This is a genomic window from Amycolatopsis sp. NPDC049688, from assembly GCF_040674975.1.
Classification (GTDB): Bacteria; Actinomycetota; Actinomycetes; order Mycobacteriales; family Pseudonocardiaceae; genus Amycolatopsis.
In genome coordinates this window covers 168,035-281,000 of record NZ_JBFANY010000007.1, presented here as the reverse complement: position 1 = coordinate 281,000, position 112,966 = coordinate 168,035, and the positions used below count along the sequence as shown (strand labels likewise).

The window sequence follows — 112,966 nt, the reverse complement described above, 5'->3', positions numbered from 1 at the left end:
CCGCCTCGGCGGCCTGCTGCGTTACGGCATCCCCGAGTTCAAGATGGAGAAGAAGGTCCTCGACCGGCGCCTGGCGCAGCTGCGCAAGGAGGGCACCCGGTTCGTGACGGGCTGCGAGGTCGGCGTCGACCTGTCGGTGGAGGACCTGCGCGCACAGTACGACGCGGTGGTGCTGGCGGTCGGCGCCCTGCGCGGCCGCGACGACACGACGACACCGGGCCGCGAGCTGGCGGGCATCCACCTGGCGATGGAGCACCTGGTCCCGGCCAACAAGTTCGTGGAGGGCGACGGCCCCCCGTCGATCGACGCCCACGGCAAGCACGTGGTGATCATCGGCGGCGGCGACACCGGCGCGGACTCCTACGGAACGGCAACCCGCCAGGGCGCGCTGTCGGTGACGCAGCTGGACCAGTACCCGATGCCGCCGTCCGCCCGGGACGACGCGCGCTCACCGTGGCCGACGTGGCCGTACATCCTGCGCACGTACCCGGCCCACGAGGAGGCGGGCGAGCGGAAGTTCGCGGTGGCGGTCAAGCGGTTCGTCGGTTCCGCCGAGGGCCGCGTGACGGCGGTGGAGCTGCAGCAGGTCCGCGTCCAGAAGGACCCGGCAACCGGCCGCCGCGAAGTCATCCCGGTGAACGACGAGGTGGAGACGTTGCCGGCGGACCTGGTGTTGCTGGCGATCGGCTTCGAGGGCGTGGAGGAGATGCCGCTCCTTTCCGGCTTGGGTCTCTCGTTGACCCGCCGCGGAACGTTGTCGTGCGGCGCGGACTGGCAGACAGAGACCCCCGGGGTATTCGTCTGCGGGGATGCGCACCGAGGGGCGTCGCTGGTGGTGTGGGCGATCGCGGAGGGTCGGTCGGTGGCCAACGCGGTGGACACGTACCTGACGGGGGCTTCGGACCTGCCGGCTCCGGTGCACCCGACGGCGTTGCCGCTCGCGGTCGTCTGATCCGTTCGTCTCGGAGGCCCCCTCGCCGCTGGTGAGGGGGCCTCCGCGCGTTCGGGAAGCGTTACGCCGGACGGCGGCTGTGCTCTGTGTACACGGACAACTACTTTCGAGTGGTTGTGTCGCCTTTGCGACGATTCACTTCTCCGGAAGGTGGGGCGTCTTGAAGCACACGAAAGCCGCGGTGGTCACCGCCATCCTCTCCCTCGTGCTCGCCCTGGTCGGCACGCCCGCCCAGGCTGCAGCGAAACCCTTCTGGACGCCCGATGCCATGCGGGCGGCCGTCCCCATGGACTCCCTCGTCAAAGCTCCGCCAGCAACGCCGAGAGACGTCGCCAAAGGGCAGAGCACGATCATCCGGAGCATCCCGAACGGCGGGGGCCCCTGGACCGGCGGTGGCAAGGTCACCCAGACCGCCGGGCGCGTCTTCTTCCTCTTCAACGGCCAGAAAGCGTCCTGCTCCGGGGACGCCGTCACCAGCACCAACGGCAGCGTCGTCGTCACCGCCGGGCACTGCGTGAAGTACCAGGGCAGCTGGCACACCCAGTGGGTCTTCGTCCCCGGCTACGACAACGGCAACGCCCCCTACGGCCAGTGGGCCGCGAAGACCACCCTCACCACGCCGCAGTGGGAAGCCAGTGAGGACATCAACTACGACGTCGGCATGGCCGTCGTCAACCCGCTGAACTCGCAGCGGCTCACCGACGTCGTCGGCGCGCAGGGCATCGCCTTCAACCAGCCGAAGAACCAGAACATGTACACCTTCGGCTACCCGGCCGCGGCGCCCTACGACGGTACCAAGCTGATCTACTGCAGCGGCTCCACCTTCACCGACTTCCTGCTCACCCAGGACCACGGCATGAGCTGCAACATGACCGGCGGTTCCAGCGGCGGCCCGTGGTTCCTCTCCTTCAACGAGGGCACCGGCACCGGCGTGCAGGCTTCGGTGAACAGCTTCGGCTACAACTTCCTGCCCGGCTACATGTTCGGGCCGTACTTCGGCGCGGACGCGCAGAACCTGTACAACCGCGCGCAAGCCGCGTGACCCGGCGTCAGCCCAGGGGCGGAGCCGCGGTTCCCGTCCCTGGGCCGACGCGCGCGCGAAGCGGCCACAGCAAGCTCGGGGCATGCGGAAAACCCTGATCGCCCTGGCGTTCCTGCCCCTGCTCGCCGCACCGCCGGCCGACGCGGCACCACCACTGCACTGGACGGCGACCTGCCCCGACTACGGCAGGTCGCCGTCCCCGACGGCCGGGCTCGAATGCGCCACCCTGCGCGTGCCGCTCGACTACGCGCACCCGGACCGCACCATCGAGCTCACGCTCTCCCGGCACGCCGCCCCCGCCGGCAAGAAGAGGGGCGTGCTGCTGATGAACCCCGGCGGACCGGGCAGTCCCGGGCTCGCCATGCCCGCCCAGCTGGTGCAGCGCGTGGGCGGCTCCGGCCTGCCGGACGCCTACGACGTCATCGGGTTCGACCCCCGCGGCACCGGCTACAGCACACCGGTCACGTGCGACCTGACGACTTCGGAGGAGCGCAGCGCGGTCCTCGGACCGTACGCGGACGGCCCGCGAGACGTCGTCGCCACCGCGGTGAAAGCGCGCGCTGTGGCCGAGAAGTGCGGCCGGGCGTCCACAAAGGACCTGCTGCCGCACATGACGACCGCGAACACCGCCCGCGACCTCGACCGGATCCGGGAGGCGCTGGGGGAGCGGAAGATCTCCTACTACGGCCTTTCCTACGGCAGCTATCTCGGCGCCGCCTACGCCTCGATGTTCCCCGGCCGCACCGACCGGATCGTGCTCGACAGCGTGTCCGGGCCGCGCGGTCTCGACGTCGTCGGCACCCAGCGGTTCGCCGAAGGGTTCGACGACCGGTTCCCGGATTTCGCGGCGTGGGCGGCCGGCCGCGACGACGTCTACCACCTGGGCCGCACCCCGGCGGAGGTGACGGCGAAGTTCTCCGAGCTCGCCGCCGTCCGCGGCCCGGCATTCCGCGCGGACACCTGGAACGGGCTCTACGACGACGCGTCGTTCCCGGTGCTGGCCCGGGAATGGGCGGGCACCGCGCGCGCCGCGGCCGGCCCGCTCGACGGCGACAACCACGCCGCACTGCAGCTCCAAGTGATCTGCAACGACTCCGATTGGCCCCGTGACCTCGGCTTCTACCAGCGGGCGGTGGCGGAACAGCGGCGGCGGCACCCGATGTTCGGCCCGGCCGCGGCGAACGTGAACCCCTGCGCGTTCTGGCCGGCCGGACGGGCCGAGCCACCCGTGCGCATCGGCGGCCCGGGCCCGGCGAACGTCCTGCTGGTGCAGAACCTGCGCGACCCGGCGACCCCGCTGTCGGGCGCGCGCGAGACGCGGGCGGCGTTCGGGGCCCGCGCGCGGCTGGTCACCGTCGACGCCGGCGGGCACGGCGTCTTCACGCGGGAAAACGCTTGCGGAAACGAAGCAGTACTGGGCTATCTGCGTGACGGGGTCTTCCCCGCGGCCGACCGTTCCTGCCAATCTGGCCGGTGAGGGGGTCGATTCCCCCTCCTGGGGAAACGAGGGGAAAGAATCATGAAAAGAATGGTGTTCTTCGCCGTGTCCGCGTTGGCCGCGGTCCTGCTGACGGCGCCGCTGGCGTCCGCGCAGCAGCCGCGCTCGGGCCCGTTCTGCATTCCGGAAAGCCTCTGGCTCTACGGGACCGACGGGACCGCGAGGTGCACGGCGGGCCCGATACCGTCGATCGACCCGCCGTTCACCGTGTACCGCGAAAGCAACGGCAGCCAGGACGACTGGTGCCTGTACACCCAGCCGAAGTACGCCGGGGCCGTGGTGCGGATCCCGGCGTTCTCGGGCGCCGACGTCTTCCTGCGGGTCGCCTCGGTGCGGCCCTGCTCGGGCGGGTGGGGTCAGGTCAACGCGGCGAGCAGCGCCCAGTAGCCGCCCCCGCCGACGACGACCCCCATCAGCAGGCCGGCCAGCACCTCCGGGGTGGTGTGGTCCCGCAGCGCGACGCGCGACCACGCCACCCAGGCGACCGGCAGGGCCAGCAGCAGGGCCCACGGGCCGTACGTCAGCGTCAGCACCACGACGGCGGCCGAAGCGACGGCGGCGTGCAGGGAGATCTTGAACTTCGCGCCGAAGGTGATCGCCACCGCGACCACCAGGCTCGCCAGCATCGACGCCGCGAGCGCGACCAGTTCGGCGGGCGCGCCCCCGGCGAGCAGCCCGGCGAAGCCGAGGCCCAGCGACACCCCGGCGACCAGCAGCGGGACCCGGCGCCCGGCCCGGTTCGTCACGTGGTGGCCGTCCCACTTGCCGCGTTTCGCGCCGCGGACGATCACCGCCATCGGGATCAGCGAACCGGTGACGGAGATCAGCAGTCCCCAGCCCAGCGCGGGGAGCGGCCGGTGGCCGGTGGCGGCCCAGGCGACGGCGAGGGGCAGCGTGAGGACCCACACCCAGGGGGCCAGGACCTCGGTGGCCAACCGGGCGAAGCGCAGCACGGCGCAAACCTTATCCTGGTCTGCGTGAACTGGACTGTGGACGTCCCCGTCGACACACTGCCCGAGCTGCCGCCGCTGCCGCCCGAACTGCGCGAGCGGCTCGACAAGGCGCTGGCCCTCCCGGCCGCGCAGCAGCCGGAGTGGCCCGACCCCGAGGCGACCCGGCGGGTCCGCGGCGTGCTCGAGAGCGTGCCGCCGATCACCGTCCCGGCCGAAATCGACCGGCTGAAGGGCCGGCTGGCCATGGTCGCCCGCGGCGAGGCGTTCCTGCTGCAGGGCGGCGACTGCGCGGAGACGTTCGAGTCCAACACCGAGCCGCACATCCGGGCCAACCTGCGCACGCTGCTGCAGATGGCCGTCGTGCTCACCTACGGCGCCAGCCTGCCGGTGGTCAAGGTCGGCCGCATCGCCGGCCAGTACGCCAAGCCGCGCTCGGCCGCGACCGACGCGCTGGGCCTGCCGGTCTACCGCGGCGACATCATCAACTCCCTGGTCGCCAAGCCCGAGCTGCGCGTGCCGGACCCGGGCCGGATGATCCGCGCCTACGCGAACGCGGGCGCCGCGATGAACCTGGTCCGCGCCCTCACCGCCGCCGGCATGGCCGACCTGCACCAGGTGCACGACTGGAACAAGGACTTCGTGTCGGCGTCCCCGGCGGCGCAGCGCTTCGAGTCGCTGGCCAACGAAATCGACCGCGGCCTGCGGTTCATGTCGGCCTGCGGCGTCACCGACACGTCGCTGCAGTCGACCGAGATCTTCGCCAGCCACGAAGCGCTGCTGCTCGACTACGAGCGTTCGATGCTGCGCCTCGACAACGCCGACGCGGCCAACCCGAAGCTGTACAACCTCTCGTCGCACTTCCTCTGGATCGGCGAGCGGACCCGCCAGCTGGACGGCGCGCACATCGCGTTCGCCGAGCTGCTGGCCAACCCGATCGGGTTGAAGATCGGCCCGACGACCACGCCGGAGCAGGCGCTGGAGTACGTCGAGCGGCTCGACCCGCGCAACGAACCGGGCCGGCTGACGCTCATCGCGCGGATGGGCAACGGCAAGGTCCGCGAAGTGCTGCCGGCGATCGTGGAGAAGGTCGAGGCGTCCGGGCACAAGGTCATCTGGCAGTGCGACCCGATGCACGGCAACACCCACGAGTCGTCCACCGGCTACAAGACCCGCCACTTCGACCGGATCGTCGACGAGGTCCAGGGCTTCTTCGAGGTGCACAACAAGCTGGGCACCTACCCCGGCGGCATCCACGTCGAGCTGACCGGCGAGGACGTCACCGAGTGCCTGGGCGGCGCCCAGGAGATCTCGGACGTCGACCTGTCCGGCCGCTACGAGACGGCCTGCGACCCGCGGCTGAACACGCAGCAGTCGCTGGAGCTGGCGTTCCTGGTCGCGGAGATGCTGCGCGGCTGAGCCCGGCCGTCAGGAGGCGTCGAGCAGGCGGGCCGCGGACTTCAGCACCGCGTCCCGCAGCGAGCCGACGTCCGGCACCGCCTCGCCGTTGACCTGCAGGCCGATGTGGACGGAGTCGCGGTAGGTCGCGACCGCGATGCCGACCGCGTGGCGCGGGGCCAGCGGCACGAACGGGTAGATCTCCGTCAGCCGGGCGCCGTCCAGGGACAGCCGGGCCGGCGGCAGCGGCACCGTCGTGATCACCAGGTCGAACAGCATGGGAGCGGCCAGGCCCGCGGTGCGCGTGCCCAGGCGGTGCAGCAGCGGCGGGACGCGGCCGGCCAGCAGCGGCAGCGCCCCGGCGCCCCGGCTCGGGCCCGCCGCCTTGTTGCGGGTCATCGCCCGGCGGACCACGCGCAGCCGCTCGATCGGGTCGTCCTCGCCGACCGGCAGGTCGCACAGGTACCCCGAAAGCTTGTTGCCGCCGAGCTGGTCCGCCGCACGCCGGCGCACGCTCACCGGGATCAGTGCGCGCAGCGTGCGGCCGTCGGCGCGCTGTCCGCGGTTCACCAGCCACTCGCGCAGGGCGCCCGAGAGCACCGCCAGCACGACGTCGTTGGTCGTGCCGCCGTGCGCGCGGCGCACCCGGCGCAGCTCGGTCAGCGGCAGCCGCACGAACCCGAGGCGCCGCTGGGCGGACAGCGGGGCCGACACCGGCGACAGCGGCGGCCGCGCGGCCCGCACCACCGACGACGCGATCCCGGCGGCTTCGTTCGCCTGGCCCCACACCGTGCCCAGCGCGTCCTTCACCGTGTCCAAAGTGGAGCGCGGGGCGGGAATCGGGCGGGCCGGCGCGGTGGTCCGCTCCGGCTGCTCGACGCCGTCGAGCAGCCCGGCCGCGACCGCGTACGCGCCGGCGCCGTCGGTCAGCGCGTGGTGCAGTTTCAGCAGCAGCGCGAACTTCCCGTCCGGCAGCCCGGTGACCAGGGTCAGCTGCCACAACGGCCGTGAGGTGTCGAGCGGCTCCGCGATCCACTGCGACGCGTACGCGGGCAGGGGGTCCGGGTCGTACAGCGAGCTGAGTTCCACGTGGTCGATGTGCGCGGCCGCGGCGAACTGCGGGTCTTCGGCCCAGCGGGCCGAGCCCGGCGGGAACAGTTCCGCGCGCGCCCGCTGGCGCAGCTTCGGCAACCGTGCGGCCCGCTGCGCGAGCAGTGCCGTCAGCGCGGCCGGGTCAACCGGACCGCGGGCGGCGAAGGTGACCACCGCCCCCATGTGCATCGGGGAGGTTTCGCTTTCCAGGCAAAGGAAAGCGACGTCGAGTGCGCTGAGCGGCGAGCCTGCCATGGGCGACCTTTCCGGGTTCGCGGGGGGCGCACGGCCACGTGCGTCGGAAGGGAAGGAACTCACTGCACCAGCCCGACATGACGGCCGGGTGGTCGAAGTGTTTCCACCACGCTAACGAGCGGCCCTGTTCCGCCATTCGAGACACCCCGGGCCGTGGTGCCCCGGCTCACAGATCAAGAAGGACTCATTCTCCGGGAGCATGCTCGGGTTCTTCCGCCCGTGCCACCGGCGTGCCCCAATCGGGGGTGAGCGCGACCTGCTTGCCGACGCGGCGCACCGGCAGGCCGTTCGCCTGCCGCTTGCCCAGCCCCGGCCAGATTTCCGCGGCGTCCTTCGCCGCGGCCCGGATCGCGCCGCCGTCGAGGGTCGTCCGGCTTTCCGGGATGTCCCGGTCCGTCCACTGCACGACCACCTTCAGCGGGCCGGCGGGCGGCAGCGGCCACAGGAAGATCTCGTGGTCGACGGCGAACCGCGTGCCGCCCACCGGCTGGGCGCGCAGCACCGGGGCCTCCGGTTCGGACGCGGACGGCACCGAGATCGTCTCGGAGCTCGCCCGGCTGCCGTCGGCGAAGAGCACGCCGATGAGCAGCCCGTTGTAGTCGGGTTTGCGCCGGTGGTCGATCAGTCCCTCGGCGGGGTCGTCGACCAGGCTGTCCCGGGAGTACACCGTGACGCGCAGTGTCAGCGCCTGCGGCCACACCTCGATGGCCCGCAGCGCGACCACCGTGCGCTCGGAGCGGCCCAGCGGCTGCGCCCACGGCAGCACCGCCGGGACGATGTACTCGCGCGGGGGATCGGTCCAGTGCCGCCCGTTGAAGGCGTAAAGCTCCTGCTCCGGAACGGGGAACAGGGGACGCTCACGGGGACCGCCGGTGAAGAAGCTCATCGGACGGCCCGCGACGCACGGTCCGGCACCATGCGCCCACGGTAGGACAAGAGAGCGGGAATTTCCGCCCCCGAACGGGGGTACGGCCCCCGTGACCCGTGATCCGGGACACAGAGGCCCTACACGTAGCGTGAGCGATCAGTCGCTGAGCTTCAGCTCGCCGTTGCGCCGGGCGGCCTCGTCGAGCTCCTTCTCGGCCGGCTTGCCCATGGCGTCCATCAGCTGCCGGGCCAGGCCGAGGCCGGTCCCGCCGAGCGACAGCGCCTTGGCGAACATGTCGGACATGCCGTCGGCGCCGTTGAGCACGACCATGTGGTCGACGTTGCCGAACGCGCTCGCGCCCGCCTCGACGATCTCCGGCCAGCGCTCGGCCAGCTGCTGCGCGACGACGGCTTCCTGGTTCTCCGCCAGCGCCGCCGCGCGCGCCTTGATCGCGTCCGCCTCGGCGAGACCCTTCGCCCGGGCCGACTCGGCTTCGGCGAGACCGCGCGCCTTCGCGGCTTCCGCCTCCGCCAGGCCGCGGGCCTTGGCCGCGGCGGCCTCGGCCTCACCGGTCGCCCGGGTCGCCCCCGCCATCGCCTCGGCTCGGGCCTTCGTGGCCTGCGCCTCGGCCTCGGCGGCCGTCTTCACGCGGGTCGCGTCCGCCGCGGCCCGCAGCTCGGTCTCCCGCGCCTCGGCCTGGGCCTTGGCGATCGAGGCGTCACGGGCGGCGTCGGCCGTGGTCCGCGTGTCGTAGGCCTTCGCGTCGGCCGGCTTGCGGACCTGCGACTGCAGCCGCTGCTCGGCCAGCGCCGCCTCGAGCTCGGCCGCGCGTGTCTCCTGGACGACGACTTCCTGGCGCGCGGTCGCCTCGGCCAGCGGCCCGGACTGCGACGCCTTCGCCCGCGCCTGGTCCACCTCGGCCTGGTAACCGGCCTGCTGGATCTGGCTCTCGCGGACGGCGGCGGCTTTCTTCGCGGCGGAAACCTGCTCGACCTCGGCGGCCTCCTGGTCCCGCTGCGCCTCGGCGATGCGGGCGGACGCGGCGATCGCGGCGGCGTGCGGCTTGCCGAGGTTCAGGATGTACCCGGACTCGTCGTCGATCTCCTGGATCTGCAGCGAGTCGACGATCAGCCCCAGCTTGATCATCTCGGTGGCCGAGGACTGCCGGACCTCGCCGGTGAGCGCGTCCCGGTTGTGGATCATCTCTTCGATGGTCAGCCCGCCGACGATCGAGCGCAGGTGGCCGCTGAAGAGCTCGTGGATCGTGTCGTTCATGCCCTTCTGCTGGTCCAGGAACCGGCGGGCGGCGTTGGCGATCGAGGCGTAGTCGTCCCCGACCTTGTAGATGACGACGGCCCGCACGGTGACCGGCAGCCCCTGCTTGGTGACGCAGGAAACCTGCAGGTTGACGCCGCGGGTGTCCAGTGACAGCCGCCGCGCGGTCTGGAACCCGGGGATGACGTTCACCCCGCGGCCGGTGATGATCTTGAAGCCCAGGCTGTCCGCGGTCTCCGCCCGGTCGACGCGGACGCCGAGCCCGGAGATGATCAGTGCTTCGTTCGGTTCGGCGACCTTGTACAGCAGCCGCAGGATCCCGAAGACGACGATCAAGACGGCGATGACGCCACCGGCCGAGACCAGCAGGATTTCGACGAGACTCATGGCACCGACCCCCTCGCTTTTCTGTTGTGGGTGTGTTGGTGCCTCTTCGACGCCGTCAGCGCGTCAGGGGTTGCCACCGTTCGACGTAAACCGTCCGCGGCGGCTCGAAGTCGACCACCAGCACCTGCGTCCCGGACGTGAACGTCTCCTCCGGGTCGGCCGGGTACGCGTAGAACGCCTCCGTGCCGCCCCGGACGTTGAGCAGTACCTCGCCGATGAGGCCGGGGCCGATCGTGCCGGTCACGCGGCCTCGGCTGCCGATCATCCCCCGAAGCCCTTCAGCTTGACCTTGCTGCCCTTCTGCACGAACGTGCCCGGCTGCGGGTCCTGCTGGAAGACGAAGTCGAACCCACCGCCGCCACCGCGGCCGCGGCCGCCGTCGCGGTCGGCCTTCAGGCCCGCCTGCTCCAGGAGCTTCTGGGCGTCGTCGAACGACCGGAACCGGACGTCCGGCACCTGGACGGCGTTGTTGACGAACACGCCGATCCGCTTGGCCTTCGGCTGCGCGTTCGCCGGCGGGTCGGTGCGGGTGACCGCGCCGCCCGGGACGTCCTGCCGGAACTCCTCGCCCGCCTGGAACGGCTCGAACCCGGCCTGCTGCAGCAGGCCGAACGCCTCGTCCTTGGACCGGCCGGTGACGTCCGGGACCGGCGGCAGCGGGATCGGGCCCTTCGACACGATGATCGTGACCTGGCCGCCGATGGTCAGCTGGCTGCCCGCCGACGGCGACGTGCGGATGACCGCACCCTGCGGGACGTCGGCGTCGAAGTCGTCGGTCCCGCGGACCGGGGTCAGCTGGGCCGCCTTGATCGCCTGCTCGGCGTCGGCCAGCGCGGTGCCGGGGCGGATGTCCGGCACCGCCGGGCGGCCCTTCGACAGCACCACCGACACGTTCGCGTTCGGCGACAGCGTCGTGCCCTCCGCGGGGTCGGCGCGCAGCACCGTGTTCGGCGGGACCGTGTTGTCGTACTCCTGGCTGAACTGCGGGTTCAGCTTCACCGCGCGCAGCGCGTCGCCCGCCGCGGCCTGGTTCAGCCCGACCAGGTGCGGCACCCGCGCGGTCTTGTCCCCGCCGGTGTCGGTGAGGATGAACGCGAACGCCCCGATCAGCCCGCCGAGCAGCAGCACCGCGGCGGCGATCCCGAGGAGCAGCTTCCGGTTGCCCGCCGGTTTCTTCTCCGGCTCGGGCCGGCTCCGGCGCCGCGGCGGCGGTGGGGTGAGCACCGGGGGCGCGACCTGGCTCAGCGCCCGCGTCGCGTTCGGGCGGTGCACCGGCATGGTCTTCTGGGTGTCCGGCACCTGCGGGATCCGCGGCAGCGTGCGCTCGGTGTCGGCGAGGTCGCCCTGGCCGTGGGACACCGGGATCGGCACGGTCACCGGCAGCAGCCCCAGCCGGGCGCGCACCGCGGTCAGCTCGGTGAGGAACTCCCCGGCGTCGGCCGGGCGCAGCTGCGGGTCGCGCCGCGTCGCGCGCACGACCAGGTCGTCGAGCTCCGGCGGCAGGTCCGGGCGCAGCTCGCTCGGCCGCGGCACGTCGTCGTTCACGTGCCGGTACGCCACCGAGATCGCCGTGTCGCCGGTGTAGGGCACCTGGCCGGTCAGCATTTCGTACAGCAGGATCCCGGCCGAGTAGACGTCGCCGCGCGAAGACGCCGCGCCGGTGGCGACCTGCTCGGGGGAGAGGTAGGCGACCGTGCCGAGGATGACGCTCGAGGACGTCGTGCCCGCGCTCGCCACGGCCCGCACCAGGCCGAAGTCCGCGACCTTCACCGCCCCGCCGGTCTGCTGCCCCACCCGGCCGATCAGCACGTTCTCCGGCTTCACGTCCCGGTGCACCAGCCCGGACCGGTGCGCGGCGGCCAGCGCCGACAGCACGGGTTCGGCCACGCTCAGCGCCAGCGCGACGTCCAGGCGGCCGCGGTCGTCCAGCAGGTCACGCAGGGTGCCGCCGTCGACCAGCTCCATCACCAGGAACGCCAGCCCGGACTCCGCGCCCTGCGGCAGGTCGAAGCCCTGGTCGTGCACCGCCACGACGTGCGGGTGGTGCAGCTGCGCCGCGGACTGCGCTTCTCGCACGAACCGGTCCACGAACGACCGGTCGTCCGCGAACCGCGGGTCCATGATCTTGATCGCGACCGGACGGTCCAGCCGGGTGTCCGTCCCCCGGTAGACGGAAGACATTCCGCCGTGGGCGAGCAGCCGGTCAACCCGGTAGCGCCGCTCCAGGAGCGTGCCGACCAGGCTGGGTTGGGTGCGTGTCACGAGTATGGATCGTACGGAATCGCACACGCCTCGTGGAGGAGACCTCGCGGGTCACCCGTGCGCACTAGCGGGTGCGGGGACGGAATGTGGCACAGTGTCACCTGTGAGTGGGATTCCTGTCGCCGAAGACATCCTCGACACCGCCATCGCGGTCCTTCCGTTGGCGGAGGTGGCGGCCGTCCTCGGGACCTCGGCCAACAAGGTCCGGCAGATGCTGCGCGACGGGCAGCTGATCGCGGTCAGGCGCGGTGGCGACCTGTGCGTGCCCAGCGACTTCTTCGTGAAGGACGGCGTCGTCAAGGGCCTGACCGGCACGATCACCGTGCTCGCCGACTCCGGCTTCTCCCGGACCGAGATGCTGCGCTGGCTGTTCACCGCGGACGACACGCTGCCCGGGAGCACGCCCATCAACGCCCTGCGGACCAGCCACGGCACCGAGGTCAAGCGGCGCGCGCAGGCCATGGCGTTCTGACCTGCGCAGACAGCTGAGTGCGGCGGCGAGCTGAACGGCCGCCGCGGCGATCAGGCACGCCGGGAGCGACCACGCGGCCAGCGGTCCGGCCAGTGCCGCGCCGGCGGCCAGCCCGGTGATCTTCACGCTCGCCGCCGTCGTGAACACCTGCGCGCGGACGTGCTCCGGCGCCTCGCGGTGGCGGATCGCGAACAACGCCGTGAGCTGCGGACCTTCGGCGAACCCGGCCAGCACGGCCGCCGCGAGGACGCCGACGCCGTGCCCGCTCGCGGCCGGCAGGCAGCTCGCGGCCAGCAGGAGCGAACTCAGCCAGACGGTCCGGTCGGGCGCCCACGGCAGCGGCTTCCTCGCGAGGACGGCGTTGGCCAGCAGCGACGCCACGGCCAAGAGGGTCAACAGCAGCGCGCCGTCCGCTGGGCCGCGCAGGTGGCTCGCGCCCAGCAACGGGTAACACACCGTGACCATGCCGATCCCCGTGCAGGAGATCGTCGAAGCGACCGTCGCCCGTCGCAGCGGCCCGTTGCGGACCAGGACCCGGAAGCCGTCCCGGAGACGGCTCTTGCGGGGTTTTCGTTTCGGCAGGGACCACGCCACCGGGATCGCCACGGCGACCAGTGCGACGGCGACCACCATCCCGGTCGCCCCGCCGAGCAGTCCGGCCAGGCCGGGCCCGGCGAGCGCGGCGGCGGTGAACGTCATCGCGTCGAAGCGGCTGGCCTGCGGTAACGCGGGCCCGGCGACGCCGGGCAGCTGCGCGGTCCAGCCGCCGGCGATGGCGGGGTTGAGCAGGCCGGTCACGACCGCGACCGCGACGACGGCCTCGAGCGGCAACCTCCCGAAAAGGGCGCTGACCAGCGCAATCCCGCCCGCGTAGCCGCCCAGGGCGACGGCGAGCAGCCGTCCCGGGGTGGCACTCCGGTCCAGCAGGGCGCCGAACAGGGGGCCACCCGCGGCGGCGGCCGCGGTCAGCCCGGCAAGCAGCGCAGCGCCGGCGTGCGGCCCCGAGGTCATCCCGAGCAGCAGCAGCGCGGGGCCGGACAGCTCGTCACCGGTCCGGGCGAGCGTGGCGCCGAGGAGGTAACGTCTTATCACGGGCAAGACGTTACAATGCGGTATGGCTTTCCCGCACCGGGATTCCGTGCAGCGAGCGGTCGACCTGCTGGCCGTGCTGCTGGATCCGGCTCCCGAACCGGCCGCGGTGGCGCAGGTCCTGCGCGAGCACGGCGAACCGGAGGTCTCGCTGTCTCCGGAAGAGGTCCGTGAACTGCGCGCGGCGGCTCTGGAGCTGCGTGAAGTCTTCGCCGCGCCTGAGGCGCCTGAAGCGGCTTCGGTGCTCAACGCGTTGTTCGCGAAGTACGCGCGCCCGCCACGCCTGACCGACCACGAGGACGGCTACGGCTGGCACCTGCACGTCGACGCGGCCGACGACGGGCCGTGGGGCGCGTGGCTGGTGACGTCCTCGGCGCTCGGGCTGGCGTCGCTGCTGGCGGAGCGCCAGGGGCCGCCGGGCGGGCTGTGCGCGGCACCGGCGTGCGGGAAGCCCTTCGCGCACACGGGCGGGGGAAGCCCGCGGCGGTACTGCTCGTCCCGGTGCGCGACACGCGAACGCGTCGCCGCGCACCGGGCGCGCCGGTGACGTCAGCCCTGGGTCTTGTCGCGCCAGGCGATCCAGGACTTGAGGGGGTCGAGGTCGTAGTCCGGGCCGCCCACGCCGACCGTGAACGTCGTGACGCCCAGCTCCAGCAGCTTCGGGCCCAGTTCGTCCGGCTCGCCCTGGACGCCGCACGAGCGCTCGATCTCGGCCGGGTCGCGGCCGACGTCCGCGCAGTGCTGGTCGAGGATCTTGACCTTGCGGCCGACGACCTCCGGGTCGCCGAAGCCGTGCCAGATGTCGCCGTGCTTGGCCACCAGCTTGAGCGTCTTCTTCTCGCCGCCGCCGCCGATCAGGACCGGGATCTTGCGGGTCGGCGCCGGGTTCAGCTTCGACAGGCGCGACTCGATCCGGGGGAGCGACTCCGCCAGGTCGTCGAGGCGGCCGCCGGCGGTGCCGAACTCGTAGCCGTACTCGTCGTAGTCCTTCTCGAACCAGCCGGAGCCGATGCCGAGGATGAGCCGGCCGCCGGAGATGTGGTCGACCGTGCGGGCCATGTCGGCCAGCAGCTCGGGGTTGCGGTAGCTGTTGCAGGTGACCAGCGCGCCGATCTCCACCCGGGACGTCGACTCGGCCCAGGCGCCGAGCATCGTCCAGCACTCGAAGTGCATGCCGTCGGGGTCGCCGTAGAGCGGGTAGAAGTGGTCCCAGTTGAAGATGATGTCGGCCCCGAGGTCTTCGGCGGCCGACGCGGTGCGCCGGATGCTGTCGTAGTCGGCGTGCTGCGGCTGGAGCTGCAGGCCGATCCGGATGCGTCGTTCGGTCATGATCGCAGCCTACGACCGCCGCGGAGCGTCTCGCGCGCCCAGACGTCGAAGTCCGGCGCGACGCTCTCGCTTCACCGGCCGGTGATGCGTTCCGCGGCCAGCCGTCCGGAGATCAGCACCGGCGGGATGCCGACGCCGGGGGTGGTGCCGCAGCCGGCCAGCACGACGTTGCCCGCCGCGCGGACCAGGTTCGCCGGCCGGAACGGACCGGTCTGGGTGAACGTGTGCGCCAGCGAGAACGGTGTCCCGGCCGCGAGCCCGCGCGCCGCCCAGTCCGCAGGCGTGATCGTCTCGTCGACGGTGAACTCGCCGCCGAAGCCGGTCAGCCCGCGGGCTTCGAGCGTCCGGAGCAGCTCCTCGCGGTACGGCCCGCGGATCCGGTCCCAGTCGATCGGCCCGCGCCGCAGGTTCGGGGCGGGGGCGAGCACCGAGACGATCTCGCCGCCGCGCCCGGCCAGCCCCGGGTCGGTCGCCGTCGGCCGGGTGACCAGCAGCGACGGGTCGCTCATCAGCTTCCCCTCGCGGATGATCTCGGCGAACGTCCGCTCCCAGGCACCGCCGAAGAAGATCGTGTGGTGGCCGAGGTCCCACTTTTCGCTCGTCCGCCCGTGCAGCACCACGGCGGACGGCGAGTAGCGCAGCGGCAGCGGACGGCGGGGCCGCGCGCCGAGGAGGCGGTAGGCCGTGCCCAGCTCGGTGGCCAGCACGACGGCGTCGCAGGCGATCCGTTCGCCCGAGCGCGTCCGGACCGCGCGGACCCGCGAGTTCACCCGTTCGAGCCAGGCGGCTTCGGTGCCGAACCGGACGTCGGCGCCCGCCCGGGCCGCCGCGCCGGTCATCGCCCGGCCGATCTCGCCCATCCCGCCTTCGGGGTAGTAGACGCCGCCGACGGTGTCCATGTACGCGATGACGCCGTACGCGCCGATCGCGCGGGCCGGGTCGAGGCCCGCGTAGAGCGCCTGGAAGGTGAACAGCCGCCGGACGCGCTCGTCGAGCAGGTAACGGCCGACGCGCGGGCCGAGCCGCCCGAAGCCACCCAACGCGGCGAGTTTCGCCAGCTCGGGGCGGGCCAGGTCGAGCGGCGAGTCGAAGTTCGCCGCCAGGAAGCGGTCCTTCTGCACGGCGTACAGCTCGGACAGCCAGCGCCGCAGCGCCCGGTAGCCCGCCGCCTCGCGGCCGCCCGCGAAGGCGCGGATCTCGGCTTCCATGGCGTCGCCGTCGGTGTGCAGCGGCAGGGAGCTGCCGTCGGCGAACCGCGCCCGGTACGCCGGGTCGAGCCGGGTCAGGCGCAGGTTCTTGGCCAGGGGCTCGCCGACCGCGGCGAACGCCTCCTCGAGCAGTTCCGGCATGGTGAGCACGCTCGCGCCGGTGTCCACGGCGTTGCCGTCGAAGCTCTGCTGCCCGGCGCGGCCGCCCGGGGTGTCGGCCTGCTCCAGCAGCGTGACCTGCCGTCCGGCGCCGAGCAGGTGCAGCGTCGCCGAAAGCCCGGCCAGTCCCGCGCCGATGACGACGACGTGGTCAGCCGGCCCGGCCAGCGTGCGCACGTCAGTACGTCCGCTGGGTGGCCTTGACGACCAGCCCGGTCAGCGCCGCGGGTGCGGGCTCGGCCAGGTGCGCGCGGTCCAGCGCGGCCATCGCGGCCGTCGTCAGCTCGTCGATCCGGCGCTCGACCGCGTCGACCGCGCCGACCTGCTGCAACGCCATCCGGACGGTCTCGACGCCTTCGTCGGACAGGTCCGCGTCGCCGATCGCGTCGGCGATCACCGTGGCCGCCGCCTGCTCGCCCTTTTCCGCCGCGAGCTGCAGGCCGAGCGCGACGAGCAGGGTTCGCTTGCCCTCGCGCAGGTCGTCGCCGGCGGGCTTGCCGGTGACCGACGGGTCGCCGAAGACGCCGAGCAGGTCATCGCGCAGCTGGAACGCGACGCCGACCTCGCCGCCGAACTCCAGCAGCGTGGCGATCAGTTCCGGAGAGGCGCCGCCGAGCGCGGCGCCCAGGTGCAGCGGCCGTTGCACGGTGTAGGCGGCGGTCTTGAGCCGGTCGATCTTGAGCGCGGCCTCGACCGAGGCGTCGCCGGTGGCCTGCGTGCGGACGTCGAGGTACTGCCCGGCGAGCACCTCGGTGCGCATCGCGCGCCAGGCCGGGCGTGCCGCGGCCAGGGTCGCGGCGGGCAGCGGCGCGTCGGCGAACATGTCGTCCGCCCAGGCCAGCGCGAGGTCGCCGACCAGCACCGCGGTGGCCAGGCCGAACGTCGTCGGGGAGCCGAGCCAGCCCTGGTCGGCGTGCAGCTTCGCGCCGGCGATGTGCACCGTCGGGTTGCCGCGGCGGGAGTCGGAAGAGTCGATCAGGTCGTCGTGGATCAGCGCGCAGGCCTGGATCAGTTCGAGGCTGGACACCGCCTGCAGCACGCCCTCGGCGTCCGGGCCCGCCGGGTCGCCGCCCGCGCCGCGCCAGCCCCACCAGGCGAACGTGGGGCGCAAACGCTTGCCCCCGCCCAGGACGAACCCGCGCAGCGCGTCGATCCCGGCGGCCACGGTCGGCTCGGTGCCGAGGATTTCGGTCCCCGCCCGATCGAGGAACCCGGTCAGCGCGCGCTCGACGTGGACGGGCAGGTCGGTGTCGGCGGCGGGCGCGTTCATCCCGCCATCCTCGCCGAACCCGCGAGGGCGCGGGCGGCCGGGGCACCCGGATGTGGCGAATCAGACTCCGGCTCAGGCCCCGCCCGGGGGAGCCCAGAACGGCCCGGTCAGGCCCGCCTCGGCGAAGTAGGCGACGGCGTCGTCCGGTTCGCGCCGCCGGTAGCCGCGCTCCAGCCGGCCCGCGTACCAGCCGCGGGCGAGCCGCCAGAGCGTGACCAGGTCCAGCACGGACCCCTTGGCCTGCCCGGTTTCCGCCAGCCAGGCGTCCACACAGGACTCACAGCAGAAGAGGCGCTGGTTCGCGCACGTGTGCAGCACGTCGTCCCACATCCGTGCGGCGGGCACGAGGAAGTGCGCGACCTGCGCGCCCTCGGGCGGTTTCGCCCGCTCCACGACCAGCGCGTGCGGCTGCCCGCAGCCGGGGCAGCGGGTCGCCACGAGCACTTCCGGCTCCGCGTCGACCAGGTGGGGGATGGCGAACGAGTCCCACGCGCAGCCGCCCCACCACAGCGTGTGCGCGCCCATCACGGAGAAGCCGAGCGACTTCGCGGCGAACGGGTGGGCCAGGACGACGTGCTCGCACTCGTCGAGCACCAGGTGGTGGGCGTCGGCGAGGCGGTGCAGCGCCTGCTTCGCGACGGCCAGCGACCCGCCCGCGGCGTCGGCCAGCTCCGGCGCCGACGGCGCCCGGCCGTGGTCGGCGAAGGCGTGGTAGACGGCCAGGCGCACGTCTTCGTCCCAGCTCGCGTCGTCAACCCTCATCGTTCACTCCTGTATCGAGTCTAGAGCCGGGACCCTTAACATTCGAGGTATGACGTCGGTGATCGAGCGGTTGCGCGGAGACGGGCCGAAGTTCTCCATCGAGTTCTTCCCGCCCCGGGACGCGGCGGACGAGGCCGTCCTGTGGAAGGCGATCCGGGAGCTCGAGCCGTACGACCCGGCCTACATGTCGATCACCTACGGCGCCGGCGGCTCCAGCCGCGACGGCACGATCCGCAGTATCGCCCGCGTCGCGACCGAGACGACGCTGGTGCCGATGGCCCACCTGACCGCGGTCAACCACTCGGTCGCCGAGCTGCGCAACGTGATCGGCTGGTACGCCTCGGTCGGCGTCCGCAACATCCTCGCGCTGCGCGGCGACCCGCCGGGCGACGTCTACGGCGAGTGGATCCCGCACCCGGAGGGCCTGACCTACGCCGAGGAGCTGGTGCAGCTGGTCCGGTCGCTGGGCGACTTCTGCGTCGGCGTGTCGGCGTCGACCTACGGCCACCCCCGCTCGGCGGACCTCGAGACCGACACGAAGTACCTGGTCCGCAAGCTGCGCGCGGGCGCGGACTTCGCGATCGCCCAGCTGTTCCACGACGCCGAGGACTTCCTCCGGCTGCGCGACCGCGTGGCCGCGACCGGCTGCGACGTCCCGGTGCTGCCCGGCGTGATGCCGCTGACGACCATGCGGACGCTGCAGACGACGATCAAGCTCTCCGGCGCCCCGGCGCCGCGGAAGCTGCTGGACCGGCTCGAACCGCTGGCCGACGACCCGAAGGCGTTCCGCGCGGCGGGCATCGACGTGATCACCGAGCTGTGCGAGAAGCTGATCGCCGAGGGCGTGCCCAACCTGCACTTCTACACGTTCAACCGGTCGAAGGCGACGCGCGAGGTGATCGCCCGGCTGGGCCTCGTCCCCGCCCGTGCTTAAGTACGTACCGTCCGGTACGCGCTACAGGTAGCGTGCGGCCATGGCTTCTACTGCTTCCCAGGGCGTGCACGACATCTGTGACCGCTACGTCGACGAATACGTGGCCGCGGACCCGGTCGCGGCGACCGTCCACGGCATCAACGGGCACGACCACCAGCTGACCGACTACTCGGCGGACGGGTTCGCCGAGCGCGCCGGGATCGCCGCGCGGGCGCACGCCGCCGTCGCCGCCACCGAGCCGCGGGACGCCGCCGAGCGGGCGGCGAAGGCCGTGTTCACCGAGCGCATCGGCCTGGAGCTGGAGATCCACGAGGCCGGCCTCGACGTGGCGAGCCTCAACGTCATCGCCAGCCCGGTGCAGGAGCTGCGGATGGCGTTCGACCTGATGCCCCTGGAAACCGAGCAGGACTGGTCGGTCGTCTCGGCGCGGATCGGCGAGGTCCCCCGCGCGCTCGCGAACATCCGCAGCGGCCTGCTTTCGGCGGCCGACGCGGGGCACGTCTCGGCGCTGCGGCAGGTCGCGAAGGTGGCGGAGCAGTGTGAAACGTGGGCGGGCCTGAAGGAGGAGACGGGCTTCTTCACGGGGCTGGTCGCGCCTTCGCCGGGTTCGGCGTTGAAGGCCGATCTGGAGCACGGCGCACGGGCCGCGGAAGAGGCGTTCGCGGAGTTCGCCGGGTTCCTGCGGGCGGAGCTGGCGCCGAAGGCCCCGGTCAAGGACGCCGTCGGCGAGGACGTCTACCGCCTGTGGTCGCGGTACTTCGTGGGCGCGGCGCTGGACCTGCGCGAGGCCTACGAGTGGGGCTGGGCGGAGTTCGCCCGCATCGAGGCCGAGATGCGCGCGGTGGCGAACCGCATCAAGCCGGGCGCGTCGCCGGCCGAGGCGGCGGCGGTCCTGGACGCGGACCCGCGTTACCGCGTCCGGGGGCGCGCGGAGTTCGAGGCGTGGATGCAGCGCCTGTCCGACGACGCCCTGGAGTTCCTGCGCGGCAAGCACTTCGAGATTTCCGACCGCGTGATGGCCCTGGAGTGCAAGATCGCCCCGCCGGGTGGCGGCGTCGGCGCGTACTACACGCCTCCGAGCGAGGACTTCACCCGCCCGGGCCGCATGTGGTGGTCCCTCCCGGCGGGCCGCGACGAGTTCGTCACCTGGCGCGAAACGAGCACGGTGTACCACGAAGGAGCCCCCGGTCACCACCTCCAGATCGCGACGGCGGTGGACCAGTCGGCGGGCCTGAACAAGTACCAGCGGCTGATGGCGTTCACCTCGGGCCACGCGGAGGGCTGGGCCCTGTACGCGGAGCGCCTGATGGAGGAACTGGGCTACCTGTCGGACGACGGAGACCTGCTGGGCATGCTGTCGGAGCAGCTGTTCCGCGCGGCCCGGGTGGTGGTGGACCTGGGCATGCACCTGGAGCTCGAGATCCCGGCGGGCACGGGCTTCCACGAGGGCTCACGCTGGACACCGGAGCTCGGCCTGGAGTTCATGCTGACCCGCACGATCACGGACCAGGCCCACGTCCGCGACGAGATCGACCGCTACCTGGGCTGGCCGGGCCAGGCCCCGGCGTACAAGATCGGCGAGCGCCTGTGGCTGGCGGCCCGGTCGGAGGCCCGCTCCCGGGCGGGGGCGGGGTTCGACATCAAGCGGTTCCACACGGAGGCGCTGAAGCTGGGCGGGATGGGGCTGGACACACTGCGGGAGCAACTGTCCCACCTGGACTGAGTGCTCGGGGGGGGGTCACCGAAAACCGGTGGCCCCGCTTCGCTTTTCCCCGATAGGTTCCCTCTCGTGCGCCGAATGCTCTTCGTCACCCCACCGCCCCGCGCCTGAGCGGGGTGGTCCTCGCCGCGTGGCTCAGGGAGTCCGCGGCTGATTTGTCTTGCGCACCGCCCCGCGTTCGTCGAATTCCCTTTCCTTCGACGCAGACGCAGGAGCGTTCATGTCCCTCGCCTTACCCACGCGCGCCCGTTCGTCGGCCGCGCTCGTCCTCGCCGGTGTCCTCTGGGGCACCGGTGGTCTCGCCGGCTCGCTGCTCGCGCGGCGGGCCGGCCTCCACCCGCTCGCCGTCGCCGACTACCGGCTGCTCGTCGGCGGTGCCGTCGGAACTCTCGTCCTGAAAGGCCGCGGTTTCCCGCGCACACCGGAAGCCCTGCGGCGCATCCTCGCCGTCGGTGGCCTCTTCGCCCTCTTCCAGGCCAGTTACTTCGCCGCCGTCGCGCTCAGCTCGGTCAGCGTCGCGACCATGACCACGATCGGCGCCGCGCCCGTCATCGTCACCCTGCTGTCAGTGCGGAAGATCCGTCGCTGGACGATGGTGTCGACGGCGGGCACCCTCGCCGGCCTGGTGCTGCTGCAGTGGTCACCGGGTGAAGCGATCTCGTTCGGCGGTCTCGGCTTCGCGCTGCTCGCGGCGGCCGGCTTCGCGACCCTCACCCTGCTCACCGCGAAGCCGGTCGAAGGTCTCGACCCGCTGCCGACGACGGCGTTCGGCTGCCTCACCGGCGGCCTGCTGCTCCTCCCGGTGGCGAGCTGGTCCGGCATGGGGATCCCGCTGCAGACGGACGTCCTCGCGACCGTGTGCTACCTCGGCGCCGTCCCGACCGCCCTCGCCTACGCCGCCTACCTGCGCGGCCTGGCCGACGCGCACCCCGTGCTCGGCGCGCTGTCGGCGGTGCTCGAGCCGCTGACGGCGGCGGTGCTGTCCGCGGTGCTGCTCGGGGAACGGCTGAGCGGCACGGCCTGGTGCGGCGCGGCCGTGCTGGTCGCGGCGCTGGCCGTCGGCTACTGGCGCCCGGAACCGCGGTGAGGCGGCGCTGCCCCTCGGCTCAGCGCGGGTCGAGGGGCAGCGCGCGCCCCAGGATCGCGAACGGCCGCGGGTCGCCCGCGAAGTGGTAGTCGCGCAGGACGTCGACGAACCCCGTGCGGCGGTAGAGCTTCCACGCCCGGCTGGTGCCCTCGGGCGTCGACAGCAGCACGTTCGCGCTCGGCACGCCGTCGAGCAGGCCGCGGAGCAGGTCCTCGCCGATCTGGTGGCCCTGGTTCTCCGGCCGGACGTGGATCTCGGTCAACTCGAAGTAGTCCGACAGCCAGCGGTCGGCTTCGGCGGACCCGGACCGGCGGCTCAGGCCGTGCCGCACCTGCTCGTGCCACCACTGCCCGGCGCGGCCGCGGTAGCCGTAGGCCAGGCCGAGCAGGACGTCGTCGGCGTCGAACGCGGCCATGCAGCGCCAGCCCTCACGCAGCGCGTGGGTGAGCCACATCGGCGCGCGCTGCTCGGCGGTGCCGGCCGGGTACCGCATCGCCCGGACGTAGATGTCCAGCGCTTCGGGCAGGCGGGCGCGGAACTCGTCCGCGGAGAGCTGGACGTAGCGGGAGCAGCCGGCGGGCATCGCGGTCACAGCGGTCCATCTTCCTCCGCGCCGCCGAGCGCGCCCGGGGTGCCCCCGGTCAACGCGACCAGCTCGGCGAAGGTGGTCGGGTAGACGGTCTTCGGGTGTCCCGCGGCGGCCCACACGACGTCGTGGGCGCGCAGCGCGGTGTCGACGAGGGTCGGCAGCTTCGCCGGGTGGCCGGTGGGCGCGACGCCGCCGATCGGCTGCCCGGTGTGCGCCCGCACGAAGTCGGCGTCGGCCTTGCCGATTTCGCCGCCGGCCAGCCGGGCGAGCGTGGCCGGATCGGCGCGGTGGGCGCCCGAGGTGAGGGCGAGGAGCGCTTTTTTGTCGGACCCCAGGCGGAAGATGAGGCTGTTGGCGATGGCCCCGACGGGCACGCCGAGCGCTTCGGCCGCCTGAGCGGCGGTCCGGACCTCGGCGGGCAGGACACGGATGCCCTCGGCGGCGCCGTGCTGCCCGGCTTCGGCCAGCGCGGCCGCCACCTTGGCGACGGCGGGGTGCTCCAGCGAACTCATGAGCCTATGAGATCACGCCGCCGACCTGGTGTCCCGCACCACGCCCGCCCGGGGTTGAGCGGACACCGGGTCCGGGGTTACTCTGGAAATTGTTCGAACAAGCGTTCGACATCTGGTGAGCGCGCACCGGTCGGGTGCCCGGGACCGGGACGGGGGAAGCGTCTCGGCACCGGGCCCTCGATCGGGCTCACCCCGCGCAGGAGGAGGGTCGCCATGTCCGTCAAGGTCGTGTCCCCCACGGATCCCGGGCAGCCCGAGCTGCCCATGTCGCTGCGCCCGCAGGCTCCCCGGCGCTCCCGGCAGTGCCTGACCCCCGGCGCGGAGACCCGCCCCCGCCCGCCGGCGGATCCCCGGCAGCCCGAGCTGCCGATCCTGCGCACACCGGACTCCGGCCGGCTCGAGGAACACCCGGCTCCCACGGACCCGGGGCAGCCGCAACGGCGCCCGCCGGCTCCGGCTCCCGCGAATCCGGCGCCCTCCCAGCCGGCCATGACGGCTGCCGAGGCGGAGTCGGGGCAACTCGAGCTGCATGCGTCGGCTCCCGCGGCTCAGCCCCGGCCGGCTGCGGCCTCCACGCCGCCTCGGCGCGCGGCTCGCGAGGATTCCGGTTCGCCCCGGCCGGCTGCGGCCTCCGAATCGCCTCAGCAGCGCCTGGCTATGACGGATTCCGGGCCGTCGCAGCCGCCCGCTGCCCCCGCGCCGCCTCAGCAACGCCCGGTTCCCAAGGACTCGCCCCGGCCGGCTGCGGCCTCCGCGCCGTCCCAGCGGCGCGCGGCTCCTAAGGACTCCGGGTCGCCCCGGCCGTCCGCGGCCTCCGCGCCGCAGCGGCGTCCGTCGGGTCCCGCCGATCCGCAGCAGTCCTCGCCCGAAGTCTCCGCGTCGCAGCCCGAGCTGCCGATTCCGCCGCAGCGTCCCGCGCCGGCCGCGCACCCCGGATTGCCCATGGCGCTCCGGCCGCCCGGCTCCGAGCAGTCCGCGCTGCCCATGTCATTGCGGCCGCCGGCTCCTCCGGCCGCGGCCGGGTTGCTCGCCCAGGCGCGGCGCGGGCTTGCCGAGGCTGAGCGCGAAACCCATCCCGCCGAGCGGTTCATCGGGGCCTACCTCGCCGCGCTCCGGGGTGCCGCCGCCGTGCTCGCCGGGCGGGGGCGGCCGCACCGGGGGCGGGCGCGGCCCGCCAGCACCTGGATGCTGCTCGACTCCGTCGCCCCCGAACTGCGGGAGTGGTCGGCCTTCTTCGCCGGCAACTCCGCCACCCGCGCCGCCGCGCAGGCCGGGATCACCGGGAAGGTCACCGCCGAGTCGGCCGACGGGCTCGTGCGCGCCGCCGCGTCCTTCCTGGAACTGGTCCGCCGGCTCGTGCACGGCCTGCCGATCACCGGGGAAGCCCATGTCGCGTGAGCACGGCCCGGTCGACCAGGGGCGGTTGCTCACGGCGTTGGGAATCGAAGGCAGGCTGCTGGCCGAGGCGGTGCACACCGCGCCGGTCGAGGCGCCCGTGCCCGCCTGCCCGGGCTGGTCGCTCGGCGAGGTGGCCCGGCACGTCGGGAGCCTCTACCGGATGGTCCGGCGCCGGCTGACCGACGGCCGCAGTCCCGACGACTGGCCCCGCGACCCCGCACCGGGCCAGAGCCTGGGTGACTTCCTGGAGACGGGCCTGACCGAGCTGCTCGACGAGCTGGCCGCGCACGACCCGGAGGACCGCGCCGACACCTGGTGGCCGGCCGACCGCACGTACGGGTTCTGGCGACGGCGGATGCTGCACGAGACCGTCGTGCACCGGGTGGACGTCGAGCAGGCGGCGGGCGTCGAGTCCCGCGGCGTGCCCGACGACGTCGCGATCGACGGCATCGACGAAGCCCTGACCCTGTGGTTCGGGCAGAAGCTGCCGATGCTCGGCCTGACCGGCACCAAGGCGGGCACGGTCGGCGTCCGGGCCGGGGCGCACAGCTGGATCGCGCGGGCCGGGCCCGTGACCACGGAGGCCTGGCGCTGCTCGGCCGAAGAGGCCGGGGCCGCGGACGACGTCGTCACGGCCGGCCCCGCGCAGCTCTACCTGTGGCTCTGGGGCCGGGCGTCCCTGACCTCGGTGACCGTGCGGGGCGTGCACGACCAGGCGGCCCAGCTCTGGGCGCTGCTGCGGCTCGCAACCCGATGAACCGGCCGGTGGGGAAGCCGAACCGGAACTGTCGGGGGTGGCGGTTAGCCTGCGGCGCATGAGCACCCGCCTGGTGAACCTGGTGATCGACGCGGCGCGGCCGGGAGTCCTCGCGGACTTCTGGGCCGCGCTGCTCGGCTGGCACGTGGCGATCGAGGACGACGGCGAGGTCGACGTCCGCGCTCCGGAGAGCGACGGCTGGGACCTGGACCTGGTCTTCGTGCCGGTACCGGAACCCAAGGAGGTGAAGAACCGCGTCCACCTGGACCTGGCGAGCACCACCCCGGGCCATCAGGCCGAGCTGGTGGCGCGCGCCCTGGAGCTGGGCGGCAGGCGTGTCGACCTCGGGCAGGGTGACGTGCCGTGGGCCGTGCTGGCCGATCCGGAAGGCAACGAGTTCTGCGTCCTCGAGCCGCGCGCACAGTACGCGGACACGGGCGCGGTGGCGTCGATCGTGGTCGACGCGCACTCCCCGGAAGCGCTGGCGGCCTTCTGGGCGCGGATCACCGGGTGGCCGGTCCGGGGCCGCGAAGGGGACGTCCTGGTGGGCCTGCGCTCGCCGTCCGGCCGGGGGCCGTGGCTGGAGTTCCTCCGCAACGACGACACCAAGCGGGTCAAGAACCGCGTGCACCTGGATGTCGCGCCCCCGGCGGGCGAGGACCACGCCGCGGCGGTGACGGAGGTCGTCGCGGCCGGTGCGGCGCCGGCTGACCTGGGCGGTCCCGCGTTGCCGTGGCGCGTGCTGACGGACCCGGAGGGCAACGAGTTCTGCGTGCTGACCCCGCGCTGACCTAGCGTGGACCCCATGGAGATCTTCGACTGGGAGGGGCGCCGGATCGCGTGGGAGCGCGCCGGATCGGGGCCGGCGGTGGTGTTCTGCCACGGCACGCCGTGGTCGTCGTGGCTGTGGCGGCCGTTCGCCGAAGCGCTGAGCGCCGAGTTCACCGTGTACCTCTGGGACATGCCCGGCTACGGCCGTTCGTCGAAGGACGCCGGGCACCCCGTCGGCTTCGGAGTTCAGACCGAGGCGTTCCTGGCCCTGCTCGCGCACTGGGGTCTCGACCGGCCGCACGTCGTCGCCCACGACTACGGCGGCGCCGTTTCGCTGCGCGCCCACCTGGTGCACGGCGTGCCGTACGCGTCGCTGCTGCTGGCCGACGCCGTGGTCATCCCGCCGTCGGGTTCGCCGTTCTTCCGGCTGGTCAAGGAGCATCCCGACGTGCTCGCCCAGGTGCCGCCGTACATCCACGAGGCGCTGGTCCGCGCCTACGTGAGCAATGCGAGCTTCCGGGAGCTGCGCGAGGCCGACCTGGACGAGCTCGTCGCCCCGTGGCTCGGGGAAGAGGGACAACCCGCGTTCTACCGGCAGATCGCCGCCTACGACGAGCAGTACCTGGCCGAGAACGAGCGGCTGCTGAGCGCGGCCGACGTGCCGGTGCGGGTCCTGTGGGGCGCCGAGGACACCTGGATCCCGCCGGCGATCGGCGAGCGGCTGGCCGCCGGCCTCCCCGGCGCGACGTTCGCCCCGGTCGCCGGCGCGGGCCACCTCGTCCAGCTGGACGCCCCGGTCGCGCTGGCGACCGAGCTGCGGGCCTGGCTCGGTGTTTCGCCGGGGTTGCCGGGCCGCGTCGAACGCTGACCTGCCCGAAACACCGGCGTCCTGGGGCGGCAACAACCCCGGGGGACCGTGGGGGCATGGAGACCTCCAGAGCGTTGCCCCAGCCGGGCCGGACGGCCGCCGTCGAGGAGCCGGTCGCGCCGTCGGCGTGGCGGGTGCGGATCCGGATGCACGACCACCCGGGCACCCTCGCCCGCATCGCGATCCGGCTCGCCGACCTCGAGTGCAACATCCTCGGCCTGTCCGTGCTGCCGGTGCCGGGCGGTGTGCTCGACGAGATCGTCCTGCGGCCCGCGACCGGCCTGCCGCGCCGGCACCTGGTCGACGCCATCCGCGCCGAGGGCTGCGAATGCACGGCGATCATCGACGCCGACGTCCACGAGCTGGTCGACCCGTCGGCGTCGACGCTGCTCGCGGCCCGCCGCGCGGTCGACGACCCGGCCCGTGTCGCCGAGGTGCTGAAGGACGTCCTGGCGGCGGACGTCGTCACGCTCGTCCCCGCCGTCGAAGCGAACCCGGCCCGCACGGAGAGCGGGCACCGGGCGGTGTTCGCGCTGGCCGACGGCAGCGCGCTGGTGGCGCGCCGCCAGTGGGCGCCGTTCGTGCAGCTGGAGCTGACCCGCGCCGAAGCGCTGGTGACGCTGCTCGCCGCGGCGGCCCGGAACGTCGCCGGCCCGGTGGTCCTCGACCGCCCGGACGGCGCGGCGATCGTGCTGCGCAAGGGCGTCCCGGGCGACGCGGACGCGGTGTCCGAGCTGCACCGCCGCTGCTCGATGGCGACGCTGTTCCGCCGCTACCACACGGGCGTGCGCTCGGTGCCGCGCCGCTGGCTGCACCGGCTGCTGGTGCCGCCGCGCGGCACGAGCGTGCTGGCGGTCTTCGGCCGCGAGGTCATCGGCCTGGCGCAGCTGATCCCGGTGGCGTCCGGCGCCGCGGAGATTTCGCTGCTGGTGGAGGACGACTGGCAGCAGCAGGGAATCGGCACGGCGTTGCTGGCGCGGTTGGCGGTGCTCGCGGAAGCCCAGGGCATCACGGAGCTGTCCGCGGACTGCCTGGCGGGCGACGACGTCCTGCCCCGCACGGCGGCCCGCGCCGGCCTGCGCACGGAACGCGGCGTCGAAGACGGCGCCAAGCTGAGGTTGTTCCTGCCGGCTTGAGGGGAGGCTCAGCGCTTCCAGAACCAGTCCTTGTCCCGCGCTTGGCGCATGGCGGCCTTCTTGCGGTCGGCGGTGAGCCGGTCGAGGTAGAGGACGCCGTCGAGGTGGTCGGTCTCGTGCTGCAGGCACTGCGCGAGCACGTCCTCGCCTTCGACCTCGATCGGCTCGTTGTGGATGTCGACGCCCCGGACCTTGGCGTGTTTCGCCCGCTTGGTGGGGAACCACAGCTCCGGCACCGACAGGCAGCCTTCGTCGATCTCGTGCGTTTCCTCGGACAGCTCGACGATCTCGGGATTGACGACGTACCCGGTGAGGCCGGCGACGTCGTAGCTGAAGACGCGAAGCCCCACGCCGATCTGCGGCGCGGCCAGCCCGGCCCGCCCGGCGGGTTTCACCGAGTCGACGAGGTCGCGCACGAGCGCCTCGAGCTTTTCGTCGAACACGGTGACCGGATCGCAGACGGACTTGAGGATCGGGTCACCGAAGTAGCGCAGTTCGCGCATCGCCATGAGCAGAACATCCTTCGTGCGTGTCGGACTGGCAGCTTAGGCCAGCCCGCCTCGGTGCTGTAGGCGAATGGCCAACCCGGAGACCGGACCGGGCCCGCTGCCCCGGCGGGCAGGGATCGCGGCGCGGTGGCGCCAGGGCGGCGTGGCGCCAGGACGCGATGGTGCCAGGCTGGGATGGTGCCAGGGCGCGATGGTGCGACGGCGCGGTGGCGCCAGGGCGCGTTGGTGCCAGGGCGGCGCGGCGCCAGGGCGCGATGGTGCGACGGCGCGGTGGCCCAAGACGCGATGGTGCCAGGGCGGGGTGGTGTCGGATCTGCCCCGGCCGGCGCCCCGAATCCCTTCCCCGACGCTCCTTCCCCTCGCAAGGTTCCCCCCTCCCGACGCTCCTTCCTCCCGAGGCTCCCCTCCCGGCCGAACCCTCAGGCTCGCAGCCGCAGGCCCGAGGGCGTGGCCCGGAAACCCGCCTCCTGCAACACCTCGGCCAGTTCCGACGTCAACGCCTGTTCACCGTCCGCGCGTTGGACCGACAGCTGCCCCAGCCACCCTTCGCGGACCGCGGCGGACAGAGCCTGGGCCGCCTCCGACAGCGGCTGCCTTTCCTCCGTGAAGCTCAGCAGCGACCGTCCTCCTCGCTCGACGTACAGGGCCGGGACCCCGTCCACCAGCACCGCCAGCGCGCCCGCCTTGCGGGCCGGACGGTGTTTCGTGTCGCCGGTGGCCGCCGGCCAGGGGAGGGCGGCGCCGTACGGCTGGGCCGGGTCCGCCGCCGCCAGGACCACCGGACGGCCCGGAGCCGGACGGCCCGGGCCCGACAGCGCGCGCAGCCTGTCCACCGCGCCCTTGGCCGCGAACTGGGCCGCGCCGAGGCCCTCCACCACGTAACCGCGGATCACCTGGCCCGTGTCCTCCATGCCGCGGAGCACCTTGTAGATCCCGGAAAACCCGCCCGTGACGCGTTCGGTGTCGAGCGCGCCCCTGGTCAGGACGCCGTGGCGCTCCAGGAACGCCTCCGTGCGGGCGTGGGCCCGGCGGGTCGCGTCGGTTTCGCGGGGTGGGGTCAGCGCCCACCGGCCCGCCACCGTCGGCGGTCCGGACCGCGACGGCATCTGGGGACGGCCCGCCCGCAGCCGGGCGTACCGGCCGCGGGGTGCCTGGCGCCGCGGTTTGTGGGCGCCGTGCCCGGCGACCTGCGCCCGCAGCGGGCCCAGTGTGTCGCCCGTGACCAGGCCGGCCCAGACCAGGTCCCACAGCGCCGCCACCACCTCGGCGTCGTTCGGTGCCTTGTCCACCAGCACCGTCGCGCGGTCCACCAGCTGGCGGAAGAACAGCGCGCCACCCTCCAAAGTGGACACGATCGCGTCGTGCAGCGGCCCGGTCGGGATGTCCTCGACGACTTCGGGCAGCAGCAGGTCGGCGACATCCGTGGGGGCCAAGGCGATCCAGCCGTCGCCGCCGGAGAGCGCGCCGCAGCCCGCCCACGTGACCTCGCCCGCCGTCGTCAGCTCGTCCAGCAGCGCGGGGGAGTAGCCGGGCAGCCGCCCGGGCAGGATCAGCGACTCCACCGCGCTCGCCGGCAGCGGTGCCCCGGCGAGCTGCTCGACCACCGACAGCACGTCGTCCGCCGTCGGCGCCGCCCGGACACGGCCGCCGAACCCGTGCCACGCAGGCAGGAACCGGCCCAGCGCCGCCGGCTCGACCGGCTCCACCTCGGCCCGCAGCTTCGCCAGCGACGTCCGCCGCAGCCGGCGCAGCACCGCCGAATCGCAGTACTCGACCCCGACGCCGTGCGTCTCCGGGTGCCCGACGGGGCTGAGCTCGCCGCGCACCAGGCGGCCTTCCCCGGTCATCCGGTCGAGCACCCCGGTGACGACCGCGGTGCCGAGCCCGAACCGCGCGGCCGCGTCCGCCGCGGCGAACGGGCCCCGGCCGCGGGCGTAGCGCGCCAGCAGGTCGCCGAGCGGGTCCGCGACCGGTTCGGTGAACGCCTCGGGCACGCCCACCGGCAGCGCCGTGCCCAGTGCGTCCCGGACGCGGCCGGCGTCCTCGATGGCCAGGAACCGTTCCGCACCGCCGATCCGCACCCGGATCGCCCGCCGCGCCGCCTCCAGCTCGGTCAGCCAGGCTTCCTGGATGCCGCGCTCGGCGGCCTCCTCGACGGTCAGGTCGCCGAGGAACCGCAGCAGGTCGGCGGCATCTTCGGCCGAGCGTGCGTGCCGGTCGGGCTCGAGCCGCTGCAGCGACCGTTCGACCTCGGCGACGGCCTCCGGATCCAGCAGCTCCCGGATCGCCTCGGTGCCCAGGAGCTCGGCCAGCAGCGCCGAATCCAGCGACAGCGCCGCCGCCCGCCGCTCGGCCAGCGGCGCGTCCGTCTCGTACAGGAACATCCCGACGTAGCCGAAGAGCAGGCTGCGCGCGAACGGGGACGCGGCCGGCGTCTCGACCTCCACCAGCCGGACCTTGCGGGCACGGACGTCGGCCATCAGCTCACGCAGGCCGCTGACGTCGTAGACGTCCTGCAGGACCTCCCGCATCGCCTCCAGCACGACCGGGAACCGTTCGTACTTCGCCGCCACCGAAAGCAGCTGCGACGCGCGCTGCCGCTGCTGCCACAGCGGGGTGCGCCGCCGCGGGTCCCGGCGGGGCAGCAGCAGCGACCGGGCCGCGCACTCCCGGAACCGGGCGGCGAACACGGCCGAGCCGCCGACCTCGGCGACGATCAGCTGCTCGACCTCCTCGGGATCGAGGAGCACGTCGTCCGCGCCGATGGTGACTTCGCCGCCCTCGGCGTCCAGCGCGTCCGGCAGCCGCAGGACGATGCCGTCGTCGGAGTGTGCCACCTGCGCGTCGACCCCGCGGTTTTCCCGCAGCCGGGCGGCGATGGCCAGCGCCCACGGCGCGTTCACCTGGGCGCCGAACGGCGAGTGCACGACGATCCGCCAGTCGCCGAGCTCGTCGCGGTAGCGCTCCAGCAGGATCGTGCGGTCGTTCGGCACGTGCCGGGTGGCGGCCTTCTGTTCGGCCAGGTAAGCGAGGAGGTTGTCGCACGCCCGCTCGTCCAGCCCCGCCGCCTCGGCCCGGCCGCGCGCCTTCTCTTCGTCCGAAGTGGACAGTTCGCGGACGAACTTCCCCAGCGCCCGCCCGAGTTCCAGCGGGCGGCCCGGCGCGTCGCCCTTCCAGAACGGCATCCGCGCCGGCTCGCCCGGCGCGGGCACCACGATGACCCGGTCGTGGGTGATGTCGGTGATCCGCCACGACGACGTGCCCAGCAGGATGGTGTCGCCGACGCGCGACTCGTAGACCATCTCCTCGTCGAACTCGCCGACGCGCGAACCCGCCTTGTCGTCCGAACCCGGTGTCATGACGGTGAACAGGCCGCGGTCCGGGATCGTGCCGCCCGAGGTCACCGCCAGCCGTTGGGCACCCGGCCGGCCGCGCAGCTCGCCGGTGATGCGGTCCCAGGTGATCCGCGCCCGCAGCTCGCCGAACTCCTCGCTCGGGTAGCGGCCGGCGAGCATGTCCAGCACCGCGTGCAGGGCGTCGTCCGGCAGGGCGGCGAAGGGGGCCGCCCGCCGCACCAGCGACGCCAGGTCCGGCACCGTCCACGGTTCCAGCGCCACCATGGCCACGACGTGCTGCGCCAGGACGTCCAGGGGATTGCGCGGGTAGCGGACCGCCTCGATCGCGCCGTTCGCCATCCGCTCCGCGACGACCGCGCAGGAGACGAGGTCACCGCGGAACTTGGGGAACATCACCCCGGACGACACCGCGCCGACCTGGTGGCCGGCCCGGCCGACCCGCTGCAGCCCGGACGCCACCGTCGGCGGCGCCTCGATCTGCACCACCAGGTCGACCGCGCCCATGTCGATGCCCAGCTCCAGCGACGACGTCGCCACCACGCACGGCAGCTGCCCGGACTTCAGCGCCTCTTCGACGTGCGTGCGCTGCTCCCTCGACATCGACCCGTGGTGGGCCCGGGCGATGACCGGCGGCGCACCGGTGGTCACACCGGACTGCCCCACCGCCTCCGCCGGGAACGCGTCGGCGGCCGTCAGCTCGGTCTGCTCGGCGGCCAGCTCGTTGAGCCGGGCGGTGAGCCGCTCGGTGAGCCGGCGGGAGTTGGCGAAGACGATGGTCGAGCGGTGCGCGCGGATCAGGCTCAGCACCCGCTCCTCGACCGCCGGCCAGATCGACGGCCGCTGCACGGGGTTGCCGGCCATCTCTTCCATCGTGCCCATGCCGCCGGGCGCGATGTCCCCCGGCGGGAACGCCTCGGTCAGCGACTCCAGTGATTCCAGCGCGTCGAGCGGGCTCGGCGCCGGGCCGCTGCGCGGCGCGTCGAGGTTGCTCATGTCCTCGACCGGGACCTCGACGCGGACCTCGATGGTCTTCGCCAGCTTCGGCTGGACCACGCGCACCGGGCGGCCGCCGGCCAGGAACGCGCTCACCTCGTCGATCGGCCGGACGGTCGCCGACAGGCCGATCCGCTGCGCCGGCTTCGGCAGGAGCGCGTCCAGCCGCTCCAGCGAGAGCGCGAGGTGGGCCCCGCGCTTGCCGCCGGCGACCGCGTGCACCTCGTCGACGATCACGGTCTCGACGCCGCGCAGCGACTCCCGCGCCGACGACGTGAGGATGAGGAACAGCGACTCCGGCGTGGTCACCAGCACGTCCGGCGGGGTCTTGGCGAAGGTGCGCCGCTCGGCCGCGGTGGTGTCGCCGGTGCGCATGCCGACTTCGATCCCGGGCACCGGCAGCCCGAGCCGGCGGCTGGCCTGCGAGATGCCGGCGAGCGGGGCCCGCAGGTTCCGCTGGACGTCCACCGCCAGGGCCTTCAGCGGCGAGACGTAGAGGATCCGGCAGCGTTTCGTCGCTTCCGCCGGCGGCGGCTCCACCGAGAGCCGGTCCAGCGCCCAGAGGAACGCCGACAGCGTCTTGCCGGACCCGGTGGGCGCGACGACGAGGGCGTGCTCACCCGCGTGCGCGGCCCGCCAGGCCCCTTCCTGCGCCGCGGTGGGCGCGGCGAAGGCTCCCGCGAACCAGGCCCGGGTCGCGGGGGAGAAGAGGTCGAGCACGTCAGTAGCCACGTCATTCATGATGCGCGGCACCACCGACAGTTTCCGGCGCGCCCGCGAGGATCACGCTCTGGGCGAACTGCGGGAACACGACGTCGACCCGGGGTTCGTCGGTGATCAGCCGGTACTCGCGGTCGAGCGGGGCCCAGTAGGAAAAAGGGGCCTGGTCCAGCTTGGTGTGGTCGGCCAGCACGTACGCCTCCGCGCCTGCGTGGAGCATCGCGTGCTTGACGACCGACTGCTCCAGTGACGGGCAGCACAGCCCGCGGTCCGCCACCACGCCGTCCGCGCCCAAGAACACCCGGTCGGGTGAGATGTGCCGCAGCTGCGCCAGCACGCTCTCACCGAGGATCGCCTCGTCGGGGTGCCGCAGCCGGCCGCCGAGGACGATCAAATCGATCCCGGAGAAGCCCGCGAGCTCGCGGATCGCGGTGACGCCGTTGGTGACCACGGTCAGCCCCTCGCGGTGGGCCAGGTGGCGGGCGAGCCTGCCGGTGGTCGTGCCGGCGTCGAGCAGCACCACCTCGCCGTCCTGGACCAGCGCGGCGGCTTCCCGGGCGATGGCGTCCTTGGCCGCGGCGTGCTCCCGGTCCTTCTCGCGGGGAGTGCGTTCCGTGTCGAGGGCGCCGCCGTAGGTGCGGACGACGTGGCCCGCCCCGGCGAGCGAGGCGAGGTCGCGGCGGATCGTCGATTCGGAGACGCCGAACTCCTCGGCCAGCTCCGCGATGCCGCCGGCGCCGTCGCGGACGGCCTCCAGCAGCATCGCGCGCCGATCACGGGTGCCTGGTCGCGGCTGGGACATGCGCCGACTCTTCCACAGTCGCGGGTTTCAGCCCGAAGAACGCCAGGCCGGCGGCCACGGCGAGGAACGCGGCCAGGACGGCGAAGCCGGTGGTCGCGGTGCCGGTGACGTCGGTGAGCCAGCCGACCAGGTACGGCCCGGCGAACCCGCCGAGGTTGCCCAGCGCGTTGATCAGGCCCATCGCCACCGCGACGACCTCGATGCCGAGGACCCGGCTGGGGATGGCCCAGAACGGCCCGTACGGCATGTAGACGCCGGTCGCGACGACGCAGAGCAGGACCAGCTGCACGGCCGCCGGCCAGTGCACGAGGTTGCCGAGCAGCAGCCCGGCGATGGCGACGAGCAGCGGCGCCGTGACCGCGAGCCGCCGGTTGCCCGTGCGGTCGGACCAGTGTGCGCACGCGACCATCCCGGCCAGCGCCAGCACGTACGGCACGGCCGACAGGAAGCCGACGGCGGTGGCCGAGCCGCCGGTCATCGTCTTCACGACGCTCGGCAGCCACAGGCTGAAGCCGTAGAAGCCGGTGATCCAGAAGAAGTAGATGCCGACCAGCAGCAGCACCTGGCGGTTCGCGAGCGCCTGCCGGTACCCCTGCTTCGCGAACGCCGGTTTCGCGTCCTCTTCGGCCTGCAAGGTGGTTTCGAGGTACTCGCGCTCCGCTGCGGAGATCCACCGGGCCCGCGCCGGCCGGTCGGCCACCGCGAACCACCAGACGACCGCCCACACCAGCGGCGGCAGCCCCTGCAGCACGAACACCCAGCGCCAGGACATGTGGTCGAGCATGAACCCGGACAGTGGCGACATGAGGATCGCCGAGATCGGCAGGCACGTCATCCACAGCGCGTTCGCCCGGGCCCGTTCGGCCTGCGGGAACCAGGACGCCAGCAGGATCAGCACCGCGGGCCAGACACCGCCCTCGAACAGCCCGAGCAGCAGCCGGGCCAGGTGCAGCTGCGTTTCGTTCCGCACCAGGCCGCACAGCACCGCCGCGACCGCCCACGCGACCATCAGGATCAGCACGGTCTTGCGGGCGCTCCACTTCGCCGCCAGCACCGCCGCGGGGATCTGCAGCACGAGGTAGCCGACGAAGAAGATGCCGCTCGCCAGCCCCTTCGCGCCGGCGGACAACGGGAAGTCGTCGCCGATGTAGGGCAGGATCACCGCGACGTTCGTGCGGTCGAGGTAGGCCAGCATGTACATGACCACCGCGACCGGGATGACGTACGTCCAGCGCTTGCGGGGGATCACCGGAGGCTCGGCGGGTAGATGGCGGGCAGCTTCCGCGCGTACGGCGCCAGGGTGGCCGCGGCCTTGAACGCCGCCCGCATGGTGCCGTGCGAGGCCCGGCCGGTGCCCGCGATGTCGAACGCGGTGCCGTGGTCGACCGAGGTGCGCAGGATCGGCAGGCCGACCGTCACCGACACCGTGCCGTCGAAGTCGTAGGTCTTCGACGCGATGTGCCCCTGGTCGTGGTAGAGCGACAGCACGCCGTCGAACCGGCCCTGGATCCCTTGGTGGAACACGGAATCCGCGGGGATCGGGCCGACCACGTCGAGCCCGGCGACGCGCGCGGCGGCGACCGCGGGGGCGATCGCGATGATCTCCTCGTCGCCGAACTTGCCGTTCTCGCCTCCGTGCGGGTTCAGCGCGGCCACCGCCAATCTCGGTTTCTCCGTGCCGAAGACTTCCAGTGCCGTGTACGCCTCGCGGATCGCGTGTTCGATGTTCTCCCGGGTGATCTGGTTGATCGCCTCGCGCAGGGAAAGGTGCCGGGTGGCGAAGAAGATCTTCAGCCCGGACACCCAGAACATCGTGTTGAACCGGGTCGAGCCGGTCAGCTCGCCGAGCATCTCCGTGTGCCCGAGGTGCTGCGAACCGGCCGCCCAGATGGCTTCCTTGTTGATCGGCGCGGTCACGACCGCGTCGACCTCGCCGGCCAGCGCGAGCCGGGTGGCGACCTCGATCGCCCCGACCGCCGCCGCGCCCGCGGTCGCGTTCACCTCGCCCCACGGCAGGTCTTCGGTGACCACGCCGAGGTTGAGCACGTCGATCACGCCGGTGGTGAAGCGGGCGTCGGCGACCGTGGCGATCGGGTTGATCTCCAGGTGCAGCCCCAGGTGCCGGACCAGGCGCTCCAGCACGATCGCGTCACCCACCGCGACCCCGCGTGCCAGCTGGAGGGCTTCGGGCTCGGCGAGGGTCTTCAGGGTGATCTCCGGGCCGATGCCCACGGGGTCGCCGAGGGTGACGGCGAGGACGGGGAGGTCGCTCACGGGTTCTTCCTTCCGGTGGGCCAGGACGTGGTCGCGGAGTTCCGGGCGGGCGGTGCTCGCCTGCCCGGAACACGGTGCTCACGTGCCGGAAGTTCGCCCGCCGCCACAGTGTGTGGCGGCGAGCCGCCCCGGGTATTCGTCTGCACCTTCGCCCCAATCCTGCGCATTCTGGTCAACTTTGATGACCGAACTGTGCAACTATCGTGCACCTTGATCGACGTCGGAGTCAAGGAGCAGTGACTTTCGCGGGTCCGCACGCACGGTGACCGCGCACATGGCAGCATCACCGCGGGCGCCGCCGAGGCGCCTTTTCGCGAAGGGGAGTGCTGTGCGGATCCTGTCGGTGGACCTCGGGACGTCCAACACCGTCGCCGTGCTGTCGGCGCACGGTATGCCGCCCAGGGTCGTCGAGGTGGACGGCTCGGCCAACATGCCGTCGGCGGTGTTCGCCACCGAAGAGGGCACGATCATGGTCGGGCGCGACGCCGAGCGCCGCGCCCGGCTCGACCCGACGCGCTTCGAACCGAACCCCAAGCGCCGCATCGACGAGCAGACCCTGCTGCTCGGCACCGACGTCGTCCCGGTGACCGAGGCGCTCGCCGCCATCCTGCGCCGGGTGCTCGAAGAGACGTCCCGGCAGCTCGGCGGCGACCAGCCCGACGAGGTCCGGCTGACCCACCCCGCGCAGTGGGGCCAGACCCGCCGCAACGTCCTGATGTCGGCCGCCCGGCTCGCCGGGATGGGCCCGAACATCCTGCTGGTGCCCGAGCCGGTGGCCGCGGCGGCGCACTTCGCGTCGTTCCCCGGCAAGGCGCTCGCCCCCGGCCAGGCGCTCGCGGTCTACGACCTCGGCGCCGGCACCTTCGACGTCGCCGTCGTCGGCGCCACGCAGAACGGGTTCACCGTGCTCGCCGAGGACGGCCTGCCCGACCTCGGCGGCCTCGACGTCGACCAGGCGCTGATGGTGCACGTCGGACGCGAGGTCTCGCACTCCGACCCGCAGCGCTGGCAGCGGCTGCTGCGCCCGGAGTCCACCGCCGACCGGCGCACCCGGCGTGCGCTGCAGGAGGACGTCAAGGCGGCCAAGGAGGCGCTGTCGCGGCACCCGCAGACCGAGGTGCCGATGCCGGAGCCGTTCAAGGACGTCCTCGTCACGCGCGGTGAGCTGGAAGGCCTGGTGCGCCCGGCGATGCTGCGCAGCGTCGAGTTGCTTTCGCGGACGCTGCGGTCGTCCGGGCTGGCCCCGGACCGGCTGGCCGGCATCTACCTCGTCGGCGGGTCGAGCCGGCTGCCGCTGGTCGGGACCATGATCGCGGAGAAGCTCGGTGTCGTGCCGGGCAGCCTCGACCAGCCGGAGACCGCCGTCGCGCTCGGCGCGCAGCACGTGGCCCGCGACGGGCTGTCCGTGCGCACCCAGAACGTCGAAGGGGCGGTGGCCGCGGGGGCGCCGCCGCACCGGCCGCAGTACGCGCCGCCTCCGCCGCCGCAGTACCCGGGTTATGCACCGTCCGGCTTCCCGCCCAGCGGCCCGCAGCCGATGCCGTCGAACTTCCCGGCCTACTCGCCCGCGCCGGAGAAGGCCGAGCCTCGCGGGAAGAAGAAGCTGCTCATCGGGATCGCCGCCGCGGTCGTCGTGGTGCTCGCCGCCGGGCTGACCTTCTTCCTCACGTCGTCCTCCTCGGTCGCCACCTACACGGCGGACCAGTGCAGGACGCCGGGCCAGGCCGACGACAAGGGCTTCACCGGGTGCCTGCGCCAGCTCGCCGGGAAGATCGCCGACACCGGTGACTGCAAACCCGGCATGGGCAACGGCCCGGCGGCGCCGGCGCAGAGCCTGGGGGCCTCCTCGACCTGCTCCGCGCCGGGCCGCGCGGGCACCCAGGTGACCTACGTCCACGGCGACAGCGCCGACGCGCTCAAGCAGTACACCGACGGCCTGCTGGCCTCGGCCGGCGGCGACCGCACCGAGGCCGACTGGGGCGGCAACGGGCTCAAGGGGCACTACTCGTCGGCCGCGGGCAAGACTTCGGCGGTGCTCGTGTTCACCGTGGCGGACCGGCCGCTGGCTGGGTTCATCTACCAGCTGAACACGAGCGGGCAGGCCCAGGTGACGACGCCGGGCACGCTGGCCGACTACTTCGAGGCGAGCGTCCAGCCGGGGGAGTAGACGGCGCGAACGGAGCTTTCCGGCCCGCCGGTTAGAGTGGGCCCGATGCGGATCACGGTTTTCCGGCGGCTGATGGCCGACGAGTTCGGCCCCGGGCGGGCCCAGGTGCTGGCCAGGGACCACGTGCTCAGCGGGCTCGGCGGGCGCACCGTCGACCAGGCGCTGACCGCGGGAATCCCGGCGAAGGAGATCTGGCGCGAGGTCTGCGACGCCTTCGACATCCCGGCCGAACGGCGCTGACCTGGGCGAACACGCACGGGTCCTGACCCGGGCGGGCGAAAATCCTAGCGCAAGGGTGTGTCGCTGCCGACCTCGAACAGGTGTTCGTCTATGGTGTTGTCCACATCGGGTCCAGCGATCCACAGATTGGGCGCCGCGCCTGGAATTGTCGGTCCCCGCCGCTAGCGTCGGACCGGACAGCTGAAGAACCGACACAGAGCCCCCGAGACCGGGGCTTAGACCAGCGAGGTGGACTTCCATGCCTGCAGCACCCGACAAGGACAAGGCGCTCGAGCTCGCGCTCGCGCAGATCGACAAGCAGTACGGCAAGGGCTCGGTGATGCGCCTCGGCGAGGACACCCGCCCGCCCATCGCCGTGATCCCGACCGGCTCGATCGCCCTCGACGTCGCCCTCGGCATCGGCGGGCTGCCCCGCGGCCGCGTCGTCGAGATCTACGGCCCGGAATCCTCCGGTAAGACCACGGTCGCCCTGCACGCGGTGGCGAACGCGCAGCGTGCCGGCGGCATCGCGGCGTTCATCGACGCGGAGCACGCGCTCGACCCGGAGTACGCCAAGGCCCTCGGCGTCGACACCGACGCGCTGCTCGTCTCCCAGCCGGACACCGGTGAGCAGGCCCTCGAGATCGCGGACATGCTGATCCGCTCCGGCGCGCTCGACATCCTCGTCATCGACTCCGTGGCCGCGCTCGTGCCGCGCGCCGAAATCGAGGGCGAGATGGGTGACTCGCACGTCGGCCTCCAGGCCCGACTGATGAGCCAGGCGCTGCGGAAGATCACCGGTGCGCTGTCCAACTCGGGCACCACGGCGATCTTCATCAACCAGCTCCGCGAGAAGGTCGGCGTCATGTTCGGCTCCCCGGAGACGACCACCGGTGGCAAGGCGCTGAAGTTCTACGCGTCGGTCCGCCTGGACGTGCGCCGCATCGAGACGATGAAGGACGGCGGCGAAGCGGTCGGCAACCGGACCCGCGTCAAGGTCGTCAAGAACAAGGTGGCCCCGCCCTTCAAGCAGGCCGAGTTCGACATCCTGTACGGCCAGGGCATCTCCCGCGAGGGCTCGCTCATCGACATGGGCGTCGACCAGGCCATCCTGCGCAAGTCCGGCGCCTGGTACACCTACGAAGGCGACCAGCTCGGCCAGGGCAAGGAGAACGCGCGCCGGTTCCTGCGCGACAACCCGGACATCGCCAACGAGATCGAGAAGCGCATCAAGGAGAAGCTCGGCATCGGCCCGCAGCTCGACGCGGCAGCCGTCGAGGCGGTCCCGGCGCCGGTCGATTTCTGATCGGGCGGGGCGGCGGGATTGGGTGAGGTGTGCTCGCGGAGTGCGCTCGCCTTTATCCCTTCGCCGTGTCTTCCGGGGGTCGAACCCCCGGACCCCCGCCAGGGGGCGAGCCCCCTGGACCCCCGCCGGGGTTGCGTCGGGTGGTGACCTGCGGGCCGGGTGGTGCGCGGCATCGGTGACGCTCGGCTTTGGTGGTGTGCGGCCGTGGTTGTCGTGAGAACGAGGAGTGATCGAGGTGGCCAGGGCGCCCAAGGTGCCGCCCGCTGAGCTTCCTCCTGAGGAGCGGTACAAGAAGGCCAAGGAGATCTGCTTCGATCTCCTGGCCGCTCGCCCGCGGACTCAGGAAGAGCTGCGGCAGGCGTTGCACCGCAAGGGGTTCGACGAGGAGACCAGCGAGGTCCTGCTCGGCAAGCTCGACCGGGCCGGGCTGGTCAACGACGCGGAGTTCGCGGAACTGTGGGTCAAGTCCCGCCATGCGAACCAGGGCCTGTCCCGGACCGCGCTGGTGGCCGAGCTGCGGCGCAAGGGCGTCGACGGCGAGGTCGCCGCGCAGGCCGCGGGGGAGGTCGACCGCGCATCCGAGGAGCAGATGGCCAGGGAACTGGTCCGCAAGCGGCTCGGCTCGCTCGGCAACGTCGACGAACAGACCGCCCTGCGGCGGCTGCTCGGCTTCCTGGCCCGCAAGGGGTACCCGCAGGGGCTGGCGTACACCGTGATCAGGGAGGAACTCCGCGAGTACGGCGCGGAGTCCACCCTGCTCGACGACGCCGTCATCGACTGATCGCGCCGGCCGTACCCGGCGCGGCGGTCAGCGGCGGACTTCTCCCAGCCGGCCCTGCGCGCGGAGCTCCACGGCCTGGGCGGAACGGCGGGCCGGCGGCACCCGCCGGTCCGAGCGGTGCTTGCGGACCGCCAGCAGCAGCACCGCGAGCAGGCCCATCGCCACGCACGTCACCACGGCCGTCAGCACCAGGAACTCGTTCAGCTGCCCGGTCGCCAGGTACGCGCCCAGTGCCACCGCCACCAGGGCGCACACCGCCCGGTCCACAATGGACTCCATGGACAGGAGCGTTGCCCGGTACCGGGAGTCCGGGATGGAGTCGTTCAGCAGCTGCTTCTGGACCGGGAACGCGATCCCCGTCGCCACCGCGAACACGCACAGCAGCACCACCGCCGGGAAGGGGCCCGCGAAGACCATCGCCCCGAGGCACAGGGCCATCACGATCGTCAGGGTGAACACCGAACCCACCGGGCCGATCGCGCGGCGGAGCCGGTGGGGGCGGGCCGCGCCCAGGGCCTCGAAGACCGTCATCGCAGCCAGGAGCGCGCCGTACCAGTTCACCGAGAGCGACTTCGACTCCAGGATCGGCTGGAACAGGTTCACCTGGCAGATGCGCACCAGGGTGAACATCGCGATGCCCTGCACCATCAGCAGCACCAGCCATCGGGACGACCGCAGCGCCGACAGCGCGCCGCCGACGCCCGCCAAGACCGAGGCCGTCCTGCCGGTCACGCGGCGACCGCCGGGGATCGGCGGGAGCTTGCCCGCGAACACCAGCGCGACCGCCGCGTTGATCGCCGTCAGCCAGTACGGGGAAGGGAGGTTCCACGCCATCAGCAGGCCGATCACCGGCCAGTACACGATCTTGCCGACCAGGCTGTACGCGCGGCCGACGCCTTCCACGCGCAGGTAGTGTTCCCCGGCGCCGGATGCGTGCAGGTACTCGTACAGGTACGCGCTCTGCGCACCCGACACCAGCGAGCGGGCCAAGGCGATCAGGATGAAGTGCACGAGGAAACCCGCGTACGAGCCGGAGAGCACCGGCACCAGGTTCGCCGTCACGAGCACGCCCGCGCCCGCCGCCAGCGAGGTGCGGTAGTCGAAGCGGTCGGCGATCATCCCGGTCGGGATCTCCAGCAGGCAGAACACGAGGTAATAGATGCTCTGGATGCCGAAGATCTCGCCGTCGGACAGCCCGGCGAGCTTCTGGTACTGGTAGAAGATCGGCACCCACAGCAGCAGGCCGAAGAAGAACTGGAACCCGTAGCTCAGCCGGACGGCGCGCTGAACGGCGGGTTTCGCGGGCAGGCGAAGGCCCAGCATGGTCGTTTCTCCCGGGAGGTCAGGCCGAATAGGGGCGCAGCTGCACGAGGTGGAGGTGGTCGCCGTCGGCGAGCCACTCGATGTCCACCGGCGAGCCGAACGTGTAGTCGGGTGAGAAGTGGCCCTGCAGCAGGCGGCCGGCGATCGCCAGCTGCTGCAGCCGGTCGTGCGCCCGCGCGTCGAGGTCCGCCGGCGCGTCGCCCAGAGACAGCGTGCGGCCGCCGCCCTCGACCGTCGAATACAGGTACTGCATCGGCAGGGCCGACCCGTCGACGACGTCCGTCACGCGCGGCGACACGTTGACGTACACCGTGCGGAAGTCCGCGCGGTTCATCGGGTTCGTCGTCACCAGCACGCCGCCGAAGTCCGCCGCGACCTGCTCCTGGATCACCACGCCCATGTAGCACTCGTCGAGCGAGATGCCGGCCTGCTGCCGCAGCCGGACGCTGCGCACCGACACCAGCGACGCCCAGACTTCCTTGACGCTGGCGAAGATCCGCTCCGCCGTGGTGACGTGGTTGTGCGACTCGTAGATCCCGGCGGCCGAGAACCCGGCGAGATCCTCGGCGTTGGACGAACTGCGCACGACGAACGCCCGCACCCCGGCCAGCTGCGACACCAGCGCCGAATCGATCTCGCCGGCCAGCGCCCCCGGCATGCGCGCGGACCGGATCAGCCCCTGCAGCTCGACGCACAGCGGCTCGATCTCCCGCGCGTCCAGCTCGCACGCCATCTTCAGCTTCCCGATGGCCTGCTGGATCCGCGGCGACGACTCCAGGAACCGCCGTTGCAGGGAGAACGGCAGCGCGATGCCCCGCGGGACGCGGACGTGCTCGTCGAGCAGCCGGCGGGCCGCGGCGCCCAGGTCGGCGTCGAGGGGGACGTCCAGCAGGCGGGCCAGGTACGGCAGCAGGTTGTCCCGCGGAGGCCGCGGCACCTGGTAGAAGCCGAGCAGCCGCTGCGACCCGTGCGCCAGCACGTGGTGCAGCTCGCCCAGGTTGGCCGCCTTCGTGCCGTAGCGGTGGCGGTCGGCCGCCCGCAGCCGCGCGAGGTTCACGATCGGGCTGTGGTCGGCCTCGGGCTGCTCCAGTGTGACGCGCTGGGCGTACCAGGACGGCGGTGCCGCGTCGGCCGGCTCGTCGATCTCCCGCAGGGAAAACGCGGTGGCGTCGACCGTGTACTCGACCCACTTGCCGTCGAGGCCGCGGCGCTCGACCTCGGCCAGGGCGCCGAGCTGGACGGCGTTCGGGATCTGCCAGCCGGTCGCGAGGACGTTGGTGTGCGACAACGGCGTCGTGTGCCGCGCGTTGACGATCCCCGCCAGCCGCGGGATGTCGTCGGGCACGCGGTCCATCACGATGATGTCCGTCCAGTCCAGCTTCGCGGCCCGGTACTCGGCCTCGCTGCGGAACGCGCGCAGCCGCCCGGTGGCCGTGCCCGGGTTCAGCGCCACAAACGGGGCCGTCGAGAACAGCTCGTGCGCGAAGACGCGGGGCAGCTCGCTCGCCGGGATCTCCCGGACGATCCGCTCCTGCCGCTGGTTGGCCGGCTTGAACACCAGCGGCAGCGACGGGTCGACGTACTGCGCGACGAAAGCGTGGAACTCGCGGATCAGCTCGGCCGGCATGGTGTCGACCTCGACCGTCTCCAGCGAAAGCAGCTGCGGGTGCAGCGCGAGAATGCCGAGCAGGAACCGGCGGTCCGGGGCGTGGTAGAAGGTTTCGTTGTACGAGTCGATCTCCGCGCGCACGCGTTCGTCGGGGACACCGAGGATCTCTTCGCCGATATAGATCGCGTGAAAGGAATGGCGTGCGTTGTTCAGGAAGTGGATCTTCGCCTGCTCGCGGTCGACCACGACCTTGACGAAGGAATAGCCGCCGAGAGTGCCGCCCAGCTGGTGGAGTGCGGACACCGAAAGGCGTTCGCCGACAAGGGCGGCAATGGTATCGGGGGCAGGATTGGGCGCGACCACGCTGGTCAGGGACACGGATTCTCCTCGCTGGAAACAGCGAAGAGAAACGATAACAGGCCGGTAAATAACGCACCAGGGTGGTGGTTGCGCCATTCAGCGGGACGCGGCTGATTTCCATGACGGGCGCCACACCCGCACGGAGCACCCTTCCAGCGCGCTGGAACGGTGCTCCCGGAATGCGGACGCGCATTCCACCGTTCGGGTAAAGCGATGACTCGCAGTGATCTCCGCTACAGCGCGGCGGCTTCCGCGGCCAGCTTCTCGATCGTGGCGGGGTCGAGCGAGGCCGTCAGCCAGGAGCCGCCGATGCAGCCGACGTTCGGCAGCGCGAGGTACGACGGCGCCGAAGCCACGGTGATCCCGCCGGTGGGGCAGAACCGCAGCGAAGGCAGTGGGCCCGCGATCGACTTCAGGTACGCGACGCCGCCGGACGCCTCGGCCGGGAAGAACTTCAGCGCCGTGAGCCCGCGTTCGGCCAGCCGCATCGCCTCGGACACGGTGCTCGCGCCCGGCAGGAACGGCAGCCCGGACTCGAAGCACGCGTCGACGACGGCGTCCGTGCAGCCCGGCGTCACGAGGAATTTCGCACCCGCGTCGGCCGCCTGCTTCGCCTGGTCGGGCGAAACGACGGTGCCGGCGCCGATGACGATGTCCGGCACCTCGGCGGCGACGCGCTCGATCGCCGCCAAGGCGGCCGGGGTGCGCAGGGTCAGCTCGATGACCCCGATCCCGCCGGCGAGCAGGGCCCGGGCCGTGGGCACCGCGTCGTCGGCGTCGTCGATCACCACGACGGGCATCACGGGGGACAGCTCGAGCAGGTCCTGACCGGTGGTCACTGACCGACCTCCTGGGTTGCGAAAGCGGAAACTCCGAAGTGCTCCGGCGTCAAGCCGCCGAACACGGATGCGCCCTGGTCGGCGGGGCCGACCGCACGACGCAACGCGGCGAACAGCTCCCGGCCGGTGCCGGTCCAGGATGCTTCGGACGGCGGGGCGTCCACAAGTTCACGCCCGGCGAGTTCTTCGTCACCGACCAGCACGTCGAGCGAGCCCGTGGCAGCGTCGAGGCGGATGACGTCGCCGTCGGCGATGCGCGCGATCGGGCCGCCCGCCGCGGCTTCCGGCGTCACCTGGATGGCCGCCGGGATCTTGCCCGACGCGCCCGACATGCGGCCGTCGGTGAGCAACGCCACGGCGTACCCGCGGTCCATCAGCACGCCCAGCGCGGGCGTCAGGCCGTGCAGCTCCGGCATGCCGTTGGCCTGCGGTCCCTGCTGCCGGACCACCACGACGACGTCCCGGTCCAGTTCGCCGGCGTCGAAGGCGGCCTTGAACTCCTCCTGGGTGGTGAACACCCGCGCCGGCGCCTGGACGACGCGGTGCTCGGGCGCCACCGCGGACACCTTGACCACCGCGCGCCCGAGGTTGCCCTCGACCATCCGCAGCCCGCCGTCCGCGGCGAAGGGCCGCCACGCCGGGCGCAGCACCTCTTCGTCGAGGCTGCGGGTGGGCACGTCCCGCCAGACCAGCTCGCCGTCGGACAGGATCGGCTCGGCGCGGTACCGGTGCAGCCCGAACCCGGCCACGGTGTGCACGTCTTCGTGCAGGAAGCCGGCGTCGAGCAGCGTGCCGACCAGGAACTGGATGCCGCCTGCGGCGTGGAAGTGGTTGATGTCGGCGCTGCCGTTCGGGTAGACCCGCGCCAGCAGCGGCACGACGGCCGACAGGTCGGAGAAGTCGTCCCAGGTCAGCTGGATGCCGGCGGCCGCGGCGATCGCGACCAGGTGCATCGTGTGGTTCGTCGAGCCGCCGGTGGCGAGCAGCGCGATGACGCCGTTGACGAACGCCTTCTCGTCGAGGATCCGCGACACCGGCGTGTACTCCTCGCCGCGCGAGAGCGCCACGACCCGCCGCCCGGCCTCTTCGGTCAGCGCCTGACGCAGCGAAGAACCCGGCTGGACGAAGCTGGCGCCGGGCAGGTGCAGGCCCATCACCTCGACAACCATCTGGTTCGAGTTGGCCGTGCCGTAGAACGTGCAGGTGCCGGCCGAGTGGTACGACGCCGCTTCGGCGTCGAGAAGGTCTTCGCGGGTCGCGAGGCCCTCGGCGTACAGCTGCCGGACGCGCGCCTTCTCCTTGTTCGGCAGCCCCGAGTTCATCGGCCCGGCGGGCACCAGCAGGGCAGGCAGGTGACCGAAGGACAGCGCACCGATCAGCAGGCCGGGGACGATCTTGTCGCAGACGCCCAGCAGCAGCGCGGCGTCGAACATGTCGTGCGACAGCGCGATCGCCGTCGACATCGCGATGACCTCGCGGCTGAACAGCGACAGCTCCATGCCCGCGCGGCCCTGCGTGATGCCGTCGCACATCGCGGGCACGCCGCCGGCGAACTGGGCGACACCGCCGGCGGACCGCACCGACTTCTTCAGCCAGGCCGGGTACTCCTGCATCGGCTGGTGCGCCGACAGCAGGTCGTTGTACGACGACACGATCGCGACGCCCGGAGCGCGCGCGGCCCGCAGCGCTTCCTTGTCGACGCCGTCCATCGCGGCGAAGCCGTGGGCGAGGTTGCTGCAGGCGAGACCGCGGCGCACCGGGCCTTCGGCATACGCTGCCGTCGTGCGGTCGAGGTAGGCGGCCCGGGTCGCGGCACTGCGCGCGGCGATCCGCGCGGTGACCTCGGCGACGACGGGGTGCAGCTGGGTGGTGGGGGCGGGGCTCATGTCCGGCTCCGGATCACTGTGTGGGGGTGGTCCGCGGGACGGCAGCGCTGACGCCTCTGGGTCGTGACACTGGCCACACTACCTCGGGAAAACGCCGAATCAAAATCGATTCAGAAGATCGATTCGCGTGACCCCGATCACCTCCGGAACCGTTAGTGTGCTAGTTGTCACACTGCACGACGCGTGGCAGTGCCTTCGAAGGTTGCCTTCGCCGGTTCCCTGCCAGCCCCACCACACGGGAGGCATGATGTCCACCTCCGAGATCGCCGAGCTGCGGCGAACCATCGGCCAGCTCCGGCAGTGCGTCGGCGCGCTGCGCTCTCGCTACGGCGACGCGTCGGCGGTGCGCCGGCTCGCCAACGACGTCGAGCGCCTCGACATCGACACCGCGGACCTCGACGGCGTGCCCCTCGCGGTGCCCGCGCAGGCGAAGGCCGCCGAACGCGTCCCCGTTCCCGACACGCCCTACGACCCGGCGCTGTGGCACGGCGCCGATGACGAAGGCGTCGGCGGCTACAAGCGCGACCAGCGGTGAGCGCACCCGCTGACAACGGCGTCGGCACCGGCGTCCGGGCCCCGAAACGGGCCCGGATCGCCGAGCGCACCCTCCGCACGGACCGGTGGTGGCTGCAGCCGCTGCTGACCGTGCTCGGACTGTCGGCGTTCATCATCTACGCGACGGTCCGGTCGTTCGTGCGCACCGCGTACTGGGTGCCCGACTACCACTACCTGACCCCGTTCTATTCGCCCTGCCTGTCCACTTCCTGCGTCGAGGGCTCGAGCCACTTCGGCCACTGGTTCGGCGACCTGCCCGGGTTCATCCCGCTCGGGTTCGTGGTGCTGCCGTTCCTGCTCGGGTTCCGGCTGACCTGCTACTACTACCGCAAGGCCTACTACCGGTCGGTGTGGTTCTCCCCGCCCGCCTGCGCCGTCGCGGAACCGCACGCCAAGTACACCGGCGAGACGCGGCTGCCACTGATCATCCAGAACGTCCACCGCTACTTCTTCTACGTGGCGCTGATCGTCTCGCTGGTCAACACCTACGACGCGATCACGGCGTTCCACGGGAAGACCGGCGGCTTCGGCTTCGGGCTGGGCAACGTCATCCTGCTCGCCAACGTGATCCTGCTCTGGGCCTACACGCTTTCCTGCCACTCCTGCCGGCACGTGACCGGCGGGCGGCTGAAGCACTTCTCCAAGCATCCGGTGCGCTACTGGATCTGGACGCAGGTCACGAAGCTCAACACCCGCCACATGACGCTGGCCTGGACGACGCTCGGCACGCTGGTGCTGACCGACTTCTACGTCATGCTCGTCGCCAGCGGCGCGATTGCGGACCTGCGGTTCGTGAACTAGTTCTTCCCCATAACAGACGTCCCCAGTTCCGAGGTGGAATCTCTTCATGACCGAGGTCGAACGGCACAGCTACGACGTGGTGGTGATCGGTGCCGGTGGCGCCGGTCTGCGCGCCGTGATCGAAGCCCGCGAGCGCGGCTTCCGCGTCGCGGTCGTGTGCAAGTCCCTGTTCGGCAAGGCGCACACGGTGATGGCCGAGGGCGGGTGCGCTGCCTCGATGGGCAACGCGAACTCGAACGACAACTGGCAGGTCCACTTCCGCGACACCATGCGCGGCGGAAAGTTCCTCAACAACTGGCGGATGGCCGAGCTGCACGCCAAGGAGGCACCGGACCGCGTCTGGGAGCTGGAGACCTACGGCGCCCTGTTCGACCGCACCGCCGACGGCCGGATCAGCCAGCGCAACTTCGGCGGGCACACGTACCCGCGGCTGGCGCACGTCGGTGACCGCACCGGGCTCGAGCTCATCCGCACGATGCAGCAGAAGATCGTCTCGCTGCAGCAGGAGGACTTCGCCGAGACCGGGGACTACGAGGCGAAGATCAAGGTCTTCGCCGAGTGCACGGTCACCGAGCTGCTCACGACGGACGGCCGCATCGCGGGGGCCTTCGGGTACTGGCGCGAAAGCGGGCGGTTCGTGCTCTTCGAGGCGCCCGCGGTCGTGCTCGCCACCGGCGGCATCGGCAAGTCGTTCAAGGTGACGTCGAATTCGTGGGAGTACACCGGTGACGGCCACGCGCTGGCCCTGCGGGCGGGCGCGAAGCTGATCAACATGGAGTTCGTCCAGTTCCACCCGACCGGCATGGTCTGGCCGCCCAGCGTCAAGGGCATCCTCGTCACCGAGGGCGTGCGCGGCGACGGCGGCGTGCTCAAGAACTCCGACGGCAAGCGGTTCATGTTCGAGTACGTGCCCGACGTGTTCAAGGGGCAGTACGCCGAAAGCGAAGACGAAGCCGACCGCTGGTACACCGATCAGGAGAGCAACCGGCGCACGCCGGACCTGCTGCCCCGCGACGAGGTGGCCCGCGCGATCAACTCCGAGGTCAAGGAGGGCCGCGGCTCCCCGCACGGCGGAGTCTTCCTCGACATCGCCAGCCGGCTGCCGGCCGAGGAGATCCGCAAGCGGCTGCCGTCGATGTACCACCAGTTCAAGGAGCTGGCGGACGTCGACATCACCGCGGAACCGATGGAGGTCGGCCCGACCTGCCACTACGTCATGGGCGGCATCGAGGTCGACCCGGACACGGCGGCGGCGAGCGTGCCGGGCCTGTTCGCGGCCGGCGAGTGCTCGGGCGGCATGCACGGGTCCAACCGGCTCGGCGGCAACTCGCTGTCCGACCTGCTGGTGTTCGGCCGGCGCGCCGGGCTCGGCGCGGCCGAGTACGTGCTCGGTCTCGAGGCCAGGCCCGCGGTGAGCGAGTCCGATGTGGACGCCGCGGCGAAGATGGCGCTGGCGCCGTTCGACCCGCCTGCCGGCGCCTCCGCCGAGAACCCGTACACCCTGCACACCGAGCTGCAGCAGTCGATGAACGACCTGGTCGGCATCATCCGCAAGGCGGGCGAGATCGAGCAGGCGCTGGTGAAGCTGGCCGAGCTGCGCGAGCGGATCCTGCGCGTCACCGTCGAAGGGCACCGCCAGTTCAACCCCGGCTGGCACCTGGCGATCGACCTGCGCAACATGCTGATGGTCAGCGAGTGCGTCGCGAAGGCGGCGTTGACGCGCACCGAAAGCCGCGGCGGGCACACGCGCGACGACTTCCCGAGCATGGAAGCCGACTGGCGCAACAAGCTCCTCGTCTGTTCGGCGACGCCGGGGGACAACCCGGTGGTGCCGGACATCGACGTCGAGGTGAAGGCCCAGGTGCCGCTGCGGCAGGACCTGCTGGAGCTGTTCGAGTTCGGTGAACTCGGGAAGTACTACACCGACGCGGAGCTCGAGACGCACCCCGGGAGCAAGGCATGAGCTACAAGGCGAGTTTCCGGGTTTGGCGCGGTGACGCCGACGGCGGCGCGCTGCAGGACTTCACGGTGGAGGTGAACGAGGGCGAAGTCGTCCTCGACATCATCCACCGGCTGCAGGCGACGCAGGCCGCGGACCTCGCCGTGCGCTGGAACTGCAAGGCGGGCAAGTGCGGCTCGTGCTCGGCGGAGATCAACGGCCGCCCGCGCCTGCTGTGCATGACGCGGATGTCGACGTTCACCGAGGACGAGGTGATCACGGTGACGCCGATGCGGACGTTCCCGGTGATCCGCGACCTGGTCACCGACGTGTCGTTCAACTACACGAAGGCGCGCGAGATCCCGTCGTTCACGCCGCCGGCGGACCTGAAGCCGGGCGAGTACCGGATGCAGCAGGTCGACGTCGAGCGGTCGCAGGAGTTCCGCAAGTGCATCGAGTGCTTCCTGTGCCAGAACACCTGCCACGTGGTGCGTGACCACGAGGAGAACAAGGAAGCCTTCGCCGGGCCGCGGTACCTGATGCGCATCGCGGAGCTGGAGATGCACCCGCTGGACGTGGCGGACCGCCGTGACGCGGCCCAGGACGAGCACGGGCTCGGGTACTGCAACATCACGAAGTGCTGTTCCGAGGTCTGCCCGGAGGGCATCCACATCACGGACAACGCGCTGATCCCCATGAAGGAGCGCGTCGCGGACCGGAAGTACGACCCGATCGTGTGGTTGGGGAACAAGCTGTTCCGCCGGGACAAGTGACCCTTTCCCGTTCGACGCTCGCGAACCGCGTGCTGACCGCCCTGGAGGCGGCTCGCGCCGGTTCGCGAGCGTCGTTGCGGGGTTCGCTCGCGCACGGCACCGCGGACGCCTGCAGCGACATCGACGTCGAGTGGCTGGTGCCGGCCGCGGTGTTCCCGGAGTGCCTCGACGTGGCGCCGGTGCTGTCGGCGGTGCAGCCGGTGGCCGCGGTGCGGTTTTCCCCGGATTTCCTGCGTTCGCCGGTGCAGCGGCTGGTCTTCGTGCGGTTCGCGGGCGTGCCGGTGTTCTGGCGGCTCGACCTCGACGTGCGGACCGAGGCGGCCGACAACCGGCCGGTGCCGGCCGCCGAAGGCGAATGGTCCCGGCCCGCCAGCGCGCTGGCCAACGCCCTCGGTGCGGTGAAGTCCGTGGTGCGGGGCCGGTTCGACGACGCGCGCGGGCTGCTCGACCGGGGTTTCGAGCGCCTCGGCTCGGCCGACCGGGCGACCGGTGACTGGGCCGCCGACATCACCCGGCTGGCCGAGGCTTGTGTCCGCCGCGAGCCGGAGCTGGCCGGGTTCGCGGCGGAGATCCTCGCCGTGGCGTGACAAGGTGGGCGCATGGAGATCGCACTGCTGCCGCCGTCGGCCGACCGCGGCGTGATCGAACGGGTCACGGCGCTGGTCAACCAGGTCTACGCCGAGTCCGAGAAGGGGCTTTGGCGGGGGAGCGCCGACCGGACGTCCGCCGAGGAGGTGGCCGGGTTCGTGCGGGACGGGGAGATCGCCGCCGCCTTCGTCGACGGTGACCTTGCCGGGGCCGTGCGGATTCGGCGGCTCGATGACGGGACCGGGGAATTCGGCATGCTCGCCGCCGATCCGGCGCGCCGGGGGCTGGGTGCCGGGCGGGAACTCGTGCGGTTCGCCGAGGAGGCGAGCCGGGGTGCGGGGTGCCGGGCCATGCAGCTCGAACTGCTGATGCCGCGGGAGTGGACGCATCCGTCGAAGCAGTTCCTCGCCGAGTGGTACGGGCGGCTCGGTTACCGCGTCACGCACCGCGCCGACTTCGCCGACGATTATCCGCAGCTGGCGCCGTTGCTGGCCACGCCGTGTGACTTCCTCATCTACCGCAAGGAGCTCCGGTGACGGTGCTCGCCGGCGGGCGGGTGTTCGATCCCGAAACCGGGGAATCCACCCGCGCGGACGTCCGGTTGGACGGTTCGCGGATCGCCGAAGTGGGCCTGGGACTCGACGGCGAGCGCGTCGACTGCGCGGGCGGGCTGCTGATCCCGGGGCTCATCGACTGTCATGCGCACGTCGCCTTTCCGCGGCCCGAGCCGTTGCCGCGCAGTGCGCGGATCCTCGAAGCCGTGCCGGTGCTGCGGGGATTGCTGACGCGCGGGATCACCACCGTCCGGGACGCCTGGGGCGCCGACGCCGGCTTCAAGCACGCCCTGCGTGCAGGGTGGATCAGCGGACCGGACCTGCTGATCAGCCTGCGGCAGCTGGGCCCCACCGGCGGGCTCGGCGACAGCTGGGAGCCGCCCGCGGGCGCCGTCGACCACTACGGCGACCCGTCGCTGCCGGACCCGCTGTTCGACGGACCGGACGCGGCGCGCGCGGCGGTCCGCCGGATGGTGCGGGCGGGCGCCGACTGGATCAAGGTCGGCGCGAGCGGGGCGATGCGGGCGGTGCGCTCGGGTGCGGACGTGCGCCCGACCGACGACGAACTCGTCGCGCTGGTCGACGAGGCCCGCCGTTGCGGCCGGGACGTCCTGGCGCACGCGCACACGTCCGCCGCGGTCGTCTCGGCCGCCCGCGCCGGGGCGCGCAGCATCGAGCACGGCACCTTCCTCGACGACTCCGCCGTTGCCGCGCTGGCCGACGCTTGGTACGTGCCGACGCTCTCGCCGATCAGCGACAGCGAGTTCGCTGAGACGCACCGCCGGTCACTTCGCCTCGCGGTCGAAGCGGGCGTCCGCATCGCCGCCGGTTCGGACCTCGCTCCGCGTCCCCATGTCGACTTGGCGACCGAGCTGCGGCTGCTGGCCGCGGTGCTCGGCGAGGCGGCCGCCCTGAAGGCGGCCACCTCCGAGGCGGCCCGGTTGCTCCGCCTCGACGACGACCGCGGCCGCATCGAGCCGGGATTGCGCGCCGACTTGGTGCTGCTGGACGGCACGGATCTCGACGTGACCGACCTGCCCGGGCGGACCCGGGCGGTCTGGCACGACGGGAAATGCGTCAGCGCAGCGAGCTGAGCAGCGCGCTCCACGCGCGGTGGGCGACCGTCAGGTGCCCGGCAGTGGGCGCCTTCGAGTCGCGGACCGCGGTGATCCGGGTGTCGAGAGCGACTTCGACACAGGTGCTGTGCTCGGTGTCCGCATCGCTGTGACTGCTCTTGAACCACACCAGTCCGCGGCCCGCCATCGGTCACTCCTTCATGCGCTCGAACTCGTCCGCCAGCCGGATGAGCAACTCCCTCGATTGTCCCTCGGAAAGCGCGGCTTGTTCCAGCCTCGTGGTCAGGACGTAGAACGCCTCGACCGCGACCCGGTCGTCGATGAACAGGCCCGCCGCGTAGGTCTCCTCGTAGACGACCGGCGGGTGTTCGGGGAATTCCATGAGGGTGAACCGGCTGCCCACCAGGTGGTAGGGCAGCGCGGACTCCGGCAGGACCCGGATGGTGCAGTGCGGCAGGTTGGTCGACAGCACCAGGTACTGCAGCTGCTCGTGCATCAGCGCCGGGTCGCGGAGGATGGTCCGGAGCGTCCGCTCGTAGACGAAATACAGGCAGCGCGGCGGATTCCGCCGTTGCAGGAGCTGCTGCCGGTCGAGCCGGGCCTGCACGAGGAGCTTGAGGCGGTCCGCGGTGTAGCGTCCGGTCAGTTCGTGGAGCTCCTTGACGTAGTCCTCGGTCTGCAGCATGCCGGGGATGGCGGTGGGGCTGTGCGAGACGATCGTGTCGGCGAGGTTCTCCTGGATGACGAGGGACTTCATCGGGTCGACGAGCTTGTCGAAGTAGGGCCGCACCCAGTAGAGGTCGCTGGGCGGCTTGGCGAGCTCCAGGAGCCGCGCGCGTTCGGCGGCCCTGGTCCCGCAGTGGGCGAGGTAGATCGCCGCATCGATCGGCGAGATGCGGCGGCCGTTCTCCCAGGCCGACACCTTCGACGCCGACCAGTCCGCGCGGCGGGCCAGTTCGCGCAGGGTCATCCGTTTCAGCTCGCGCTGGCCCTTGAGTTCGCAGGCCATTTCCCGCGTGCGCACCGTGCTCTTTTCGGTCATGGCAGGGACGGTAGAGGGGACCTCCGACAAAACGGGGCGCGCCGCGCGCGGATTCACCGCAAGGAGGTCGGTGTTTCGCCTATGTGACAACGGAAATCGGCCGCGAAGCGCTGCGAAGCAGCTTCGCATAATGAAGCGCGCTTCGCGCCTTCGCGCGACATAATGAGCCCATGGAATTCACCCCCGGAATCGAACTGTCCCGGCGTTTTCACGCCGAGGCGGTCCGCCCGATTCTGCGCCGCGAGCTCCCGCGGCTCCGGTACAGCGCCGCGCTCGTCGGGCCCGGCTCCGAAGTGCTGGGCTTCGACTCGCCCCGCTCCACCGACCACAACTGGGGACCGCGGCTGCTGCTGTTCGCCGAAAGCGACCGCGAACGGATCCCCGCCCTGCTCGCCGACCACCTCCCACGCACCTTCCTGGGGTATCCGACGCACTTCGTCACCGACGAACACGGCACCCGGCACCTCGCCCCGACAACCGGCCGGGGCGACCACGGCGTCGTCGTCGCGGGACTCGACGACTGGGTCCGCGGAGCCCTCGGGTTCGACCCGCGGCGGCCGGCGCGGGCCGACTGGCTCGCGACCCCCACCCAGATCTTCGCCGAGTTCACCGGCGGCGCCGTCTTCCACGACGACCTCGGGCTCGAAACCCTGCGGCGGGCCGTCGCCTGGTATCCGGAAGACATCTGGCGGTACGTCCTGGCGTGCCAATGGCAGCGGATCGGCCAGGAGGAGGCGTTCGCCGGCCGGTGCGGCGAGGCCGGGGACGAACTGGGGTCCGCGGTCGTCGCCGCGCGGCTCGTCCGGGACCTGATGCGGCTGTGCCTGCTCATGGCGCGCCGGTACCCGCCGTACAGCAAGTGGCTCGGCAGCGCCTTCGCGCGCCTGCCCGCGGCGGTGCCGCTCACCCCGCACCTCACCGCCGCGCTGGCGGCGACCGCCTGGCGCGAGCGCGAGCGGCACCTCGTGGCCGCGTACGAGTGCGTCGCCCGGCTGCACAACGACCTCGGCCTCACCGATCCCGTGGAGCCGCGGGCGAGCGGCTACCACGACCGCCCGTTCCAGGTGATCCACGCCGGCCGCTTCGTGACGGCGTTGCTCGCGGGGGCGCGGCCGCCCGCCCTGACCGGGGCGATCGACCAGTTCGTGGACAACACCGACGCACTCGGGGACCGCGCGTTCACGCGCAGGGTGGTTGACTGCCCGCATGGCTGAACCGAAACCGCGGGACCTGGCGGCGCTGCTGCTGACGCTGACCGTCGTCACCGGGGTCGTCGACGCCGTCAGCTTCCTCGGGCTGGGCCGGGTCTTCGTCGCCAACATGACCGGGAACGTCGTCTTCCTCGGGTTCGCCGCGGCCGGCGAGACGACGCTGTCCGTGCTCGCCTCCCTCACCGCCGTGCTCGCGTTCCTGGCCGGGGCGCTCGCCGGCGGCCGGCTCGCCCGCCGGGAAGACGACTACGCCGCCCTGCGCCAGGCGACCGCCGTGCAGGCGGCGCTCATCGCGGTCGCCGTCGTGCTGTCCGCGACCCTCGGTGGTGGCCCGCGGCTGGGCGCGGAACTGCTGATCGTCGCGCTCGGGCTGGCGATGGGCCTGCAGAACGCGGCCGTCCGCCGCATCGGTGCGCCCGATCTGACGACGACCGTGCTGACGATGACGCTGACCGGCTTCGCCGCCGATTCGAAGGCGGCCGGCGGGCCGGGTGCGCACCCGCTGCGGAAGGTCGCCGCGGTGGGGGCGATGCTCGCCGGCGCCTTCGCCGGCGGACTGCTTCAGCTGCACGTGGCGATGTGGGCCGCGCTCGGGCTGGCTCTCGTGCTGGTCCTGGGGGTGCTGGCGGTGCTGCGGACCGGCCGGCGGGCGGCCGTCAGCGGCGGTTGACCTTGACGTCGTCCATGCAGGTCGAGCTGACCGTCAGGTCGCGGTACGGGTACCCCTCGCGGTCCAGCAGTTCCATCGCCATCAGCTCGGCGTGGTCGTGCGCCCGCGCCGTGGCGTCGTCGCCTGCCGCGACCTCGACGGCGACGCGGAAACTGAACCCACCCAGGTGGTTGCTGTAACTGAGTGTCCCGTGTTCGCTGAACGACAGGTCGGCGAGGCCCTCCCCGCCCGAGCCGGCCCGCAGCTTTTCGCGGACGGCTTCCGCAGGACGGTCGAACTTGCCCCGGACGAGGACGCGGTAGGTCGGCATGCGGGCGAGGTTAGCGAGGCCGCCGCCGGCCGCGGAACGCATTTTCCGCCACCGGGGCTCAGCCGAGGGCGCGGCCGCCGTCGACCAGCAGACGCTGGCCGGTGACGAAGCCCGCCTCCTCCGAGGCGAAGAAGCTCACCGCCGCCGCCACGTCCTCCGGGGTGCCCAGGCGGCCCGCCGGGACCGAGGCCCGGTACTCCTCGCGCTCGGCAGCCGGCACCGAAGCGTGCCGCTCCACCGGGATGAACCCCGGTGCCACCGTGTTGACCGTGATGCCGTCCGGCGCCAGCTCGCGGGCCCACGCCCGGGCCAGGCCGATCTGGGCGCTCTTGGCCGTCGCGTACGCCGAGCGGCCCGGTGGCGGGCGGTCCGCCACCTCCGAGTCGACGTGCACGATGCGGCCGTGGCCGCGGGCGCGCATCCCCGGCAGCACCGCGTGCCCGAGGAGCACCGGTGACCGCACGAAGAAGTCCAGCTGGGCCAGGTGGTCCGGCCAGCCGACGCCCGCCAGGGGCGCTTCCGGCTGCGGGCCCGTCGCGTTGAGCACCAGCACCCCGATCGGGCCGAGCAGCGCCGTGACCGCGTCGACCAGCTCGCCGACCTGGCGCCGGTCGGTCACGTCCGCGGCGAACGCCGCCGCGTGGCCGCCCTCGCCGAGGATGCCCTCCGCGGCCGTCTTGAGGTCGGCGTCGTCGTGGAGGCCGTTGACCGCCACCGCGAACCCATCTCTGGCCAGCCGGCGGGCGATCACCCGGCCGAGGCCGCGGGAACTGCCGGTCACCAGTGCGACACCCATGCGCCCGACGCTAGGGGACGCCCCGGGACACGACAAGGCCCCCGGGACGGATCCCGGGGGCCTCGGACGGGTGACTCAGGCGGACGCGGCCGCGAGGTCGTCGGTCATGACGGGCCCGGCCGTCACGACCTTCTTGTTGCGCCGGTTGCGCCGCTCCAGGTACGTCGCCAGCGCCGTCAGCAGCAGGCACATCACGACGTAGATGGCGGTCGCCACGATCGTCGACGGGACGATCGGCCGGCCGAACGCGCCCTGCGAACCGATGTAGCGCGCGTAGTACAGCAGCTCCTGGTAGGTGATGATGAAGCCGAGCGCGGTGTCCTTCAGCAGCACGACCAGCTGGCTGATGATCGTCGGCAGCATCGCCCGGATCGCCTGCGGCAGCAGCACCAGGAACATCACCTGCGTCTTGCGCATGCCCAGCGCGTACGCGGCTTCGCTCTGCCCCTTCGGCAGCGACTGGATGCCCGCGCGGAAGACCTCGGCGAGCACCGAGCCGTTGTACAGCGTGAGGCCGAAGACCACGCCGAGGAACGGGCTCGTCGGCACGCCGACGGTCGGCAGGCCGAAGTAGAACAGGAACATCAGGATCAGCGCGGGGATGGCACGGAAGAACTCGACGACGAACGTGGCGATCCCGCGGATCCAGGCGTGGTCCGACAGCCGGCCGGCGGCGAAGATCGCGCCGAAGATCAGCGCCAGCACGGCCGCGGCGGCGAACGCCTGCAGCGTCGAAAGCACCGCGTTGGCCAGGTCGCGCTGCACCTGCGCGTACTGCAGCCACTCCCACTTGCGGGCGGTGAACTGGCCGCTGTCGTAGAAGCGCCACCCGATGTAGGCGATGAACGCGAGGACCACGACGATGCCGACGACCGCGTAGGTCCGGTACCGGAGCCGCGCCTTCGGGCCCGGGACGTCGAACAGGACGTTGCTCATGCGCACACCTCGCTGACGCTCGGTGCGGCCTGAGCCGCAGGCGCAGTGTTGAATGATTCGGTCGCAAGCTCCCTCATCGGGCCACGCTCCAGCGCTTCTCCAGGCTGCGTTGGACGAACGACAGCACAGCGACCAGGATGATGAAGCCGAGGGCGACCCACAGCAGGCCGATCAGCTGGTTCTCGCCGCGTTCGGACAGGTACGACCGGATCGCGCCCGCCTCGGCGACCGAGAAACCGGCGGCGATGGTGGTGTTCTTCAGCAGCGCGATCAGGGTGCTGATCAGCGGCGGCACCACCGAGCGCAGCGCCTGCGGCAGCACGACCTGGCCGAGGATCTGGCCGAAGGTCAGCCCCAGCGCCCGGCCCGCCTCGGCCTGCCCGACCGGCACGGTGTTGATGCCCGAGCGCACGACCTCACAGATGAACGCCGACGTGTAGACGGTCAGGGCGGTCACCGCGGCCGGGAAGTAGTCCAGCTTGACGATGTCCAGCAGCGGGTACGCGAACACGAAGAACGCGAACACCAGGGTGAGCGGGGTGTTCCGGGCGATCGTCACGTACGCCGTGCCGACGGCGCGGAAGACGGGGACCGGGCTCACCCGCAGCATCGCCAGGATCGTGCCCCAGATCAGGCTGCCGACGGCCGAGAGCAGGAACAGCTCGATCGTGGTGAGGAAGAACGGACCGAACAGGTCCAGGTTGTTGAACAGGACGTCCATGGAGCCTTCCCCGCGTCCGTGGTCATGGGATGGATGGAGAAGGCCGGTGGACCGGGAAGCCCGATCCACCGGCCGTCACGCGAGCGTCAGTACTTCTCGAGGGTCGGCTTGGTCGCGGTCGAACCCGACTTGCCGAGGGTGGCGTCGTAGATCTTCTGCCAGGTGCCGTCGTCCAGCGCCTTCTGCAGGATCTCGTTGACCTTGTCGCGCAGCACCTTGTCGTCCTTGTTCAGGCCGATGCCGTACTTCTCGGTCGAGAACGTCTTGCCGACGACCTTCAGGCTGTCCGGCTCCTGGGCGGCGTAGCCCTTCAGGATCGCGTCGTCGGTGGTGACCGCGTCGACATCCTTCGACTGCAGCTTCTCGACGCACTGCGAGTACTTCTGGAACTCGACGATGTTGTTCGGCTCGGTCAGGTTCTGCTGCCGGACCTTCTGGATCGGGGTCGAGCCGGTGACCGAGCAGACCTTCTTGCCCTTGAGGGTCTCCGGGCCGGTGATCGAGTTGTCGTCCTTGCGGACGAGCAGGTCCTGGCCCGCGACGAAGTACGGGCCGGCGAAGGAGACCAGCGCCTTGCGCTTGTCGGTGATCGAGTAGGTGCCGACGTAGTAGTTCACGTCGCCGTTCGCGATCGTCTGCTCACGCGCGCCCGAGTCGACCGTGCGGAAGGTGATCTTCTCCGGGTCGAACCCGAGGCCGGCCGAGACGAGCTTGGCGATCTCGATGTCGAAGCCGCCGAACTTGCCGGTCGTCGGGTCCTTCATGCCGAGGCCCGGCTGGTCGTCCTTGGCGCCGACGGTCAGCGCACCCGCCGACTTCATCTTGGCGAACACCGGGGAGCCGGCCAGGTCGACGCCCTGCGCGACCGGGTAGGTCAGCGCCGCGGGGGCGTTCGTGCCGCTCTGGTCGCCCGAACCGGGCGAAGTCGGCGAGCCTTCCTTGCCGCAGGCGGTCAGCGTGGTCAGCGCCAGCCCGCCGGCGAGCAGTCCCACCGCGAGGGTGCGGATCCTCATGTGAATCTCTCCTGTGTGTCGTCACCCGGACGCCGACGGCGCCGCGGAACGTTGTTCTCAGTGGGTCAGGATCTTGCCGAGGAAGTCCTTCGCGCGCTCGCTCTTCGGCGCGGTGAAGAACTCTTCCGGCGTCGTGTCCTCGACGATCTCGCCGTCGGCCATGAAGATCACCCGATCGGCTGCCCGCCGGGCGAAGCCCATCTCGTGGGTGACGACGAGCATCGTCATGCCGTCCTTGGCCAGCCCGGTCATCACGTCGAGGACCTCCTGGACCATCTCCGGGTCCAGCGCCGAGGTCGGCTCGTCGAACAGCATCACCTTGGGCCGCATGGCCAGGGCCCGCGCGATGGCGACGCGCTGCTGCTGGCCACCCGAAAGCTGCGCCGGGTACTTGTCGGCCTGGTTGGCGATGCCGACGCGCTCCAGCAGCTCCATCGCCGTCTTGCGGGCTTCGGCCTGCGAGGTCTTGCGGACCTTCACCGGCGCGAGCATGACGTTCTCGACGATGGTCTTGTGCGCGAACAGGTTGAACGACTGGAACACCATGCCGACGTCGGCCCGCAGCGCGGCCAGTGCCTTGCCCTCGGCGGGCAGCGGGACGCCGTCGACGGCGATCTCGCCCGAGTTGATCGGCTCCAGCCGGTTGATCGCCCGGCACAGCGTCGACTTGCCCGAGCCCGACGGGCCGAGCACCACGACGACCTGGCCGCGAGGCACCTCGAGCGTGATCTCCCTGAGCACGTGCAGGTCGCCGAAGTACTTGTTCACGGCGGACGCCTTGATCATCGGCGCCGCCACCTCCGCGGTCATCTGGCCTCCCGGGTCGTTCGTGCAATTCGGGCATGGGTCACCACGCGATGGCGAGAACCTACCGTTGCTCCCCCGGCTGGCAAGGCCGCTTGAGCAATACTTAGGGTTTCAACTGAGTATCGATGTCCGTTTCGGTGGGTGTCCACCCGGGGTCACGGTGGGTGACCGTCCGGGTGGCCGGTGCGGGGGCCGCCCGGACGTCCTACAGTTCGCTTACCGGCCGGTGGAGCGGGCCACCATGGGAGGCGGACGGGTGCGGGTGCTGCTGGTGGAGGACGACGACCGGGTCGCGGGTGCGCTCATCCCGGCGCTGACCCGCCGCGGCCTGGCGATCGCCCGGCTGGCCACCGGCGCCGGCGTGCTCGACCGGGTGCACGAGGTCGACGTCATCCTGCTCGACCTGGGCCTGCCGGACATCGACGGCGTGACGCTGTGCCGCCAGATCCGCGCGGTCAGCGACGTCGCGATCATCGTCGTGTCGGCGCGCGGCGAGGTCGACGACCGGATCCAGGGCCTGCGCGCGGGCGCCGACGACTACCTCGTCAAGCCCTACGACGTCGAGGAGCTGCTCGCCCGGGTGGAGGCCGTGCGCCGCCGCCGGGGAGAACATGTCGCTGAACCGGTGGTCATCCGGGTGGGGGACGTCAGCGTCGACCTGGCCCGGCACGAGGTGCTGGTCGGCGGGAAGGCCGTCGCGTTGTCCCGCAAGGAGTTCCAGGTGCTCGCGCTGGTCGCGAACGCCCGCGGCGCGGTGTGCTCGCGCGAGCAGGTGCTCACCGAGGTGTGGGGGCACCGCGGCCCGGCGGAGAGCCGCTCGCTGGACGTCCACGTCGCGACGCTGCGGACGAAGCTGGGCCGGCCGGCGCTGATCGAGACCGTCCGCGGGGTCGGGTACCGGCTCGGCGGCCAGGTCGCCCGGAGCTGAGCGTGCGCGTCCGGCTGCAGGGCATCGTGCTGACGCTGGTCGCGTTGCTGGTGTTCGGCCTCGGCATCCCGCTGGCCCGCAGCATCGCCGCGGGCGCGCAGCAGGACCTGTTCCTCGACCGGCTGACCGACACCGCCCGGTTCGCGTCGCTGGCGCAACGCCCGCTGCTGGACAACAACCAGTCGCTGATCGAATCCGACCTGGTCCGCTACGACGAGGTGTACGGCGTGCACGTCGTGGTCGTCGACCAGGACAGCAAGCTGTTCGCCAGCTCGCTCGGGCCGTCGGCCGCGCAGATCGACCTGAAGGCCGAACGGTTCAGCGGCCCGATCCACGAGGCGCTCGCCGGCCGCCGGTCCCAGCCCGCCGGCGTGCTGATGCCGTGGGATTCGACGCCGCTGGTGCTCGCCGAGCCGGTGCTCGCCGACGGCGAGGTGCACGGCGCGGTGCTCACGCTGTCCGAAACCGGTGCCGAGCGCGCCGACGTCCTGTGGTGGTGGCTGCTGCTCGCCGCGGGCGGGATCCTCGCCTTCACGCTGGCGCTGGCCGTGGCGATCCCGGTGGTCCGGTGGATTCTGCGGCCGGTGCAGCGGCTCGACGACGCGACCGGCGCGCTGGTGGCGTCCGTGGTCGGCGGGCGGGAGGCCGAGCCGGTGGGGGAGGGCAGCGGGCCACCGGAGCTGCGTCAGCTCGGGCGGTCGTTCGACCGGATGGCTTCGAGCGTGTCGGGCGCGCTGGCCGCGCAACGCGCGTTCGTCGCCGACGCGTCCCACCAGCTGCGCAACCCGTTGACGGCGCTGAAGATCCGGCTCGGCAACCTCGAGGGCCACGTCGACGACGAGCCGGCGGCGGCCGACCTGGAGGCGGCGCGGGTCGACGCGGGCCGGCTGCACCAGATCCTGGACGGGCTGCTGTCGATGGCCCGCGCCGAGGCCTCCGGCGGCGAGCTGGACCCGGTGGTGCTGGACGAGGCCGTCGCCGAGCGGGTGGCCGACTGGTCGGTGGTCGGCGAGGCCCGGGACGTGCGCCTGGTGGTGGAAACGGCCGGCGACGGTGCCACGGTCCGGATGCCCCCGCGCGGCGCCGAGACGATCCTGGACGCGCTGCTCGACAACGCGCTGAAGTTCACCGCGGCGGGCACGGAGATCCGGATCGCGGTCACCCGCGAGGACGACCGGGTCCGGTTGTCGGTGCGGGACCACGGGCCGGGGCTGCGGCCGGACGAGCTGGACCGCGCCCGCGACCGGTTCTGGCGGAGCCCGGCGCACCAGAACGTGCCGGGTTCGGGGCTGGGGCTGGCGATCGTGAGCGAGATCGTCGCGCACTCGGACGGGGAACTGGAGCTGGACCTGCCCGAGGGCGGCGGGCTCCGGATCGCGATGGTGTTCCCGGTGGCCTAGGTCTTCTGCGCCCGGTAGTACCGCAGCGCGCCGGGGTGCAGCGGGATCGGCTGGGTCTCGATGCCCGGGTGGACGTCGATCGACAGTGCCGCCGGGTTGGCCTCCGCCAGCTGGGGGCGGGCGTCGAACAGGCCGCGGACCAGTGCTTCGGCGACGTCGTCGCCCATCGACTTCGAGACCACCAGGAAGTTCGGCACCACCAGCGTGGTCACCGGCAGGAGCTGGCTGTACGTGCTCGCCGGGATGGTCGCCGTGCCGTAGACCGGGCTGATGGCCTGCATCTTCGGCATCAGGCCGCCGATGTCGAGCAGCCGCAGCGAGCCCCGGCCGTTGTAGCCCGCCAGCTTCGGCGTCGGCAGGCCGCCGGACCAGACCAGCGCGTCGACCTGGCCGTTCAGCAGCGCGGCGACGGAGTCGTTGAGGCCGAGCCGGAACTTGGTGACCGAGCCGGTCAGGTTGGCCACGTCCAGCAGGCGTTCGGCGATGTACTCGACGCCGGAGTCCGGCGAGCCGACCGCGATCCGGCGGCCGTGCAGCTGCCCCACCGACTGGATGTCGGAGTCCCGGCGGACCACCAGGTGCAGGTAGTCGTCGTGGATCCGGGCGAGCGCGGCCAGCCCGGGGTTGTCCCGGTACTGGTCCGCGGCGACGTCGGCGGCGACGAAGGCGACCTCGGCCTGGCCGGCGAGCACCTTGGCGACGTTGTCGGGCGACCCCTGCGTCTGCAGCACCTGCGGCCGGTCGATGTCCAGGCCGTTCTGCCACGCCGTGGCGAGGGTCTGGGCCAGCTTGTCGTAGACCCCGTCGGGGTTGCCGGCGGCGATCCGCAGCTTGAGGCCGCCGAAGCCGTCGGTGCAGGCGGCGAGCACCAGCAGGAGGGCAGCCGCCATCGCGAGTCCGCGCATCCGCCGGCTGCTGGTCACGGGCCGATCGTGCCAGACGCCGCGGGTTCGCGGCAGGTTCGGCCGGCGAAGCGGTGGGCGGATGCTCGGTCATGGGGAACCACAATCGGTGCCCGGCGGAAACGTCGGGGACGTTTCCCCGTTCGTGGCCATCCCCGCTCGGCCGGATCGGGTGAATTCGTCGAATTGACGGTACCCCCGCAAAAGATCAGGTTACTGCCCGGCGAATTACTCCGGACGCTCCTTGACCCCGCCCGGCCCGCCGCTGATCATTTCCGCAGCGAATTCCCCCGCGCGCTTTTTCCGGCCGTCGCCGCGCGCCTCCTCAGGAGACCGAGTTGACCCCTGTGCCCCTGGACCGGCGGACCTTCCTGCGCTGGTCCGCCCTCGTCCCCGCCGTTGCCGCCGTGCCGACCGTGCTGGGCGTGCCCGCCTGGGCGGAGGAAACGGCGTTCGTCGACGCCTACCGCACCAACCTTCCGGCGAACCGCACCCCGGAAACCAACGCGGTCGTGCGGATCCTGAGCGGGATGCAGCGGCTCTGGCGCACCGGGTCCACTTGGGACAGTGGGGTCGTGCTCGACGCGGAGGTGCTGCGCACGAACGTCCGGCACTGCGTCGCCGTCACCCGCACCCGGACCGACGCCGAAGCCAAGCGCGCGTTCGTCTTCGACCGCCAGCACCAGTCCTACGCCGCCATCGATGGCCTCGGGCCGCTTGCAGACCTCTACCGCCGCGGCGCGCGGGCTGTCACCGGCATCACCACCGCACCCGACGGCACGCCGCCGTCGAAGATCGACGACGCCGTCCCGGCGGACGCGCCGGCGGGCTCGGCCCTCGGTGCCGGTTCGCACGACTCCGCGCTCGGCCTGGTGGCGCAGCTCGTCGACACCGTCCGGGGCACCTTCGCCTCGGGCAACCCGAGCAAGTACGCCTACCAGTACCCGCGGCCGTGGCGGCTGACCGCCGACAGCAAGGTCGAGGACACCGGCAGGACCGACGCGCTCGGGTTCCCGGTCTACCGCTCCGACGTGGTCGTCGCGCCGCAGCTGCTGCGGCAGCGCAGCAGCAGCCCGGTCGACGACGGGGGCTTCCCCAGCGGCCACACCAACGCCTTCCACCTCGCCTGCCTCGCACTGGCCTACGCGGTGCCGGAGCGGTTCCAGGAGCTGGTGGCGCGGGCCTACGACCTGGCCGACACGCGGATCGTCGCCGGGATGCACTCGCCGGTGGACGTCATCGGCGGCCGCATCATGGCGACCGCCCTCACCGCCGCCACGCTCGCCGACCCGGAGAACGCCGTGCTCAAGGCGGGCGCGCGGGAGCAGGCGCTGCAGTACTTCACCGCGCAGACCGGCACGACCGCCGACACGCTGTTCGCCCGGGCGCACACCGGGGCCGACGAATACGGCGACCGCCGGGCCAACGCCGCGATGGTCGCGCGCCGGGCCACCTACGGCCTGCCGGGCCGGCCCGCGCGCACCGCGATGCGCGTCCCGAAGGGCGCCGAGGTGCTGCTCGAGACGCGCCTGCCGTACCTCGACGCGGCGCAGCGGCGGGAAGTCCTGCGCACGACGGCGTTCCCGGCCGGGCACCCGCTGCTCGACGGCCCGGAACTGTGGGGACGGCTGAACCTCTTCGCCGCGGCCGACGGTTTCGGCGCGTTCGACACCGCCGTGCGCGTCACGATGGACGCGTCGCGGGGCGGGTTCAGCGCGAACGACAGCTGGCGCAACGACATCGGCGGCGACGGCGGGCTCGTGAAGGCGGGCACCGGGACCCTGACCCTGACCGGCGCCAACAGCTACCGCGGCGGCACCCGCGTCGAGGCGGGCACGCTGGTCGCGGCGGCGCCGGACGCGCTGGGCTGCGGCGACGTCGCCGTCGCGGGCGGCACGCTCCGCGTGTCCGGCCTCCGCGTGGGCGGCTACCACCAGACCGGCGGCACGCTGTCCGTCACGGCCGGCCCGGCGCTGTCCGTCCGCGGCGAGGCCACCCTTGAGCGCGGCAGCGTCCTGGAGATCCGGGCGCCCGGCCCGGCCCGCGAAGCCGAGGTGCTGTGCGCGCGGCGGCTGCGCGGCCGGTTCGCCGCCATCCGGTTCGACCGCCCGGGATACCGGGTGGTTCCGCGTTACACGCCCACCGGTCTGTCCGTCCGAATCCTGCGGGAGTTCTCGTGAAGAAACGCCTGGCCGCACTGCTGTCCGCCGCCGCTCTGTCCACAGTGGTCAGTCCGGCGGCCGCGCACGCCGCCGACGGCGGCAGCTTCTCGGTGCTGAGCTACAACGTCGCCGGCCTGCCCGAGGGGATCTCGAGCGCGCCGACGCCGCGCGATCCCGCGACGACGGCGATCGGGCAGCGGCTCGGCCCCTACGACGTCGTGCACGTCCAGGAGGACTTCAACTACCACGCCAAGCTCTACGCCGCCGACCAGCACCCGTACCGCACGCCGACCAGCGGCGGCGCCGGGATCGGCAGCGGGCTGAACACGCTGTCGTCGCTGCCGTACGACGCCGACGACTTCGAGCGCGCCCGCTGGACGTCCTGCCAGCTCGACTCCGGGGACTGCCTGACCCCGAAGGGCTTCACCTTCATGCGGGTGCGGCTGGCCGAAGGCGTGTACGTCGACTTCTACAACGCCCACACCAACGCCGGGACGAACGACGGCGACGAGGCTTCGCGCGCGTCGAACCTGGCGCAGCTGACCGCGTTCATCCGGACGCACTCGGCGGGCAACGCCGTCGTCGTCATGGGCGACACCAACACGCGCTACACCCGCGCGGCCGACACGATCGCCGGGTTCGCCGCGGACAACGGCCTGACCGACGCGTGGGTGAAGCTCGTGCGCGGCGGGGTCGCGCCGGCTCCCGGCAGCCCGGCGCTGGTGTGCGACGAGCAGACGGTCACCAACGACTGCGAGGTCGTCGACAAGGTCCTCTACCGCGGCAGCAAGCTCGTCTCGCTCGACGCGACGCTCTACAACAACGAGCACGCCAAGTTCCTCGACAGCGCGGGCAAGATGCTGTCCGACCACGACCCGATCACCGTGCGGTTCAGCTGGACCCGCAACCCGGCGCTGCAGCTGTCCGAGCAGTACGGCGGCCCGCACGGCGACTACTTCACCGACGTCGCCACCCTGCCCGCGGCCGCCCGGGTGCGGACGTTCTCGCTGCGCAGCGGGTCCCGCGTCGACCAGGTCGGGGTCACCCTGGAGAACGGCACCGCGCTGACCCACGGCGGCACCGGCGGAACGCCGGCGTCGCTCACGCTCGGCAGCGGCGAGTACATCACGACGGCGACCCTGTGCCAGGGCAAGTACAACACCACGACGCGGATCTTCTCGGCCCGGTTCACCACCAACCTCGGGCGCTCGCTCGCCGGCGGCACGACGACGGCGGACTGCGTGACCCGGACGGCCCCGGCCGGCTGGCAGATCGCCGGCTTCCACGGGCGGGCCGGCGACGAGGTCGACAAGCTCGGGGTGGTCTACACGCAGCGGTAGTCGCCGGCGGCGCCCCGCCCCGGGTGGCGGGGCGCCACGCTGCCGAGCAGGTGCTCGGCCGCGGCCATGGTGGGCCGGGCCGCCGGGTCGGGGTGCAGCAGCCGCAGCACGGCCTCGGTGACCGGCCGGCCGGTGCTGCCGCTGCGGGCGAACGCCGAGCGGGCCGGTGGATGGCCCTCCAGCGCGGCGTACAGGGTGGCGCCGAGGGAGAACACCTCGGCCGGGAAGTCGGGGAACCCCCCGTCGGTCACCTCCGGGGCGAAGTACGCCTCGCCGCCGGCCACGGGGGTGTGCGTCGCGAGCTCGGCGTGGCCGTCGGGGGCGATCAGCACCCGGTCCGGGTCGAGGGCGGGGTGCAGCACGCCGTCGTCGTGCGCCGCCGCCAGCACCGACGCCAGCCGGGTCCCGAGCCGGGCGACCAGCTCGGGCGGCAACACGCCGTACTCCTCGAGCAGTTCGGCCAGGGTGCGCGAGGCCGGGTATTCGAGGACCAGGTAGGTCGTGCTGTCCTCGTCGACGACGTCGCAGACGGGCGTCCGGGGCGAGGGGATCGCCGGCTCGTCGAACAGCGGCCGGAGGGCGACCAGCCGGTCGAGCCGTTCGTCCCGGGCCCGCCAGACGCCGGCCGTCGTGCCGGGTCCTGCGGGCCCGAGCAGGCGGTACCGCTCACCGATGAGTGTTCCTTCGCGCGCCACGTCGTCGTCCCTCCGTGTCGTCGGCTCCTCGTCTGCGGGAATACGGCGGGAACCGGGATCCGGTTCGGCCGACCGGGTCATTTCACCCGGCCGAACGCTGTTACTTGACGAGCCGCGCCCTCGCCCGGGCGAGGGCGGTGACGAGCGCGGTCAGCGGCCGGTGCCGCCGGGCGAGGTGCGACGACGGCGTCGTCGCCGAGAGTCGAACGGGCATACCGGCTCTCCAACGGGTGCCGATCGTGCGGGGAAGGCGCGAAGTGAGCGCTAACATAGCGGCCCGGCCGGGGCCGGTCAATCGGCCGTTGCGCGTGTTGCCCGACGTTCGGCTCTGCTGCACCCGGTCCGTGGGATCTAGAATTCCGGCAGATCTGTTAGCGCTAACAGACTGCGGAAGGAGTCATCGTGCTACGACGACGTGGCGTGGTGCTGTCCCTGTTCGTGTTCGCCACCGCCCTGCTCGGCGCGCCCACCGCGACCGCTGCGCCGGTGACGGTGACCAACGGCAGCCAGTTCACCGACACCTCCGGTGCCCTGGTGCACGCCCACGGCGGCGGGGTGCTCAAGGTGGGGGCGTACTACTACTGGTTCGGCGAGAACCGCAACGCCGACGACACCTTCAAGGCGGTCTCGGTCTACCGCTCGACCGACCTGAAGACGTGGGAGCACCGCAACGACGTCCTGACGCAGTCGTCCGCGGCCGAGCTGGGCCGGGCCAAGATCGAGCGGCCGAAGGTGATCTACAACAGCTCGACCGGGCAGTACGTGATGTGGATGCACAAGGAGAACGGCGACGACTACGCCGAAGCGCGCGCCGCCGTGGCCACGTCGTCCACAGTGGACGGAAACTATTCCTACCGCGGCAGCTTCCGCCCGCTCGGCGTCCACATGTCGCGCGACCTCACGCTGTTCAAGGACGACGACGGAACCGCGTACATGGCCTCCGCCGCCAGGGAAAACGCCGACCTCAACGTGTACCGGCTCACCGCCGACTACACCGGCATCGGGGCGCTGGTGCAGACGCTGTGGCCCGGCTCGTACCGCGAGGCGCCGGCGATGTTCAAGCGCAACGGTGTCTACTTCATGGTCACCTCGGCCGCCACGGGGTGGCAGCCGAACCAGCAGAAGTACGCCACGGCCACCAGCATCACCGGGACGTGGAGCGGGCTGGCGAACTTCGGGGACTCGACGGGGTACGGCAGCCAGGCGGCGTACGTGCTGCCCCTGCAGGGAACCCAGGCGACCTCGTACCTGTTCATGGGTGACCGCTGGGCGGGCGCGTGGAGCCGGCCGGTCAACGAGTCACGGTATGTGTGGCTCCCGCTTTCGTTCCCGGGTGCCACCACGGTTTCGATGAGCTGGTCGCCGAAGGTGGACATCGACGTGGCGACCGGCGTGGTCGCGGGTTCCGGCACGGGCAGCGCGTACGGGACGCTGGTCGCCCGGCACAGCGGAAAGTGCGCCGACATCCCGGGTTCCGGGCGCGACGACGGCGTGCAGCTGACGCAGTACACGTGCAACGGCGGCTGGAACCAGCAGTGGAGCGAGCTCGACCTCGGCAACGGCTACGTGAACCTGATCGCCCGTCACAGCGGCAAGTGCCTCGACGTCGCGGACGCCTCGACGGCGGACGGCGCGGCGGCGGTGCAGTGGACGTGCAACGGCGGCGCGAACCAGCAGTGGCAGGCCCAGGCCGTCAGCGGCGGGTACGTGCGGTGGGTGGCCCGGCACAGCGGCAAGTGCCTGGACGTCGTTTCCGGGTCGACGGCGGACAGTGCGGCCGTCAAGCAGTACCCGTGCACCACCGTGGCGAACCAGCAGTGGCTGCGGAAGGCGGCCTGAACTGCGCCTTCCGGCCCTTGACGGCCCCGGGGCCGGGTCGCTAACTTTTGCGAAACTCCTTCATGTTTGGGGTCGCCATCATGCGCATGCTCGTGGCTTTGCTCACCGCCGTGGCGATGACCTCCGGGGTCGTCGCCTCCGCCGTCGCCGAGGACGTCCCGCAGCACGGGCTGACCGTGCGGGGCTCGGCGTTCGTCGACGAGTACGGCCGGGAGGTGGTGCTGCGCGGCTTCAACGTTTCGGGGGAGACGAAGCTGGCGGAAAACGGTTTCCTGCCGTTCGCGAACGCGGCCGACGCGCGCCGCTCGGCGCAGGCGATGCGGGCGCTGACCGGCGCGAACGCCGTGCGGTTCCCGATCGCGTGGGCCGGGACGCAGCCGGTCCGCGGGCCGGTGAACACGCAGTACCTGGGGGCGCTGACCGAGCAGCTTAAGGCGTTCCTGGACGAGGGTTTCACGGTCCTGCCCGACTTCCACCAGGACCTGTTCTCCCGCTACCTGTTCAACCGCGGCAGCTGGTACACCGGCGACGGCGCGCCGAAGTGGGTCGTCGACCTCGGCGGCTACCCGGCGGAGAGCTGCGGCATCTGCGCCCACTGGGGCCAGAACATCACCCAGAACGGTGCGGTCCAGGACGCCACGAAGGACTTCTGGCACAACGCCCGCGGCGTCCAGGACGAGTTCGTCGGCCAGGCCGTCCAGACGATGACGTACCTGCGGGCGAACCTGAGTGCGGCCCAGTTCGCGGGGATCGCGGGCCTGGACCCGTACAACGAGCCGTTCGCCGGGCGGTACGACTCGGGCCAGGACAGCAAGGCGTGGGAGCAGAACGTGCTGTGGCCGTTCTTCAAGCGGTTCCGCGACGCGATGGATTCGGCGGGCTGGCAGGACAAGCCGGCGTTCGTCGAGCCGAACATGTTCTGGAACGCCAACATCTCCTTCCAGCTGCATCCGGGCGGCTTCCAGGACACCGGCGCGATGGGGCCGCGGTACGTGTTCAACACGCACTTCTACGACCAGCTCGCGCAGTCCGGCGTGTTCATGCCGGGCAAGGCGGGAGACGGCCAGTACAGCGCGAACTTCGCCACGGTCCGCGACCGCGCGGCGGCTTTGGGCACGACGGCGATCGTCACCGAGTTCGGCCACCCGATGACGGGCTACACCTCGGACAAGACGCCGACGGTGGACAAGGCGATGTACCAGGCCCTGGACTCGCGAATTCCGGGAGCGAACTGGTGGCGCAAGCCGGCGCAGTCGGGCCCGGTGCTGTCGGCGACGCAATGGCAGTGGGACATCTACAGCGGCCGCCACCACGAGCTGATGAACGACAACCCGGACAAGGTGAAGACGGACGGCGACGCCTGGAACGGCGAGGACTTTTCGTCGGCCCGGACGGCGGACGACGGAACGGTCCAGCTGCGCCAGGACGCGCGGCTCCTGGACCGCCTGTACCCGGCCGCGGTGGCGGGCCACACGCTGGCGTTCACGTACGAGGACAGGTCCCGCGACGGCAGCCAGACGCTGACGTGGAACGCGGTGCCGTCCACCTTGCCGGCCACGTCGGCGTTGGTCGGCCCGGGGCGCTACGGCGTCTTGGTGTGGCAGGGAACGGCGGCGGGCGCGCCGACGGAGCTGCACGTCCCGGCGGGGATGAACCCGACGGTGGTGACGGACGTGGCCTCGGTGACGCGGGCGGGAGACCGGCTGCAGCTGGCGGCGACACCGGGCCTGCATTTCGCGCTGGTCGCGGAGCCGGCTGCGGCGCCGACACCGGCCCAGCTGGCGGCTGTGCGCGCGGAATTGGCGGCGTGGGCGGCCGGTTCCGGATTCGGGACAAAAAGCTGACATATTCACCGTGTGTCATTCCGGTCGCCCGGATGTCCCATTTCGAGCCGGTCCCGGCCGGGATACCGTCAGTGGAATGAGAATGCGGCGTTTGACGGCAGTCGTTTCGCTGGGGCTCGTCACCTGGTGCGGCCTGGCCGCGCCTCCGGCCCAAGCCGCGACCACGACGAGCTGCGCGAGCGCGGTCGAGAACCGCTGGCCCGCCAGCACGGTGCACATGTCCGCCACCTGCGTGCCCGATCCCGACGGGGGTGCGCCGTACGTGTTCCGGATCGGCACGTTGTACGTGTGGCGCCTGGTCGGCCTCGACGTCCTGCTGGTGTCGGCCGGCCCTGCCACGGCGACGTGTACCGCGTACCAGGTGCAGTCCGACGGTTCACTCGTGGCGACGGGCTGCACGTACACGCACTGATCACAATCGGGTTGCGCCCGCAACGTGCCGGGCCGGCGTCGCGACTCACGGTGAGCCGACGACGGAGGTGGCCATGCGGGAGTTGCCCCCGGAAGCCCTGCAGCACCACCTGTATTTCGCCCCGGCGGACGCCCAGCTCGACGTCCACATCCCCGACGCGGGGGCGTTCTCGGCGGATCTGGTGAACCGGCTGATGCTCGAACCCGGCCTGGTGATACCCGACGTGTTCTTCTTCATCTCCGAGCGGGTGCAGAGCGAAATCGCCAAGGGCAGCGGGAGCTGGCTCAACCAAGCCGTCAAGCGGGGGTTGGTGGTGCCGGCATTCCGGACGCACGAAGGCGGGTTCGAGGAGGTTCTCGCCGCGATCCGCACCAGCTGGCAGGTCGGGCTCCGGAAGGAATCACCGGGCACCGCGAGGATTCTCCAGGGTTGGTCGGAGCAGGACGGGCCGCGCACCACGTGGCCGGGCAGGATCGGCGCCGGCTTCGACACTCTCGTGGTGAAGCACCTCATGGACGCGGAGCCGTCGAGCGATTCTCCTCGCGCGCGCAGACTCTGGCAGGACACGGAGTTCCTGCGGACGGAACTCCTCACGTCGGCGAGAAACCGCGAGGCGGACCTCGCCGAAGACGGTCTGCGCCGGTCCACGATCCTGAAGGTGATCGCCGAGAGGCTCGAACTCGGCGGAAGGGATCCGAGTGACACCCGGCTCCTGCTCCGGGCGGCCCGGGGATCGCGGGAGTTCGGCTCGGCGGCCCTGCGGGCCTTCTTGCTTTGGGTGAACGAGATCTACCACTTCAACCAAGCCACGCGGTTCGGCGCTCGCTGCAGTTTTCCCGTTGCCGGCGGATCGGGCGCCGGCATGATGCCCGCCCGGTTGTGGGATGCCGCGGGCTCGCCGGCGGACGTCCCTGGCTCCGAGGCGGTCTTCGAGCCGATCGTCGTTCGCTGGCCCCGTTCGCCAGTCCTGGCCGGGGCCTCGGCGGATCGGTTGCTGGGTGTCCGTACCGGAGACGTGGGCGAGCAGTTCATGAGGGACAACCTCGAGTTCTCCGCTCGCCCCTCGGAAGCGGCCTGGTATGCCTTGTCCGTGTCCTTCGCCGACTACGCCCGGGCAGTGTGCGACGCGGCGGGCAGCGCCGGCGTGACCACCGGCCTCGCCAAGGGGGCGCTGACGGTCAAGGGGCTCAAGATCGGCGTGGCGGCCTTGACCGGTGCGGCCGCGATGACATCGAGCGTGTTCTCCGTGCACGACGCCTGGGCGATCCGGCTGAGCGCACTCGTGGTCGCCGCCAGCCTGTACGCCCCGGTCACGGACTTCGCGCTCGCGCTGGCCGAGTTCCGCTCGCGGGAAGACCGGCTGGCGGCGAGTCATGCGCCACCGCTGCGCGGGCTCCAGTTCGACTTCCCGGCTGTCCCGTGAGGGTGTGACCCCGGCCGGCGTCACACCGGCCGGGAGGGGGCGCAGGGAACCACGTATGCGCAGGTCTACCCTGGAAGCCGATGACCGAGAACCAGGCACCCAGGGCGTACCAGATCCGCACCTGGAGCTGTCGGGATTTGCAACTCTCTGTTCCGCGATGAAAGGCCGCGCGTCCACGCATGCACCTGAGTCGCAAATCCGGCGGTGAGCGACTCGGGCTCAGTGAAGTTCCGCGTGACTGCGACGATGTCGCTGAGGCGCCAGGGACGGCCGCGGTAACGTGTAGGTCTGCTGATCTATGGTGAGTTGCCCGTCACTTCGCATTTTGACCGGCTGGCACAGTATTTCCCTCCGTAGCGCGGAAGGATCGACAGCATGACAAGGTGGAAGCGGTGGGCCGTTGCGCTGATCGTGGTCACGGCCGGAGCGGCGGCGATTGTCTTGGCGTTACGTTCTCCCATGGGACTGGACTCTGCGGCCAAGATTGGCGGCCTGATCGCCGGACTGGTGCCTCTCGCGCTGGCGCTTGTCCATTGGGCCCGCCGATCACCGCGCCCGCTGCTGGTGGTGTCATCTCCTGAGCAAGTGGATGCCGCTCAGCGGCAACTGGCCGATCTGGTGCTGGCCCAGTGGCGGACGGAAATCGTCGTCCGGCAGCTGGACGATCCCGCCCCTGTCGCGGTGCGCTGGCGGCTCACGGAGCTTGACACGTCCGGCCCCGCAGAATACGTCGCTCGCCCGAAACTGCTCAGGTACTTGATCGGCCGAGGCGTTCCCCGGTTCGAAGGTCGTACCGATCGCATCAACGACATGGTCAGGGAGTTCCGCAGGAACCCGGCACGTCGGCTGGTGATTCTTGGGGATCCCGGCATGGGCAAGACAACGCTGGCTGTTCTGTTGCTTCGCGAACTCCTCGCGCATCCCGAAGGTGCAGAGCCAGTCCCCGTGCTCCTGTCGATGTCCGGCTGGGACCCCGGCGTCGAATCCCTCCATGTGTGGGTAGCGCGGCGGCTCACCGAGGGTTACCCGGCATTGCGCGCCGTTGACTTCGGCCCGAACGCGACCCGTGCCCTGGTCGAGCAGAGGCGGATCCTGCCTGTCCTGGACGGCCTGGACGAGCTGCCCGAACGGATACGCTCCGCAATCCTCGACCGGCTCAATGCCGCGGCCACCGACCCGCTCATCCTCACCTGCCGGACAACCGAATACGAAGAAACTCTCGCCCAACAAGGCCGCCGAGGTCTCACCGGTGCGGCCATCATCGAACCGGACCGGCTCAAGGCCGCCGATGCCGCTGCCTACCTGGAACGCAGCCTCCCGCGAAGCACTTTCAACCGTTGGACGAAGCTGCTGACAGCACTGCGGGACGGGAAGAGCAATCCGATCAGCGGGGCGCTGTCCAGCCCGTTGGCCCTGTGGCTGCTACGGAAGGTCTACATCGAGACCCGCGCCGATCCCGCCGAACTGTGCGACACCAACCGCTTCGGCACCGCCGATGCCATCACCGAGCACCTGCTCGACCACCTTGTCGACGCACTCATCACCGCCAATCCGCCGCAACAGGAAACCAACAAGGAGCACCCCTTCGGCCCCCGGCGGGCCTGGGATCCCGCCGACGTCAAGAACTGGCTCGCCTTCTTGGCTCATCACTTGAATGTGATCGGCAGCCGTGATCTCGCGTGGTGGCAACTGAGCCTGGCCGTACCCCGGCGGACCAGTTCGCTCATCAGGCTCGGGATCGGGTTCGGAGTCGTGACCGCGGCCTGGTTCGGGAGCGTGTTCGTGTTCGGGTTCGACTTCGCGGTTGTGTTCGCGCCGTTGTTCGGGTTCGTATTTGTGCTGGTGAGCGGGTCGTCGGCGAAGGAGCCGGTGTACGCCGATCTGCGCCTTCGCGGACGGATCCGGCTGCTCCTGCGAAAGCTGACGACCTGGTCCGGCATTCGCGCCGGGTTGGTGATCGGGCTGATCGTCGGTGTCGTCTTCGGGCTCGCGGACAGAAGTCTGAGTGCGTCTGTTGGCGGACTCGCGTTCGGACTGGTATTCAGCCTCGTGGTCGGCCTGGTCGAGTGGGCAAAGAGTCCATTGACCGACGAAGGTCCGCAGACCCCAATGGTCACGTTCCACCGCGACCTGTTGTTGCTCTACCTCTATTCACTCGGGTGCGGATTCGCATTCGGGCCGATGCTGGGACTTGCATTCGGGCTTGTTTTCGCGTCTACGGTCGGGTTCGGGTTGAAACTCGTGGAAGTGCTCTTGTTGGGGTCCGTGTTCGGGCTCGCCATCGGCTTCGTGTACGGGCTCGGTCAATCGAGCGGGAAACACTTGGTCAACGTTTCCGTGCTGTGTATCAAGGGGCACGTTCCGGCGCGGTTGCTGGCATTTCTCGACGATGCGCACCGACTGGGGATACTTCGCGAAGCAGGTCCGGTCTACCAGTTCCGCCACGCGAAACTGCAGGACCGCCTCGCTCAGACCTACGTCACGCGCGCCTGACAGAAGGAAATCCGGCACCGCAGCTTCTCCGGTAGAGAACGTCGCGCGTGCGGATGTTCGGGTGGTGGGGTCCGAGCTGGAGGGTGCTGGTGAGGTCGCGCTGGGGGGCGAGCGGCTTTGCCAGGGGCGTCGGGGGCTATCCTGGTAGCTGATGACCGAGAACCAGCAGCCCAAGACGTACAGCATACGCACCTTCGGCTGCCAGATGAACGTGCACGACTCCGAGCGCCTCGCCGGGCAGCTCGAGGACGCCGGCTACGTCCCGGCCACCGCCGGGGCCAAGCCCGACCTCATCGTGTTCAACACCTGCGCCGTGCGGGAGAACGCCGACAACAAGCTGTACGGCACCCTCGGGCACCTGCGTCCCGACAAGGTCGCGAACCCGGACCTGCAGATCGCCGTCGGCGGGTGTCTTGCGCAGAAGGACCGCGGGGAGATCGTCAAGCGGGCGCCGTGGGTGGACGTCGTCTTCGGGACGCACAACATCGGGTCGCTGCCCACGCTGCTGGAGCGGGCCCGGCACAACGCCGAGGCCGAGGTCGAGATCCTCGAGTCGCTCGAAACCTTCCCCTCCACGCTGCCCGCGCGCCGCGAGTCGTCCTACGCGAGCTGGGTGTCCGTTTCGGTCGGGTGCAACAACACCTGCACCTTCTGCATCGTCCCCGCGCTGCGCGGCAAGGAACGCGACCGGCGGCCCGGCGAGATCCTCGCCGAGGTCGAGGCGCTCGTCGCCGAGGGCGTGCTCGAAGTCACGCTGCTCGGCCAGAACGTGAATTCCTACGGCGTCGAGTTCGGCGACCGGCTGGCGTTCGGCAAGCTGCTGCGCGCCTGCGGCACCGTCGACGGCCTCGAGCGCGTCCGGTTCACCTCGCCGCACCCGGCCGCGTTCACCTCCGACGTCATCGACGCCATGGCCGCGACGCCGAACGTCTGCCACCAGTTGCACATGCCGCTGCAGTCCGGGTCCGACCGGGTGCTGCGCGAGATGAAGCGGTCCTACCGCTCGGCGCGCTTCCTGAAGATCCTCGACGAGGTCCGCGCGGTGATGCCGGACGCGGCGATCACCACCGACATCATCGTCGGCTTCCCCGGCGAGACCGAGGAGGACTTCCAGGCCACCCTGGACGTCGTCGCGCAGGCCCGGTTCTCCAGTGCGTTCACCTTCCAGTACTCGAAGCGCCCCGGCACGCCGGCCGCGACGATGGACGGCCAGCTGCCGAAGGAGGTCGTCCAGGAGCGCTACGAGCGCCTGGTCGAGCTGCAGAACGCGATCTCGTGGGACGAGAACAAGAAGATCGTCGGCCGCCGCGTCGAGCTGCTCGTCGCCGAAGGCGAGGGCCGCAAGGACGCCGAGACGCACCGGATGAGCGGCCGCGCCCGCGACGGGCGGCTGGTCCACTTCACGCCGACCGGCGCCTTCGTCGACCGGGCGGTCCGCCCCGGTGACGTGGTCGAGACGGTGGTCACCTACGCCGCGCCGCACCACCTGGTGGCCGACGGCGACCTGCTGTCCCACCGGCGGACGCGCGCGGGCGACAACGCGGAGGCCGGGCTGCGGCCGAAGACGAGCGGTGTGACGCTGGGCCTGCCGGGCTTCGGTGCCCCGGCGGCCCGGCCCGAACCGGTGAGTGGGTGTGCGCTGTGACCGAGCCGCGGGGCAACGGCGAGCTGGCCGAGCTGGCCGCCGAGATCGACGAAGCGGGCGCGCGGGCGTCCCGGACGGTGGAGCTGGGCCGCCGCGGGTTCACCATCGCGGTGTTCACGTTCGTGCTGCTGATCTGCCAGATCCTGCCCTGGGTCGGCGACCACGCGGGCTGGCGCGTGCTGGCCGGCGAGGGCGGCGGGATCCCGCAGCTGTTCGCGGCGACGTCGACCGGCGTCGGCATCCTGGCCTCGGCGCTGGCCCTGGTGACGCGGCGCTGGTGGCTGGCCTGGGTCTGCGCGGCGGGCGGCTGGTTCGCCTCGGTGGACGGGCTGCTGGCGATCTGGTCGCAGCAGTCGTCCCACGCCCCGGGCTCCGCGGGCGGCGGCCCGGGGATCGGCATGATCATCGCCTGGATCACGATGATCTGCCTGGCGGTGCAGTGGATGCGGACGGCGTTCTCGCGGTCTTGAGAACCGGTGGGGACCAGGCTCAGCCGACGCGCAGGATGAGGGTGCTCGCCGAGTAGGCGGCGGCGTAGAGCGTGGTCTCGGGGTGGTAGAGCCGCAGCGAGACGGTGGCGCTCAGGCTGAAGCTGAGGGTGAAGGAGAAGCCCCCGTTCGGCCGGCAGGTGGTGTCGGCGAGGTTCACCCAGGTACCGGCCTGCAGCTGCTGCACGATGACGGTTTCGACGGTCCCTTCGCTGCGGGGCGCCTCGAGGACCTTGAGGTTGCCCTTGAGGTCGACCTTCTCGTTGACTTTGACGTGATCCTTGGCGAGCTTGCCCTCGACCTTCACCTTCCCCTTGCCCGCTTCGGTGGCGGCGGACAGCGGCGCAGCCCCGGCGGGGGCGGCGAGAGCCGGTGCGAGCCCGGCGACGGCGATGGTGATCACCAGAGCGGTGAGGATCCTGCTGGCACTGAACGGTGTCCTGGTCATGATCGACAGTGGAGCACCGGCGGTGGCTCGCGGCGCGCGGAAACCCCCGGTCGGGGCGCGCGCGACCCCGCTACGGGTGAAACGGAGACCACCCGGCCGGTCGTGAGTGGTAAGGCGAGTTCTCACCACTCACGACCGTGGGCAAGCTCAGCGATCCGCGACCGCAGCCTCGGCGGCCTGCAGCCACTCCCGCCACTGCGCCGCCTGCTCCTCGGCCTTCTTGGCCCGCCGCTCGTCCCCGGCCGCGCGTGCCTTGGCGGCCTGGGACTCGAACTGCTCCACCCGCTCCCGGAACTGCGCCGCCCGGGCCTGTGCCTCCGGGTCCGTCCGGCGCCACCGCGAGTCCTCCGCCGCCTTGACCGCGTCCTGGACCGCCTTCAGCCGGCCGTCCAGCTCGCGGATGCGCTCGCGGGGGACCTTGCCGATCTCGTCCCACTGCTCCTGGATGCGCCGCAACGCGCTCTTCGCCGCTTCGAGGTTCGCCGCCGCGTCGATCTTCTCCGCCTCGATCAGCAGCTCCTCCTTGCGGGCCGCGTTCGCGCCGAACTCCGCGTCGCGTTCGGAGAACACCGCCGAACGGCGGGCGAAGAACTTGTCCTGCGCGGCGCGGAACCGCTGCCACAGGGCCTCGTCGCTGTCCTTCGGGGCGCGGCCCGCCGCCTTCCACTCCGTCATCAGGTCCTTGTAACGACCCGCCGTCTCGCCCCAGTCCTCGGACTCGCTGATGGCCTCGGCCTCGGCGATCAGCTCTTCCTTGCGCTGCTTGGCCGACGCGCGCTGCTTGTCCAGCTCCGCGAAGTGCGATCCGCGCCGCCGGTTGAACCCTTCGCGGGCCTTCGAGAACCGCTTCCACAGCTCGTCGTCGGTCTTGCGGTCGACGCCCTTGATCGTCTTCCACTCGTCCAGGATCGTGCGCAGCCGGTCGCCCGCCGCCTTCCACTGGGTGGAGTCGGCCGCGATCTTCTCCGCCTCCTCCGCCAGCGCCTGCTTGCGGGCCACCGCCGCCGCGCGGGCCTCCTCGCGCTCGGCCTTCGCGCTGGCCAGGGCCTTCTCGGCGTGCGCGATGACGTACTCCAGGCGCGCGGCGAGCGCGGCCAGGTCGCCGACCACCGCCGCCTCGGCCAGGCCGTCGCGGATCTGGGTGGCGCTCGACAGGGCGTGCTTCGGGTCGCCGGCCCCGGAGACCAGGCGGGTCTCCAGCAGCTCGACCTCGGTGCGCAAGTCGTCGAAGCGGCGGGCGTAGTGCACCAGGCCCTCGTCGGGGCTGCCGGCCTGCCAGACACCGACGGCGCGCTCCCCCTCGGCGGTGATGACGTAGACGGTGCCCTCGTCGTCGATCCGGCCCCAGGTCGCGGGGGTGGGTTCGGCGGGCGGCACGGGCGGGGCGGCGTGCCCGGCGTGCAGCGCGTGCGGCACCGGGTGCGGGGCCGGGGTACCGGTGGAAGTGTTCTCCTGGGCCATCGCAGGCTCCTTATCGCCTGTACGCCCGCTCGCGCGGGCGCCCCGCCGTGGAGCGGGGCCGGGTAATGCGGTCGTCACGGGCCGTGCTCGGATGCTACGGCCCCCACGCGGCATTCAAGCAGCTCAGCGCGCACCGTGGTACTGGATGAGCCACCCGAAGCTCGTGATCCTACTTCCGGTGGACACTCCGTGTCGGCCCGCCGGTATCGTCGACCGCCGTGAACAGCCCCGTCGCGGTGGTCGGCCCGACGGCCACCGGCAAGACCGCGCTGGCCGTCGACCTGGCCCGCGAACTCGGCGGCGAAGTCGTCAACGCCGATGCGATGCAGCTCTACCGGGGCATGGACATCGGCACCGCCAAGGCCACCGAGGCCGAGCGCCGCGGCGTCCCGCACCACCTGCTCGACGTGCTGGACGTGACCGAGACCGCGTCCGTCGCCGTCTACCAGCGCGAGGCGCGCGCCGAAGTCGAACGGCTCCTGGCCGCGGGCCGGGTGCCGGTGCTGGCCGGCGGATCCGGCCTCTACGTCCAAGCCGTGCTCGACGACCTGCGGTTCCCGGGCACCGACCCGGCGGTGCGGGCCCGGCTGGACGCGGAGGCGGCGGAGCTCGGCACGGCCGCGTTGTACACCCGGCTGGGGGACCGCGATCCGGTGGCCGCGGCCGCGATCCTGCCGACCAACACCCGGCGGATCGTGCGCGCCCTCGAGGTCATCGAGATCACCGGCGAGCCGTTCTCGGCGAACCTGCCGAAGCCGGGGCCCGCCCGCTACGGCACGGTCCTGATCGGCGTCGACCGGGAGCCCGCGGAGCTCGACGAGCGGGTCGACGAGCGCGTCCGGCGGATGTTCGCCGCCGGGCTCGTCGACGAAGTCCGCGAGCTGGAAAAGCGCGGGCTGCGCGAGGGGAAGACGGCAGCCCGGGCGCTGGGCTACCAGCAGGTGCTCGCCGAACTGGACGGCGAAGGCGACTTCGAGGCGGCCGCCGCGGCGACCGCGCAGGCGACGCGGCGCTTCGTCCGGCGGCAACGCTCCTGGTTCCGGCGCGACCAGCGGATCCAGTGGTTCGACGGCGCCGATCCGGAGCTGGCCGCGCGCGTCCTCGATACCCTGGGGCGGTAATCTTGCCCCCATGGGCGGAATCGAGTTCCTCAAGGGGCACGGCACGCAGAACGACTTCGTGCTGCTCCCCGATCCGGCGGGCCGCCTCGAGCTGACCGGGGCCAGGGTCGCCGCGCTGTGCGACCGCCGCCGCGGCCTCGGGGCCGACGGCGTGCTGCGCGTCGTGCGCGCCGCCGCGCTCGACGCGCCGTCCGCGGGCGAGTGGTTCATGGACTACCGCAACGCCGACGGGTCGATCGCGGAGATGTGCGGCAACGGCGTGCGCGTGTTCGCCCGCTACCTGGTCGACGCCGGCCTGGCCGCCGAGGGCGAGTTCGTCGTCGGCACCCGGGCGGGTGATCGCCCGGTGGTGGTGCACCCGGACCGCTCGGTGACCGTCCACATGGGACCGGCCACGATCACCGGCACCTCGGTCACGGTGGTGGCCGGCCGCCCGTTCTCCGGCGTGGCCGTCGACGTCGGCAATCCGCACCTGGTGTCCCTGCTCGACGACGACGTCGCGGACCTGGACCTGCGCGAGCAGCCCGACTTCGACCACGACGTCTTCCCGCACGGGGTGAACCTCGAGTTCGTCAACCGCCTCGGCGAGGGCGCGCTGCGGATGCGCGTGCACGAACGCGGGGTGGGGGAGACGCGGGCGTGCGGCACCGGCACGGTCGCCGCCGTGGCGGCCGCCTTCCATCTGGCGGGCACGGACACCGGCGCGTCCACGGTGGACATCCCGGGCGGCCGGGTCGAGGTGACGGTGTCCCGCGGCGCGTCGACGCTGTCGGGCCCGGCGGAGATCGTGGCGCGCGGCGAGCTCGACGAAGCCTGGTGGGCCGCCGCCGGGTCATGACCCGGTCAGCCAGGCCGCCAGCGCGGCGGCGATCGGCTGCCCCGTGCTGTGCTCGAAGTAGGTGAACCCCGGAGACGGGTTCACCTCGAAGCACACGACGCGCCCGTCCGGGACCAGCTTCAGGTCGATCCCGGCGAACGGCAGCTGCAGCGCCGCGGCGAGCTTGACGCACCGGTCCGCGACGTCCGGGTCGAGGTCGTGGGCGCGCAGCGTGGCCGTCGTCCCGTGCTGGCGGGCGTAGCGGTAGTCGATCGCCGTCGTGGTGATCTCGGTCGCGAAGACCCGGTCGCCGACGACGTGCACCCGGACGTCCGGGCCGTCGAGCTGCTCCTGGAACTGGACCGGGCACCAGCGCAGCCGGGCCAGCCGCCCGGCGTCGGCGGCCGGGTCGAACGCGGTGACGATCGACCGGACGCCGCTGATCGACTTGTACACGAGCGGGCCGTGCTGCCCGGCGAAGGCGAGCACCTCCGCCGGGTCGCTGGACACCAGCGTCGACGGCGTGCCGAAGCCGTGCCGGGTGATCAGCTGGGCCTGGTACGGCTTGGAGACGTTGGAGCCCATCGCGAGGAGGCGGTTCGCGACCCGGCACTGCCCCGAGCTCCCGGTCAGCTCGGTGAAGCTGGTCAGCGCGTCGCAGAAGCGCCGGGCGCGGGCGAGTTCCGCCGGCGCGAAGCCGGGGAAGAGCTCGGGCTCGACCGGCCGCACGTACACCCCGGTGACCCGGGCGAGCTCGACCGTCCGGTCGCCGGCGCGCAGCACGCCGCCGGCGTCGGCTCCCGGGTCCAGCCGGAGGTCGATCGTGTCCCGGGCCGCGGCCCGGGAGTCGACGAGGACGACGTCGGCGTCCCGCGCCCGCAGCTCGGCGGCGACCAGGTGGACCGGGGGCTCGTCGGGGAGCCCCCACAGCAGCACCGTCATGGTGTCTCCAAGGCGTGGAGGAGCCGGTCGACCAGCAGGTCGCCGCCGGGGCGGAGGGCGGGCACCGCGGTGAGGCCGGCGAACCACCAGTCCTCGTCGCCGACCAGGAAGTCGAGGCCGAGCAACGCCGTTTCGGCGCCGAGCAGCTTCGTCAGCCGGCGCACGCCGGTCGCCGTGTCCGGCGGCACGTCGCGGTCGAGCACCTCCTGGTCGAGGCAGAGCACCTGCCGCGGCCGGACCGGGCCCGCTGCGGCCCGGGCGCCGGCGAGCGCGGCGTCCCCCGGCGGCCACGGCGTGCCGCTGCCCAGCCGGATCGGGGCGCAGCGCAGGCCGGCGGCGTGCGCGGCCGCCCACGCGAGCACCGGGTCCGGGGCCGGCCCGGCCAGGCACTGCGGGGTCGGCGTGTTGCGCACCGGGCAGCGCAGGCCGGCGAGCCAGCTGAGCGTGTACGCGAACAGCTCGGCCGCGGCGTAGTCACGCTCGCCGGGGTCGGCCCGGGACCAGGCCAGCGCGGGCGGCTCGCGGACGCGGTTCAGCACCCCGGTCAGCGCCTCGCCGTCGAGCACGACGCCGTCCGCGAGCTCGACGGTGGTGCGGACGTCGCCCGCCGGGCCGACCCGGTGGTCGTGCCGGCGGGCGAACGACAGGTGTTCGGTCGTCACCGCGACGCACGCCCGGCCGGCCCGGGTGGCCCGGCGGGCGAACCACTGGCTGTCGGTGTCGTCGAGCGAACAGAGGACGAGCAGCACGGTGGCGCCTCCTGGTCCTCACGCCGGCGGCGCGTCGAATTCCGTCTTGGCGGCGACCGCGTCGGCGACCTGCTGCTCCAGCTCCGCCCGCAGCTGCCCGGTCTCGGCGTCGGTCAGCGGCTCCTGGCCGGTGAGCGGCGTGAGGAGGTCGGGCCGCAGTTCCGGGCCGACGAACCCGCCGAGCCGGCTCAGCTGCTCCTCGACCGCGCGCAACCGCTCTTCGAGGCCGCCGCCGGGGCCGAGCGGACCGGGATCCGGACCCGGGCCGGGGCCGTGCTCCCGGTCCTTGAAGATGTCCCGGATGTCCTTCATCCGCTTGTCGAGGACGAACTCCTTCTGGATCTCCTTGCGCAGCTCCTTGCGGATCTCCTTCTCCTTGATGAAGTCCTTCCGCCCGTCCTTGATGTCCTTGATGATCGACTTGCCGACGCACAGGGAGATGTCCAGTTCGGACAGCACCGCGCTGATCGGGTTGGCGACCGTGCTGGCCCCGGCGCCCGCGAAGAGCAGGCCGACGACGTACCCGCCGGAATCGACGATCACCGAGCCGGAGTCGCCGTGGTCGGAGAAGATCGCGTTGTGCGCGGTGTCGGCGGCGATGCTGACCTGGTTGGCCAGGGTGTGCACGCCGAGCCCGTCTCCGTAGTCGACGTTGACGGTGGCGGCGATCCCGTCGACCGTGCCGTAGGACAGGCCGGTGGTGCGGCCGCGCTTGCGGACCGCCATGCCCAGCGTGGCGGCCTTGCTGCCCCGGACGTCGCCGATTTCGGCGACGGTGCACGAACTGGCCTTGCCCGCGTCGAGGGAGATGACGGCCCCGTCGACGTTGCCCGACAGCGTGGCCCGCAGGATGGCGCCGAACTCGTCCGCGGGCACGACGCCGGTGTCGATCCGGCTGGGCTGCACCATCCGGTCCCCGGCGTGCCAGCCGGAATCGACCGCCGCGACGTGGAAGTTGGTCAGCGCGGCGTGGGCCTTGGTCGCGTTGTCGATGACGATCGCGCCGAGCGTGCCGGCGAAGATGTGGTTGTCGATGACGCGGCTGGGGCCCATGCTGATGCCGCCCTGGAGGGTGGCGTAGTGCGTGGTGTCGGCCTGCGCGGAAACGTCGAGTTCCAGGCTGGCGACGTGCAGTTCGTACCGGCGCTCGACGACGTCGGTGACGGCTCCTTCGATCTGTTCCGGAATGCGTTCCTCGTGCGGGATGTCGTCGGTTTTCCGGGCGACGTGCACCCGGATGGCGACCTGGTCGGTCCGTTCCCCGCCGACCTCCTTGTAGCCGACGTCGACGCCGGTCACACCGGGCCGGCCGAGCAGTTCCTGTTCGACTCGTTCCTTGATGGCGACGAGCTCGTCCACTGTGGCCATGCTGCACCTCCGATCGATCGTCGCGCGACGATCGAAGGTAGAGACGCCCGGTGCACCCGCCCTGATACATTCACGGTCAAGATTCTTTTGAGGCCGTGAATGAATTTCTTCCCGATTGTTTTCCCGGCGATACTAGGACGCTTCGCCGACCTTCGCCTCGACCGAGAAATCACCTTCACCGGTGGTGACGTCCACAATGGCCCCCGCTGTGCGGATGTCCGGCTCGATCCGCGCGAACCGCGCCAGCAGCTCGGGTGGACCGGTCACCGTCAGCGCCTCCACCGCCGAGCGCATCGACACCTTCGCGTCCGTCTTCGCCCGGCGCACCGCGGCGATCACCTGGCTCGCCAGCGGCAGCAGCTCCCGCTCGCCGTCGCCGGTTTCCGGCACCGGCCACGCCGCCCGGTGCACCGACCCCTCCTGCCACCACGACCAGACCTCTTCGGCCGCGAACGGCAGGAAGGGCGCGAACAGCCGCAGCAACGCCGACAACGCCGTCACCAGCGCCGCCCGCGCGGATTCGGCGGCGTCGGCTCCCCGGTCGCCGTAGGCCCGGCCCTTCACCAGCTCCACGTAGTCGTCGCAGAACGTCCAGAAGAACGTCTCGGTGACCTGCAGGGCCCGTGCGTAGTCCAGGTCCTCCAGCGCCGCGGTCGCCTTTTCGACCACGGTGGCCAGCTCGGCCAGCAGCGCCCGGTCCAGCGGCTCGACGGCGGCGGCGCCCGGCATCGGCACGCCGAGGCCGAGCACGAACCGGCTCGCGTTGAGCAGCTTCGTCGCCAGCCGGCGGCCGACCTTCATCTGGCCCTCGTCCACCGCCGTGTCGACGCCGGGCCGCGCGCTCGCCGCCCAGTAGCGCACCGCGTCCGCACCGTGCCGCTCCAGGATGTCCATCGGCGTCGTGACGTTGCCCTTGGACTTCGACATCTTCTTGCGGTCCGGGTCGAGCACCCAGCCCGCGATCGACGTCTCCCGCCACGGCAGCACGCCCTGCTCCAGCTCCGCGCGCACCGCCGTCGAGAACAGCCAGGTGCGGATGATCTCGTGCGCCTGCGGCCGCAGGTCCATCGGGAAGACGCGCTCGAAGAGGTCGTCGTCGACGCTCCACCGCCCGACGATCTGCGGCGTCAGCGACGACGTCGCCCAGGTGTCCATCACGTCCGGGTCGGCCGCGAACCCGCCGGGCACGCCGCGCTGGTCCTCGGTGAACCCGGGCGGGACGTCGCTGCTCGGGTCGACCGGCAGGGTGTCCGGCAGCAGCGGCTCGTCGTGTTCCGGTTCGCCCTGGGCGTCGAGCCGGTACCACAGCGGGATCGGCACGCCGAAGAACCGCTGCCGGCTGACCAGCCAGTCGCCGGCGAGGTTTTCCACCCACGACGAGTAGCGCACCTTCATGTGCTTCGGCACCCAGGTGAGCTCGTCGCCACGGGCGAGCATCTTTTCCCGGAACGCGGTGTCGGTGCCGCCGTTGCGGAGGTACCACTGCCGGCTGGCGACGATTTCCAGGGGCTTGTCGCCCTTTTCGTAGAACTTCACCGCGTGCGTGATCGGCCGCGGCTCGCCGCGCAGCGCCCCGGCTTCGCGCAGCAGGCGGACCATGATCTCGCGTCCGGTGTGGACGGTCTTGCCGACCAGCGGCGCGTACGCCTCCGCGGGCACGCCGGCGGGGGCGTCGGGCAGGAACCGGCCGTCCCGGCCCAGTACCACCCGCGTCGCGAGCCGCAGCTCGCGCCACCACGTGACGTCGGTCGTGTCGCCGAAGGTGCACACCATCGCGATGCCGCGGCCCTTCTCCGGGTCCGCCAGGTGATGCGCCACCACGGGCACCTCGACGCCGAACACCGGCGTTCGCACGGTCTTCCCGAACAGCGGCTTGAAGCGCTCGTCGTCCGGGTGCGCGACCAGCGCGACGCACGCGGGCAGCAGCTCCGGCCGGGTCGTCGCGATCACCACGTCTTCGCCGTCCGGCCCGGTGAACGCGAGGTCGTGGAAGGCACCCCGGCGTTCGCGGTCCTCCAGCTCGGCCTGGGCCACGGCGGTGCGGAAGCTGACGTCCCAGAGCGTCGGCGCTTCGGCCTGGTACGCCTCGCCGCGCTCCAGGTTGCGCAGGAACGCGCGCTGCGAGATCAGCCGGGCATCGTGCCCGATCGTCTGGTAGGTCATCGTCCAGTCGACCGACAGCCCGATCCGCCGCCACAGCTGTTCGAACACCTGCTCGTCGGTCTCGGTCAGCGATTCGCACAGCTCGACGAAGTTGCGCCGCGAAATCGAGACCACGTCCTTGCCCGGCTTCTCCGGGGCGTGGAAGTCCGGGTCGTAGGGCAGCGACGGGTCGCAGCGGACGCCGAAGTGGTTCTGCACCCGGCGTTCGGTCGGCAGGCCGTTGTCGTCCCACCCCATCGGGTAGAACACCTCGAGCCCGCGCATCCGCTTGAACCGCGCCACGACGTCGGTCTGGGTGAAGGAGAAGACGTGCCCGATGTGCAGCGACCCGCTGACCGTCGGCGGCGGGGTGTCGATCGAATAGACCTCGTCCCGGGTTTTCGTGCGGTCGAAGCGGTAGGCACCGGTGGATTCCCATACGGGTACCCACTTGGCCTCCAGACCGTCGACACCGACCTTGTCCGGAACTCGCGGGCGTTCGTATGGGGTACTCATGAACCAACTCTAGGGTGCGGTGGAACCGCTTTTCGCTTCGGTCGGCAGATCGCGCATGTGCCGCAGGGGTGAGCAGACCACCCACAGCACCGAGGCGACCTCGCCGGCGACCGCCACCCACATCGCGCCGCGCAGCCCGAGCCACTCGCCGAGCCCGCCGCCCAGCAACCCGCCCAGCGGCAGCGTGCCCCAGACGACGAACCGCACGCTCGCGTTCATCCGGCCGAGCAGCCGGTCCGGGCAGATCGCCTGCCGGTACGACACCTGCGCGACGTTGTAGACGATGATCCCGAACCCGCCGGCGACGAGCCCCAACCCGGCGAGCCCGAGCCGCCAGTCCGGCCCGGCGAGCGGAATCAGCAGGTGACCGGGCATGGTGACCAGCGGAACCAGCCAGATCGCCCGCGACTGGCCGAGCCGGCGGGTGACCGCGGCCGAGCAGACAGCGCCGAGGATCCCGCCCGCGCCGCCGATCGCCAGCAGCACGCCGACCGCGGCCGGCGGCAGCCCGACGGTCCGCGTCAGGAACAGCACCTGCACGGCGGCGAACGCGCCACCGAAGAAGTTGGCTGTCGCCGTCGTGCCGACGATCGCCCGCAGCGGCTTGTCGGAGAAGACGAACCGCAGTCCCTCGGCGATCTGCGGCAGCAGCCGGGCGTGGCCGTCGCGCTCCGGCGCCGGTTCCCGCGTGCGGATGCGGAGCAGGCACAGCGCCGACGTCAGGAAGCCGAGGCTGGTGACCAGCACGGTGCTGGCCGCGTTCACCAGCTGGACCAGCACGCCGGCGGCGCTCGGCCCGGCGATCTGCGCGGTCGACTGGACGGCCTGCAGTTTCGCGTTGCCTTCCATGAGGTGCTCCCGCCCGACGAGGGAGGGCAGGTACGACTGGTACGCGATGTCGAAGAACACCGTCGCGATGCCCACGAACAGCACGACGGCCAGCAGCTGGGCGAGCGTGAGCACCCCGGCCCACCAGCTGACCGGCACGCTCAGCAGCAGGGCGAAGCGGACGAAGTCGGCGGTGAGCATGACCCGGCGGCGGCGCAGCCGGTCCACCCACACGCCCGCGGGCAGCCCGATCAGCAGGAAGGCGAGCGTCTCGGCCGCGGTCAGCAGGCCCATTTCGAACGGTGTCGCGGCCAGCGTCACCGCCGCGAGCAGCGGGACGGCCGTGTTGCCGACGAACACGCCGAACTGGCTGGCCGTGTCGCCGGCGAAGAGCCGCCGGAAGTCGGCGTGGCGGAAGAGTGACCCCCTGTGCATGGTCTCCGAGTGTGCCGCGAGTGATTGGAAAGTGTCAATCACTGTTCGCTCTAAGCTGTGCGCCGTGCCGACCGAGAAACGACGTCCCGCCACCGAAGCCGAGGCCGCTGCGCTGGCTTCCGGAATACGGCTGCGCATCATCCGGTTGACCTTCTCGGAGGCGCTGACGAACAAGGAACTGGCGGTGCGGCTGGGTCGCGACCCCGCGACGACCCTGCACCACGTGCGCAAACTCGTCGAGACCGGCTTCCTCGCCGCGCAGCCGCCGCGCCGCGGGGCCCGGGGCGCCAAGGAAATCCCGTATCTTTCGACCGGGCTTTCGTGGACACTCGACTCATGCGGTGACAAGGGCTTGGACCAGGCGATGCTCGAGGCGTATCTGGCCGAGATCGCCGAGACCGGTTTCGACGGCGTGCACCAGACACGCCTCGTCGTCCAGGTGGCCGCCGAGGAGCGGGCGGAGCTGGAAACCCGGCTCAACGCCCTGTTCGAGGAGTTCCGCGCGCGCCCGCGCCGTCCCGGCGCCGAGCGCACCGCGATCTACCTCGCCACCTATCCCAGCACGTAATAGTTCGGTTCCCGCGGCGACTCGTGGGAACATGGAGGCACGATGACAGAACTGACACACACCGGAGACCACGACGACGACCTGTACGACGGCGACCCGTCGACAGGCGAAATGGAGCTCGAAGACCGGGCGTCGCTGCGCCGGGTCCGGGGACTGTCCACGGAGCTGGACGACGTCACCGAGGTCGAGTACCGGCAACTGCGGCTCGAACGCGTCGTGCTGGTCGGCGTGTGGACCGAGGGCACGGCCCTGCAGTCCGAGGCGTCGCTGGCCGAGCTGGCGCGCCTGGCCGAGACGGCGGGCTCGGAGGTCCTCGAAGGCCTCATCCAGCGGCGGACCAAGCCGGACCCGGCCACCTACATCGGCTCGGGCAAGGTGCGGGAGCTGCGGGACATCGTCGGCTCCACCGGCGCCGACACGGTGATCTGCGACGGCGAGCTCTCGCCGGGCCAGCTGCGGCAGCTCGAGGAGAAGGTCAAGGTCAAGGTGATCGACCGGACCGCGCTGATCCTCGACATCTTCGCCCAGCACGCCCGGTCCAAGGAAGGCAAGGCGCAGGTCGAGCTGGCCCAGCTGCAGTACCTGATCCCGCGGCTGCGCGGGTGGGGTGCGTCGCTGTCCCGGCAGGCCGGTGGCCGCGCCGGCGGCGCGAACGGCGGTGTCGGCCTGCGTGGTCCCGGTGAGACCAAGCTCGAGACCGACCGGCGGCGGATCAACAAGCGCGTGGCGAAGCTGCGTCGCGAGATCGCCGCCATGGACACCATCCGCGAGACCAAGCGCGGGCGGCGGCTGGCCAACGAGGTGCCCAGCGTGGCGATCGTCGGCTACACCAACGCCGGCAAGTCGAGCCTGCTCAACGCGCTGACCGGGGCCGGGGTGCTGGTGGAGGACGCGCTGTTCGCCACCCTCGACCCGACCACGCGGCGCGCGCAGACGCCGGACGGCCGCGGCTTCACGCTGACCGACACCGTCGGGTTCGTGCGGCACCTGCCGCACCAGCTGGTGGACGCGTTCCGCTCGACGCTGGAGGAGGCCGCCGACGCGGACCTGCTGCTGCACGTGGTGGACGGGTCCGACCCGGCGCCGGAGGAGCAGGTCAGCGCGGTGCGCGAAGTGCTCGGCGAGATCACCCGCAAGCGCAAGGAGCCGCTCCCGCCGGAGCTGCTGGTGATCAACAAGACCGACGCGTCCGACGAGGTCAGCCTGGCCCGGCTGCGGCACGCGCTGGCCGGTTCGGTCCAGGTCTCGGCCAGGACCGGGGCGGGCATCGCGGAGCTCGTCGAGGTGATCGCCGAGCGCCTGCCGCGCCCGGAGGTCACGGTCGACGTCCTGGTGCCGTACTCGCGCGGCGAGCTGGTCGCGCGGGCCCACGCGGACGGCGAGGTCCTCGAAGAGGAGCACGCCGAAGAGGGCACGCGCCTGCTGGTGCGGGTCCGCCCGGACCTCGCGGCGGCTTTGCGCGAGTACGAGACCAACTCGACCGGGGCCTGAGACGTCTCCGTAGTGTGCGGCTGAAGAGGTCGCACACTACGGAGGTGGGCTGGGTGCGCTGGGTCGTCGCTACGGCGGCAGTTTCGGTGGCCGTGTTCGGCGGACCGGTGCCGGCTTCGGCCGCGCCCGCGCCCGAGTCCTTGTGCACGGTGAAGGACAGCCGCATCGGCGAGCTGTCGGGCCTGGCCTCGGACGGCTCGCAGCTCTACGCGATCAACGACGGCGGCAGCAAGGTCCAGGTGTTCGTGCTGGGCCGCGACTGCAAGGTGCAGAAGGTCCTCACGGACAAGACGGACCCGTTCGACGTCGAGGACCTGGCCCGCACCCCGGACGGGACGCTGTGGCTGTCGGACACGGGCGACAACAAGAAGGGCCGGCTGACGGTCGCGCTGCTGGAGCTGAGCCCGCAGGGCAAGCTCACCCTGCACCGGCTGACGTACCCGGACGGCCAGCACGACACCGAAGCGCTGATCATGGACAAGGCGGGCACGCCGTACCTGATCACCAAGGACATCCTCGGCGAGGCCCGCGTGTACCGGCCGTCGGGCCCCCTGGCCAGCCCGGGACCGACCAACCTGGAGAAGGTCGGCACGGTCAAGATCGCCGAGACGGACACCCAGGGCGGCCCGGTGGGGTCGATCGGCTCGGTCCTGGTGACGGGCGGCGCGTCCTCGGCCGACGGCACGGTGGTGGCGCTGCGGACTTACACGGACGCGTACGTGTACGCGGCCCCGGACGGCGACGTGCTGGCCGCGTTGCAGCGCAACCCGGTGCGGATCCCGTTGCCGGGGGAGAAGCAGGGCGAAGCGATCGCCTTCGACCCTGACGGGACGTTGCTCTCGGGCAGCGAAGGCGTGGGCCAGCCCCTCCGCACGGTGCGGGGCGCGGCGGCTCTGGCCGCGCAGTCCGGCGCACCGGCGGAGGGAACGAGCTCGACCGGCGCGAACGCGTCATCCGGCTCGGCGGGGGACGGGGCCGGGCTCCCCATCCTGCCTGCCGCCGGGATCACGGTCGCGGTGGTCGGTCTCGGCTGGTTCGGCTTCAGCAAGCTGCGTCGCCGCGCTCGCCGCTGATCCCGGCTCCCCACGGCCGAAGATCATCCGATCCGGTGAAGCTTCCGGGCCGTGCGAAAGCCCGGACGCCCCTTCCTAAAGACGTCGCAGGACCGCTACCACCTTGCCGAGCACCGTGGCGTCGTCGCCGGGGATCGGCTCGTACGCCTCGTTGTGCGGCATCAGCCAGATGTGGCCGCCCTTGCGCTTGAACGTCTTGACCGTGGCCTCGCCGTCGATCATCGCCGCGACGATCTCGCCGTTGTCCGCGTCCGGCTGCTGGCGGACCACCACCCAGTCGCCGTCGGTGATGGCCGCGTCGACCATCGAATCGCCGGTGACCTTCAGCAGGAACAGCTCGCCTTCGCCGACGATCTCCCGCGGCAGCGGGAACACGTCCTCGATGGCCTGCTCGGCCAGCACCGGGCCACCGGCGGCGATCCGGCCGACCAGCGGCACGTACGCCGCCTTCGGCATCGACGGCGGCTGGTCCATCTCGATGCCCATGGGGTTGTCGTCGGTCGCCGACAGCACGCCGACCGCGCGCGGCCGGTTCGCGTCGCGCCGCAGGTAGCCCTTGCGCTGGAGAGCGCGCAGCTGGTGCGAGACCGACGACGTCGACGTCAGCCCGACCGCCTCGCCGATTTCGCGGACGCTCGGCGGGTAGCCGTAGCGGCTCACCCAAGTGCGGATCACGTCGAGCACCTGCTGCTGGCGGACGGTGAGGGTCTCGTCCACGTCGTACACCTCGGGCATGGTCTGCACCTTGCCCGAGCCGCCGGGGGACCCACTGGTCCTGCCCGCCTTGTTCTCCTTCGCCACTGCGTCGCCTCCCAGACGTTCGCTGCACGTATCTGCGCGCCGGCCGCCGCCCGCGGGGTGCGGGCACGCTCGCCGGCGGCATCTGCCCGGCAGATGCCCTGGTCACCGACGTTAGCCCCCGGGCACGACGATTTCAAACATCTGTTCGATCGACACGCCGTGTCCGCTCGATTTTGTCGGTGGCAGGTGGTAGACCTTCGCACGGGCGTTCGATAGAACGCCTGTTCGACCTTGATCCACGGGCCGCTCCCGGTCCGGGAATCAGGCGGACACCAGGGTTTCGAGGAGGTTCGGATGTCCATTCTGGCCGAACGCGGGCACGCTCGCCCGGCGACCCCGGTCCCGGCGCCCCTTCGTCCCGTGCGCGTGCTGCGCGGGCTCCGCGGAGAGGTGAAGCGCCCGCCGACGCGCGCCCGGGTCGTCGCGGGCCGCCGCCCGGCCGGCGCGCCGTGCGCGGCGCCGCGCCGGGTGCCGGTGCGCTGGCCGTGGCTGGCGGCGCTGGCGGTGGCGAGCTGCCTGGTGGTCACGGGACTGGGGCTGCTCGGCGGCGGCACGACGGCGGACGCCCCGGTCCCGGCGGAGACGGCGACGGTGTCGGTGGGCCAGGGCGACACGCTCTCGGCGCTGGCGGCGAGGTTCGCCCCGGACAGCGACCCAGCCGCGGTCGTGGCCCGGATCAAGGAGCTGAACCGGCTGGACGACGCCGTGCTGGTGCCCGGCCTGCCGCTGACGGTCCCGGTCGCCGGCGTTCCGGCGCCATGAGTCCCGGCGGGACCGAGGCGGAGACGCCGGTGCTCCCGAGGGGCGATCGATCGAACCCGGCGCCGGGCCCTGCTTCCGGTGGGCCGTCGAGTGGCGCGAACACCCGCCATCGCGTCACCCGCGCCGGTGAAACCTCCGTCTGCCGGAACCGGCCGCCCGGCCGATCCGCGGCGCCGCCCGGCGCCACCCGAACAGCCCAACCCGGCCCCGACCAGGGCGAGTGCCCCGCGGCGCTTCCGACCCCGCCGAGCCGGCACCGCCGAGCCGGCCCTGCCGTCCTCACCCGGGAGAGGCGGGACCCGCCGCGCCGCTTGCGCACACCTCCGCCGAGTTCTACGCTCGCCCGCTATATGTAGTAGTTACACCGCTGTAGTTGGTCCACAGGTTGGGGTAGGCTGGACAGTAGTTGTCCACAGCTGGTCGGCGTTTACCCACCGGATGTCCACAGATCGATCACCAGGTGCAGGGGTGCGTGGTGGCCGCGGGACGTCGACCGGGGCGGCCGGCGCGGAGGGGAAGGTGATCGGCGGATGAGGTGCCCGTTCTGCCGGCATGCGGACTCTCGGGTCGTCGACTCCCGAGAGGTGGATGAAGGCCAGGCGATCCGGCGGCGGCGCTCGTGCGCGTCGTGCGGACGGCGGTTCACGACTTCGGAGACGATGGTGCTCGCCGTCGTCAAGCGCTCCGGGGTCACCGAACAGTTCAGCCGGGACAAGGTGGTGAGCGGCGTCCGCCGCGCCTGCCAGGGCAGGCCGGTCGACGACGACGCGCTGCAGCAGCTCGCGCAGCGCGTGGAGGAGTCGATCCGCTCCGCCGGGCTGGCGGAGATCCCGAGTCACGAGGTCGGCCTGGCCATCCTGGGCCCGCTGCGTGAGCTCGACGGGGTCGCCTACCTCCGGTTCGCCAGCGTCTACCGCTCCTTCTCGTCGGTCGAGGACTTCGAGAAGGAGATCGCCGACCTCCGTGAGGCCATGGCGGGTGCTGCTGCCGAGAAGGACAGCGATCAGCGCGAAGACGGCGACTGAGCCGTCCCGCTGCGGGAGAGGGTTCAACCGATGACGGAAACCGTGGGAACGGGGGCCCGCGCGGCCGCCGGCAAGAAGAGCAAGGCCGCCGGCGGGCTGAGCGTGCAGCGCGTCTTCACCACCGAGGGCGAGCACCCGTACGACCAGGTCACCTGGGAGCAGCGGGACGTCGTCATGACCAACTGGCGCGACGGCTCGGTCAACTTCGAGCAGCGCGGCGTGGAGTTCCCGGACTTCTGGTCGGTCAACGCCACCAACATCGTCACCAGCAAGTACTTCCGCGGCGCCGTGGGCAGCCCGCAGCGCGAGCGCAGCCTCAAGCAGCTCATCGACCGCGTCGTCCACACCTACGTCAAGGCCGCGCGCGACCACGGCTACTTCGCCACGCCGCAGGACCTCGAGATCTTCGAGCACGAACTCACCTGGATGCTGCTGCACCAGGTCTTCAGCTTCAACTCCCCGGTCTGGTTCAACGTCGGCACGCCGTCGAAGCAGCAGGTCAGTGCCTGCCAGCCGTACGACGCCCTGGTGAGCACCCCCGGGGGAGCCGTGCCGATCGGCCGTTTCGTCGAGCTGGACGCCGTGGGTGCCAAGGTCTACGACGCGCACGGGTTGACCAAGGTCGTCGCCACGAAGGCGAACGGGATCAAGGAAGTCCTGCGGGTCACCACGAAATCCGGGCACGTCCTCGACGTCACGGCCGATCACCTCGTGTGGAAGGCCGGCTCGGTGAGCGGGAAGTTCGTGCCTGCCGGAGAGCTGCGCATCGGCGACACGCTCGAATGGCACCGTCGCAGCGCGTTCGGCGAGGAAGAGATCCGGGAGACCGACATCGCCGAAGCCGCCCTCGCAGGCTGGCTGCAGTCGGACGGCTTCGTCGGCCAGTACCAGGGGACGAACCGCTCGCTCACCATCGAAGCGATGACCGTGAACGACGCCGAGCTGTCCTGGGTGCGTGACGCGCTCGACCGCGTCTTCCCGGACGTCCACCGCCACGAGCGTGCCGTCGAGACCCAGGACGAGACGCTCGACTGCCGCCGCACGCGGCTCTACGGCAACGTTCTCGAGAACTTCGTCGACGGCTGGGGGCTGCGCGCTCGCGGTACCGAAATGGTGGTGCCGGAGCAGCTGTACACGGCCCCGCTGCCGGTCGTGGCCGCTTATCTGCGGAGTATCTTCCAGGCCGAGGGCTATGTCTCCGCGCGCGAACGGTCCACTCTGGTCGCCGTGGACATGATCAGCGAGGAGCTGATCCGCGGGGTCCAGCAGCTCTTGGCCCGGTTCGGTGTCTTCGCCCGGGTGGGCCGCAAGAAGGAGAGCCGGCCGGACCGGCACGACCTCTGGAGCATCCGGATCCAGAGCGCCGGCGACCGGCGGATCTTCGCCGACGAGATCGGTTTCCTCGATCCGGTCAAGACCGCGAAGCTGGAGGCGTCCTTCGAAAAGCCCGGCCTGTCCGCCCGCGAGACGAAGCGGCTGGAGATCGCTTCGATCGAAAGCCGTGGCGAGATGCCGGTCTATGACATCCAGACGGAATCCGGGGAGTACCTGTCCGGGAACCTCCGGGTCCACAACTGTTTCATCCTCGCCGTCGACGACACGATGGAGTCGATCCTCAACTGGTACCGCGAGGAGGGCCTGATCTTCAAGGGCGGCTCCGGCGCCGGCCTCAACCTCTCCCGCATCCGCTCCTCGAAGGAATTGCTCACCTCCGGCGGCACCGCCTCCGGCCCGGTCTCGTTCATGCGCGGCGCCGACGCGTCCGCGGGCACCATCAAGTCCGGCGGCGCCACCCGGCGCGCGGCGAAGATGGTCGTGCTCGACATCGACCACCCGGACATCGAGGAGTTCGTCCAGACGAAGGCGCGCGAAGAGGAGAAGATCAAGGTCCTCCGCGACGCCGGGTTCGACATGGACCTCTCCGGCGCGGACATCTCTTCCGTGCAGTACCAGAACGCGAACAACTCGGTCCGCGTGTCCGACGAGTTCATGCAGGCGGTCGAGAACGGCACCGACTTCGGCCTGCGCGCCCGGCTCACCGGCGAGGTCATCGACCGGACCGACGCGAAGAAGCTGTTCCGCAGCGTCGCCCAGGCCGCGTGGGAGTGCGCCGACCCCGGCATCCAGTACGACGGCACGATCAACGACTGGCACACCTGCCCCGAGTCGGGCCGGATCACCGCGTCGAACCCGTGCAGCGAGTACATGCACCTGGACAACTCCAGCTGCAACCTGGCGTCGCTGAACCTGCTCAAGTTCGTCACGCCCGAGGGCACGTTCGACGCGCCGCTGTTCGCGCGCGCCGTCGAGTTCGTCATCACCGCGATGGACGTCTCGATCTGCTTCGCCGACTTCCCGACCGAGCCGATCGCCGACACCACGCGCAAGTTCCGCCAGCTCGGCATCGGGTACGCCAACCTCGGCGCGCTGCTGATGGCGCTGGGCCACGCCTATGACTCCGACGGCGGCCGCGCGCTCGCGGCGGCGATCACGTCGCTGATGACGGGCGTGTCGTACCGGCGTTCGGCGGAGATGGCCCAGGTCGTCGGCGCGTACGAGGGCTACGCGCGCAACGCCGAAGCGCATCAGCGCGTGATGCGCAAGCACGCGGCGGCGAACGAGCTCGTCCGCACCTACCACTCGAACGACGCCGCCGTCCGTGCGCTGGCGACCGCGGAGTGGCAGAAGGGCATCGAAATTGGGACGAAGCACGGCTGGCGCAACGCGCAGGCGTCGGTGCTCGCGCCGACCGGCACCATCGGCTTCATGATGGACTGCGACACGACCGGCATCGAGCCGGACTTCTCGCTGGTCAAGTTCAAGAAGCTGGTCGGCGGCGGTTCGATGCAGATCGTCAACCAGACGGTGCCGCGCGCGCTGACGGCGCTGGGTTACCTGGACGAGCAGGTCGAGGCGATCGTGGAGTACGTGGCGCAGCACGGTCACGTCGTCGACGCGCCGGGCCTGCGCCCCGAGCACTACGAGGTGTTCGACTGCGCGGTCGGCGAGCGGTCGATCGCGCCGATGGGGCACGTCCGGATGATGGCCGCGGTGCAGCCGTTCCTGTCCGGCGCGATCTCCAAGACGGTCAACATGCCGGAGTCGGCGACGGTCGAAGAGGTCGAGGAGATCTACTTCCAGGGCTGGAAGCTCGGCCTGAAGGCGCTCGCCATCTACCGCGACAACTGCAAGGTCGGCCAGCCGCTGTCGACGGCGAAGAAGACTTCGGAGACCGCGTCCGCCGAGCCCGAGAAGGTCGTCGAGTACCGCCCGGTGCGCAAGCGGCTGCCGAAGAAGCGCCCGAGCCAGACGGTGTCGTTCACCGTCGGCGGCGCGGAGGGCTACCTGACGGCGGGCTCGTACCCGGATGACGGCCTCGGCGAGATCTTCGTCAAGCTCGGCAAGCAGGGCTCGACCCTGGCGGGCGTGATGGACGCGTTCTCGATGTCGATCTCGGTCGGCCTCCAGCACGGCATCCCGCTCGAGTTCTACGTCTCGAAGTTCAGCAACCTGCGCTTCGAGCCGGCGGGCATGACCGACGACCCGGACATCCGCATCGCGACGAGCGTGATGGACTACCTGTTCCGCCGGCTGGCCCTGGACTACCTGCCGTACGAGAAGCGTTCCCAGCTGGGCATCCTCTCGGCGGACGAGCGCTCGGCGGAGGTGGAGGCGGCGTACGGCAACCCGGGCGTCGACCTGGAAGCCCTGCAGTCCACAGTGGACGCTTCCCCGGAGCCGCACGCGGAGGAAGCGGCCCACCCGCACCGCGAAGCGCAGACGACGACGGAGCTGATGGAGCTCCGCCTCGGCAAGGCGGCGGACGCCCCGCTGTGCATGACGTGCGGCACGAAGATGCGCCCGGCGGGCTCGTGCTACGCCTGCGAGGGCTGCGGCGCGACGTCGGGTTGTAGCTGACCCGCGCACCGGCCGGGGTGGCCCCACCCCGGCCGGTGGCGGTCGCACTACGAAAACCGTATCGGACCGCAGTGAGAGCCACGCTTTCTTTATTGGAAAGCCGAGTCGATCGCGTTTGCCGGTGAGACTCGGCCCCGCCAGCCTTCCCTTTCCCGGCCCCGGCTATCGTGCTCGCCGGGGGATTGACCGGCGATTCCCCGCGCTGCGCACTTTCGTGTGGAACCGGGGAGGGACCCGCGATGACTTCGCTCGTCGTCGACGAAACGATTCCGGAAACGGCAAGACCCACCGGCCGGAGCCGGGGAAACCGGTGGCTGATCGCGGTCGTCATCGCGGTTTTCGCCGTTCTCGCGTGGCAGCGCCGCTGGGTCTGCGACGACGGCCTGATCGTCCTCCGCACCGTCCACAACCTCCTCGACGGCAACGGGCCGGTGTTCAACGCCGGTGAACGCGTCGAAACCAACACGAGCACGCTGTGGACCTACGTCGTCGCCCTCGGGGGGCTGCAGCCGTGGCTGCGGCTGGAGTGGGTGACCGTCGTGCTCGGGCTGCTGTGCGCGGTCGGGGGGCTCTTCTTCGGGCTCGACGGCGCCCGGCGGCTGTTCCCCGGACGGCGGATCGTGCCGGCCGGTGGCCTGGTCGTCCTCGGGCTGCCGCCCTTCTGGGACTACGCCACGTCGGGCCTGGAGACCGGGCTCGTCACGCTCTGGCTGTCCCTCCTGTGGTGGCAGCTCGTCCGGCACGCGACCGCCGGCCCGGTCCGGGTCTGGCCGACCCTGCTGCTGATCGGCTGCGGCCCGCTGGTGCGCCCCGAATTCGCGCTCGTCTCCGCGGTCACGTTCGCCGCGCTGCTCGCCGTCGTCCGGCCGGGGTGGCGTCGCAGCGCCGGCTGGCTCGCCCTCGCCGGCCTGCTGCCCGTGGCCTACCAGGTGTTCCGGATGGGCTACTACGGGCTCATCACGCCCAACACCGCCCTGGCCAAGGAGGCGACGCAGGCCCGCTGGGACCGCGGGTGGTTCTACCTCGCCGAGTTCGCCGGCGCGTACTGGCTGCTGGTCCCGGTCGTGCTCCTGCTCGCCGTCGCCGTCCTGGTGCTGCGGGACCGGGCGAAGCTCGTGGTCGTGCTCGCGCCGGCGGTCGCCGGGCTGGTGCTCGGGCTGTACGTCACCCGGGTCGGCGGGGACTACATGCACGCCCGGATGTTCCTGCCGGTGCTCACCTGCCTGCTCCTGCCGGTGATGGTCGTCCCGCTGACCCGGTGGACCACGCCGCTCGTGCTGGCCGTCGCCGCCTGGGCCGTCACCAGCGCCGTCGGCCTGCGGCCGGTTTCGGCCGAGCAGCACAAGATCGGCGCGCACGGCATCAGCGACGCCCGCGTGTTCTGGGTCGACTCCACGCACAAGGAGCACCCGATCACCGCCGACGACGCCGCGGGCCTGATCGGGTACCTGCCGGAACTCGCCGCCGCCCGTGCCGGGCACACCGGCCCGGTCGTCGCGGTGAAGGTGAACTTCGAGTGGGTCGTCTACCCGGGGACCCGCACGGTGATCGACACGCCGGGCGCGCTCGGCTTCCCCGGGCTCCTGCTGCCGCGCACCGAGACCGTGATCGACGACCTCGGGCTGGCGAGCCCGCTGGCCGCGCACAGCGACGTGGTGCCCGGCCGGCCGGCGGGCCACCAGAAGGAGCTGTCGGTCGCCTGGGTCATCGCGGACGCCGGCGCCGGCACGGCGGCGCAGCTCTCGGCCGCCGGGCACGAACTCGTCTGGTCGGAGTCCATCGCGGCCGCGCAGCGGGCCCTCACCCGCCCGGAAATCCGCGAGATGCTCGATTCGGTCCGGGCTCCGCTGACCTTCGAGCGGTTCCGGGACAACCTCCTGCACGCGTTCGGCCGCAGCCGTCTCCGCTTCGACCCCGACCCGATCGCGGCGTCGTTCGGCAACTGAGTCACAGCAGCCGCGCCGCCAGGTGCCGCAGGGTCGCGGCGATCCGCGCCGGCGGCACCCCCCGGGACGTCTGGTGCAGGAACAGCTCCGGCGCCAGCGGAGCCAGCAGCACGTCCGCCAGGACGTCGGGGTCGGCCGCGCCGGCCGCCTCCGCCAGGACCCGGACGTGGGTCCGCCAGAACCCGTACGCGCCGGTCGTGAACCGGGAATGCCCGACCTCCGCGCCCAGCACCAGGGGCGCGTGCCGCTCCAGCAGGTCCACCATCGCCGTGTAAAACGCGGCCAGGCGCTCCGCCGGCGGGGCGCCGGGGCCCAGGGGCGGGTCGCCGCGCAGGAGCACCTCCTGCAGCCGGCGCTCGTGCTCGTCCAGCAGGGCGACCGCGATGGCCGCCCGGTCCGGGTAACGGCGGTACAGCGTCCCGCGGCCGACGCCGGCCGCCCGCGCGATGTCCTCCATCGTCACCTCCGCCGCGCCACGGGCGGTGAACAGCTCCTCGGCCGCGGCGAGGATCTTCGCGCGGTTGCGGGCCGCGTCGGCGCGTTCGGGCATGGGGCCACCCTAGGAATAAGTGGACGCGGTGTCCAGTTGAGCGGGAGGTAACCGGGAGGAGGCCCCCATGGGCTGGATTACGCTGATCGTCGCCGGGCTCGTCGAAATCGCCTGGTCGCAGAGCATCAAACCGACGGAGAACTTCACGCGGCCCTGGCCGACGCTGCTGTGCTTCGTGCTCGGTGCCGCCGCGGTGTACCTGCTGTCGCGCGCGATGGACACCGTCCCGGTGGGCACCGCCTACGCGGTGTTCACCGGGATCGGTGCCGTCGGCGCGATCGTGCTCGGCGTCGTCGTGAACAAGGACCCGCTGAGCGTCGGCCGGGCGGCCGCGCTGGCCCTGATCGTCGGCGGCGTCGTGCTCGCGCGGGTCACTTCGTGAGCTGCTCCCACAGGAACTCGAAGACCAGCGCCCACTTGAACGCCAGCTGCTCGTTGTCCGCGGCGGCACCGTGGCCGCCTTCGATGTTCTCGTGGTAGCGGACGTCGTGCCCCTGCTCGCTCATCCGCGCCACCATCTTGCGGGCGTGGGCGGGGTGCACGCGGTCGTCGCGCGTCGACGTCACGAACAGCGACGGCGGGTACTCTCGTCCACTGTGGACGTTCTGGTATGGCGAGTACTTCGAGATGTAGTCCCATTCCGCGGGGTCGTCGGGGTCGCCGTACTCGGCCATCCAGGACGCCCCGGCCAGCAGCAGGTGGTAGCGGCGCATGTCCAGCAGGGGCACCTGGCTGACGATCGCGCCGAACCGCTCCGGGTAGCGCGTCAGCATGACGCCCATCAGCAGCCCGCCGTTGCTGCCGCCCTGGATGCCGAGCTTTTCCGGCGTCGTGATGCCGCGCTCGACCAGGTCCGCGGCCACCGCGGCGAAGTCCTCGTACACGCGGTGGCGCTCGGCCTTGATCGCCTGCGTGTGCCAGCCGGGCCCGTACTCGCCGCCGCCGCGGATGTTCGCCACGACGTACGTGCCGCCGCGGGCCAGCCACCCGCGGCCGATCATCCCGCTGTAGGACGGCGTCAGCGAGATCTCGAAGCCGCCGTAGCCGGTCAGCAGCGTCGGGCCGCCCTCGGCGCCGGACGGCCGGACGACGAAGTACGGGATCTTCGTGCCGTCCTCCGACGTCGCGAAGTACTGCGCGACGCTCATGCCCGAAGCGTCGAAGAACGCCGGAGCCTGCTTCAGCACTTCGACCTCTTCGCCGACGTGCCCGATGCTCAACGTCGACGGCTGCAGGAAGCCGCTGGAGTCGATCAGGTACTCGTCGCTGACGTCGGGGTCGGTGTCGAAGATGTCCGCGCTGCCGAACTCCGGCCCGCCCGCCAGCGGCGCCTCCTGCCAGCCGTCCGGGCCCGGGGTCAGCGTGCGCAGCTCGGTGCGGACGTCGCGCAGCGTGCCGAGCAGCAGGTGGTGGCGGGTCCAGGCCCAGTAGCTCAGCGAAGTGTGCTCGTCGGGCGTGAACAGCGTCGTGAAATCCCGGTCGCCGGCCAGGAAGGCGTCGAACCCGATGGCGATCAGCGAGCCCGCCGGGTGTTCGGTGCCGCCGACCGCCCACGCCGTCCGCGGCCGCACCAGCAGCCATTCGCGGTGCACGGACGCGCTCGCGTCGTCCGGGACGTCGATCTTGACCAGCCCGCTCGCCGTCTTCAGGTGCAGTTCCGAGCGGTAGAAGTCGATCGCGCGGCTGACGAAGTCGCGCTCGAACCCCTCGGTCGGGTCGTGGGACGCGCCGATCGAGACGTCGTCGGGCTTGCCTTCGAAGACCGTGACGGCTTCCGACAGCGGCGTGCCGCGGCGCCACTCCTTGGCCAGCCGCGGGTACCCGGAGCTGGTCAGCGAACCCGGCCCGAAGTCCGTTCCGATGTAGACGCGGTCTTCGTCGATCCAGCCGATCCGCGTCTTCGCCTCCGGCACGGTGAAGCCGTCTTCGACGAACTCGTGCGCGTCGAGGTCGAACTCGCGGACCACGGTGGCGTCCGCGCCGCCGCGGGACAGCTCGACCAGGCCGCGCCGGTAGTCCGGGCGCAGCACGGTGGCGCCCTGCCAGACCCAGTTCTCGCCCTCGGCCTCGGCCAGCGCGTCGACGTCGAGCAGCAGCTCCCACTCGGGCTCGGCCTGCCGGTAGGACTCCGGCGTCGTCCGCCGCCACAGGCCGCGCGGGTGGCTCGCGTCCTGCCAGAAGTTGTAGAAGAACTCCCCGCGGCGGCGCACGTACGGGATCCGGTCGTCGGCGTCGAGGACCTCGCGCAGCTCGTCACGAAGCTCGGCGAAGCGCGCCCCGGTCGTCAGCTCGTCCAGCGTCTCGTCGTTGCGGGCGCGCACCCAGTCCAGCGCGTCCTCGCCGGTCACGTCTTCCAGCCACAGGTAGGGATCCTCGACACTCATGCCGCTCAGTCTCGCCCGGCGAAGGGCTCCGCGGCCACCCGGTGGCGTTTTCGTTTCGTGATCCCGGCCTCCCGGGCGGTCCGTATGCTGGTGCCACCGAGCAGGGGGAGACTGTGAACGACGCCGAACCGCCGTGGCCGGGGACGGCCCGGCCGCCGGCACCCGCGTGGGTGCCGGAGCCGAGCCCGTGGACGCCCGGCTGGGCCGCCGCGCCGCCCGTCCCGATCGCCCCGCCGCGCAGCCGGCTCTGGGGCGCGGTCGGCGGGGTGATGATCGCCGTGCTGGCCTTCTCGCTGATCGCCGCGACCATCCCGCGCCGGGTCGACGGGCGCGCCTTCGCCGCGGAGGGCGCCGACACCGGCCGGGCGTACGGCGACACCGGCAAGCCGCCGAAGGCCGTGCCGGAAACCGCGCGCAACCCGCTGCTCGGCGACGGCATCGGCCCCGGGCCCGCCACCTGCACCCTGCCCGAGCTCGGCCGGGCGCCCGAGCAGCTCAAGACGTACTACCGCACGCTGGTCGGCTGCCTGGAACAGGCGTGGCGCCCGGCGCTGGCGAAGGCGAACGAACCGACGTTGCCGGCCACTGTGTCGGTGACGCTGCCGGAGCACAGCGCGTGCGGCGAAGCGCCCACGGAGAACGAAGCCGTCGCCTACTACTGCGGCGGCGACACGACGATCTACGCCCCGACCGACTGGATGCTCTCGGACGCCGGCCTCAACAAGGCCCGGCACATCGCGACGATCGCCCACGAATACGGCCATCACGTGCAGCGCGAGAGCGGCATCCTGTCCGCGGCGGCGGACAAGATGACCTCGCCGGACGAGAACAGCACGGCCGACAAGGAGGTCGTCCGCCGGATCGAGCTGCAGGCCAACTGCTTCGGCGCGCTGTTCCTGGCGGCCGTCGCCGGTTCGGGTTCGATCAGCCGGTCGCTGGCGAACGCGGCCGTCGCCGACTACGGGCGCGCCGACAACAGCGACACCCACGGTTCGCGCGAGCACCAGCTGTCCTGGGCGAAGGCCGGCTACGACGGCAAGGCCACGAAGGCGTGCGACACGTGGAGCGCCCCCGTCGACGAGGTCAGCTGACCCACGCCGGGTCGCGGCCGAGCAGGGCGAGGAACCGGTCGAGGGCGCTCGCGTCCTTCGGGACTTCGACGCTGTGGGCGAACGAGCCGTTCTTCTCCCGGCCTTCGTCCGGGATCCGCTCGGCCAGCTTGGTGGCGACGTACACGGCTTCGGCGTCCGGCTCGTAGGGCAGGCCGAGCGCACGGGCCAGGTCCCAGCCGTGCGCGACGGTGTCGACCAGGTGCATGTGCGCGGCGATCGAGCCGGGGAACGTGCCGAAGTGGTTGATGGTCAGCTGCCGCTCCAGCACGGCGTCGCCGGCGAAGGCGTCCAGGAAGTCCTCGACGGACGCCCGGTACGCGGCGCAGGCGTCGTCGCCGAGGGTGCCGGCGTCCCAGTCCGGCGCCGAGCCTTCGCGGGCCGCCGTCGCGAACGCGTGGTTCTCGCCGACCTGGTGGCGGAGCAGGTCGGCCACGGTCCAGCCGGTGCACGGCGTGGGGCGGGCGAGGTCGGCGGGGGTCACGGCGGCGACGAGCTCGTCGAGGACGAGCAGGGTGCGGCGGTCGAGTTCGCGGAGATCCATGTCCGGCACGCTAAGCCGCGAAGCGGACCACGAACAGTGCCAAATCCGCCGCAACCTTCGTGGGCCAATCTAGACTCGGGCCGGTGGAGGTCCACATCGACCTGACCGGCAGGCGCGGCCACCGAGACGCGATCTACCGGCAGCTGCGCGCGGCCATCCTGGCCGGCCGGATCCGGCCCGGCGAGGCGCTGCCGCCGACCCGCGAGCTCGCGCAGCGGCTGGCGGTCTCCCGCACGACCGTCAGCGCGGCCTACGACCGGCTCACCGCCGAGGGGTTCCTCACCGGGCGCGTCGGCGCGGGCACGTACGTCACGGCTTCGCCGGCCGAGCGTCCTTCGCCGGTCCTGGACGTTCCGGGCGTGCGGCCGCTTCCGGAGTGGGACGCCGTGCCGTCACCGCCCGCCCCCTTCGCTCCGGCGCCGGAGTTCGACTTCCGGCCGGGTGTCCCGGACCTTTCGCTGTTCCCGTTCGACACCTGGCGGCGGCTGATCACCCAGCGGCTGCGCGCGGGCCAGGCCGACCTGATGACCTACGGCGACCCGCAGGGCCACGCCGCGCTGCGCGCCGAGATCGCCCGGCACGTGGGCGTCTCGCGGGACGTCCGGGCGAGCGCGGCGCAGGTCGTCGTGACCGCCGGCGCCCAGCAGACGACCGACCTCGTCGCGCGGGTGCTGTTGCGGCCCGGCGACCTCGCCGCCGTCGAAGACCCCGGCTACCCGCCGCCGCGGCTGGTCCTCGGCGCCCGCGGCATCCGCGTCGCGCCGGTGCCGGTGGACGCGTCCGGGATCGTCGTGGAGGCCATTCCGGCGGGGACGCGGCTGGTGTACGTGACGCCGTCGCACCAGTACCCGCTCGGCCTGTCGATGTCGCTGGACCGCCGCCTGGAACTGCTGGACTGGGCCGAGCGCACCGACGCGGTGCTGGTCGAGGACGACTACGACAGCGAGTTCCGCTACACCGGCCGGCCCCTGGAACCGTTGCACAGCCTGGATTCCCGGGGCCGCGTCGTGTACGTCGGCTCGTTCTCCAAGGTGCTTTCGCCGGCGCTGCGGCTGGGTTTCCTGATCGCGCCGCCGTCGCTGGTGCCCGCCCTGGTCAAGGCCCGCTACCTCACCGACTGGCACGCGCCGAACGTCGAACAGGCGGCGCTGGCGGCGTTCATGGCCGAGGGCGGCTTCGCCCGGCACGTCCGAAGGATGCGGAAGGTCTACCGCGCGCGGCACGAACTGCTGTCCCGCTCGCTGGCTTCGTTCGCGGATTTCCTGACGCCGTTGCCGTCGTCCGCGGGCCTGCACCTGAGCGCGGTCGCCACTGCGGACTGCGGGCCGCTGGTCCGCGCGGCACGCCGCCGGGGTGTCCGGCTGTACTCGCTGGGGGACTTCGGGGTGGGGGAGCGGCGGCACGGGCTCGTCTTCGGTTACGGTGCGGTCGCGGCCGAGCGGATCGAGCCGGGACTGGCCCGGCTGCGGGCGCTGGCGGACGGGGGAGCGGCATGACCGACGACGTGATGGTGGCGATCGACGCCGGTCTGCGGCAGCACATCGGCGGCGACCGCGCCGGCGCGTACGCGACCTTCGCGCAGCTGTGGGAGTCGATCGGCGAAGACGGCGACCCGCTGCACCGCGTCGCGCTGGCCCACCACATGGCCGACGTCTGCGACGACCCGGCCGAGGAGCTCGAGTGGGACCTGCGGGCCCTGGCCGCGGCCGATTCGCTGACCGACTCGCGGGCCCGGGAGTACCACTCGTCCCTGGCCGTGCGCGGGTTCTACCCGTCGCTGCACCTCAACCTCGGCGAGGACTACCGCAAGCTCGGCGACCTGCCCGCGGCGCGCGAACAGCTGGCACTGGCCCGGGCGCGCCTGGACGCCCTCGCGGACGACGACTACGCGGCCGGCATCCGGCTGGCGCTGGACGGCCTGGCCGAACGGCTCGGCTGAATCGGTTCCCATACCACGAAGACGCCCCGTTTGCCGGACTTTCGCGGGGCGCCGCCGGGCCCTAACCTGTGGTGATCCAGCTCACCGACGGGAAGGATCGCCATGCGGATTGCGGATCTGCTGCGCAAGAAGGGGTCGGCGGTCGCGACGGTCACCCCGGAGACGACGGTGACCACGCTGCTGGCCGGCCTGGCCGAACACAACGTCGGCGCGATGGTGGTGGTCGCCCCGGACGGCTCGATCGCGGGAATAGTCTCGGAACGCGACGTGGTGCGCCGCCTCCACGAGCACGGCCCGGGCCTGCTCGACGGCCCGGTGTCGGAGATCATGACGAAACTGGTGGCGAGCTGCACCCCGGACGACTCGGTGGACCAGCTGTCGGTCCTGATGACCGAGCGCCGCATCCGGCACGTCCCGGTGCTGGAGAACGGGCGCCTCGCGGGGATCGTGTCCATCGGGGACGTCGTGAAGAACCGGATGGAACAGCTGGAGCAGAGCCAGGAACAGCTGCAGGCCTACATTTCGCAGGGTTAGCGCCCGGGCGGGAGCGGCGCCGGCGACGGTGCCGCCACCCGGGCCCCGGTGGACAGAGTGGACACCACCTCCGGCGAAGAAGCGGCGAACCGGTCCCGGTTCAGCCGGCAAAGGCCCGGCAATCGACCAGACCGAGCGAAGCCTTGAGAGCCAGCACGCGCAGCGCGCTCGTGCGAACCTGGGCGGCGAACCGCGGATCCTTCGCCGCCGCCGCGGCGACCTGCTGGTACATCGCCTTTCCGATCCGCGGGTCGGCGGCGATGACGAGGTCGCCGCCGGCGGACAGGAATCGCATCGCCCGGTCCGGCGCCGGCACGCTGCGCACCTGATCCGCGTTGGCCAGGTCGTCGGAGAGCACGACGCCGCCGAACGCGATTTCGGAGCGGAGCAGGCGGCCGACGACCGTCGCCGAGAAAGCCGCGGGCTGCTGCCGGTCGAGCCGGCTGTACACGGCCGTGGAAACCATCACCGAGGCACCGCTCGCGGGCAGGGCCTGCCGGTACACGTCCACCGAAGGGCTGTCGGCCCCGGTGCCGGGGTCCACCACGCCCGGCCGGAAGTCGGTGTTGGCCGAAACCGTCCCCAACCCGGGGAAGTGCTTGTACACCACACCGATCCCGGCGTCCCGCAGACCCGAAGTGATCGACTTCGCGGCGGCCACGACCGTCGGGACGTCACTGCCGAGCTGCCGGTTCAGGGCACCGATCGGCGCGTTGGCCTGCGCGCGGCCGGCCGGCACGACGTCGACGACCGGGCCGAGGTCCAGCGAAACCCCGGCTCGCGCGAGTTCGGTGCCCCAGCGCCGTGCGGCGGCCCGAAGGCCGTCGGCCGGCCAGCCACCCTGGACCGTGGCGGGCGGAATGCGGCTGAAACCGGGGCCGCGCAACGCCTGCACCGAGCCGCCTTCCTGGTCGACCGCCACGAGCGGCCTGATGTGGGCGGGGCTGCCGCCGGACAGGGCGGCGGTCGACCGCGCGATGGCGTCGACCCCGGCCGAACTCCGGCCCGTCAGCAGGAAGCCGCCCGCGCCGGGCGCGGCGGGCTGCGGCACCCCCGCCGGCGTTCCGATCAGGAACAACTGCCAAGCCAGGGTGGGCGGATCGAGCGTTCGCGCGGCCGCCGAAGCGCAGGATTCCGCGTTCCCGCCGGGCAGTTCGTGGTGCCAGGGCGGCCGCTGGGCGGGCGCGGCCGGCGCCGTCGCGGCGGGGGCCCCGGAGCGGGCAGGCGGGTCCTGGCCGTGGTTCGCGGGACGCGCGACCACCAGCGCGGCGACGCCTGCGACGAAGACCAGCACGGCGAACGACCGGGACCGCATCGGATCACTCCTTGCTGCACGGATCAGCGGTTGAGGGTCGCGCCTTCCGGCCCGGCGGTGTGGGACAGCAGCTTGGCGAAACAGTTGTCCGCGTCGATGCCGTGGCCGTCGCACCAGCTGTTGGCGGCCGGGCCGGTGCCCGCGGGCTCGGGCACCACGACGACCCAGAACCCCTTCCGCTTGAACGTGGAGAAGGAGTCGGAGCGCAGCAGCAGAACGCCGGGATAGGTGTTCTTCAGCGTGCGGTAGTGCTCGAGGATCGAGGCGTTGTCGTACACCGTGCCGTTGTCCCGCGTACCGACCGCTTTGGACGACAGCTGGGGAACCCAGCGGCCGGCGAGCGCTTCGACGTCGGCCGCGTCCGATTCGGCTTGTTGCTGGAGCGCGAGGCCCGGATCGGTGCTCGGGGAATCGACCGGGGTGCCGGATACCGGGGTGCCCGGCGCCGACGAGGTGACCTGCTCGGGCGAGGCGGGACTGAGAACACCGCCACCGCCTCCGGGTGGCGTGGTCGTGCCGGTCTTCGCCATCGCGTTCAGCCCGATGACGAGCGCCACGACGACGGCCACGCCGGCCGACACCTTGGCGACAACTCCGGAACGGCTGGCCGGCCGAGTGACGGGCGGGGGCATCGGTAGCCCCGGCGGTGGCGCGAACGGGGCCACCGGCGGCCGGTGCGGAGGCGGCGGGGGTACCCGGGGTTGCTGCGGGAACGCCGGGGGGAGTGGCTGGAACCGAACGGTCGGCGGGGGCGGCCGCTGGCCGTCCGCCGCGCGGTCGAGCGCGGTGAGGGCCACGCTGTCGAACCTGCTGTCGCTCACGAGATAGGCCCCGCGCAGGGCGGTCACCCATTCCGCCGGGGCCGCGCGCCCGGGTTCGTCCAGCGGCGCACCCAGCGTCCGGTCGAACAGGTGCCGCAGGGCCTGCGGGAAGTTCGCCGGGATGTGCGACGGCTTCGGCCACGAGCCGTCGGGTTGCCGGTCCAGGTTGCCCGGAACCAGCAGCAGGCCCCGGTACATCGCGAGCGCGAGGGCGTACCAGTCGCTGAGCTGGTCGTGGGCCGGCAGGATTCCCGCAACCACCCGGGGATCGATCCAATGCGGGGTCTTCATCCCCTTGTCCGCGATGCGATCCGCCGGCTGCAGCCCGTCGGCGTCGATCAGGACCGCGCCGGGCTGGGGCCCGGACCGCCAGACGATGTTCGCGTCCGAGAAATCACCGTGCGCCAGGTTGTTGGCTGCCAGCCAGGCGAAGATCTCCGCCACCCGGATGAGCACCGACACCCGGACCGAGGAGTCGGGCGGATCCGTTCGCGCCAGGATGAGGTAGGACAGCGTTCGCGCCTTGCCCGGCTTGCGGAAGAACTCGTCCGGGATGACCGGCATCACGACGCCGATGACGGCGCCCGATCGGTCGCATTCGACGTCGGTGGGCCAGCACACGGAGGACTCCGGCGTGCCCCCGAGCACGACCGGGCCTCCGGCGAACACCTTCCGGCCGATGCCGACGAGCCGGTGCACCTTCGAGGCGGCCTCGTCGTCGTCGATCGGCTCGAGGTACTTCTTGTAGACCAGGCCGCGGTGGCGGCCGGTGCCGCGGAACAACCGGGCCGCCCCACCCCGGGCGAACTCGTCGTCTTCGAACTCGTAGGAGCCGTTCCGGCAGTCAATCCGCACCGACGGCCCCCTCTCCGGCGTCCGGCAGCCACACCACGACGGCGGTGCGGTCGTCCTGCGACCCTGCGCGCGCGTAGCCGAGGCTCTCCAGCATCCAGCGTTCGGTGCAGGGACGCTGCCAGCGCCGGGCCAGCCACGCCCGTACCCCGGGGGACTCGTAGACGTCGTCGGCGACGCCGTCGGTGCACAGGACCAGCTTGCTGAAGCCGGCCGGATCGAGGCGGCGGATCTCGATGTCCTCGCGGAAACCGGCGGCGGGAAGACTGGCGGAGACCATGTTGATGGGGCCGTCGCCGAGCGGGAACACCTCGGCGAACGGCTCCGGCTCGGCGTCGGTCGCGGTGAAGACCGTCGAATCGCCGATGCGGGCCGCCAGCACCGGGCGGCCGGCGAGGTCGACGGGGAGCACGACGACGGCGAGCGTGCAGGCCAGCGCGCGGGTGTCCGGCACGCCGTAGGCCGGCGCCCAGACCTCCGCCAGTTCGTTCTGCGCCCGGGAGATCGCTTCCAGCAGCAGCGCTTCGTCGTCCGTCACGGCCGATTCCCGCTCGGCGGCGACGAATTCGCGGGCCACCGCGGCAGCCAGGTGACGCGCTCCGAGCTGGGACCGCGACCGCGACCCGAGGCCGTCCGCGACGGCCAGGACCACCGAGCCCCCGTCTTCCGAGAACGCGAGCGCGTAGGAGTCCTGGCGGGTGTGGCCGGCCCAGGCGTGCCCGCGGCCGACGAGACTCCCCGCGCTGACCCAGTACGGCCCGGCCCGCCCCGCGTCGAGGGCGATCCCGGCGCTGGACCAGCCGGCTGCGGACGGAAGCCGGGCGGCGCCGGGCCGCCGTTCGACGGCGCCGATGGTGGGCGCGTCGAACGGCGCGTCCTCGACTTCGAAGGCGTCCTCGACCGCCGGCCGCGTCCCGGGTTCTGCCTGCTGCGCTGCGGGAACGGGTGGTGTGCAGCCGGGACCGGCGACCGGTGCGGGGAGGCAGCCGGGCACCGTGGTGGTACGCGGCTGTGCCCGGTCGGCCCGGTGGCGTCCGCGCGACAGGGCCATCAGACCGCCTGCACCGGCAGGACGGTGAACTTGCTGGTGTCGACGTCGACCTGGAGGCCACCGCCCTGGGGCTCGCCGAACGAGCGCGAGGTCGTCCGGATGCTCGCGGTGAGCGCGGACATGATCTCCTTGACCTGTAGGGAGGGCTTGCCCTGCTTCGCGACGAACGCGAACCGGGTCGCGATGGTGCCGAGCGTGTCCTCGCGGGCATCGGCGAAACCGAACGTGACGATTTCCGGGTTGAACCGCCAGCTCCGGTCCACGAGTTCCTGCAGCGGCCCGTGCCAATCCTCGTCCGCGATGTGCTCGCCGTCGCTCATGAAGAAGACGACCGGCTTGTAGAACCGCGTTCCCTTGCCGAGTCCCCGGATCTCTTCCTCGATCTGCTTCTTGGCGAGCCGGAACGCCGCGGCGAAGTTCGTCCCCGACTCCGGCGACAGGACCGGCATCTGGCTCTGGCTCACGTCGCACAGCGGCAGGACCGAGGTCGCGGTGTCCGAGAACGTGATGATGCCGATCCGGGCGATTTCGCCGACCTGCGGGTCGTCTTCGATCATCTCCCGCAGCTCCGGCAGGGCGCGGTTGACGGCGTCGATCGGTTCGCCTGCCATCGAGTACGAGACGTCGATGACGAGGAAGACCGGGAAAACCGGGTGTCGCTCACTCTGGGCGAATTCGGACATGGTTCACCTGCGATTCTTCGATCGTGGTGGCAGGGAAAAATCGGCGACGACCGGTCCGGTGGCCCTTCTTTCCCGATGGTCGGCGACCTGTGCACCCAGGGTCGCTCAACGGCCGGGGGCTGTTACGGCGTGCGAAGTTTTCGCACTCGCCATGCTGCTTTGCGGAAGCTTTCTTATTCCGATGTGGGAAAGAAGCGGCCTACTCCCGCCAGCCCGACAATTCCAC

The 112,966-nt window shown here is 71.8% G+C and carries 102 protein-coding genes (2 of these 102 cut by a window edge); 55 read left to right on the top strand and 47 right to left on the bottom strand.

Annotated elements, in window-relative coordinates; genetic code table 11:
• From AB0J55_RS24595 to AB0J55_RS24580, 4 genes are all read left to right on the top strand, one after another.
• Window positions 1–952: the 3' portion of a glutamate synthase subunit beta gene (locus AB0J55_RS24595; protein ID WP_364252669.1), read on the top strand. 557 nt of this gene lie to the left of the window's left edge; only the last 952 of its 1,509 coding nucleotides appear in the window; the start codon falls outside the window, past its left edge; its stop codon occupies window positions 950–952.
• Window positions 953–1,112: 160 nt separating this feature from the next.
• A complete protein-coding gene (locus tag AB0J55_RS24590) occupies window positions 1,113–1,994 on the top strand; it encodes a peptidase (RefSeq protein ID WP_364252666.1) in 882 nt (293 codons plus the stop codon).
• Between the two features lie 82 nt (window positions 1,995–2,076).
• Window positions 2,077–3,471 carry an alpha/beta hydrolase gene (locus tag AB0J55_RS24585; RefSeq protein ID WP_364252663.1) on the top strand — a complete coding sequence of 465 codons (1,395 nt, stop codon included), beginning with the start codon at window positions 2,077–2,079 and terminating at the stop codon, window positions 3,469–3,471.
• A gap of 42 nt (window positions 3,472–3,513) precedes the next feature.
• A complete protein-coding gene (locus AB0J55_RS24580; RefSeq protein WP_364252660.1) occupies window positions 3,514–3,879 on the top strand; it encodes a hypothetical protein in 366 nt (121 codons plus the stop codon).
• Here the strand turns inward: AB0J55_RS24580 and AB0J55_RS24575 are convergent.
• Window positions 3,849–4,445 carry a hypothetical protein gene (locus AB0J55_RS24575; RefSeq protein WP_364252657.1) on the bottom strand — a complete coding sequence of 199 codons (597 nt, stop codon included), beginning with the start codon at window positions 4,443–4,445 and terminating at the stop codon, window positions 3,849–3,851. The genes AB0J55_RS24580 and AB0J55_RS24575 overlap by 31 nt on opposite strands.
• Window positions 4,446–4,469: 24 nt before the next feature.
• On the opposite strand from AB0J55_RS24575, the gene AB0J55_RS24570 reads away from it, so the two are divergent.
• Window positions 4,470–5,861, top strand: coding sequence for a class II 3-deoxy-7-phosphoheptulonate synthase (locus tag AB0J55_RS24570; RefSeq protein ID WP_364252654.1), 1,392 nt, complete (start codon window positions 4,470–4,472; stop codon window positions 5,859–5,861).
• 9 nt (window positions 5,862–5,870) lie between these two features.
• On the opposite strand, the gene AB0J55_RS24565 is transcribed toward AB0J55_RS24570, so the two are convergent.
• The 5 genes from AB0J55_RS24565 to pknB all read right to left on the bottom strand — a co-directional run bounded on the left by AB0J55_RS24565 (window position 5,871) and on the right by pknB (window position 11,979).
• On the bottom strand, window positions 5,871–7,187 hold the full coding sequence (locus AB0J55_RS24565) for a wax ester/triacylglycerol synthase family O-acyltransferase (protein ID WP_364252651.1): 1,317 nt from the start codon (window positions 7,185–7,187) through the stop codon (window positions 5,871–5,873).
• 184 nt (window positions 7,188–7,371) lie between these two features.
• Window positions 7,372–8,073, bottom strand: coding sequence for a hypothetical protein (locus tag AB0J55_RS24560; protein WP_364252648.1), 702 nt, complete (start codon window positions 8,071–8,073; stop codon window positions 7,372–7,374).
• Window positions 8,074–8,211: 138 nt separating this feature from the next.
• Window positions 8,212–9,717, bottom strand: a complete 1,506-nt coding sequence (locus AB0J55_RS24555) for an SPFH domain-containing protein (protein ID WP_364252645.1) — start codon at window positions 9,715–9,717, stop codon at window positions 8,212–8,214.
• A 55-nt stretch (window positions 9,718–9,772) separates the two neighbouring features.
• Window positions 9,773–9,982, bottom strand: coding sequence for a hypothetical protein (locus AB0J55_RS24550; RefSeq protein ID WP_176175841.1), 210 nt, complete (start codon window positions 9,980–9,982; stop codon window positions 9,773–9,775).
• Window positions 9,979–11,979 (bottom strand): Stk1 family PASTA domain-containing Ser/Thr kinase, encoded by a 2,001-nt coding sequence (pknB, locus tag AB0J55_RS24545; RefSeq protein WP_364252642.1) that lies wholly within the window; start codon window positions 11,977–11,979, stop codon window positions 9,979–9,981. The genes AB0J55_RS24550 and pknB overlap by 4 nt, the downstream gene beginning before the upstream one ends.
• 103 nt (window positions 11,980–12,082) lie before the next feature.
• On the opposite strand from pknB, the gene AB0J55_RS24540 reads away from it, so the two are divergent.
• The 4 genes from AB0J55_RS24540 to AB0J55_RS24525 all read left to right on the top strand — a co-directional run bounded on the left by AB0J55_RS24540 (window position 12,083) and on the right by AB0J55_RS24525 (window position 14,087).
• Window positions 12,083–12,451 carry an Rv2175c family DNA-binding protein gene (locus AB0J55_RS24540; RefSeq protein ID WP_364252639.1) on the top strand — a complete coding sequence of 123 codons (369 nt, stop codon included), beginning with the start codon at window positions 12,083–12,085 and terminating at the stop codon, window positions 12,449–12,451.
• Window positions 12,452–12,566: 115 nt separating this feature from the next.
• A complete protein-coding gene (locus tag AB0J55_RS24535) occupies window positions 12,567–12,902 on the top strand; it encodes a hypothetical protein (protein WP_364252636.1) in 336 nt (111 codons plus the stop codon).
• A 12-nt stretch (window positions 12,903–12,914) separates the two neighbouring features.
• Window positions 12,915–13,325 (top strand): hypothetical protein, encoded by a 411-nt coding sequence (locus tag AB0J55_RS24530; RefSeq protein WP_364252633.1) that lies wholly within the window; start codon window positions 12,915–12,917, stop codon window positions 13,323–13,325.
• A 240-nt stretch (window positions 13,326–13,565) separates the two neighbouring features.
• On the top strand, window positions 13,566–14,087 hold the full coding sequence (locus AB0J55_RS24525) for a CGNR zinc finger domain-containing protein (protein ID WP_364252630.1): 522 nt from the start codon (window positions 13,566–13,568) through the stop codon (window positions 14,085–14,087).
• 2 nt (window positions 14,088–14,089) lie between these two features.
• Here the strand turns inward: AB0J55_RS24525 and AB0J55_RS24520 are convergent, their stop codons facing one another.
• From AB0J55_RS24520 to merB, 4 genes are all read right to left on the bottom strand, one after another.
• Window positions 14,090–14,869, bottom strand: coding sequence for an LLM class F420-dependent oxidoreductase (locus AB0J55_RS24520; RefSeq protein ID WP_364252627.1), 780 nt, complete (start codon window positions 14,867–14,869; stop codon window positions 14,090–14,092).
• Window positions 14,870–14,940: 71 nt separating this feature from the next.
• A complete protein-coding gene (gene crtI / locus AB0J55_RS24515; RefSeq protein WP_364252624.1) occupies window positions 14,941–16,413 on the bottom strand; it encodes a phytoene desaturase family protein in 1,473 nt (490 codons plus the stop codon).
• 1 nt (window position 16,414) lies between these two features.
• A complete protein-coding gene (locus AB0J55_RS24510) occupies window positions 16,415–17,506 on the bottom strand; it encodes a polyprenyl synthetase family protein (RefSeq protein WP_364252621.1) in 1,092 nt (363 codons plus the stop codon).
• A gap of 72 nt (window positions 17,507–17,578) precedes the next feature.
• On the bottom strand, window positions 17,579–18,268 hold the full coding sequence (merB, locus tag AB0J55_RS24505; protein WP_364252618.1) for an organomercurial lyase: 690 nt from the start codon (window positions 18,266–18,268) through the stop codon (window positions 17,579–17,581).
• Window positions 18,269–18,317: 49 nt separating this feature from the next.
• Here merB and AB0J55_RS24500 point away from each other — a divergent pair, with 49 nt between their 5' ends.
• The 3 genes from AB0J55_RS24500 (at window position 18,318) to AB0J55_RS24490 (ending at window position 22,009) form a co-directional block, all read left to right on the top strand.
• The gene (locus tag AB0J55_RS24500) at window positions 18,318–19,202 is read left to right on the top strand and encodes a methylenetetrahydrofolate reductase (protein ID WP_364252615.1); all 885 of its coding nucleotides are present in this window, start codon (window positions 18,318–18,320) and stop codon (window positions 19,200–19,202) included.
• Window positions 19,203–19,242: 40 nt separating this feature from the next.
• On the top strand, window positions 19,243–20,925 hold the full coding sequence (locus AB0J55_RS24495; protein WP_364252612.1) for a DUF885 domain-containing protein: 1,683 nt from the start codon (window positions 19,243–19,245) through the stop codon (window positions 20,923–20,925).
• A 217-nt stretch (window positions 20,926–21,142) separates the two neighbouring features.
• On the top strand, window positions 21,143–22,009 hold the full coding sequence (locus tag AB0J55_RS24490) for an EamA family transporter (RefSeq protein ID WP_364252610.1): 867 nt from the start codon (window positions 21,143–21,145) through the stop codon (window positions 22,007–22,009).
• Window positions 22,010–22,028: 19 nt separating this feature from the next.
• Here the strand turns inward: AB0J55_RS24490 and AB0J55_RS24485 are convergent, their stop codons facing one another.
• Both AB0J55_RS24485 and AB0J55_RS24480 read right to left on the bottom strand, forming a co-directional pair.
• A complete protein-coding gene (locus AB0J55_RS24485) occupies window positions 22,029–22,601 on the bottom strand; it encodes a GNAT family N-acetyltransferase (protein WP_364252607.1) in 573 nt (190 codons plus the stop codon).
• Window positions 22,598–23,110: a YbaK/EbsC family protein gene (locus AB0J55_RS24480; RefSeq protein WP_364252604.1), complete on the bottom strand. Its 513-nt coding sequence runs from the start codon at window positions 23,108–23,110 to the stop codon at window positions 22,598–22,600. The genes AB0J55_RS24485 and AB0J55_RS24480 overlap by 4 nt, the downstream gene beginning before the upstream one ends.
• A gap of 942 nt (window positions 23,111–24,052) precedes the next feature.
• Here AB0J55_RS24480 and AB0J55_RS24475 point away from each other — a divergent pair.
• The 5 genes from AB0J55_RS24475 (at window position 24,053) to AB0J55_RS24455 (ending at window position 28,040) form a co-directional block, all read left to right on the top strand.
• Entirely contained in the window at window positions 24,053–24,508 is a 456-nt protein-coding gene (locus tag AB0J55_RS24475) for an SAV_6107 family HEPN domain-containing protein (protein WP_364252601.1), read from the top strand.
• Window positions 24,498–25,265: a maleylpyruvate isomerase family mycothiol-dependent enzyme gene (locus AB0J55_RS24470; protein ID WP_364252598.1), complete on the top strand. Its 768-nt coding sequence runs from the start codon at window positions 24,498–24,500 to the stop codon at window positions 25,263–25,265. The genes AB0J55_RS24475 and AB0J55_RS24470 overlap by 11 nt, the downstream gene beginning before the upstream one ends.
• 58 nt (window positions 25,266–25,323) lie before the next feature.
• Window positions 25,324–26,055, top strand: a complete 732-nt coding sequence (locus AB0J55_RS24465) for a VOC family protein (RefSeq protein ID WP_364252595.1) — start codon at window positions 25,324–25,326, stop codon at window positions 26,053–26,055.
• A 15-nt stretch (window positions 26,056–26,070) separates the two neighbouring features.
• Window positions 26,071–26,904 carry an alpha/beta hydrolase gene (locus AB0J55_RS24460; protein ID WP_364252592.1) on the top strand — a complete coding sequence of 278 codons (834 nt, stop codon included), beginning with the start codon at window positions 26,071–26,073 and terminating at the stop codon, window positions 26,902–26,904.
• Between the two features lie 74 nt (window positions 26,905–26,978).
• The gene (locus AB0J55_RS24455; protein ID WP_364253092.1) at window positions 26,979–28,040 is read left to right on the top strand and encodes a GNAT family N-acetyltransferase; all 1,062 of its coding nucleotides are present in this window, start codon (window positions 26,979–26,981) and stop codon (window positions 28,038–28,040) included.
• A gap of 8 nt (window positions 28,041–28,048) precedes the next feature.
• Here the strand turns inward: AB0J55_RS24455 and def are convergent, their stop codons facing one another.
• The 5 genes from def to pdxA all read right to left on the bottom strand — a co-directional run bounded on the left by def (window position 28,049) and on the right by pdxA (window position 36,694).
• Window positions 28,049–28,549, bottom strand: a complete 501-nt coding sequence (gene def, locus AB0J55_RS24450) for a peptide deformylase (RefSeq protein WP_364252589.1) — start codon at window positions 28,547–28,549, stop codon at window positions 28,049–28,051.
• 419 nt (window positions 28,550–28,968) lie between these two features.
• Window positions 28,969–33,639: a DEAD/DEAH box helicase gene (locus AB0J55_RS24445; RefSeq protein ID WP_364252586.1), complete on the bottom strand. Its 4,671-nt coding sequence runs from the start codon at window positions 33,637–33,639 to the stop codon at window positions 28,969–28,971.
• Window positions 33,632–34,420: a DeoR/GlpR family DNA-binding transcription regulator gene (locus AB0J55_RS24440; RefSeq protein WP_364252583.1), complete on the bottom strand. Its 789-nt coding sequence runs from the start codon at window positions 34,418–34,420 to the stop codon at window positions 33,632–33,634. Before AB0J55_RS24440 ends, AB0J55_RS24445 begins: the two co-directional genes overlap by 8 nt.
• Window positions 34,392–35,669 carry an MFS transporter gene (locus AB0J55_RS24435; RefSeq protein ID WP_364252580.1) on the bottom strand — a complete coding sequence of 426 codons (1,278 nt, stop codon included), beginning with the start codon at window positions 35,667–35,669 and terminating at the stop codon, window positions 34,392–34,394. The genes AB0J55_RS24440 and AB0J55_RS24435 overlap by 29 nt, the downstream gene beginning before the upstream one ends.
• Window positions 35,666–36,694 (bottom strand): 4-hydroxythreonine-4-phosphate dehydrogenase PdxA, encoded by a 1,029-nt coding sequence (pdxA, locus tag AB0J55_RS24430; RefSeq protein ID WP_364252577.1) that lies wholly within the window; start codon window positions 36,692–36,694, stop codon window positions 35,666–35,668. Before pdxA ends, AB0J55_RS24435 begins: the two co-directional genes overlap by 4 nt.
• A 328-nt stretch (window positions 36,695–37,022) precedes the next feature.
• On the opposite strand from pdxA, the gene AB0J55_RS24425 reads away from it, so the two are divergent.
• The 4 genes from AB0J55_RS24425 (at window position 37,023) to AB0J55_RS24410 (ending at window position 41,167) form a co-directional block, all read left to right on the top strand.
• A complete protein-coding gene (locus tag AB0J55_RS24425; protein ID WP_364252574.1) occupies window positions 37,023–38,861 on the top strand; it encodes an Hsp70 family protein in 1,839 nt (612 codons plus the stop codon).
• 45 nt (window positions 38,862–38,906) lie between these two features.
• Window positions 38,907–39,101 carry a DUF3046 domain-containing protein gene (locus AB0J55_RS24420; RefSeq protein WP_364252571.1) on the top strand — a complete coding sequence of 65 codons (195 nt, stop codon included), beginning with the start codon at window positions 38,907–38,909 and terminating at the stop codon, window positions 39,099–39,101.
• Between the two features lie 238 nt (window positions 39,102–39,339).
• The gene (gene recA / locus AB0J55_RS24415; RefSeq protein WP_003054505.1) at window positions 39,340–40,386 is read left to right on the top strand and encodes a recombinase RecA; all 1,047 of its coding nucleotides are present in this window, start codon (window positions 39,340–39,342) and stop codon (window positions 40,384–40,386) included.
• Between the two features lie 253 nt (window positions 40,387–40,639).
• Complete coding sequence (locus AB0J55_RS24410) at window positions 40,640–41,167, top strand: regulatory protein RecX (RefSeq protein ID WP_364253089.1); 528 nt, start codon at window positions 40,640–40,642, stop codon at window positions 41,165–41,167.
• A 27-nt stretch (window positions 41,168–41,194) separates the two neighbouring features.
• Here the strand turns inward: AB0J55_RS24410 and AB0J55_RS24405 are convergent, their stop codons facing one another.
• From AB0J55_RS24405 to edd, 4 genes are all read right to left on the bottom strand, one after another.
• Window positions 41,195–42,490, bottom strand: a complete 1,296-nt coding sequence (locus AB0J55_RS24405; protein WP_364252568.1) for an MFS transporter — start codon at window positions 42,488–42,490, stop codon at window positions 41,195–41,197.
• Window positions 42,491–42,509: 19 nt separating this feature from the next.
• Window positions 42,510–44,477, bottom strand: a complete 1,968-nt coding sequence (locus AB0J55_RS24400) for a PEP/pyruvate-binding domain-containing protein (protein ID WP_364252565.1) — start codon at window positions 44,475–44,477, stop codon at window positions 42,510–42,512.
• A gap of 215 nt (window positions 44,478–44,692) precedes the next feature.
• Window positions 44,693–45,298: a bifunctional 4-hydroxy-2-oxoglutarate aldolase/2-dehydro-3-deoxy-phosphogluconate aldolase gene (eda, locus tag AB0J55_RS24395; RefSeq protein WP_364252562.1), complete on the bottom strand. Its 606-nt coding sequence runs from the start codon at window positions 45,296–45,298 to the stop codon at window positions 44,693–44,695.
• Entirely contained in the window at window positions 45,295–47,184 is a 1,890-nt protein-coding gene (gene edd / locus AB0J55_RS24390) for a phosphogluconate dehydratase (RefSeq protein ID WP_364252559.1), read from the bottom strand. The genes eda and edd overlap by 4 nt, the downstream gene beginning before the upstream one ends.
• Before the next feature lie 247 nt (window positions 47,185–47,431).
• Here edd and AB0J55_RS24385 point away from each other — a divergent pair, with 247 nt between their 5' ends.
• The 7 genes from AB0J55_RS24385 to AB0J55_RS24355 are packed head-to-tail and all read left to right on the top strand — an operon-like array spanning window position 47,432 to window position 53,488.
• Window positions 47,432–47,719: a hypothetical protein gene (locus tag AB0J55_RS24385; protein ID WP_003054488.1), complete on the top strand. Its 288-nt coding sequence runs from the start codon at window positions 47,432–47,434 to the stop codon at window positions 47,717–47,719.
• On the top strand, window positions 47,716–48,540 hold the full coding sequence (locus tag AB0J55_RS24380) for a hypothetical protein (protein ID WP_013224225.1): 825 nt from the start codon (window positions 47,716–47,718) through the stop codon (window positions 48,538–48,540). The genes AB0J55_RS24385 and AB0J55_RS24380 overlap by 4 nt, the downstream gene beginning before the upstream one ends.
• Before the next feature lie 46 nt (window positions 48,541–48,586).
• A complete protein-coding gene (locus tag AB0J55_RS24375; RefSeq protein ID WP_364252556.1) occupies window positions 48,587–50,503 on the top strand; it encodes a fumarate reductase/succinate dehydrogenase flavoprotein subunit in 1,917 nt (638 codons plus the stop codon).
• On the top strand, window positions 50,500–51,252 hold the full coding sequence (locus AB0J55_RS24370; RefSeq protein ID WP_103351534.1) for a succinate dehydrogenase/fumarate reductase iron-sulfur subunit: 753 nt from the start codon (window positions 50,500–50,502) through the stop codon (window positions 51,250–51,252). The genes AB0J55_RS24375 and AB0J55_RS24370 overlap by 4 nt, the downstream gene beginning before the upstream one ends.
• Window positions 51,249–51,839 carry a hypothetical protein gene (locus AB0J55_RS24365; protein ID WP_364252553.1) on the top strand — a complete coding sequence of 197 codons (591 nt, stop codon included), beginning with the start codon at window positions 51,249–51,251 and terminating at the stop codon, window positions 51,837–51,839. Before AB0J55_RS24370 ends, AB0J55_RS24365 begins: the two co-directional genes overlap by 4 nt.
• Window positions 51,840–51,851: 12 nt before the next feature.
• Window positions 51,852–52,376, top strand: a complete 525-nt coding sequence (locus tag AB0J55_RS24360; protein WP_364252550.1) for a GNAT family N-acetyltransferase — start codon at window positions 51,852–51,854, stop codon at window positions 52,374–52,376.
• On the top strand, window positions 52,373–53,488 hold the full coding sequence (locus AB0J55_RS24355; RefSeq protein WP_364252547.1) for an amidohydrolase family protein: 1,116 nt from the start codon (window positions 52,373–52,375) through the stop codon (window positions 53,486–53,488). Before AB0J55_RS24360 ends, AB0J55_RS24355 begins: the two co-directional genes overlap by 4 nt.
• On the opposite strand, the gene AB0J55_RS24350 is transcribed toward AB0J55_RS24355, so the two are convergent.
• Window positions 53,472–53,657, bottom strand: coding sequence for a DUF397 domain-containing protein (locus tag AB0J55_RS24350; RefSeq protein ID WP_364252544.1), 186 nt, complete (start codon window positions 53,655–53,657; stop codon window positions 53,472–53,474). The two genes, AB0J55_RS24355 and AB0J55_RS24350, sit on opposite strands and share 17 nt — an antisense overlap.
• A 3-nt stretch (window positions 53,658–53,660) precedes the next feature.
• Window positions 53,661–54,512, bottom strand: a complete 852-nt coding sequence (locus AB0J55_RS24345) for a helix-turn-helix transcriptional regulator (protein WP_364252541.1) — start codon at window positions 54,510–54,512, stop codon at window positions 53,661–53,663.
• 170 nt (window positions 54,513–54,682) lie between these two features.
• Here AB0J55_RS24345 and AB0J55_RS24340 point away from each other — a divergent pair, with 170 nt between their 5' ends.
• Both AB0J55_RS24340 and AB0J55_RS24335 read left to right on the top strand, forming a co-directional pair.
• Window positions 54,683–55,726, top strand: a complete 1,044-nt coding sequence (locus AB0J55_RS24340) for a DUF4037 domain-containing protein (protein ID WP_364252538.1) — start codon at window positions 54,683–54,685, stop codon at window positions 55,724–55,726.
• Complete coding sequence (locus AB0J55_RS24335; protein ID WP_364252535.1) at window positions 55,719–56,393, top strand: YoaK family protein; 675 nt, start codon at window positions 55,719–55,721, stop codon at window positions 56,391–56,393. Before AB0J55_RS24340 ends, AB0J55_RS24335 begins: the two co-directional genes overlap by 8 nt.
• On the opposite strand, the gene AB0J55_RS24330 is transcribed toward AB0J55_RS24335, so the two are convergent.
• From AB0J55_RS24330 to AB0J55_RS24305, 6 genes are all read right to left on the bottom strand, one after another.
• A complete protein-coding gene (locus AB0J55_RS24330) occupies window positions 56,380–56,703 on the bottom strand; it encodes a DUF6204 family protein (protein ID WP_364252532.1) in 324 nt (107 codons plus the stop codon). The genes AB0J55_RS24335 and AB0J55_RS24330 overlap by 14 nt on opposite strands.
• A gap of 58 nt (window positions 56,704–56,761) precedes the next feature.
• A complete protein-coding gene (locus AB0J55_RS24325) occupies window positions 56,762–57,499 on the bottom strand; it encodes an SDR family oxidoreductase (RefSeq protein WP_364252529.1) in 738 nt (245 codons plus the stop codon).
• Between the two features lie 75 nt (window positions 57,500–57,574).
• Window positions 57,575–58,435 carry an amino acid ABC transporter permease gene (locus AB0J55_RS24320; protein ID WP_364252526.1) on the bottom strand — a complete coding sequence of 287 codons (861 nt, stop codon included), beginning with the start codon at window positions 58,433–58,435 and terminating at the stop codon, window positions 57,575–57,577.
• 73 nt (window positions 58,436–58,508) lie between these two features.
• Entirely contained in the window at window positions 58,509–59,156 is a 648-nt protein-coding gene (locus tag AB0J55_RS24315) for an amino acid ABC transporter permease (protein WP_364252523.1), read from the bottom strand.
• An 86-nt stretch (window positions 59,157–59,242) separates the two neighbouring features.
• Window positions 59,243–60,169, bottom strand: a complete 927-nt coding sequence (locus AB0J55_RS24310; protein ID WP_364252520.1) for a glutamate ABC transporter substrate-binding protein — start codon at window positions 60,167–60,169, stop codon at window positions 59,243–59,245.
• Between the two features lie 57 nt (window positions 60,170–60,226).
• A complete protein-coding gene (locus AB0J55_RS24305) occupies window positions 60,227–60,955 on the bottom strand; it encodes an amino acid ABC transporter ATP-binding protein (protein WP_003054447.1) in 729 nt (242 codons plus the stop codon).
• A gap of 277 nt (window positions 60,956–61,232) precedes the next feature.
• On the opposite strand from AB0J55_RS24305, the gene AB0J55_RS24300 reads away from it, so the two are divergent.
• Complete coding sequence (locus tag AB0J55_RS24300; protein ID WP_364253086.1) at window positions 61,233–61,904, top strand: response regulator transcription factor; 672 nt, start codon at window positions 61,233–61,235, stop codon at window positions 61,902–61,904.
• A gap of 2 nt (window positions 61,905–61,906) precedes the next feature.
• Complete coding sequence (locus AB0J55_RS24295; protein WP_364252517.1) at window positions 61,907–63,304, top strand: HAMP domain-containing sensor histidine kinase; 1,398 nt, start codon at window positions 61,907–61,909, stop codon at window positions 63,302–63,304.
• Here the strand turns inward: AB0J55_RS24295 and AB0J55_RS24290 are convergent.
• Window positions 63,301–64,227, bottom strand: coding sequence for a TAXI family TRAP transporter solute-binding subunit (locus AB0J55_RS24290; protein WP_364252514.1), 927 nt, complete (start codon window positions 64,225–64,227; stop codon window positions 63,301–63,303). The two genes, AB0J55_RS24295 and AB0J55_RS24290, sit on opposite strands and share 4 nt — an antisense overlap.
• A 326-nt stretch (window positions 64,228–64,553) precedes the next feature.
• Between AB0J55_RS24290 and AB0J55_RS24285 the strand changes: the two genes are divergently transcribed.
• Window positions 64,554–66,386: a phosphatase PAP2 family protein gene (locus AB0J55_RS24285; protein WP_364253083.1), complete on the top strand. Its 1,833-nt coding sequence runs from the start codon at window positions 64,554–64,556 to the stop codon at window positions 66,384–66,386.
• Window positions 66,383–67,708 carry a jacalin-like lectin gene (locus AB0J55_RS24280; protein WP_364252511.1) on the top strand — a complete coding sequence of 442 codons (1,326 nt, stop codon included), beginning with the start codon at window positions 66,383–66,385 and terminating at the stop codon, window positions 67,706–67,708. Before AB0J55_RS24285 ends, AB0J55_RS24280 begins: the two co-directional genes overlap by 4 nt.
• Here the strand turns inward: AB0J55_RS24280 and AB0J55_RS24275 are convergent.
• Window positions 67,693–68,403 (bottom strand): serine/threonine protein kinase, encoded by a 711-nt coding sequence (locus AB0J55_RS24275; protein WP_364252508.1) that lies wholly within the window; start codon window positions 68,401–68,403, stop codon window positions 67,693–67,695. The two genes, AB0J55_RS24280 and AB0J55_RS24275, sit on opposite strands and share 16 nt — an antisense overlap.
• 402 nt (window positions 68,404–68,805) lie before the next feature.
• On the opposite strand from AB0J55_RS24275, the gene AB0J55_RS24270 reads away from it, so the two are divergent.
• From AB0J55_RS24270 to AB0J55_RS24240, 7 genes are all read left to right on the top strand, one after another.
• Window positions 68,806–70,242, top strand: coding sequence for an RICIN domain-containing protein (locus tag AB0J55_RS24270; RefSeq protein ID WP_364252505.1), 1,437 nt, complete (start codon window positions 68,806–68,808; stop codon window positions 70,240–70,242).
• Window positions 70,243–70,322: 80 nt separating this feature from the next.
• Window positions 70,323–72,086 (top strand): cellulase family glycosylhydrolase, encoded by a 1,764-nt coding sequence (locus AB0J55_RS24265; RefSeq protein ID WP_364252502.1) that lies wholly within the window; start codon window positions 70,323–70,325, stop codon window positions 72,084–72,086.
• Window positions 72,087–72,162: 76 nt separating this feature from the next.
• On the top strand, window positions 72,163–72,498 hold the full coding sequence (locus AB0J55_RS24260; protein WP_364252499.1) for a hypothetical protein: 336 nt from the start codon (window positions 72,163–72,165) through the stop codon (window positions 72,496–72,498).
• 73 nt (window positions 72,499–72,571) lie between these two features.
• The gene (locus AB0J55_RS24255; protein ID WP_364252496.1) at window positions 72,572–73,921 is read left to right on the top strand and encodes a hypothetical protein; all 1,350 of its coding nucleotides are present in this window, start codon (window positions 72,572–72,574) and stop codon (window positions 73,919–73,921) included.
• Window positions 73,922–74,296: 375 nt separating this feature from the next.
• The gene (locus AB0J55_RS24250; protein ID WP_364252493.1) at window positions 74,297–76,414 is read left to right on the top strand and encodes an NACHT domain-containing protein; all 2,118 of its coding nucleotides are present in this window, start codon (window positions 74,297–74,299) and stop codon (window positions 76,412–76,414) included.
• 151 nt (window positions 76,415–76,565) lie between these two features.
• Window positions 76,566–78,059 carry a tRNA (N6-isopentenyl adenosine(37)-C2)-methylthiotransferase MiaB gene (gene miaB / locus AB0J55_RS24245; RefSeq protein ID WP_364252490.1) on the top strand — a complete coding sequence of 498 codons (1,494 nt, stop codon included), beginning with the start codon at window positions 76,566–76,568 and terminating at the stop codon, window positions 78,057–78,059.
• The gene (locus AB0J55_RS24240) at window positions 78,056–78,529 is read left to right on the top strand and encodes a hypothetical protein (protein WP_364252487.1); all 474 of its coding nucleotides are present in this window, start codon (window positions 78,056–78,058) and stop codon (window positions 78,527–78,529) included. Before miaB ends, AB0J55_RS24240 begins: the two co-directional genes overlap by 4 nt.
• Before the next feature lie 19 nt (window positions 78,530–78,548).
• Here the strand turns inward: AB0J55_RS24240 and AB0J55_RS24235 are convergent, their stop codons facing one another.
• Window positions 78,549–78,995 carry a hypothetical protein gene (locus tag AB0J55_RS24235; RefSeq protein ID WP_364252484.1) on the bottom strand — a complete coding sequence of 149 codons (447 nt, stop codon included), beginning with the start codon at window positions 78,993–78,995 and terminating at the stop codon, window positions 78,549–78,551.
• Between the two features lie 147 nt (window positions 78,996–79,142).
• Entirely contained in the window at window positions 79,143–80,456 is a 1,314-nt protein-coding gene (locus tag AB0J55_RS24230; protein ID WP_364252481.1) for a DUF349 domain-containing protein, read from the bottom strand.
• 218 nt (window positions 80,457–80,674) lie between these two features.
• Between AB0J55_RS24230 and miaA the strand changes: the two genes are divergently transcribed.
• Together miaA and dapF are read left to right on the top strand one after the other, a co-directional pair.
• On the top strand, window positions 80,675–81,577 hold the full coding sequence (gene miaA / locus AB0J55_RS24225) for a tRNA (adenosine(37)-N6)-dimethylallyltransferase MiaA (protein WP_364252478.1): 903 nt from the start codon (window positions 80,675–80,677) through the stop codon (window positions 81,575–81,577).
• Window positions 81,578–81,587: 10 nt separating this feature from the next.
• The gene (gene dapF, locus AB0J55_RS24220; protein ID WP_364252475.1) at window positions 81,588–82,415 is read left to right on the top strand and encodes a diaminopimelate epimerase; all 828 of its coding nucleotides are present in this window, start codon (window positions 81,588–81,590) and stop codon (window positions 82,413–82,415) included.
• Here the strand turns inward: dapF and AB0J55_RS24215 are convergent.
• The 5 genes from AB0J55_RS24215 to AB0J55_RS24195 all read right to left on the bottom strand — a co-directional run bounded on the left by AB0J55_RS24215 (window position 82,410) and on the right by AB0J55_RS24195 (window position 89,374).
• Entirely contained in the window at window positions 82,410–83,336 is a 927-nt protein-coding gene (locus tag AB0J55_RS24215; protein ID WP_364252472.1) for a RimK domain-containing protein ATP-grasp, read from the bottom strand. The genes dapF and AB0J55_RS24215 overlap by 6 nt on opposite strands.
• On the bottom strand, window positions 83,333–84,085 hold the full coding sequence (locus tag AB0J55_RS24210; RefSeq protein WP_364252469.1) for a hypothetical protein: 753 nt from the start codon (window positions 84,083–84,085) through the stop codon (window positions 83,333–83,335). The genes AB0J55_RS24215 and AB0J55_RS24210 overlap by 4 nt, the downstream gene beginning before the upstream one ends.
• Before the next feature lie 18 nt (window positions 84,086–84,103).
• Window positions 84,104–85,453, bottom strand: coding sequence for a hypothetical protein (locus AB0J55_RS24205; protein ID WP_364252466.1), 1,350 nt, complete (start codon window positions 85,451–85,453; stop codon window positions 84,104–84,106).
• 132 nt (window positions 85,454–85,585) lie between these two features.
• Complete coding sequence (valS, locus tag AB0J55_RS24200) at window positions 85,586–88,111, bottom strand: valine--tRNA ligase (protein ID WP_364252463.1); 2,526 nt, start codon at window positions 88,109–88,111, stop codon at window positions 85,586–85,588.
• Between the two features lie 9 nt (window positions 88,112–88,120).
• Window positions 88,121–89,374 (bottom strand): MFS transporter, encoded by a 1,254-nt coding sequence (locus tag AB0J55_RS24195; RefSeq protein WP_364252460.1) that lies wholly within the window; start codon window positions 89,372–89,374, stop codon window positions 88,121–88,123.
• Window positions 89,375–89,438: 64 nt separating this feature from the next.
• Between AB0J55_RS24195 and AB0J55_RS24190 the strand changes: the two genes are divergently transcribed.
• From AB0J55_RS24190 to AB0J55_RS24180, 3 genes are read left to right on the top strand one after another with little or no spacing between them, the layout of a single operon-like run.
• Window positions 89,439–89,942, top strand: coding sequence for a winged helix-turn-helix domain-containing protein (locus AB0J55_RS24190; RefSeq protein ID WP_364252457.1), 504 nt, complete (start codon window positions 89,439–89,441; stop codon window positions 89,940–89,942).
• Between the two features lie 42 nt (window positions 89,943–89,984).
• Window positions 89,985–91,433, top strand: a complete 1,449-nt coding sequence (gene hflX, locus AB0J55_RS24185) for a GTPase HflX (protein WP_364252454.1) — start codon at window positions 89,985–89,987, stop codon at window positions 91,431–91,433.
• Between the two features lie 53 nt (window positions 91,434–91,486).
• Window positions 91,487–92,506, top strand: coding sequence for an esterase-like activity of phytase family protein (locus AB0J55_RS24180; protein ID WP_364253080.1), 1,020 nt, complete (start codon window positions 91,487–91,489; stop codon window positions 92,504–92,506).
• A gap of 75 nt (window positions 92,507–92,581) precedes the next feature.
• Here the strand turns inward: AB0J55_RS24180 and lexA are convergent, their stop codons facing one another.
• On the bottom strand, window positions 92,582–93,241 hold the full coding sequence (gene lexA, locus AB0J55_RS24175) for a transcriptional repressor LexA (RefSeq protein WP_051767737.1): 660 nt from the start codon (window positions 93,239–93,241) through the stop codon (window positions 92,582–92,584).
• A gap of 360 nt (window positions 93,242–93,601) precedes the next feature.
• On the opposite strand from lexA, the gene AB0J55_RS24170 reads away from it, so the two are divergent.
• The 4 genes from AB0J55_RS24170 to AB0J55_RS24155 all read left to right on the top strand — a co-directional run bounded on the left by AB0J55_RS24170 (window position 93,602) and on the right by AB0J55_RS24155 (window position 100,958).
• Window positions 93,602–94,069, top strand: a complete 468-nt coding sequence (locus tag AB0J55_RS24170; protein ID WP_364252450.1) for a LysM peptidoglycan-binding domain-containing protein — start codon at window positions 93,602–93,604, stop codon at window positions 94,067–94,069.
• A gap of 530 nt (window positions 94,070–94,599) precedes the next feature.
• Window positions 94,600–95,094, top strand: a complete 495-nt coding sequence (gene nrdR / locus AB0J55_RS24165; protein ID WP_033261941.1) for a transcriptional regulator NrdR — start codon at window positions 94,600–94,602, stop codon at window positions 95,092–95,094.
• A gap of 30 nt (window positions 95,095–95,124) precedes the next feature.
• On the top strand, window positions 95,125–99,012 hold the full coding sequence (locus tag AB0J55_RS24160) for a vitamin B12-dependent ribonucleotide reductase (protein ID WP_364252445.1): 3,888 nt from the start codon (window positions 95,125–95,127) through the stop codon (window positions 99,010–99,012).
• 239 nt (window positions 99,013–99,251) lie between these two features.
• Window positions 99,252–100,958: a hypothetical protein gene (locus AB0J55_RS24155; RefSeq protein WP_364252442.1), complete on the top strand. Its 1,707-nt coding sequence runs from the start codon at window positions 99,252–99,254 to the stop codon at window positions 100,956–100,958.
• A 1-nt stretch (window position 100,959) separates the two neighbouring features.
• Here AB0J55_RS24155 and AB0J55_RS24150 read toward each other — a convergent pair whose 3' ends face one another.
• The gene (locus AB0J55_RS24150) at window positions 100,960–101,508 is read right to left on the bottom strand and encodes a helix-turn-helix domain-containing protein (protein ID WP_364252439.1); all 549 of its coding nucleotides are present in this window, start codon (window positions 101,506–101,508) and stop codon (window positions 100,960–100,962) included.
• Window positions 101,509–101,575: 67 nt separating this feature from the next.
• Here AB0J55_RS24150 and AB0J55_RS24145 point away from each other — a divergent pair, with 67 nt between their 5' ends.
• Window positions 101,576–101,890, top strand: a complete 315-nt coding sequence (locus AB0J55_RS24145) for a multidrug efflux SMR transporter (RefSeq protein WP_364252436.1) — start codon at window positions 101,576–101,578, stop codon at window positions 101,888–101,890.
• Here the strand turns inward: AB0J55_RS24145 and AB0J55_RS24140 are convergent.
• Window positions 101,880–103,892: a prolyl oligopeptidase family serine peptidase gene (locus AB0J55_RS24140; RefSeq protein ID WP_364252433.1), complete on the bottom strand. Its 2,013-nt coding sequence runs from the start codon at window positions 103,890–103,892 to the stop codon at window positions 101,880–101,882. The genes AB0J55_RS24145 and AB0J55_RS24140 overlap by 11 nt on opposite strands.
• Before the next feature lie 113 nt (window positions 103,893–104,005).
• Between AB0J55_RS24140 and AB0J55_RS24135 the strand changes: the two genes are divergently transcribed.
• Complete coding sequence (locus AB0J55_RS24135) at window positions 104,006–104,983, top strand: neutral zinc metallopeptidase (protein ID WP_364252430.1); 978 nt, start codon at window positions 104,006–104,008, stop codon at window positions 104,981–104,983.
• Here the strand turns inward: AB0J55_RS24135 and AB0J55_RS24130 are convergent.
• Window positions 104,976–105,545, bottom strand: coding sequence for a TIGR03086 family metal-binding protein (locus tag AB0J55_RS24130; protein ID WP_364252427.1), 570 nt, complete (start codon window positions 105,543–105,545; stop codon window positions 104,976–104,978). The genes AB0J55_RS24135 and AB0J55_RS24130 overlap by 8 nt on opposite strands.
• An 83-nt stretch (window positions 105,546–105,628) precedes the next feature.
• On the opposite strand from AB0J55_RS24130, the gene AB0J55_RS24125 reads away from it, so the two are divergent.
• The 3 genes from AB0J55_RS24125 (at window position 105,629) to AB0J55_RS24115 (ending at window position 108,018) form a co-directional block, all read left to right on the top strand.
• Window positions 105,629–107,041: a PLP-dependent aminotransferase family protein gene (locus AB0J55_RS24125; RefSeq protein ID WP_364252424.1), complete on the top strand. Its 1,413-nt coding sequence runs from the start codon at window positions 105,629–105,631 to the stop codon at window positions 107,039–107,041.
• A complete protein-coding gene (locus AB0J55_RS24120; protein ID WP_364252421.1) occupies window positions 107,038–107,484 on the top strand; it encodes a hypothetical protein in 447 nt (148 codons plus the stop codon). Before AB0J55_RS24125 ends, AB0J55_RS24120 begins: the two co-directional genes overlap by 4 nt.
• Window positions 107,485–107,586: 102 nt before the next feature.
• A complete protein-coding gene (locus tag AB0J55_RS24115; RefSeq protein ID WP_364252418.1) occupies window positions 107,587–108,018 on the top strand; it encodes a CBS domain-containing protein in 432 nt (143 codons plus the stop codon).
• A 100-nt stretch (window positions 108,019–108,118) separates the two neighbouring features.
• On the opposite strand, the gene AB0J55_RS24110 is transcribed toward AB0J55_RS24115, so the two are convergent.
• From AB0J55_RS24110 to AB0J55_RS24090, 5 genes are all read right to left on the bottom strand, one after another.
• Complete coding sequence (locus AB0J55_RS24110; protein ID WP_364252416.1) at window positions 108,119–109,333, bottom strand: glycoside hydrolase family 3 N-terminal domain-containing protein; 1,215 nt, start codon at window positions 109,331–109,333, stop codon at window positions 108,119–108,121.
• A 23-nt stretch (window positions 109,334–109,356) separates the two neighbouring features.
• Window positions 109,357–111,009 (bottom strand): hypothetical protein, encoded by a 1,653-nt coding sequence (locus AB0J55_RS24105; protein WP_364252413.1) that lies wholly within the window; start codon window positions 111,007–111,009, stop codon window positions 109,357–109,359.
• Complete coding sequence (locus tag AB0J55_RS24100) at window positions 110,999–112,057, bottom strand: protein phosphatase 2C domain-containing protein (protein WP_364252410.1); 1,059 nt, start codon at window positions 112,055–112,057, stop codon at window positions 110,999–111,001. The genes AB0J55_RS24105 and AB0J55_RS24100 overlap by 11 nt, the downstream gene beginning before the upstream one ends.
• A complete protein-coding gene (locus AB0J55_RS24095; RefSeq protein WP_364252407.1) occupies window positions 112,057–112,740 on the bottom strand; it encodes a VWA domain-containing protein in 684 nt (227 codons plus the stop codon). The genes AB0J55_RS24100 and AB0J55_RS24095 overlap by 1 nt, the downstream gene beginning before the upstream one ends.
• 199 nt (window positions 112,741–112,939) lie before the next feature.
• A protein-coding gene (locus AB0J55_RS24090; RefSeq protein WP_364252404.1) for a DUF4139 domain-containing protein crosses the window boundary here: on the bottom strand, window positions 112,940–112,966 show its 3' portion. Its footprint extends 1,536 nt past the window's final position; only the last 27 of its 1,563 coding nucleotides appear in the window; the start codon falls outside the window, past its right edge — the gene reads right to left on this strand; the stop codon is at window positions 112,940–112,942.

What these genes read in the sequence shown, in the direction of transcription:
- AB0J55_RS24585 (WP_364252663.1), top strand. Translation starts at nt 2,077, where the DNA reads ATGCGGAAAACCCTGATCGCCCTGGCGTTCCTGCCCCTGCTCGCCGCA.
- AB0J55_RS24580 (WP_364252660.1), top strand. Translation starts at nt 3,514, where the DNA reads ATGAAAAGAATGGTGTTCTTCGCCGTGTCCGCGTTGGCCGCGGTCCTG.
- AB0J55_RS24565 (WP_364252651.1), bottom strand. Translation starts at nt 7,187, where the DNA reads ATGGCAGGCTCGCCGCTCAGCGCACTCGACGTCGCTTTCCTTTGCCTG.
- AB0J55_RS24560 (WP_364252648.1), bottom strand. Translation starts at nt 8,073, where the DNA reads ATGAGCTTCTTCACCGGCGGTCCCCGTGAGCGTCCCCTGTTCCCCGTT.
- AB0J55_RS24555 (WP_364252645.1), bottom strand. Translation starts at nt 9,717, where the DNA reads ATGAGTCTCGTCGAAATCCTGCTGGTCTCGGCCGGTGGCGTCATCGCC.
- AB0J55_RS24550 (WP_176175841.1), bottom strand. Translation starts at nt 9,982, where the DNA reads ATGATCGGCAGCCGAGGCCGCGTGACCGGCACGATCGGCCCCGGCCTC.
- AB0J55_RS24530 (WP_364252633.1), top strand. Translation starts at nt 12,915, where the DNA reads ATGCCGATCCCCGTGCAGGAGATCGTCGAAGCGACCGTCGCCCGTCGC.
- AB0J55_RS24525 (WP_364252630.1), top strand. Translation starts at nt 13,566, where the DNA reads ATGGCTTTCCCGCACCGGGATTCCGTGCAGCGAGCGGTCGACCTGCTG.
- AB0J55_RS24520 (WP_364252627.1), bottom strand. Translation starts at nt 14,869, where the DNA reads ATGACCGAACGACGCATCCGGATCGGCCTGCAGCTCCAGCCGCAGCAC.
- AB0J55_RS24510 (WP_364252621.1), bottom strand. Translation starts at nt 17,506, where the DNA reads ATGAACGCGCCCGCCGCCGACACCGACCTGCCCGTCCACGTCGAGCGC.
- merB (WP_364252618.1), bottom strand. Translation starts at nt 18,268, where the DNA reads ATGAGGGTTGACGACGCGAGCTGGGACGAAGACGTGCGCCTGGCCGTC.
- AB0J55_RS24500 (WP_364252615.1), top strand. Translation starts at nt 18,318, where the DNA reads ATGACGTCGGTGATCGAGCGGTTGCGCGGAGACGGGCCGAAGTTCTCC.
- AB0J55_RS24495 (WP_364252612.1), top strand. Translation starts at nt 19,243, where the DNA reads ATGGCTTCTACTGCTTCCCAGGGCGTGCACGACATCTGTGACCGCTAC.
- AB0J55_RS24490 (WP_364252610.1), top strand. Translation starts at nt 21,143, where the DNA reads ATGTCCCTCGCCTTACCCACGCGCGCCCGTTCGTCGGCCGCGCTCGTC.
- AB0J55_RS24480 (WP_364252604.1), bottom strand. Translation starts at nt 23,110, where the DNA reads ATGAGTTCGCTGGAGCACCCCGCCGTCGCCAAGGTGGCGGCCGCGCTG.
- AB0J55_RS24475 (WP_364252601.1), top strand. Translation starts at nt 24,053, where the DNA reads ATGGCGCTCCGGCCGCCCGGCTCCGAGCAGTCCGCGCTGCCCATGTCA.
- AB0J55_RS24470 (WP_364252598.1), top strand. Translation starts at nt 24,498, where the DNA reads ATGTCGCGTGAGCACGGCCCGGTCGACCAGGGGCGGTTGCTCACGGCG.
- AB0J55_RS24465 (WP_364252595.1), top strand. Translation starts at nt 25,324, where the DNA reads ATGAGCACCCGCCTGGTGAACCTGGTGATCGACGCGGCGCGGCCGGGA.
- AB0J55_RS24460 (WP_364252592.1), top strand. Translation starts at nt 26,071, where the DNA reads ATGGAGATCTTCGACTGGGAGGGGCGCCGGATCGCGTGGGAGCGCGCC.
- def (WP_364252589.1), bottom strand. Translation starts at nt 28,549, where the DNA reads ATGGCGATGCGCGAACTGCGCTACTTCGGTGACCCGATCCTCAAGTCC.
- AB0J55_RS24445 (WP_364252586.1), bottom strand. Translation starts at nt 33,639, where the DNA reads ATGAATGACGTGGCTACTGACGTGCTCGACCTCTTCTCCCCCGCGACC.
- AB0J55_RS24440 (WP_364252583.1), bottom strand. Translation starts at nt 34,420, where the DNA reads ATGTCCCAGCCGCGACCAGGCACCCGTGATCGGCGCGCGATGCTGCTG.
- AB0J55_RS24420 (WP_364252571.1), top strand. Translation starts at nt 38,907, where the DNA reads ATGCGGATCACGGTTTTCCGGCGGCTGATGGCCGACGAGTTCGGCCCC.
- recA (WP_003054505.1), top strand. Translation starts at nt 39,340, where the DNA reads ATGCCTGCAGCACCCGACAAGGACAAGGCGCTCGAGCTCGCGCTCGCG.
- AB0J55_RS24405 (WP_364252568.1), bottom strand. Translation starts at nt 42,490, where the DNA reads ATGCTGGGCCTTCGCCTGCCCGCGAAACCCGCCGTTCAGCGCGCCGTC.
- edd (WP_364252559.1), bottom strand. Translation starts at nt 47,184, where the DNA reads ATGAGCCCCGCCCCCACCACCCAGCTGCACCCCGTCGTCGCCGAGGTC.
- AB0J55_RS24385 (WP_003054488.1), top strand. Translation starts at nt 47,432, where the DNA reads ATGTCCACCTCCGAGATCGCCGAGCTGCGGCGAACCATCGGCCAGCTC.
- AB0J55_RS24375 (WP_364252556.1), top strand. Translation starts at nt 48,587, where the DNA reads ATGACCGAGGTCGAACGGCACAGCTACGACGTGGTGGTGATCGGTGCC.
- AB0J55_RS24370 (WP_103351534.1), top strand. Translation starts at nt 50,500, where the DNA reads ATGAGCTACAAGGCGAGTTTCCGGGTTTGGCGCGGTGACGCCGACGGC.
- AB0J55_RS24360 (WP_364252550.1), top strand. Translation starts at nt 51,852, where the DNA reads ATGGAGATCGCACTGCTGCCGCCGTCGGCCGACCGCGGCGTGATCGAA.
- AB0J55_RS24350 (WP_364252544.1), bottom strand. Translation starts at nt 53,657, where the DNA reads ATGGCGGGCCGCGGACTGGTGTGGTTCAAGAGCAGTCACAGCGATGCG.
- AB0J55_RS24345 (WP_364252541.1), bottom strand. Translation starts at nt 54,512, where the DNA reads ATGACCGAAAAGAGCACGGTGCGCACGCGGGAAATGGCCTGCGAACTC.
- AB0J55_RS24340 (WP_364252538.1), top strand. Translation starts at nt 54,683, where the DNA reads ATGGAATTCACCCCCGGAATCGAACTGTCCCGGCGTTTTCACGCCGAG.
- AB0J55_RS24335 (WP_364252535.1), top strand. Translation starts at nt 55,719, where the DNA reads ATGGCTGAACCGAAACCGCGGGACCTGGCGGCGCTGCTGCTGACGCTG.
- AB0J55_RS24330 (WP_364252532.1), bottom strand. Translation starts at nt 56,703, where the DNA reads ATGCCGACCTACCGCGTCCTCGTCCGGGGCAAGTTCGACCGTCCTGCG.
- AB0J55_RS24325 (WP_364252529.1), bottom strand. Translation starts at nt 57,499, where the DNA reads ATGGGTGTCGCACTGGTGACCGGCAGTTCCCGCGGCCTCGGCCGGGTG.
- AB0J55_RS24320 (WP_364252526.1), bottom strand. Translation starts at nt 58,435, where the DNA reads ATGAGCAACGTCCTGTTCGACGTCCCGGGCCCGAAGGCGCGGCTCCGG.
- AB0J55_RS24315 (WP_364252523.1), bottom strand. Translation starts at nt 59,156, where the DNA reads ATGGACGTCCTGTTCAACAACCTGGACCTGTTCGGTCCGTTCTTCCTC.
- AB0J55_RS24310 (WP_364252520.1), bottom strand. Translation starts at nt 60,169, where the DNA reads ATGAGGATCCGCACCCTCGCGGTGGGACTGCTCGCCGGCGGGCTGGCG.
- AB0J55_RS24305 (WP_003054447.1), bottom strand. Translation starts at nt 60,955, where the DNA reads ATGATCAAGGCGTCCGCCGTGAACAAGTACTTCGGCGACCTGCACGTG.
- AB0J55_RS24265 (WP_364252502.1), top strand. Translation starts at nt 70,323, where the DNA reads ATGCGCATGCTCGTGGCTTTGCTCACCGCCGTGGCGATGACCTCCGGG.
- AB0J55_RS24260 (WP_364252499.1), top strand. Translation starts at nt 72,163, where the DNA reads ATGAGAATGCGGCGTTTGACGGCAGTCGTTTCGCTGGGGCTCGTCACC.
- AB0J55_RS24255 (WP_364252496.1), top strand. Translation starts at nt 72,572, where the DNA reads ATGCGGGAGTTGCCCCCGGAAGCCCTGCAGCACCACCTGTATTTCGCC.
- AB0J55_RS24250 (WP_364252493.1), top strand. Translation starts at nt 74,297, where the DNA reads ATGACAAGGTGGAAGCGGTGGGCCGTTGCGCTGATCGTGGTCACGGCC.
- miaB (WP_364252490.1), top strand. Translation starts at nt 76,566, where the DNA reads ATGACCGAGAACCAGCAGCCCAAGACGTACAGCATACGCACCTTCGGC.
- AB0J55_RS24235 (WP_364252484.1), bottom strand. Translation starts at nt 78,995, where the DNA reads ATGACCAGGACACCGTTCAGTGCCAGCAGGATCCTCACCGCTCTGGTG.
- AB0J55_RS24230 (WP_364252481.1), bottom strand. Translation starts at nt 80,456, where the DNA reads ATGGCCCAGGAGAACACTTCCACCGGTACCCCGGCCCCGCACCCGGTG.
- dapF (WP_364252475.1), top strand. Translation starts at nt 81,588, where the DNA reads ATGGGCGGAATCGAGTTCCTCAAGGGGCACGGCACGCAGAACGACTTC.
- AB0J55_RS24215 (WP_364252472.1), bottom strand. Translation starts at nt 83,336, where the DNA reads ATGACGGTGCTGCTGTGGGGGCTCCCCGACGAGCCCCCGGTCCACCTG.
- AB0J55_RS24205 (WP_364252466.1), bottom strand. Translation starts at nt 85,453, where the DNA reads ATGGCCACAGTGGACGAGCTCGTCGCCATCAAGGAACGAGTCGAACAG.
- valS (WP_364252463.1), bottom strand. Translation starts at nt 88,111, where the DNA reads ATGAGTACCCCATACGAACGCCCGCGAGTTCCGGACAAGGTCGGTGTC.
- AB0J55_RS24195 (WP_364252460.1), bottom strand. Translation starts at nt 89,374, where the DNA reads ATGCACAGGGGGTCACTCTTCCGCCACGCCGACTTCCGGCGGCTCTTC.
- hflX (WP_364252454.1), top strand. Translation starts at nt 89,985, where the DNA reads ATGACAGAACTGACACACACCGGAGACCACGACGACGACCTGTACGAC.
- lexA (WP_051767737.1), bottom strand. Translation starts at nt 93,241, where the DNA reads ATGCCCGAGGTGTACGACGTGGACGAGACCCTCACCGTCCGCCAGCAG.
- AB0J55_RS24170 (WP_364252450.1), top strand. Translation starts at nt 93,602, where the DNA reads ATGTCCATTCTGGCCGAACGCGGGCACGCTCGCCCGGCGACCCCGGTC.
- nrdR (WP_033261941.1), top strand. Translation starts at nt 94,600, where the DNA reads ATGAGGTGCCCGTTCTGCCGGCATGCGGACTCTCGGGTCGTCGACTCC.
- AB0J55_RS24160 (WP_364252445.1), top strand. Translation starts at nt 95,125, where the DNA reads ATGACGGAAACCGTGGGAACGGGGGCCCGCGCGGCCGCCGGCAAGAAG.
- AB0J55_RS24155 (WP_364252442.1), top strand. Translation starts at nt 99,252, where the DNA reads ATGACTTCGCTCGTCGTCGACGAAACGATTCCGGAAACGGCAAGACCC.
- AB0J55_RS24150 (WP_364252439.1), bottom strand. Translation starts at nt 101,508, where the DNA reads ATGCCCGAACGCGCCGACGCGGCCCGCAACCGCGCGAAGATCCTCGCC.
- AB0J55_RS24145 (WP_364252436.1), top strand. Translation starts at nt 101,576, where the DNA reads ATGGGCTGGATTACGCTGATCGTCGCCGGGCTCGTCGAAATCGCCTGG.
- AB0J55_RS24140 (WP_364252433.1), bottom strand. Translation starts at nt 103,892, where the DNA reads ATGAGTGTCGAGGATCCCTACCTGTGGCTGGAAGACGTGACCGGCGAG.
- AB0J55_RS24130 (WP_364252427.1), bottom strand. Translation starts at nt 105,545, where the DNA reads ATGGATCTCCGCGAACTCGACCGCCGCACCCTGCTCGTCCTCGACGAG.
- AB0J55_RS24120 (WP_364252421.1), top strand. Translation starts at nt 107,038, where the DNA reads ATGACCGACGACGTGATGGTGGCGATCGACGCCGGTCTGCGGCAGCAC.
- AB0J55_RS24115 (WP_364252418.1), top strand. Translation starts at nt 107,587, where the DNA reads ATGCGGATTGCGGATCTGCTGCGCAAGAAGGGGTCGGCGGTCGCGACG.
- AB0J55_RS24110 (WP_364252416.1), bottom strand. Translation starts at nt 109,333, where the DNA reads ATGCGGTCCCGGTCGTTCGCCGTGCTGGTCTTCGTCGCAGGCGTCGCC.
- AB0J55_RS24100 (WP_364252410.1), bottom strand. Translation starts at nt 112,057, where the DNA reads ATGGCCCTGTCGCGCGGACGCCACCGGGCCGACCGGGCACAGCCGCGT.
- AB0J55_RS24095 (WP_364252407.1), bottom strand. Translation starts at nt 112,740, where the DNA reads ATGTCCGAATTCGCCCAGAGTGAGCGACACCCGGTTTTCCCGGTCTTC.